Origin of the sequence: Actinoallomurus iriomotensis (assembly GCF_030269445.1) — a bacterium.
In the GTDB taxonomy this organism is placed as follows: Bacteria; Actinomycetota; Actinomycetes; order Streptosporangiales; family Streptosporangiaceae; genus Actinoallomurus; species Actinoallomurus iriomotensis.
Map to the genome: position 1 here is coordinate 742,344 of NZ_BSTJ01000003.1, position 114,434 is coordinate 856,777.

At 71.6% G+C, this 114,434-nt stretch carries 107 protein-coding genes, 1 pseudogene and 1 riboswitch (2 of these 109 cut by a window edge); of the genes and pseudogenes, 57 read left to right on the forward strand and 51 right to left on the reverse strand.

What is annotated here, in order from left to right:
* From QSK37_RS16435 to QSK37_RS16455, 5 genes are all read right to left on the reverse strand, one after another.
* On the reverse strand, positions 1–560 hold the 5' portion of the coding sequence (locus QSK37_RS16435) for an aldo/keto reductase (RefSeq protein ID WP_285621482.1). 382 nt of this gene lie to the left of the window's left edge; the window shows 560 of its 942 coding nt (coding positions 1–560); its start codon is at positions 558–560; its stop codon lies beyond the left edge, outside the window.
* A 90-nt stretch (positions 561–650) separates the two neighbouring features.
* Entirely contained in the window at positions 651–1,478 is an 828-nt protein-coding gene (locus QSK37_RS16440; RefSeq protein WP_285621485.1) for an ion transporter, read from the reverse strand.
* 127 nt (positions 1,479–1,605) lie between these two features.
* The gene (locus QSK37_RS16445; RefSeq protein ID WP_285621488.1) at positions 1,606–3,849 is read right to left on the reverse strand and encodes a heavy metal translocating P-type ATPase; all 2,244 of its coding nucleotides are present in this window, start codon (positions 3,847–3,849) and stop codon (positions 1,606–1,608) included.
* The gene (locus tag QSK37_RS16450; RefSeq protein WP_285621490.1) at positions 3,846–4,733 is read right to left on the reverse strand and encodes a DUF8832 domain-containing protein; all 888 of its coding nucleotides are present in this window, start codon (positions 4,731–4,733) and stop codon (positions 3,846–3,848) included. The genes QSK37_RS16445 and QSK37_RS16450 overlap by 4 nt, the downstream gene beginning before the upstream one ends.
* Positions 4,734–4,778: 45 nt before the next feature.
* Positions 4,779–4,988, reverse strand: a complete 210-nt coding sequence (locus tag QSK37_RS16455; RefSeq protein WP_285567564.1) for a heavy-metal-associated domain-containing protein — start codon at positions 4,986–4,988, stop codon at positions 4,779–4,781.
* Positions 4,989–5,159: 171 nt separating this feature from the next.
* Here QSK37_RS16455 and QSK37_RS16460 point away from each other — a divergent pair, with 171 nt between their 5' ends.
* Entirely contained in the window at positions 5,160–5,480 is a 321-nt protein-coding gene (locus QSK37_RS16460) for a metal-sensitive transcriptional regulator (protein WP_285621492.1), read from the forward strand.
* A 31-nt stretch (positions 5,481–5,511) separates the two neighbouring features.
* On the opposite strand, the gene QSK37_RS16465 is transcribed toward QSK37_RS16460, so the two are convergent.
* The 3 genes from QSK37_RS16465 to QSK37_RS16475 form a co-directional block, all read right to left on the reverse strand.
* Positions 5,512–5,751, reverse strand: a complete 240-nt coding sequence (locus QSK37_RS16465; RefSeq protein WP_285621495.1) for a hypothetical protein — start codon at positions 5,749–5,751, stop codon at positions 5,512–5,514.
* Between the two features lie 63 nt (positions 5,752–5,814).
* Positions 5,815–6,621: an HAD family hydrolase gene (locus QSK37_RS16470; protein ID WP_285621497.1), complete on the reverse strand. Its 807-nt coding sequence runs from the start codon at positions 6,619–6,621 to the stop codon at positions 5,815–5,817.
* A 76-nt stretch (positions 6,622–6,697) separates the two neighbouring features.
* A complete protein-coding gene (locus QSK37_RS16475) occupies positions 6,698–7,432 on the reverse strand; it encodes a GntR family transcriptional regulator (RefSeq protein ID WP_285622020.1) in 735 nt (244 codons plus the stop codon).
* A gap of 110 nt (positions 7,433–7,542) precedes the next feature.
* On the opposite strand from QSK37_RS16475, the gene QSK37_RS16480 reads away from it, so the two are divergent.
* Positions 7,543–7,866 (forward strand): Gfo/Idh/MocA family oxidoreductase, encoded by a 324-nt coding sequence (locus QSK37_RS16480; RefSeq protein WP_285621499.1) that lies wholly within the window; start codon positions 7,543–7,545, stop codon positions 7,864–7,866.
* Positions 7,867–8,114: 248 nt separating this feature from the next.
* Positions 8,115–9,605: a CoA-acylating methylmalonate-semialdehyde dehydrogenase gene (locus tag QSK37_RS16485; protein ID WP_285622023.1), complete on the forward strand. Its 1,491-nt coding sequence runs from the start codon at positions 8,115–8,117 to the stop codon at positions 9,603–9,605.
* Between the two features lie 74 nt (positions 9,606–9,679).
* Here the strand turns inward: QSK37_RS16485 and QSK37_RS16490 are convergent, their stop codons facing one another.
* The 8 genes from QSK37_RS16490 to QSK37_RS16525 all read right to left on the reverse strand — a co-directional run bounded on the left by QSK37_RS16490 (position 9,680) and on the right by QSK37_RS16525 (position 19,698).
* The gene (locus tag QSK37_RS16490) at positions 9,680–11,326 is read right to left on the reverse strand and encodes a hypothetical protein (RefSeq protein WP_285621501.1); all 1,647 of its coding nucleotides are present in this window, start codon (positions 11,324–11,326) and stop codon (positions 9,680–9,682) included.
* 148 nt (positions 11,327–11,474) lie between these two features.
* Positions 11,475–12,968, reverse strand: coding sequence for a hypothetical protein (locus tag QSK37_RS16495; protein ID WP_285621504.1), 1,494 nt, complete (start codon positions 12,966–12,968; stop codon positions 11,475–11,477).
* A gap of 90 nt (positions 12,969–13,058) precedes the next feature.
* Positions 13,059–14,315, reverse strand: a complete 1,257-nt coding sequence (locus tag QSK37_RS16500; RefSeq protein ID WP_285621507.1) for a hypothetical protein — start codon at positions 14,313–14,315, stop codon at positions 13,059–13,061.
* Positions 14,312–15,439 (reverse strand): N-acetylglucosamine-6-phosphate deacetylase, encoded by a 1,128-nt coding sequence (locus tag QSK37_RS16505; RefSeq protein ID WP_285621510.1) that lies wholly within the window; start codon positions 15,437–15,439, stop codon positions 14,312–14,314. Before QSK37_RS16505 ends, QSK37_RS16500 begins: the two co-directional genes overlap by 4 nt.
* The gene (locus QSK37_RS16510; RefSeq protein WP_285567546.1) at positions 15,436–16,194 is read right to left on the reverse strand and encodes a sugar isomerase domain-containing protein; all 759 of its coding nucleotides are present in this window, start codon (positions 16,192–16,194) and stop codon (positions 15,436–15,438) included. The genes QSK37_RS16505 and QSK37_RS16510 overlap by 4 nt, the downstream gene beginning before the upstream one ends.
* The gene (locus QSK37_RS16515) at positions 16,184–16,936 is read right to left on the reverse strand and encodes a glucosamine-6-phosphate deaminase (RefSeq protein WP_285621513.1); all 753 of its coding nucleotides are present in this window, start codon (positions 16,934–16,936) and stop codon (positions 16,184–16,186) included. The genes QSK37_RS16510 and QSK37_RS16515 overlap by 11 nt, the downstream gene beginning before the upstream one ends.
* On the reverse strand, positions 16,917–18,179 hold the full coding sequence (locus QSK37_RS16520) for an AGE family epimerase/isomerase (RefSeq protein WP_285621516.1): 1,263 nt from the start codon (positions 18,177–18,179) through the stop codon (positions 16,917–16,919). Before QSK37_RS16520 ends, QSK37_RS16515 begins: the two co-directional genes overlap by 20 nt.
* Positions 18,172–19,698 carry a sodium:solute symporter family protein gene (locus tag QSK37_RS16525; protein WP_285621518.1) on the reverse strand — a complete coding sequence of 509 codons (1,527 nt, stop codon included), beginning with the start codon at positions 19,696–19,698 and terminating at the stop codon, positions 18,172–18,174. The genes QSK37_RS16520 and QSK37_RS16525 overlap by 8 nt, the downstream gene beginning before the upstream one ends.
* 106 nt (positions 19,699–19,804) lie before the next feature.
* Here QSK37_RS16525 and QSK37_RS16530 point away from each other — a divergent pair, with 106 nt between their 5' ends.
* Together QSK37_RS16530 and QSK37_RS16535 are read left to right on the forward strand one after the other, a co-directional pair.
* Positions 19,805–20,818 carry a LacI family DNA-binding transcriptional regulator gene (locus QSK37_RS16530; RefSeq protein ID WP_285621520.1) on the forward strand — a complete coding sequence of 338 codons (1,014 nt, stop codon included), beginning with the start codon at positions 19,805–19,807 and terminating at the stop codon, positions 20,816–20,818.
* Positions 20,819–21,769: 951 nt separating this feature from the next.
* A complete protein-coding gene (locus QSK37_RS16535) occupies positions 21,770–22,339 on the forward strand; it encodes a fibroblast growth factor (RefSeq protein WP_285621523.1) in 570 nt (189 codons plus the stop codon).
* Between the two features lie 2 nt (positions 22,340–22,341).
* Here QSK37_RS16535 and QSK37_RS16540 read toward each other — a convergent pair whose 3' ends face one another.
* Complete coding sequence (locus QSK37_RS16540) at positions 22,342–22,995, reverse strand: response regulator transcription factor (RefSeq protein WP_285621524.1); 654 nt, start codon at positions 22,993–22,995, stop codon at positions 22,342–22,344.
* 134 nt (positions 22,996–23,129) lie between these two features.
* Here QSK37_RS16540 and QSK37_RS16545 point away from each other — a divergent pair, with 134 nt between their 5' ends.
* Together QSK37_RS16545 and QSK37_RS16550 are read left to right on the forward strand one after the other, a co-directional pair.
* On the forward strand, positions 23,130–23,435 hold the full coding sequence (locus QSK37_RS16545; RefSeq protein ID WP_285621527.1) for a trypco2 family protein: 306 nt from the start codon (positions 23,130–23,132) through the stop codon (positions 23,433–23,435).
* A gap of 9 nt (positions 23,436–23,444) precedes the next feature.
* Positions 23,445–26,576, forward strand: coding sequence for a HEAT repeat domain-containing protein (locus QSK37_RS16550; RefSeq protein WP_285621530.1), 3,132 nt, complete (start codon positions 23,445–23,447; stop codon positions 26,574–26,576).
* Here QSK37_RS16550 and QSK37_RS16555 read toward each other — a convergent pair.
* Positions 26,566–30,495, reverse strand: a complete 3,930-nt coding sequence (locus tag QSK37_RS16555; RefSeq protein ID WP_285621532.1) for a S8 family serine peptidase — start codon at positions 30,493–30,495, stop codon at positions 26,566–26,568. The two genes, QSK37_RS16550 and QSK37_RS16555, sit on opposite strands and share 11 nt — an antisense overlap.
* Before the next feature lie 207 nt (positions 30,496–30,702).
* Between QSK37_RS16555 and QSK37_RS16560 the strand changes: the two genes are divergently transcribed.
* The 4 genes and pseudogenes from QSK37_RS16560 to QSK37_RS16575 all read left to right on the forward strand — a co-directional run bounded on the left by QSK37_RS16560 (position 30,703) and on the right by QSK37_RS16575 (position 34,653).
* Entirely contained in the window at positions 30,703–31,809 is a 1,107-nt protein-coding gene (locus tag QSK37_RS16560) for a helix-turn-helix transcriptional regulator (RefSeq protein WP_285621538.1), read from the forward strand.
* Between the two features lie 49 nt (positions 31,810–31,858).
* Positions 31,859–32,745: pseudogene (locus QSK37_RS16565) on the forward strand (IS5 family transposase).
* Positions 32,746–32,839: 94 nt separating this feature from the next.
* Entirely contained in the window at positions 32,840–33,418 is a 579-nt protein-coding gene (locus tag QSK37_RS16570) for a winged helix-turn-helix domain-containing protein (RefSeq protein ID WP_285621540.1), read from the forward strand.
* Between the two features lie 8 nt (positions 33,419–33,426).
* The gene (locus QSK37_RS16575; protein ID WP_285621543.1) at positions 33,427–34,653 is read left to right on the forward strand and encodes an MFS transporter; all 1,227 of its coding nucleotides are present in this window, start codon (positions 33,427–33,429) and stop codon (positions 34,651–34,653) included.
* Here QSK37_RS16575 and QSK37_RS16580 read toward each other — a convergent pair.
* The 6 genes from QSK37_RS16580 to QSK37_RS16605 form a co-directional block, all read right to left on the reverse strand.
* Positions 34,621–35,874 carry an NRAMP family divalent metal transporter gene (locus tag QSK37_RS16580; protein ID WP_285567522.1) on the reverse strand — a complete coding sequence of 418 codons (1,254 nt, stop codon included), beginning with the start codon at positions 35,872–35,874 and terminating at the stop codon, positions 34,621–34,623. The two genes, QSK37_RS16575 and QSK37_RS16580, sit on opposite strands and share 33 nt — an antisense overlap.
* Before the next feature lie 304 nt (positions 35,875–36,178).
* Entirely contained in the window at positions 36,179–37,183 is a 1,005-nt protein-coding gene (nrfD, locus tag QSK37_RS16585; protein WP_285621546.1) for an NrfD/PsrC family molybdoenzyme membrane anchor subunit, read from the reverse strand.
* Positions 37,180–38,145 (reverse strand): 4Fe-4S dicluster domain-containing protein, encoded by a 966-nt coding sequence (locus tag QSK37_RS16590; protein ID WP_285621549.1) that lies wholly within the window; start codon positions 38,143–38,145, stop codon positions 37,180–37,182. Before QSK37_RS16590 ends, nrfD begins: the two co-directional genes overlap by 4 nt.
* Positions 38,146–38,147: 2 nt before the next feature.
* Positions 38,148–41,381, reverse strand: a complete 3,234-nt coding sequence (gene fdh, locus QSK37_RS16595) for a formate dehydrogenase (protein WP_285622026.1) — start codon at positions 41,379–41,381, stop codon at positions 38,148–38,150.
* Positions 41,382–41,467: 86 nt separating this feature from the next.
* Complete coding sequence (locus QSK37_RS16600; RefSeq protein WP_285621550.1) at positions 41,468–42,328, reverse strand: DMT family transporter; 861 nt, start codon at positions 42,326–42,328, stop codon at positions 41,468–41,470.
* 73 nt (positions 42,329–42,401) lie between these two features.
* The gene (locus QSK37_RS16605) at positions 42,402–42,947 is read right to left on the reverse strand and encodes a DUF421 domain-containing protein (protein ID WP_285621553.1); all 546 of its coding nucleotides are present in this window, start codon (positions 42,945–42,947) and stop codon (positions 42,402–42,404) included.
* A 148-nt stretch (positions 42,948–43,095) separates the two neighbouring features.
* Here QSK37_RS16605 and QSK37_RS16610 point away from each other — a divergent pair, with 148 nt between their 5' ends.
* Positions 43,096–43,845: a (R)-mandelonitrile lyase gene (locus QSK37_RS16610; RefSeq protein ID WP_285621555.1), complete on the forward strand. Its 750-nt coding sequence runs from the start codon at positions 43,096–43,098 to the stop codon at positions 43,843–43,845.
* A gap of 1 nt (position 43,846) precedes the next feature.
* Here QSK37_RS16610 and QSK37_RS16615 read toward each other — a convergent pair whose 3' ends face one another.
* Together QSK37_RS16615 and QSK37_RS16620 are read right to left on the reverse strand one after the other, a co-directional pair.
* A complete protein-coding gene (locus QSK37_RS16615) occupies positions 43,847–44,074 on the reverse strand; it encodes a hypothetical protein (protein ID WP_285621557.1) in 228 nt (75 codons plus the stop codon).
* 122 nt (positions 44,075–44,196) lie between these two features.
* The gene (locus QSK37_RS16620) at positions 44,197–45,675 is read right to left on the reverse strand and encodes an aminotransferase class I/II-fold pyridoxal phosphate-dependent enzyme (protein WP_285621559.1); all 1,479 of its coding nucleotides are present in this window, start codon (positions 45,673–45,675) and stop codon (positions 44,197–44,199) included.
* Positions 45,676–45,807: 132 nt separating this feature from the next.
* Here QSK37_RS16620 and QSK37_RS16625 point away from each other — a divergent pair, with 132 nt between their 5' ends.
* The 10 genes from QSK37_RS16625 (at position 45,808) to QSK37_RS16670 (ending at position 51,823) form a co-directional block, all read left to right on the forward strand.
* Positions 45,808–46,296, forward strand: a complete 489-nt coding sequence (locus QSK37_RS16625; protein ID WP_285621561.1) for an Asp23/Gls24 family envelope stress response protein — start codon at positions 45,808–45,810, stop codon at positions 46,294–46,296.
* Positions 46,293–46,580, forward strand: a complete 288-nt coding sequence (locus QSK37_RS16630; RefSeq protein ID WP_285621563.1) for a hypothetical protein — start codon at positions 46,293–46,295, stop codon at positions 46,578–46,580. The genes QSK37_RS16625 and QSK37_RS16630 overlap by 4 nt, the downstream gene beginning before the upstream one ends.
* Entirely contained in the window at positions 46,577–46,792 is a 216-nt protein-coding gene (locus QSK37_RS16635) for a hypothetical protein (protein ID WP_285621565.1), read from the forward strand. Before QSK37_RS16630 ends, QSK37_RS16635 begins: the two co-directional genes overlap by 4 nt.
* Before the next feature lie 15 nt (positions 46,793–46,807).
* The gene (locus QSK37_RS16640; protein WP_285567494.1) at positions 46,808–46,999 is read left to right on the forward strand and encodes a hypothetical protein; all 192 of its coding nucleotides are present in this window, start codon (positions 46,808–46,810) and stop codon (positions 46,997–46,999) included.
* Positions 46,996–47,388: an Asp23/Gls24 family envelope stress response protein gene (locus QSK37_RS16645; protein WP_285621566.1), complete on the forward strand. Its 393-nt coding sequence runs from the start codon at positions 46,996–46,998 to the stop codon at positions 47,386–47,388. The genes QSK37_RS16640 and QSK37_RS16645 overlap by 4 nt, the downstream gene beginning before the upstream one ends.
* A gap of 5 nt (positions 47,389–47,393) precedes the next feature.
* Positions 47,394–47,996, forward strand: coding sequence for a DUF6286 domain-containing protein (locus QSK37_RS16650; RefSeq protein ID WP_285622029.1), 603 nt, complete (start codon positions 47,394–47,396; stop codon positions 47,994–47,996).
* A gap of 4 nt (positions 47,997–48,000) precedes the next feature.
* Positions 48,001–48,552: an Asp23/Gls24 family envelope stress response protein gene (locus QSK37_RS16655; protein ID WP_285621568.1), complete on the forward strand. Its 552-nt coding sequence runs from the start codon at positions 48,001–48,003 to the stop codon at positions 48,550–48,552.
* A gap of 29 nt (positions 48,553–48,581) precedes the next feature.
* The gene (locus tag QSK37_RS16660; protein ID WP_285621571.1) at positions 48,582–50,102 is read left to right on the forward strand and encodes an FAD-dependent oxidoreductase; all 1,521 of its coding nucleotides are present in this window, start codon (positions 48,582–48,584) and stop codon (positions 50,100–50,102) included.
* A 168-nt stretch (positions 50,103–50,270) separates the two neighbouring features.
* On the forward strand, positions 50,271–50,594 hold the full coding sequence (locus QSK37_RS16665; protein WP_285621574.1) for a YciI family protein: 324 nt from the start codon (positions 50,271–50,273) through the stop codon (positions 50,592–50,594).
* Positions 50,591–51,823, forward strand: coding sequence for an RNA polymerase sigma factor (locus tag QSK37_RS16670; protein WP_285621578.1), 1,233 nt, complete (start codon positions 50,591–50,593; stop codon positions 51,821–51,823). Before QSK37_RS16665 ends, QSK37_RS16670 begins: the two co-directional genes overlap by 4 nt.
* Positions 51,824–51,860: 37 nt before the next feature.
* On the opposite strand, the gene QSK37_RS16675 is transcribed toward QSK37_RS16670, so the two are convergent.
* Together QSK37_RS16675 and QSK37_RS16680 are read right to left on the reverse strand one after the other, a co-directional pair.
* Positions 51,861–52,268 carry a helix-turn-helix transcriptional regulator gene (locus QSK37_RS16675; RefSeq protein ID WP_285621579.1) on the reverse strand — a complete coding sequence of 136 codons (408 nt, stop codon included), beginning with the start codon at positions 52,266–52,268 and terminating at the stop codon, positions 51,861–51,863.
* A complete protein-coding gene (locus tag QSK37_RS16680) occupies positions 52,265–52,717 on the reverse strand; it encodes a hypothetical protein (RefSeq protein WP_285621581.1) in 453 nt (150 codons plus the stop codon). The genes QSK37_RS16675 and QSK37_RS16680 overlap by 4 nt, the downstream gene beginning before the upstream one ends.
* 194 nt (positions 52,718–52,911) lie before the next feature.
* On the opposite strand from QSK37_RS16680, the gene QSK37_RS16685 reads away from it, so the two are divergent.
* The 11 genes from QSK37_RS16685 to QSK37_RS16735 all read left to right on the forward strand — a co-directional run bounded on the left by QSK37_RS16685 (position 52,912) and on the right by QSK37_RS16735 (position 62,308).
* Positions 52,912–53,997: a hypothetical protein gene (locus QSK37_RS16685; protein WP_285621584.1), complete on the forward strand. Its 1,086-nt coding sequence runs from the start codon at positions 52,912–52,914 to the stop codon at positions 53,995–53,997.
* On the forward strand, positions 53,997–54,176 hold the full coding sequence (locus QSK37_RS16690) for a hypothetical protein (RefSeq protein WP_285621587.1): 180 nt from the start codon (positions 53,997–53,999) through the stop codon (positions 54,174–54,176). The genes QSK37_RS16685 and QSK37_RS16690 overlap by 1 nt, the downstream gene beginning before the upstream one ends.
* Positions 54,173–55,261: an NADH-quinone oxidoreductase subunit B family protein gene (locus tag QSK37_RS16695; RefSeq protein ID WP_285621589.1), complete on the forward strand. Its 1,089-nt coding sequence runs from the start codon at positions 54,173–54,175 to the stop codon at positions 55,259–55,261. The genes QSK37_RS16690 and QSK37_RS16695 overlap by 4 nt, the downstream gene beginning before the upstream one ends.
* 33 nt (positions 55,262–55,294) lie before the next feature.
* Positions 55,295–57,079: a nickel-dependent hydrogenase large subunit gene (locus tag QSK37_RS16700; RefSeq protein WP_285621591.1), complete on the forward strand. Its 1,785-nt coding sequence runs from the start codon at positions 55,295–55,297 to the stop codon at positions 57,077–57,079.
* Positions 57,072–57,644 carry a NifU family protein gene (locus tag QSK37_RS16705; protein WP_285621593.1) on the forward strand — a complete coding sequence of 191 codons (573 nt, stop codon included), beginning with the start codon at positions 57,072–57,074 and terminating at the stop codon, positions 57,642–57,644. The genes QSK37_RS16700 and QSK37_RS16705 overlap by 8 nt, the downstream gene beginning before the upstream one ends.
* Positions 57,641–58,246 (forward strand): DUF5947 family protein, encoded by a 606-nt coding sequence (locus QSK37_RS16710; protein ID WP_285621596.1) that lies wholly within the window; start codon positions 57,641–57,643, stop codon positions 58,244–58,246. The genes QSK37_RS16705 and QSK37_RS16710 overlap by 4 nt, the downstream gene beginning before the upstream one ends.
* Positions 58,224–58,433, forward strand: a complete 210-nt coding sequence (locus QSK37_RS16715; RefSeq protein WP_285621599.1) for a hypothetical protein — start codon at positions 58,224–58,226, stop codon at positions 58,431–58,433. Before QSK37_RS16710 ends, QSK37_RS16715 begins: the two co-directional genes overlap by 23 nt.
* A gap of 244 nt (positions 58,434–58,677) precedes the next feature.
* Entirely contained in the window at positions 58,678–59,139 is a 462-nt protein-coding gene (locus QSK37_RS16720) for a GntR family transcriptional regulator (RefSeq protein ID WP_285621602.1), read from the forward strand.
* The gene (locus tag QSK37_RS16725) at positions 59,136–60,053 is read left to right on the forward strand and encodes an ABC transporter ATP-binding protein (RefSeq protein ID WP_285621604.1); all 918 of its coding nucleotides are present in this window, start codon (positions 59,136–59,138) and stop codon (positions 60,051–60,053) included. Before QSK37_RS16720 ends, QSK37_RS16725 begins: the two co-directional genes overlap by 4 nt.
* The gene (locus tag QSK37_RS16730; RefSeq protein WP_285621606.1) at positions 60,050–61,057 is read left to right on the forward strand and encodes an ABC-2 membrane transporter-related protein; all 1,008 of its coding nucleotides are present in this window, start codon (positions 60,050–60,052) and stop codon (positions 61,055–61,057) included. Before QSK37_RS16725 ends, QSK37_RS16730 begins: the two co-directional genes overlap by 4 nt.
* An 18-nt stretch (positions 61,058–61,075) precedes the next feature.
* Positions 61,076–62,308, forward strand: coding sequence for an alpha/beta hydrolase family protein (locus QSK37_RS16735; protein ID WP_285621609.1), 1,233 nt, complete (start codon positions 61,076–61,078; stop codon positions 62,306–62,308).
* A gap of 60 nt (positions 62,309–62,368) precedes the next feature.
* Here QSK37_RS16735 and QSK37_RS16740 read toward each other — a convergent pair whose 3' ends face one another.
* The gene (locus QSK37_RS16740; RefSeq protein WP_285621614.1) at positions 62,369–63,142 is read right to left on the reverse strand and encodes a chymotrypsin family serine protease; all 774 of its coding nucleotides are present in this window, start codon (positions 63,140–63,142) and stop codon (positions 62,369–62,371) included.
* Between the two features lie 121 nt (positions 63,143–63,263).
* Complete coding sequence (locus QSK37_RS16745) at positions 63,264–64,073, reverse strand: SDR family NAD(P)-dependent oxidoreductase (RefSeq protein WP_285621617.1); 810 nt, start codon at positions 64,071–64,073, stop codon at positions 63,264–63,266.
* An 84-nt stretch (positions 64,074–64,157) separates the two neighbouring features.
* Between QSK37_RS16745 and QSK37_RS16750 the strand changes: the two genes are divergently transcribed.
* Positions 64,158–64,802, forward strand: coding sequence for a TetR/AcrR family transcriptional regulator (locus QSK37_RS16750; RefSeq protein ID WP_285621620.1), 645 nt, complete (start codon positions 64,158–64,160; stop codon positions 64,800–64,802).
* Between the two features lie 3 nt (positions 64,803–64,805).
* Here QSK37_RS16750 and QSK37_RS16755 read toward each other — a convergent pair whose 3' ends face one another.
* Positions 64,806–65,519, reverse strand: a complete 714-nt coding sequence (locus QSK37_RS16755; protein ID WP_285621623.1) for a chitinase — start codon at positions 65,517–65,519, stop codon at positions 64,806–64,808.
* A 264-nt stretch (positions 65,520–65,783) separates the two neighbouring features.
* On the opposite strand from QSK37_RS16755, the gene QSK37_RS16760 reads away from it, so the two are divergent.
* Positions 65,784–66,455, forward strand: a complete 672-nt coding sequence (locus tag QSK37_RS16760) for a DUF6585 family protein (protein WP_285621626.1) — start codon at positions 65,784–65,786, stop codon at positions 66,453–66,455.
* Between the two features lie 161 nt (positions 66,456–66,616).
* The gene (locus QSK37_RS16765) at positions 66,617–69,679 is read left to right on the forward strand and encodes a glycosyltransferase family 9 protein (RefSeq protein ID WP_285621628.1); all 3,063 of its coding nucleotides are present in this window, start codon (positions 66,617–66,619) and stop codon (positions 69,677–69,679) included.
* Here QSK37_RS16765 and QSK37_RS16770 read toward each other — a convergent pair.
* Positions 69,676–70,623 carry a LysR family transcriptional regulator gene (locus QSK37_RS16770; RefSeq protein ID WP_285621630.1) on the reverse strand — a complete coding sequence of 316 codons (948 nt, stop codon included), beginning with the start codon at positions 70,621–70,623 and terminating at the stop codon, positions 69,676–69,678. The genes QSK37_RS16765 and QSK37_RS16770 overlap by 4 nt on opposite strands.
* Positions 70,624–70,733: 110 nt before the next feature.
* Here QSK37_RS16770 and dnaE point away from each other — a divergent pair, with 110 nt between their 5' ends.
* On the forward strand, positions 70,734–74,288 hold the full coding sequence (gene dnaE / locus QSK37_RS16775; RefSeq protein WP_285621632.1) for a DNA polymerase III subunit alpha: 3,555 nt from the start codon (positions 70,734–70,736) through the stop codon (positions 74,286–74,288).
* Positions 74,289–74,293: 5 nt separating this feature from the next.
* Positions 74,294–74,587 (forward strand): DUF6300 family protein, encoded by a 294-nt coding sequence (locus QSK37_RS16780; RefSeq protein WP_285621634.1) that lies wholly within the window; start codon positions 74,294–74,296, stop codon positions 74,585–74,587.
* A gap of 28 nt (positions 74,588–74,615) precedes the next feature.
* Here QSK37_RS16780 and QSK37_RS51740 read toward each other — a convergent pair whose 3' ends face one another.
* The gene (locus tag QSK37_RS51740; RefSeq protein ID WP_432705568.1) at positions 74,616–74,705 is read right to left on the reverse strand and encodes a hypothetical protein; all 90 of its coding nucleotides are present in this window, start codon (positions 74,703–74,705) and stop codon (positions 74,616–74,618) included.
* 83 nt (positions 74,706–74,788) lie between these two features.
* On the opposite strand from QSK37_RS51740, the gene QSK37_RS16785 reads away from it, so the two are divergent.
* Genes QSK37_RS16785 through QSK37_RS16795 form a run of 3 tightly spaced genes read left to right on the forward strand, consistent with a single transcriptional unit; the run spans position 74,789 to position 76,346 of the window.
* Positions 74,789–75,232 (forward strand): hypothetical protein, encoded by a 444-nt coding sequence (locus QSK37_RS16785; RefSeq protein ID WP_285621637.1) that lies wholly within the window; start codon positions 74,789–74,791, stop codon positions 75,230–75,232.
* Between the two features lie 39 nt (positions 75,233–75,271).
* A complete protein-coding gene (locus QSK37_RS16790; RefSeq protein ID WP_285621638.1) occupies positions 75,272–75,772 on the forward strand; it encodes a GNAT family N-acetyltransferase in 501 nt (166 codons plus the stop codon).
* A 40-nt stretch (positions 75,773–75,812) separates the two neighbouring features.
* The gene (locus tag QSK37_RS16795) at positions 75,813–76,346 is read left to right on the forward strand and encodes a pyridoxamine 5'-phosphate oxidase family protein (RefSeq protein WP_285621640.1); all 534 of its coding nucleotides are present in this window, start codon (positions 75,813–75,815) and stop codon (positions 76,344–76,346) included.
* A 232-nt stretch (positions 76,347–76,578) separates the two neighbouring features.
* On the opposite strand, the gene QSK37_RS16800 is transcribed toward QSK37_RS16795, so the two are convergent.
* From QSK37_RS16800 to QSK37_RS16820, 5 genes are all read right to left on the reverse strand, one after another.
* Positions 76,579–77,580 (reverse strand): hypothetical protein, encoded by a 1,002-nt coding sequence (locus tag QSK37_RS16800; RefSeq protein ID WP_285621643.1) that lies wholly within the window; start codon positions 77,578–77,580, stop codon positions 76,579–76,581.
* A 146-nt stretch (positions 77,581–77,726) separates the two neighbouring features.
* Complete coding sequence (locus QSK37_RS16805) at positions 77,727–78,584, reverse strand: NmrA family NAD(P)-binding protein (protein WP_285621646.1); 858 nt, start codon at positions 78,582–78,584, stop codon at positions 77,727–77,729.
* A gap of 98 nt (positions 78,585–78,682) precedes the next feature.
* Positions 78,683–79,282 (reverse strand): TetR/AcrR family transcriptional regulator, encoded by a 600-nt coding sequence (locus QSK37_RS16810; RefSeq protein ID WP_285621649.1) that lies wholly within the window; start codon positions 79,280–79,282, stop codon positions 78,683–78,685.
* 87 nt (positions 79,283–79,369) lie between these two features.
* Positions 79,370–79,684, reverse strand: a complete 315-nt coding sequence (locus tag QSK37_RS16815) for a DMT family transporter (RefSeq protein ID WP_285621652.1) — start codon at positions 79,682–79,684, stop codon at positions 79,370–79,372.
* Between the two features lie 12 nt (positions 79,685–79,696).
* Positions 79,697–79,760, reverse strand: a riboswitch (guanidine-III (ykkC-III) riboswitch).
* Between the two features lie 41 nt (positions 79,761–79,801).
* Positions 79,802–80,686: an SGNH/GDSL hydrolase family protein gene (locus QSK37_RS16820; protein WP_285621655.1), complete on the reverse strand. Its 885-nt coding sequence runs from the start codon at positions 80,684–80,686 to the stop codon at positions 79,802–79,804.
* Positions 80,687–80,784: 98 nt separating this feature from the next.
* Here QSK37_RS16820 and QSK37_RS16825 point away from each other — a divergent pair, with 98 nt between their 5' ends.
* Together QSK37_RS16825 and QSK37_RS16830 are read left to right on the forward strand one after the other, a co-directional pair.
* Positions 80,785–82,011: a PucR family transcriptional regulator gene (locus QSK37_RS16825; RefSeq protein WP_285621657.1), complete on the forward strand. Its 1,227-nt coding sequence runs from the start codon at positions 80,785–80,787 to the stop codon at positions 82,009–82,011.
* A gap of 110 nt (positions 82,012–82,121) precedes the next feature.
* Entirely contained in the window at positions 82,122–84,125 is a 2,004-nt protein-coding gene (locus QSK37_RS16830) for a WD40 repeat domain-containing serine/threonine protein kinase (protein ID WP_285621660.1), read from the forward strand.
* On the opposite strand, the gene QSK37_RS16835 is transcribed toward QSK37_RS16830, so the two are convergent.
* Positions 84,118–84,516 (reverse strand): SLAC1 family transporter, encoded by a 399-nt coding sequence (locus QSK37_RS16835; RefSeq protein ID WP_285621662.1) that lies wholly within the window; start codon positions 84,514–84,516, stop codon positions 84,118–84,120. The two genes, QSK37_RS16830 and QSK37_RS16835, sit on opposite strands and share 8 nt — an antisense overlap.
* Between QSK37_RS16835 and QSK37_RS16840 the strand changes: the two genes are divergently transcribed.
* Entirely contained in the window at positions 84,470–84,865 is a 396-nt protein-coding gene (locus tag QSK37_RS16840) for a CBS domain-containing protein (RefSeq protein WP_285621665.1), read from the forward strand. The genes QSK37_RS16835 and QSK37_RS16840 overlap by 47 nt on opposite strands.
* Positions 84,866–84,993: 128 nt before the next feature.
* Here the strand turns inward: QSK37_RS16840 and QSK37_RS16845 are convergent, their stop codons facing one another.
* From QSK37_RS16845 to QSK37_RS16875, 7 genes are all read right to left on the reverse strand, one after another.
* Positions 84,994–86,466 carry a hypothetical protein gene (locus QSK37_RS16845; protein ID WP_285621668.1) on the reverse strand — a complete coding sequence of 491 codons (1,473 nt, stop codon included), beginning with the start codon at positions 86,464–86,466 and terminating at the stop codon, positions 84,994–84,996.
* Between the two features lie 50 nt (positions 86,467–86,516).
* A complete protein-coding gene (locus tag QSK37_RS16850) occupies positions 86,517–89,072 on the reverse strand; it encodes an ABC transporter substrate-binding protein (RefSeq protein WP_285621670.1) in 2,556 nt (851 codons plus the stop codon).
* A 162-nt stretch (positions 89,073–89,234) separates the two neighbouring features.
* Positions 89,235–89,393 carry a hypothetical protein gene (locus QSK37_RS16855; protein WP_285621672.1) on the reverse strand — a complete coding sequence of 53 codons (159 nt, stop codon included), beginning with the start codon at positions 89,391–89,393 and terminating at the stop codon, positions 89,235–89,237.
* Complete coding sequence (locus QSK37_RS16860) at positions 89,390–89,620, reverse strand: hypothetical protein (RefSeq protein WP_285621675.1); 231 nt, start codon at positions 89,618–89,620, stop codon at positions 89,390–89,392. The genes QSK37_RS16855 and QSK37_RS16860 overlap by 4 nt, the downstream gene beginning before the upstream one ends.
* A gap of 65 nt (positions 89,621–89,685) precedes the next feature.
* Complete coding sequence (locus QSK37_RS16865; protein WP_285621678.1) at positions 89,686–91,071, reverse strand: UDP-N-acetylmuramoyl-tripeptide--D-alanyl-D-alanine ligase; 1,386 nt, start codon at positions 91,069–91,071, stop codon at positions 89,686–89,688.
* Positions 91,068–92,189, reverse strand: coding sequence for a D-alanine--D-alanine ligase family protein (locus tag QSK37_RS16870; protein WP_285621679.1), 1,122 nt, complete (start codon positions 92,187–92,189; stop codon positions 91,068–91,070). Before QSK37_RS16870 ends, QSK37_RS16865 begins: the two co-directional genes overlap by 4 nt.
* A complete protein-coding gene (locus tag QSK37_RS16875; protein WP_285621693.1) occupies positions 92,182–92,871 on the reverse strand; it encodes a M15 family metallopeptidase in 690 nt (229 codons plus the stop codon). Before QSK37_RS16875 ends, QSK37_RS16870 begins: the two co-directional genes overlap by 8 nt.
* 160 nt (positions 92,872–93,031) lie before the next feature.
* On the opposite strand from QSK37_RS16875, the gene alr reads away from it, so the two are divergent.
* On the forward strand, positions 93,032–94,186 hold the full coding sequence (gene alr, locus QSK37_RS16880; RefSeq protein ID WP_285621695.1) for an alanine racemase: 1,155 nt from the start codon (positions 93,032–93,034) through the stop codon (positions 94,184–94,186).
* Between the two features lie 12 nt (positions 94,187–94,198).
* Here the strand turns inward: alr and QSK37_RS16885 are convergent, their stop codons facing one another.
* Positions 94,199–95,404, reverse strand: a complete 1,206-nt coding sequence (locus QSK37_RS16885) for a UDP-N-acetylglucosamine--N-acetylmuramyl-(pentapeptide) pyrophosphoryl-undecaprenol N-acetylglucosamine transferase (RefSeq protein WP_285621698.1) — start codon at positions 95,402–95,404, stop codon at positions 94,199–94,201.
* Positions 95,405–95,443: 39 nt separating this feature from the next.
* Positions 95,444–98,323 (reverse strand): helix-turn-helix transcriptional regulator, encoded by a 2,880-nt coding sequence (locus tag QSK37_RS16890; protein ID WP_285621700.1) that lies wholly within the window; start codon positions 98,321–98,323, stop codon positions 95,444–95,446.
* A 533-nt stretch (positions 98,324–98,856) separates the two neighbouring features.
* Here QSK37_RS16890 and QSK37_RS16895 point away from each other — a divergent pair.
* Genes QSK37_RS16895 through QSK37_RS16925 form a run of 7 tightly spaced genes read left to right on the forward strand, consistent with a single transcriptional unit; the run spans position 98,857 to position 107,366 of the window.
* Entirely contained in the window at positions 98,857–100,404 is a 1,548-nt protein-coding gene (locus tag QSK37_RS16895; protein ID WP_285621703.1) for an NAD(P)-binding domain-containing protein, read from the forward strand.
* 2 nt (positions 100,405–100,406) lie between these two features.
* Entirely contained in the window at positions 100,407–101,486 is a 1,080-nt protein-coding gene (locus QSK37_RS16900) for an alpha-hydroxy acid oxidase (RefSeq protein ID WP_285621706.1), read from the forward strand.
* A complete protein-coding gene (locus QSK37_RS16905) occupies positions 101,474–102,802 on the forward strand; it encodes a cytochrome P450 (protein WP_285621709.1) in 1,329 nt (442 codons plus the stop codon). The genes QSK37_RS16900 and QSK37_RS16905 overlap by 13 nt, the downstream gene beginning before the upstream one ends.
* Positions 102,799–104,352 (forward strand): MFS transporter, encoded by a 1,554-nt coding sequence (locus tag QSK37_RS16910; RefSeq protein ID WP_285621712.1) that lies wholly within the window; start codon positions 102,799–102,801, stop codon positions 104,350–104,352. Before QSK37_RS16905 ends, QSK37_RS16910 begins: the two co-directional genes overlap by 4 nt.
* Before the next feature lie 7 nt (positions 104,353–104,359).
* The gene (locus tag QSK37_RS16915; RefSeq protein ID WP_285621715.1) at positions 104,360–105,418 is read left to right on the forward strand and encodes a DUF6282 family protein; all 1,059 of its coding nucleotides are present in this window, start codon (positions 104,360–104,362) and stop codon (positions 105,416–105,418) included.
* Positions 105,419–105,462: 44 nt separating this feature from the next.
* The gene (locus QSK37_RS16920) at positions 105,463–106,143 is read left to right on the forward strand and encodes a response regulator transcription factor (RefSeq protein WP_285621718.1); all 681 of its coding nucleotides are present in this window, start codon (positions 105,463–105,465) and stop codon (positions 106,141–106,143) included.
* On the forward strand, positions 106,140–107,366 hold the full coding sequence (locus tag QSK37_RS16925) for a sensor histidine kinase (protein ID WP_285621721.1): 1,227 nt from the start codon (positions 106,140–106,142) through the stop codon (positions 107,364–107,366). Before QSK37_RS16920 ends, QSK37_RS16925 begins: the two co-directional genes overlap by 4 nt.
* A gap of 23 nt (positions 107,367–107,389) precedes the next feature.
* On the opposite strand, the gene QSK37_RS16930 is transcribed toward QSK37_RS16925, so the two are convergent.
* A complete protein-coding gene (locus QSK37_RS16930) occupies positions 107,390–108,151 on the reverse strand; it encodes a choice-of-anchor P family protein (protein WP_285621724.1) in 762 nt (253 codons plus the stop codon).
* A 252-nt stretch (positions 108,152–108,403) separates the two neighbouring features.
* On the opposite strand from QSK37_RS16930, the gene QSK37_RS16935 reads away from it, so the two are divergent.
* Entirely contained in the window at positions 108,404–108,976 is a 573-nt protein-coding gene (locus tag QSK37_RS16935) for an NlpC/P60 family protein (protein WP_285621730.1), read from the forward strand.
* A 61-nt stretch (positions 108,977–109,037) separates the two neighbouring features.
* Here the strand turns inward: QSK37_RS16935 and QSK37_RS16940 are convergent, their stop codons facing one another.
* The gene (locus QSK37_RS16940) at positions 109,038–109,499 is read right to left on the reverse strand and encodes a nuclear transport factor 2 family protein (protein ID WP_285621732.1); all 462 of its coding nucleotides are present in this window, start codon (positions 109,497–109,499) and stop codon (positions 109,038–109,040) included.
* A 74-nt stretch (positions 109,500–109,573) separates the two neighbouring features.
* Entirely contained in the window at positions 109,574–110,185 is a 612-nt protein-coding gene (locus tag QSK37_RS16945; protein ID WP_285621735.1) for a TetR/AcrR family transcriptional regulator, read from the reverse strand.
* A 110-nt stretch (positions 110,186–110,295) separates the two neighbouring features.
* On the opposite strand from QSK37_RS16945, the gene QSK37_RS16950 reads away from it, so the two are divergent.
* The 4 genes from QSK37_RS16950 to QSK37_RS16965 all read left to right on the forward strand — a co-directional run.
* Positions 110,296–111,636 (forward strand): cytochrome P450, encoded by a 1,341-nt coding sequence (locus tag QSK37_RS16950; RefSeq protein ID WP_285621738.1) that lies wholly within the window; start codon positions 110,296–110,298, stop codon positions 111,634–111,636.
* Positions 111,633–113,147: a flavin-containing monooxygenase gene (locus tag QSK37_RS16955; protein WP_285621741.1), complete on the forward strand. Its 1,515-nt coding sequence runs from the start codon at positions 111,633–111,635 to the stop codon at positions 113,145–113,147. The genes QSK37_RS16950 and QSK37_RS16955 overlap by 4 nt, the downstream gene beginning before the upstream one ends.
* Entirely contained in the window at positions 113,144–113,344 is a 201-nt protein-coding gene (locus QSK37_RS16960) for a ferredoxin (RefSeq protein WP_285621744.1), read from the forward strand. The genes QSK37_RS16955 and QSK37_RS16960 overlap by 4 nt, the downstream gene beginning before the upstream one ends.
* 138 nt (positions 113,345–113,482) lie before the next feature.
* Positions 113,483–114,434, forward strand: partial view of a cytochrome P450 gene (locus QSK37_RS16965; protein ID WP_285621746.1) — the 5' portion only. The gene runs 314 nt beyond the window's last position; only the first 952 of its 1,266 coding nucleotides appear in the window; its start codon is at positions 113,483–113,485; its stop codon lies off the right edge, out of view.

Below are 114,434 nucleotides of genomic sequence, written 5' to 3' on the forward strand. Positions count from 1 at the left end.
CGGCGCAGTCCGTCCAGGGTGACGTTGCTCAGGCCGATCGCGCCGATCTTGCCCTCGTCCCGCAGCGCCGTCATCATCGCGAGCTGGTCATCGAGGTCGACCACCTGGTCGCCCTCGACCCGCAGGCCCGGTCCGGTGTCCAGGCGGCGGAGGTTCACCACCGGGATCTGGTCGAGGCCGAGGCTCTTGAGGTTGTCCTCGACGCTCGCCCTCAGCTGTTCGGGTCGCTGGGCGGGACGGACCTGAAAGGTGCCGCCCGGGTTGGGATCGCCGCCGACCTTGCTGACGACCACGACGCCGTCCTCGGGGCGGAACGCGTCGCGGATGAGCCCGTTGACGAAGCCGTCGCCGTAGAACTGGGCGGTGTCGACGTGGTCGACGCCGAGCTCCACCGCGCGGCGCAGGAGGGCGATCGCCTCGTCGCGGTCGCCTCGCCGGCGTAGCTGCATCGCGCCGTATCCGACGCGGGAGACCGTGCGTCCGCCGATCACCCCGGCCCCGCCGGCACGCGGGACACCGGTGACGGTGAGCCGGGAGGAGGAGGTGCTGTCCGAGGTCATGGGAGTTCCTTCCACATGAGACGGTAAGCGGAGTTGGGTCCGCTTAGACCGACGGTAGCACCTTATCGGAGGTGACTCCGGTTCTCCGGATCATCCGGGGTCGCGGGAGGAACCGGCGGTCGCGGAGTCGGCCGCGAGCCGGTCGATCTTCTCGTTGAGCGCCCGGATCTCGTTCATCAGCGCGGTGTGCTGTGCCCGCTCCAGTTCCTGGTCCTCTTTCCACCGTGAGGCGTTGACCTCGGTCTCCATCGCGGAAACGATCACGCCGATGAGCAGGTTGAGGATGAAGAACGCCGTGACCACGATGAACGTGACGAAGAAGACCCAGGCCAGCGGCTCCTTGGCCATCACGTCCTCCGCGACGCTCGGCCAGTTCTCGACCGTGAGCACCGTGAACATCGTGAACAGCGACTTTCCCAGGTTTCCGAAATGCTGCGGGGCCGCCTCGTGAAAGAGCCGCTCGCCGATGACGGCCGCGACGTAGAGCGACAGCAGCAGGAGGACCAGGATCGAGGCCAGCCCAGGAATCGCGGTGAACAGCGCTGAGACCACCCTGCGCATGCCCGGCACCACGGAGATCAGCCGCAGCACCCGCAGAAACCGGAAGAGCCGGAGGATGGACAGCGACTCCGACGCCGGAACGAGGGCGACGGCGACGATGACCAGGTCGAACCAGTTCCACGGGTCGCGGAAGAACGCCTTTCCCTGTGCGGCGATCCGCAGAACGATCTCAATGACGAAGATCGCGATGACGAACCGGTCGATGACCAGGAAGGCCGTGGAGTGCCCGTCGGCCAGGCCGGGCGAGGTCTCCAGCCCGAGCGCCAGCCCGTTCAACGTGATGACGGCGATGATCGCACGCTGGAACGCCGGAGCGTCCACGAAGACACTGAGGCGTTCACGCGAAAAAGCGGGCAAGTCAGCACTCCAGACCGTAAGACGCCTCTGACCGCCCAAAACCCTACAAGTCCCCTGCGCCACACCCCCGCTCGGACGACCGCGGCCCGGTTCCGGCCGGTGGCCGGAACCGGGCGTCAGGTGCCTCTCAGCGGGCCGGCTGGAACCGGCGGAGCCGCAGGCTGTTGCTGACCACGAAGACGCTGGAGAACGCCATCGCGGCACCGGCGAGCATCGGGTTGAGCAGGCCGGCGGCGGCCAGGGGCAGGGCGGCGACGTTGTAGGCGAAGGCCCAGAACAGGTTGCCCTTGATGGTGCCGAGTGTGCGGCGCGACAGGCGGATGGCGTCGGCGGCGGCGCGCAGATCGCCGCGTACGAGGGTCAGGTCGGCGGCCTCGATCGCCACGTCGGTGCCGGTGCCCATGGCCAGGCCCAGGTCGGCCTGGGCGAGGGCGGCGGCGTCGTTGACGCCGTCGCCGACCATCGCGACGGTCCTGCCCTCGGCCTGCAGGCGTTTGACGACGTCGACCTTGTCGGCGGGCAGGACCTCGGCGATGACCTCGTCGATGCCGGCCTCGGCCGCGATCGCGCGGGCCACGGTCTCGTTGTCGCCGGTGAGCAGGACCGGCCGTAGCCCCAGCGACCTCAGCCGGGTGATCGCCTCGGCGCTGGTGTCCTTGATGGTGTCGGCGACGACGAGGACCGCGCGGGCCTCGCCGTCCCAGCCGACCGCGACGGCCGTGCCGCCGTCGGCCTCGGCGGCGACCTTGGCGCGTTCCAGCTCGGCGGGCAGGTGCTGGGACCACTCGTCCAGCAGGCGCGTACGGCCGACCAGCACGGCGTGCCCGTCGACGACGCCCTGGACGCCGAGGCCCTCGACGGCCGCGAAGTCCTCCACCGGCGGCAGGTCGCCGACCCGCTGGACGGCCCCCCTCGCGATGGCCTGGGCGATCGGGTGTTCGGAGGAGTCCTCCAGCGCTCCGGCGAGGCGCAGCACCTCGTCGGCGTCCTGGCCGTCGGCGGTGATGACGTCGGTCAGGGTCATCTTGCCGGTGGTGACGGTGCCGGTCTTGTCCAGCACGACCGTGTCGATCCGCCGAGTGGACTCCAGAATGTGCGGGCCCCGGATGAGGATGCCGAGCTGGGCGCCGCGACCCGTACCGACCAGGAGGGCGGTGGGAGTGGCCAGGCCGAGCGCGCACGGGCAGGCGATGATGAGGACCGCGACGGCCGCGGTGAAGGCCGCCGTGACGCCGCCGCCCGTACCGAGCCAGAACCCGAGGGTGGCCACCGCGAGCGTGATCACGATCGGCACGAAGATCCCGGAGACCCGGTCGGCGAGGCGCTGCACCTGCGCCTTGCCGCTCTGGGCCTCCTCCACCAGCTTGGCCATCTGCGCGAGCTGGGTGTCCGAGCCGACCCTGGTCGCCTCGACGACCAGGCGGCCGCCTGCGTTGACGGTGGCGCCGACGACGGCGTCGCCGACCCCGACCTCGACCGGCACGGACTCCCCGGTGAGCATGCTCATGTCGACCGCCGAGCCGCCCTCGACCACCACGCCGTCCGTGGCGATCTTCTCGCCGGGCCGTACGACGAACCGGTCGCCGGTGGTGAGCCGCTCGACGGGGACGCGTTCTTCGCGGCCGTCGCGCAGCACGGCGACGTCCTTCGCGCCCATCTCCAGCAGCGCCCGCAGCGCGGCCCCGGCGCGCCGCTTGGAGCGGGCCTCGAAGTAACGGCCGGCCAGGATGAACACCGTCACCCCGGCGGCGACCTCCAGGTAGATCTCGCCCGCGCCGGAGACGCGCCCGACGGTGAGGGTGAACGGGTGCCGCATGCCCGGTTCGCCGGCGGTGCCGAAGAACAGCGCGTACAGCGACCAGCCGAACGCCGCGATCGTGCCCAGCGACACCAGCGTGTCCATCGTCGCGGCGCCGAGCCTGAGGTTCTTGTACGCGGCGCGGTGGAACGGCGCCGCACCCCAGACCAGCACCGGTGCCGCCAGCGTCAACGAGGCCCACTGCCAGTACGTGAACTGCAGGGCGGGAATCATCGCCAGCGCGATCACGGGTACGGCCAGCACGGTGCTGACCAGGAGCCGGTCGCGCAGGGCGCGTACGGTGGCGTCCTCGGCCTCCGGCGCCGTCTCCTCCTCGTCCGGCTTCGGCGGGGCGGGGAGGGCGGCGGTGTACCCGGCCTTCTCCACCTGGGCGATCAGGTCGTCCGGGGAGACGCCGGGCTCGAAGGCGACGCTGGCCTTCTCGGTGGCGTAGTTGACCGTCGCGGTGACGCCCTCCAGCCGGTTGAGGCGCTTCTCGACGCGGTTGGCGCACGACGCGCAGGTCATGCCCCCGATCACCAGCTCGACCCGCTCGGGTGCCGTGGTGCTCATGAGCCCTCCTTCGTCGGGGAAGCGACGGCCGTCACGGTGAACTCGGCGGTGTGGACCGCGCCGTCGTGCTGGAAGTCCAGGTAGAGACGGTACGAGCCGGCGGACGGCACCTCGGCGTGGAAGGTCACGGTCGGCCCCGGCTTCGTCCTGCCGTCGCCCGGCTCGCCGTCCGGGTGGACGTGCAGGTAGGCCAGGTCGCCCACACGAAGCGCCACCAGGTGCCCGTACGCGGCGAGATAGGGCTGAAGGTCGGTGACCGGCCGGCCGTCCCGCGAGACCGTCAGGTCGAGCCGGCTCTCCCGGCCCGCCGTCAACGCGCCCTTGAGGGTGACGGTGTAGCCGTCGACGGAGGCGGTCGTGGCCGGGGCGGGCAGCGGCCGCGGGGTCGTCTCGCCCGCGACCTCGGTGTCGATGCCGAGCGTCAGCGGGTCGGCGCCGGCGGGCTTGAAGTCGGCGAACGCCCGGTAGGCGCCCGGCCCGCCGAAGGGTGCGGCGACCCGCCAGGTGCCGTCGGCGTCCATGGCGGGGTGCACGTGCCGGAAGCCGGACAGGTCGCGGCGGACGACGATGAGGTGCATCCGCTTGTCGTGCTCGGTGTCGAACGCCGTCACCGCCCGCCCGTCCGGGCCGATGATCCGGAAGGCGAACGTCCCGGTGGACGCGGTAGTGGTGGTGAGGGTGTAGCCGTGGTCGGAGACGAGCAGCCCTCCGGGCATGGTCGCGTGCGTCATGTCATGGCCGGTGTGCTGCTCCATGTCGTTGTGGGAGGCGTTCGGCCGATCCGCGGCTCCGACGGGACCGGCCAGGCGGCCGGCCCCGAGCGCCGCGCCGAACACCGCCGCCAGCCCGATCGTGAAGATGCCGAGCCTGGCCGGTGTGTTCATCGCTGCCTTCCTTCGCTGCTCTCAGGCCCCCCGGAGCGGGCCCGGTCAGGAACCGGTGACCTCATAGCCGGCCTCGTCCACCGCGTCGCGTACCGCCTGCTCGTCGAGGGGGGCCGTGCTGGCGACGGTGACCGTCCCGGAGGCCAGGTCGACGTCGACGTCGGTGACACCGTCGATGGCCCCGACCTCCGCGGTCACCGCGGAAACGCAGTGGCCGCACGTCATGCCCTTGACCTTGTACTGGGTCGTCGTCATCTGTGCTCTCCTTCGGCGATGTCGGTGACCGCTCCATTACGGCTGACTCCTAAGGTACCCATACCGGGTATATGGATAGCAGGGGCCTGCGCCTCAGCGAGGCAGATACCCCTAGGGGGTAACTTGAGAGGACCATAACATACCCCATGGGGGTTTGCTAGAGTCGGCCTCATGAGCACGGAGAGGTCCGCGCAGGCCGCTTCCGCCCCGGCGGCTCGCGGCTACAGCGCGACCAAGGACCAGCTGCGCACCCGCCTGCGCCGCATCGAGGGCCAGGTCCGCGGCGTCCAGGGCATGGTCGACGAAGACCGCTACTGCATCGACGTCCTCACCCAGATCTCCGCGATCCAGGCGGCGCTGGACAAGGTCGCCCTCGGCCTGCTGGACGACCACGTGAAGCACTGCGTCAAGGAGGCGGCCACCGAGCAGCGCACCGACGAGATGACCACCGAGATGATGGCGGCCGTCGCCCGGCTCATGCGGCGCGGCTGATCAGCGCACCGCCGCCGGAGTGGACGAGGCGTTACTGGACGGCGCCGTCGGTGAGCATGACCTCGCGGATCCCCTCTCGGCCGGACAGGCGCGGCAGGAGATCGTCGGTGGACCCGCGGCCGGACAACTCGAGCAGGACGCCGACCAGTGAGGCGGAGGCGCTCGCGTCCGTGCCGGCGACGCGCAGCCCCGAGACGTGGAAGCCCGCGCTGGTGCAGTCGTCGATGATGGCGCGCAGCAGACCCTGACCCTCGACGTAGTCGATGCGCACCTGGAGCGGATCGCTCGCCGAGCGCGGGATCCGCCGCGTCCGACGACGTGAGCACGGTCAGCATCATTCCGGCTTCCCGTCGGCGAGGATCCGGTCGACGAGGTCGGCGACGGCTCCGTCGGCGCAGCCGCCGACCACGATGTCGGCCGCCGCCCGCGTCTCCGGGTGCCCGTCGCCGACGGCGGCGCCGAGGCCCACGGCCGTCATCATGTCGATGTCGTTGGGGTTGTCACCGATGGCCGCGACGCGTGACAGGTCGATCCCCTCCCGCTCGGTGAGCCACCGCAGCGCGGGGCCCTTCCCCGCGTCGGCCGGCAGGATCTCCAGGTAGGTGTCCTCGGACTGGAGCAGCCTTACGCCGGGACACCGCTCCGCGACCAGCGCGGCGAGCCCGTTCAGCGGTGGGGCGGGCGCGATGAGCATCGCCTTGGTCAGCGGCTCGGCCGGGGCGTCCGTGCGAAGCGTGATGCCGTCCCGGCGCGCGTAGTCGGCGAGTGCCGGGGCCGCACGCAGCGCGTAGGCGTTCTCTCCGGCGAACCCGACGGCGCCGACGCCGGCCGGCAACTCCGGCAGCACCGCGTTCCGCAGGCAGGAGTCGTCGAGCCGCAGGTCGAGAAGGCGCCTGCCGGTGGCGGGGTCGACGACGCGAGCCCCGTTGTAGAGGATCATCGGCGTGTCGAGGCCGAGGTCGCGGTGGTAGCGGCCGGCGGACTCCTCGTTGCGGCCGGTGGCGATGTAGACGGTGCCGCCGCGCTCGCGGTAGCGCCGCAGCGCGTCGGCGCTGCGGGCCACGATCCGCAGGTCGCGGCCGACGAGTGTGCCGTCCAGATCGGTGACCAGCCAGGGGAAGAGCGGTCCGGCGGCGCTCACGGGCGGCATCAGCCGACCCGCCCGTTCGCGGCGGCCCGGCACTCGTGGCAGACGACCAGCGCAGCCACGGAGCGGCTCAGCGGGCCCGCAGGGTCATCTCGAAGGAGTAGAGGTCGGCCCGGTACAGGTGGAATCCGTACTCGATCGGGCGTCCGGCGTCGTCGTACGCGGTGCGCGACATGGTCAGCAGGGGCGCTCCCCGCGTCTCCCCGAGCAGGCGCGCCTCCCCGGCCGTGGCGCGCCGCGCGCCGACGGCCTGCTCGGCGATCTGGATGGTGACGCCGACCGCACGCAGCAGTTCGTACAGGCCGCGCCGGTTCAGGTCGTCCTCGGTGACGTCGATGAGGCCGGCCGGCAGGTGGTTGTGCATGATGGCGAGCGGTTCGTCACCGGCATAGCGCAGCCGCCGTACGGACAGCACGTCGGCTGCGGGCTCCACCTGGAGCGCGGCCGCGACGTCACCGCCGGCGGGGACGGTGTGGAAGGACAGCACCTCGGTGCGCGGCTCCCGGCCGTCGCGGGCGAGGTCCTCGTACAGGCTGGTCAGCTCGACCTGCCGGCGGACCCGGTTGTGCACGACCTGCGTGCCGAAGCCCCGCTTGCGGGCCAGCATGCCCTTGTCGACGAGGTGCTGGATCGCCTGGCGCATGGTCGGCCGGGAGACGCCGAGCTGGTCGGCGAGCGTGATCTCGTTCTCCAGGCGGACGCCCTGGGCCAGCGTGCCGGACTCGATGAGGTCCTGGAGCCGCTCCGCCACCTGGAAGTACAGCGGCACCGGGCTGCTCCGGTCGATCGTGATCAGTTTCCCGATGGGCTCCACGCGAACTCCTCAGGGCGACGTACCCCCCAGTATGCCCCATCTATGGCTTAAGCTCCTTACGTCAGCATGTCAGGACAAAGTATTGACTCTTCCGCCGTGGCGTGGATAGAACTACCTGGTCATCCCCCATCGGTCGGACACCGACCACCGAAGGCGAGCAACTCCATGCGCATTGGGCTTCTCGGCGCAGGCCGGACGCCACCCCCACCGGCACGCACGCCGAGCACATCCGCGCCGGTGTCCGCGCCGGTCTGCCGATCTTCTGCGAGAAGCCGGTGGCCGGCGACATCGACGAGACGCGGGACGTCCTCGCCGAGGTCACGGCCGCCGCGGTCCCGCTCCATGTCGGCTTCCAGCGCCGCTTCGACGCCGGCTACCAAACGGTCCGCCAGGCCGTACGGGACGGACGGCCCGGCCGCCTGTGAAGCTCGCCGCTCCGGAGCGCGAGGTGTTGCACGGTCGACGGGCTCCGCGACGCGCTGGCCACGGCGAAGAAGTCCCCGCGCACGACCGTCATCCAGATCGAGACCGACCCGCTCGTCCCCGCTCCGGACTCCGGCGCCTGGTGGGACGTACCGGTCGCCGAGACGTCCGCGCTCGACACGACGCGTGCCGCCCGGGCCTCGTACGAGACCGCCCGGCGCGCCCAGCGCCACCACCTGTGAGAGGAACCCTGATGCGCACGATCGACCACTGGATCGCCGGGGCGCCGGCCCGCGGCGTGAGCGGCCGGACCGCCCCGGTATGGCAGCCGGCCACCGGCGTCCCGCAGGCCGAGGTGCCGCTCGGCGGCACCGCGGAGGTGAACGACGCGGTGGCCGCCGCGCTCAAGGCGTACGAGACCTGGTCCGGCATGTCGCTGACCCGCCGCGTCCGCATGCTGTTCGCCTTCCGCGACCTGCTGGAGCGTCACGAGGACGAGCTGGCGCGGATCGTCGCCGCCGAGCACGGCAAGACGATCGACGACGCACGCGGGGAGGTCGTCCGCGGACGCGAGGTGGTGGACTTCGCGTGCGGCATCCCCCACCTGCTCAAGGGCGGTTACTCTCCCCACGTCTCCACCGGCGTGGACTCGCACTCGCTGCGGGAGCCGGTCGGGGTGTGCGCGGGGATCACCCCGTTCAACTTCCCGGTCATGGTGCCGCTGTGGATGCACCCGATCGCGATCGCCTGCGGCAACACCTTCGTGCTGAAGCCGAGCGAGCGGGACCCGTCCGCGTCGGTGCGGGTGGCGGAGCTGTACGCCGACGCGGGCCTGCCCGACGGGGTGTTCAACGTGGTGCACGGCGACAAGACGGTGGTCGACGCGCTGCTCGACCACCCCGACGTGGCCGCCGTGTCGTTCGTCGGCTCGACTCCGGTGGCCGAGTACGTCTACGGCCGTGGCACCGCAGCGGGCAAGCGGGTGCAGGCGCTGGGCGGCGCGAAGAACCACGCCGTCGTCCTGCCCGACGCCGACCTCGACGACACCGTCCGGCAGATCGCCTCGGCGGCCTTCGGCTCGGCCGGGCAGCGGTGCATGGCGCTGTCCGCGGTCGTCGCCGTCGGCGACGTCGCGGACCCTCTGGTCGACCGGCTCGCCGCCGCGGCCCGCTCGGTGCGGGTCGGACCGGCCGACGACCCGCGCAGCGAGATGGGACCGCTGATCAGCGCGGCGGCACGGGACCGGGTCGTCGACCTGGTCGGGCAGGGGGTGGCCGCGGGCGCCCACCTGGTCGTCGACGGCCGCGCGGCGCACCCCGGCGACGGCTTCTTCGTCGGCCCCTGCCTCTTCGACCATGTCACGCCGGACCACCCGATCTACCAGGAGGAGATCTTCGGACCCGTCCTGGTGGTCCTGCGGGCCGCGACGTTCGAGGACGCGATCGCGCTCGTCAACGGAAGCCCCTACGGCAACGGCACCGCGCTGTTCACCTCCAGCGGCGAGGCCGCGCGGCGCTACGAACGGCAGGTCGCCGTCGGCATGATCGGCATCAACGTGCCGATCCCCGTGCCGATGGCGTACTACTCCTTCGGCGGCTGGAAGGCCTCGCTGTTCGGCGACACGCACGTCCACGGCGCCGAAGGCGTGGCCTTCTACACGAGAGGCAAGGTCGTCACGTCGCGGTGGCCGCGCCCGCAGACGGCGGAGCGCGTCAGCTACCGCTTCCCCCAGGCCGAGTGATGGCGGGGGCCGGCCGCGCTCCTCGCGCGGCCGGCCGTCCCTTCGCGGTGACGAGGCGAAGGTAGGGAGAACCGTCAGTGATGGCCGCGCAGCGTCGGGTAGTTCTCCAGCAGCATGACGGCGAACCAACCGGCGTGCTCCTGGTTGCCCGGGTCGGTGACTCTCAGGGAGCCGTCGCTGTCGAGGATCCAGCCCTCGCTGATGGGCTGGGTGACGTCGGGGTAATAGTGCCGCAGGAACTGGTCGAGTTGGCCGATCCTGGCGGTGTCTCCGGCTTGGTGGGCCTGGGCCCATTCCCAGGCCAGCCCCTTGGTGAGGACCCAGTCGTTGTGGCCGGTGAATGCGTAGTCCGACATCGAGGACAACATGCGTACTCCGGACCAGTCTCGGCTCTCATGGGCCATGTACGCCGCGACGGTGTTCCGCATGATGGTTCGGTCGAGGCCGTACCACGAGAACGCGATGGGAGAGAGGTTGACGAACGTCCACCCCGCGGTGAACTCGGCCGGGTCCTTTCCGTCGTACCACGCCCCGTAGACGGGCTTCCCGTCGACGTTCGTGATCAGGTTCTGCTTGATCCCGCGCGAGATCCGGTCCGCGGTCTGTGCCCACCGGTGCGCGTCGTCGGCGGCGCCCAACTGCCCCGCCAAGGGCACCAACTCGTGGAGAGCCTGTGCGGTAACGGTGTTGGTCAGCAGGTCGTAGACGTTGTTGTACCCCTCGTCGTCCAGGATCGGGTTGCGGATGAGGTTCAGCTCGTCCGACAGGTACCCGGGCTGGTTCAGGTGGTGGTCGGCGTACTCGCGCACCAGCGGCCACGTCTGTGCGACGAAGGCGCGGTCGCCGCGGTTGGCCCGCACGTACCGGGCCCAGGCGAGCAGCACGCTGTACTTCTCGTCGACCTCATCCCACGCGTCGTAGCCGGAGAGGGCGAAGTCGTGCGTGTGCTCCCGGAAAGCCGCGCCCGCCTTGGCATCTCCCCACCAGGTGACCCCACCGGAGGAGCCGGTGCCGGAGAGGGACAAGGTGTACCCGCCCGAGGGCACCCCGGTCGACAGCGGCGGCGCGAACCGGAAGGTCACCCAGCCTCCGTTCGCGGGAAGCTCGCTGACCGGCAGTGTGGCTTTGTCGACCACCACGCTCCGGGAGTCCCGCACCGCACGCAGCGTCGCGGTGACCGTGCCGTGCGCCGCCGTAGACCGGCTCAGCCATGCGTCCACGGCGGTCACGATCCCGGGTGCCGGCATCGACTGGGTGAACTCACGGCCCCCGCCCAGGCCGACGACCGCGTGTCCGACCTGGGTTTGCTGCCCGTCTGGGGCGAGGGTGTCACTCAACGGGAAGATCCGGTGCGGGATGGTCGGCTGCCCCGACGCGGCCGTGTAGCCCAGGATGTACCGCAGGATCCTCCGGGCCTGCGGGTAATCACGGCCCAAGATCAACGCCAGGGCGTTGACCGACGCGTCCCGGGTGTACATCCCCCCGTAGTAGCCCTTGAGCGACGTAGGCGCGTATCCCCGCTCACTCACCCGGTCCCGCAGGCTGGCGTAGGTACTCGCGAACAGGGCCCGCTCGTATTCAGGTGGTAGCCCTCTGCCCGACGTCAAGGCGGGCTGTGTCGCCGTCGTGGCGGCGGGCGAGGCGACAGCGGGTACGGCCGGCGCCATGACGACCGCACAGGCGGCGGTCAGCGAGAGCGGGACGAGTCGGTGCAGTCTCATGAAGTTCTCCAAATACCGGTGCCGATGCCGGCCCTATCGCGTTCTGTGGACACCCTCGGACTCGCGAACATCCCCGACGGACAGCTCTGGAGCGACCGGGCGGTCGGCCGCGCGACGCGCGCGGCCGACCGCCCGACGGTGCGACCGGTTATGACGCGAACGCCCTGGCCACGGCCTGGAAGACGTGGCTGGGGAGGTCGGCGTCGTAGACGTTCATCTCCGGGATGAGGTTGCCGAAGGTGGACGCGGTCTGCCAGCTGCCCGGTGTCTCGAAGCCGGGGTCGGTGACGTCGAACCCGGAGGTCTGGACCGTGTCGAACGCGGTCAGCGACCGGTAGTTCGCCGCCTGGTCCTCGTACAGCCGGAACGTCAGCGTCGCCTGCTTCTTGCCGCGCAGGTAGCCCGGGTCGATCTCGATCGGGCCCTCATTCTGCATCCACCGGAACTCGTGGTTGCCGCCGGACATGTCGGTCGCGATGTCGGAGGACCAGACGACGTGCCCGTCGACGAGCACCTGCATGAGCCGCCCGGGCGTCGGCGTGCTGTAGAAGCGGTTGTAGCGCCAGAGCGAGATGGTGTAGCGCGGCGCGGCGGGGTCGACGCGCACGGTCTGGGACGCCGACTCGTAGGCGCCGGCCGGGGTCGAGCCGCCGTAGTTCTGGAACACCAGGCTGCCGCGCCCGTACATGGCGAGCAGGTCGGAGCTCACGGCCGGGGCGCCCAGGTGCGGCGTGCCGTACGAGGCGATCCCCTCGATGCGGCCCTGGCGCGCGTAGCCGAGCCCGACGTCGAGGGCGCGCTTCGCATAGTCGGGGGTCGGCTCGTCGAAGGTGCTGTACCGACCCGTGTAGATCATCAGCACCACCTTGGTGTGGTACTTGTCCGCGTGCGGCAGGATCGTGTCCAGCTCGGGGCCGAGCGTCGAGGTGACCTGCGTGTTGTAGTACGGGTAGTCACGGAACGGGAAGATGATGCCGCGGATGTACGGCGCGTACTTCTCATAGAAGGCGTCGTTGACGGCCGTCGGGTAGTAGGCGGTGGTGTACAGCCCGAGGTCGGGGTTGATGCCGTCGGTGATCTGCTTGATCTGCCGCATGTAGTCCGGTGTGAACGTCTGCGAGTTCTGCCCGTTCGTGAAGTCGTCGATCGCCCACCCGGTGAGGTTCGGGTACCGGGTCGAGAGCTGGGCGATCTCGCGGGCCCAGGACAGGTAGTCCGTCTTGTACGGCTGTGAGCACCAGCTGACGCACTCGGACGGCGGGACGATGTACGCCCACACGTTGATGCCGGCCCGCTTCGCGGCGGCCATGAACTCGCCGCTCAGGTCCTGCCAGTCGGCCGGCGAGTGCCAGACGAGGAACAAGAACGTGTTGACGTGGAGCTTCTTCAGCTGGCTGATCGTCGCCGGGGTGTCGACGTGGTAGTAGCCGTCGGCCCGCGGCCGCTTCTCCCTGATCTCCGTGTCGATGGTGTTGCCGCCGGGGTAGCTCGCCAGGACGGTGCCCTTCGGCAGCGTGCTCGCCGCCGGCCGCCCGCCGGTGAGAGCGTTCGCCCGGGGCGTCGTGCCGCCCCAGGTGAAGCCCACCAGCATCACGGCCACGGCGAACGCGGCGACGGTCGTCACCCAGAATCTTCGCGACATGCGGTTCCCTTCTCGTGCGGTGACGGGACAGGCGCTCGACCGCGGGCTGCTCCCCCGCCAGCGGCTCCGCGTCGCGCGTAGAGGGGTCGGTCAGAGGCCGCTCGCCAGGCCGACGGCGGCGTCGGCCAGAGACTCGGCGGCGCCGGGCGCGAACGGGGCCGGCATGCCGTAGTAGCGGTGTGCGTCCTCCACCTCGTATCCGCCCTGGTCGAGCTCGGTGACGGGCGGCAGGTAGCCGGGGCAGCCGTCGCTGTAGCCGATGACGATGACGTCGCCCGGCACCCGGGCGGCGATGTCGCGAGCGGTCACCGAGAACGGCTCGCCCGGCAGCGCCACCAGGCGCAGGCTCCCCCACCGCAGCACGGTGACCCGGCCGGTCCAGGACGTCCGGGTCCGCGGGGCGACGTCCCGCGCCCACGCGAGCCAGGCGCGCAGCAGCTCACGCCGGCCCGCGTCGGCCTGCGGCAGCTCCCGCTCCCACCGCGCGACCAGGGCCGCCGTCTCGGCCGGATCCGCCGTCCGCAGGGGCAGCCGGACCTCCTGCGACGCCCCGCCCGTTCCGGTGCCGGCGTCCGCGTTGGTCTTGGCGGTCGGGACGGCGAGCGCCGCCTCGGCGATCCGCCGGCCGATCCGCCCGGCCGCGGCGAACGTGCGCTCCGCCGACGCGCCGGCCGACATGGACGCGTAGGCGCTGTGCCCGGTGTTGAGCTCGCCGCAGCATCCGGTGAGGAACAGGCACACCGAGCCCGGCTCGGCCTCCTCCATCACCGTGCGCACCACGCCGGGATAGTCCGCCGTCCAGTGCCGGTTGTCCGCGCCGAGCACGACGGGATGGCAGGCGTAGCCGACGATCGACGCGGCGCAGGTGCCGTCCGCCCGCCGGAAGCGGACGACGCCCAGCGGCGCGTACACCGGTCCGTCGGCGCGCCGCCGATTGCGCGCGATCCCGGGGTCCGGCCCGGTTCCCACCTCGATCGACGCGGGTTCGCGCGCCGAACGAGCGGCGCGGGCGGCGGCCACGCACGTCGCGTACAGCCGCGCCTGGTAGTCCGCGTCCACCGGGCCGCCGAGCCGTCCGGGCATGGTCGCCGGTCCGCCGTGCGTGTGCGTCGCCGCGACCACTACGGACCCGCAGTCGGCCAGTTCGGCGCGGACCCGGGCACAGAAGTCCTCGTGCAGCCCGCAGGCATCGACGGTGATCAGGACGCTGTCGTCCACGGCGAGCGCCCGCACGGTGAGCGGATCGTGCGCGCCGGCGGCCGGTCCGGTGCGGGCGGCGAACCCCGACATGGCCAGGCCGGGCGGCGGCGTGCAGTCGCGGACCGCGGCCCCGACCCGCGCGGTCACCGGCTCACCACCGGCGTCCCGGCGACGACGACCGTGCGCACGTCCAGGGTGGTGTCGCCCGGCCGCCAGGCGAAGGTGATCAGGTCGGCGGGCGTCCCGGGCCGCAGCACGCCGCGGCCGCCGGTGAACCGGCCCGGGTTGGCCGATGCCAGTCGCAGCGCGGTGGACAGGGTGAGGTCGGCCATGGAGATCGCGGTGGCCACCCCGTCGGCCAGCGACCGGGACGCGCCGGCCAGGTAGGGCGTGCCGACATAGGACAGCCGGCCGTCCTCGGACAGTTCCACCTCGCCGCCGACCGCGGTCCGGTAACGCCCCGGCGACATCCCGCCGAGCGCGGTCGTGTCCGAGACGAGGTGGGAGCGTTCGATCCCCTTGGCCCGGAGCATGGCCCGGAAGGCGTCGGCCGGCAGGTGGTGGCCGTCGGCGATGAACCCGGCGTACAGCCGGTCGTCGGCGAGCTGGGTCCACAGGTGGTTGGGGTGGCGCGGAAGCATGGCGTGCGCTCCGTTGCCGAGGTGCGTCGCCAGCTCGGCCCCGGCGTCGACGGCACGGGTGATCTGGGCGGGATCGGCGTGCGTGTGCCCGATCGCGCAGCGCACCCCGAGGCGTACGGCCCCGGCGATGAGGTCGATCGCCGCGTCGTCGTGCGGGGAGACCGTCAGCATCCCGACGAGGTCGCCCCAGCGGCGCACCTCCTCCAGGTCGGCACGCCGGATGTACCGCGGGTCGTGCACGCCCCGCGGGCCGTCCTCGGCCGAGATGAACGGCCCCTCCACGTGGGCGTACGGGATCGCGTGCGCGACCAGCGGATCGGCGGCGCGCGCCCGAGCGACGGCGGACAGCGCGGCCCGGATGTCCTCCTCCGGCGCGGTCACGATGGTCGGCACCACGGTCGTCACTCCGGCGCGCCATACGGCGTGCACCAGCTCCGTCACGACCGTCTCGTCCACGTCGGCGGCGTTGACGTCGTGCCCGGCGAAGCCGTTGACCTGCAGGTCGACGAGGCCGGGCGCGAGCCAGAGCTCCGCCGGTCCGTCCGTGGCGCGGACCTCGGCGATCCGCCCGTCCTCGACGGAGACCCGCAGCGTACGCCCGGTCGCCGGGTCGCGGCCGGTGAGCCTCACAGCTTCCGCACCCGGGAGCGGAAGGCGTCCAGGAACCGGGAGTTCGCCTCGTCACCGCCCGGCGCGTTGCCGCTGCGCCACACCGGCGGCTCCACCCCGGACTCGACCAGCCGCTGCACGGTGCGCAGGACCAGGGCGTTGAGCGCGTACGCGTTGGCGAACGTGGACACCGCCGCGAGCGGCTCGGCCACGCCGTCCATCGTGATCAGCGCGTCGCCGATCGGCACCTTCGTGTCGATCGCGATGTCCACCAGGTCGTGCAGGTTCGCCTTGGTCGGATGGCGGGCCGGGTGATCCGGGTCGGTCCGCTCGGCGTGCTCGCGCGAGCTGACGCCGATCAGCGTCACGCCCCGCTCCCTCGCCTCCAGCGCGGCGTCGATGAGCGCGGCGTTGATGCCGTACGCGTTGACGAGGATCAGCAGGTCGTCGGGGGTCAGCCCCGCATCGGCGATCACGACGCGTCCGTACCCCGGAGTGCGCTCGATGGCCATCGACCGCAGCGCCCCGTTGGACAGCAGCGTGCCCTCGTCCAGGATGGCCGAGACGTGCATCAGCCCGCCGGCGCGGAAGAAGACCTCCTGCGCGGCGAGGTTCGAATGACCGCCGGGCCCGAAGATGTGCACCAACCGGTCCGCCCGTACCTGCTCGGCGACCCGGTCGGCGGCCCGCAGGATCGCCTCGGACTCCTCCTCGTGGATGCGTTCCAGCAGCGCGGTGACCTCGCGCAGATAGGTCAGGGTCGGGTCAGCGGACATCGGGGGCGGACTCCTCGTCGACGTAGATGGTGCAGCGGGGGTGGGTGCGCAGCGCGCTCGCCGGCAGCCGGCCGTCGATCGGGCCGTACAGGGCCCCGGTGACCGCCGCCCGCTTCTGGGCGCCCGGCACCATGCAGAACACCTCGCCGGCGGACAGCAGCGCCGGCACGGTGAGGGTGACGGCCCGCCGCGGCACCTCGTCCGGCGTCGTGAAGGAGCCGTCGTCGACCTGCTGGCGGCGGCAGACCTCGTCCAGTTCGACGACCTTCACCAGCGCGGGGTCGTGCAGGTCGGCGGGCGGGTCGTTGAACGCCAGGTGCCCGTTGACGCCGATGCCGCAGCAGACGATGTCGATCGGCGCCGCGGACAGCAGCCCGGCGTACCGCTCCGCCGTCACCTCCGGGTCGTCGCCCGGGTCGATCAGGTGCGCGGCGCCGATCGGGACCCGGTCCAGCAGCGCCGTACGCAGCCAGTTCCCGAAGCGCCGTGGGTCGTCGGCGGCCAGTCCCAGGTACTCGTCCATGTGGAAGGCCGTGACCCGCGTCCAGTCGATGTCCGGCCGGCCGGCCAGCGTCCGCAGGGCCGCCTCCTGACTCGGCGCCGAGGCGAAGATCATCCGGACCTCCGGCCGGTCCGCCAGGAGGCGGACGAGCGCGTCGGCGATGTCCCGCCCGGCGGCACGGCCCAGTGCCTCGGTGTCGGGCAGGCGGCGGACGACGGGTTTATAGGTGGTGTCGGGCATCGGAATTCGTGTTCTCCCCCAGTTCGGCCAACAGCAGCAGGGCCCGCGCGATGTGGAAGGGATCCTTCACCGGCAGGGCCACGACCTCGTCCAGCGGGGTGCCGTCGCGCGCGCGGATCTGCGTCCACTCGCGGCCGGGCCCCTCCGGGAAGGTACGGAACGTGTAGTCGCGTACCCGGTCGTGCCATTCCCCGAGCCGCTCGTCGTCGTGCCGCTCGGCGAGCAGCGCCGTGGCGTACAGCGCCTCGGCGTGCGGCCACCACAGCTTGGTGTCCCACGTCCGCACGACGAGGTCCTCGTACGGGTCGCCGAGCAGGTCGCCCCGTGGCGCGCCGCCCTCGACGTCGACGTACCGGAGCAGGCCGCCGTCGCGCCGGTCCCAGCCGAGGTCGAGCGCTGCCAGCGCCGTACGGGCCGGCCAGCCGGGGTCCGGCAGGACGTCGGCGACCGCGGGCACCTGGTCGGCGGCCCATGTGAGGAACCAGGCGAACTCCAGCAGGTGACCGGGCGTACGGTGCCGGGCCAGGAGAGACGACTCCGGTCCCGGGCGCCGGAGCGCCAGGTCCCGTACGTCGGTGCCGTCGACGAAGCCGCCGGTCAGGGCGGTACGCGCGGCGGCCAGCGCGATCCGGCCGCCATGCCGCGACCCGGTCGCGGCGTGCAGCTCCGCGGCGACGTGCATCAGCATCATCGGCTCGGCCAGACCGCGGAACCGCGGGTCGACCGGATACGGCTCGGTCCGCGCGGTGCCGGCCGCGATCCGCTCGTGCGCGGACACGAGGAGCTCCTCGGCGAGGCCGCCCCACCGCCCGGCCGCCGCCCCGTCGGCGAGCGCCAGCCCGGCGAACCCGAGCGCGGCGAACAGGTCGGCGAACACACTGGCGTGCGGGTCGCCGTCCGGCCCGTACGGCCGGACCGTGCCGTCCCCCGCCGTCACGTAGGCGGTCGTGCCGTCGCCGAGCAGGGCGTGCTCGGCGACGAACTCGCCCGTCGCGACGGCCTGGGCGAGCAGGTCGTCGGCGTCCAGGGAGACCGTCCCGCGCCGGGCGGCCCGTGAGAGCCGGGCCAGAAGCCACGCCCACCGGCCCTGTGACCAGGTGTACTTGTCCGGGGAGACCAGCGTGTCACCGGAGTTGGCGAAGCAGGTGTGCACCCCGCCCAGCTCCCGGTCCGGCCCGTGCGCGAGCCACCAGGCGAGGACGTCGTTCTCCAGGTGCTCCCGGTAGCGGCGGGCGTCACGCATGGGCGATCGCCTGTTCGGGCGCCGGGCCCCCGTCCGTGCCCAGCGCGTCGATCAGCTCGTCGGAGGCCGGGTCCCGCCACGGGCGCACCAGTCCGGTCACGGTGAACACCACGAACGCCACGATGACCGGGCCGGCGACGGTGACCGTGGACACCCAGTTCGCGCCGAGCCGCGCCACCTGGCCGTCGAAGACGTACTTGGTCAGCGCGAACACGATGAGGCCGGCCGCCCAGGACAGGATCGCCGCCGAGGGACCGCTGCGCCGGAACCAGGGCAGCATGCCGAACAGCATGGGGATCGCGATCGGGCCGACGAGCGCGCCGAACCAGAGGATGAGCAGGCCGAGGACGCCACCGAAGTGGTCGGAGGTCAGCGCGATGACCAGCGACAGGGCGATGAAGGAGAAGGTGGCGATCCGGCCCGCCGTCAGTTCGGTGCGGGGACTCAGGCTCGACCGGCCGCGCATCAGCCCCGGAATGATGTCCCGTACCACCACCGCGGAGATGGCGTTGGCGTCCGAGGAGGTCATCGCCATCGTGTGCGCGAACATCCCGGCCAGCACCAGGCCGATCAGCCCGCTCGGCAACAGGTGCGTGGTGAGCAGGGCGTACGACTGCTCCGGCGCCTTCAGGTTGGGCAGCAGGAGCGGCGCGGCCCACATCGGGAAGAACAGCACGAGCGGCCACACCAGGTAGAGGGCGCCGGACAGCACGGCCGCGCGCCGTGCCTGCGCGGCGTTCCCGGCCGCGATGAAGCGCTGGGCGAGGTTCCACGTGCCGCCGTTGTAGGACAGCGTGTCGATCAGCAGGTAGACGAGGAAGAACACCACGGTGTAGCTGCCGGCGAACGGCTTGGCGTGGCCGGCGGGCAGCCGGTCCCAGATCGTCCAGACCGCCGAGACCCCGCCGAGCTTGGACAGGGTGACGACCAGCATCGCCACTCCGGCGGCGAGCTGGATGACGAACTGCCCCAGGTCGGTCAGCGCGTCGGCCCACAGCCCGCCCACCGTGGAGTAGACCAGCGTCACTCCGCCGGTCAGCAGCACGCCCCAGTGCAGCGGCACGCCGGCGAAGACGTTCAGCAGCACGGCGCTGGCCGTCCACTTGGCGCCGACGTCGAAGATCTTCAGCGCCGCGCCGCTCCACGCGAGCACCTGCTGCGCGGGGAGGTTGTAGCGGGTGGTGAGGTACTCCAGCGGGGAGATGATGCCGAGGCGCTGCCGCAGCCGGGGCCACTTCGGCGCGAACAGCACCGAACCGACCGCCATCGCGAACACGATGCCGATCGCCCACCAGACGTACAGGGCGAAGCCGGTGGTGTAGGCGATGGCCGCGTACGCCACGAAGACGGCCGCGCTGTAGCCCGACATGTGGTGGGAGATGCCGGCGAGCCACCAGGGCATCCGCCCGCCGGCGGTGAAGAAGTCGCGGGCGTCGTGCACCCGGGACTTGGCCCACCAGCCGATCACGATCATCAGTGCGAAGTACAGCGACAGCACGATCCAGGCGACAGAACCCACGACCAACCTCCGGGGTAGGACTGGTTGCGTACATTGTCATGCAACCGGTTGCACATCAAGGGTTCAGCGCACCTTTTCGTGTTACTTGTGCGCTAACGTTTTCCTCATGGCGAGCCCAGACGGGAGCCCCACGGCCGCGGTCCCGACGATCAGCGTGATCGCCAAGGAGCTGGGGGTGTCCCGCTCGACGGTCTCGCGCGCCTTCACCCGGCCGGACCTGCTGAAGCCGGAGACCGTCGAGAAGGTGCTGGCCAAGGCACAGACCCTGGGCTACGTGCCGAACAAGGTCGCCCGCGCGCTCTCCACCGGCCAGAACGGCGTCATCGCGCTGATCGTGCCGGACATCGCCAACCCGTTCTTCCCGCCACTGATCCGCGCCGCCCAGGTCGACGCGGACCGGCAGGACTTCTGCGTGCTGCTCGGCGACTCCGCGGAGAACCCGGCGCAGGAGAGCCGCCTGATCACCCGGTTCACCCCGCAGGTCGACGGTTTAGTGCTCGCCGCCTCCCGGCTGGACGACGCCGCCCTCGCCGAGCACGCGCGACGGCGGCCGGTGGTCCTGATCAACCGGGACGTACCGGGGATGCCGCGGGTGCTGACAGACTCCCACACGGGGTTCATGCAGGCGATCGCGCATCTGGCCGAACTCGGCCACGAGCATCTCGCCTACGTCGGCGGGCCGCCCGGGGCCTGGTCGGACCACCAGCGACGGCGCGGGATCGCCGCCGCCCGCACCGACCACGGCATGACGCTCACGACGTTCCAGGCGGAACCCGCGACGTACGACGGCGGCAAGGCGACCGTGGAGGCCATCCTCGCCTCCGGCGCCACCGCGGTCCTGGCCTACGACGACGTCGTGGCGCACGGCGTCCTGGCCGGTCTCACCGAGCACGGCGTACGGGTGCCGGAGGACATGAGCGTGGTCGGCTGCGACGACGTCTTCGCCGCGACGACGTACCCGCCCCTCACGACCATCTCCCTGCGCTGCGCGGAGGCCGGAGAGATCGCCGTGTCGGTGCTGCTGGACCTCGTGGCCGGCCGGAGCGTCGGCGACGTCCGCCACAGCCTCGACTCACACCTGATCGTCCGCGCGACCACGGGCCCGGCGCCGCGCGCCTGACCCCGTCCGCCGCACTCATGTGGGCGTTCGCGAGGCCCGCTTGGACAATGAGCCGGGACGGTCGCTCGGAGGATGGATGGCATCGCATGGCCGGTGATGACCTGATATCGATCCTGCCCTCGGTTCTCGGGGGGTTCTGGTTCGCCGACGAGGTTCATCGGTTCGACGGTGATCCCGCGCGTCACGGGCGCTGCCGCGCCGTCATCGAGGACGCCGCCGAACGCGACCGTGTCGCGCGGTACCTGCGCGGAGCTCAGGTGATCGAACAGAGCGAGGCATGGCTGTTCACGCTGTTCCGTGGACGCGGACTCCGCCGCGAGGTGCCGCTCTCCTACTACACCGACGGCACGTGGATCTGGTCGGACGCCTGCGCCTACCACCTGATCGCCCACCACCACGCGCCGCAACCGGAGTTCCTCGATCACATCGCCGCGAGCGGATACCGGTGCGCTCCCGTCCCGCCGGTCGTGCTCGCGACGGCGCGATCCGCCCTTCACACCCATCGCGGGACCGCGGACGAGCAGCTGTCGCGCCGATCCGGCCCCGACGGCTGCGCGATCGACCGGTCGGGCTGGGCGAACTGCGAAGGGATCCGGGGCCACCGTCACGAGGTCTTTCCGGTGGCCACCGAGATACTGGGAGAGTTCGGCCTGCTCGATGTGGACTTTTCGGGAATCCACCTCCATTTCTTTCCTCTGGACACGTGGATGGATCCGGCGGAGTACGCGGGGTTCGCCGACGACATCGGAGCACGGCTCTTTCCGATCGCCTTCATCGAGCACGCCTATGGGGAAAGCGTCTACGGCATGCTTCGGCGATCTCGACCGCGCGTTCACCGAGCCATGCGGAAATGTCCTCACCGCGTACCGAAGCCCTGCGCCAGCCCAGCTTGCGCGCCAGTGAGGCATCGACCTTCGCGATCGCGGAACGAATCCCCGCGTCGCCGTCGGGATGGCCGGCATCGAGGCGGAAGGAACCGCCGTCGAGGCTTGTCCCGGCGCGTTCCGACGGCTGGGTCCTCTCGGCGACGAACTCGGCCCGCCGAGCGCCGACGACATCCGAGCGTGGTTCCTCTCGAAAGGTTCCTCGCATTTCGACCTGCGCCGGACCCACACGCTGGCGGCCGGTACCGTCGCGTTCGGCGACGGACGGCGCGGCTACGTGGTCGCCGGCACGGACGCCTCCGTCCGCGACGAGTTGATCCACCGGCTCCACAACGCCGTCCGAAGATTCGAACGGGCGCTTCACGGCCGGGAGCTGCGCGTCCTCGAACGCAAGGACGTCACCCGCGACGACCCCCACGGTCAGCTGGTGGTGACCGCGGACACCGCGGCCGGCGCCCTGCGGATCAGCCTCGCCGAGGAGGGTTGGTTCGTGGCACCCGACACCCCGGGCGCCGAGAGCCGGCGTCTTCGCAGGCTCGACAAGACCACCGACGTCCGCGTCAAAGGTCGTGACAGCTTCGACGATCTGGCCCACGACATCCACGCGATCCTGATCGCGAACGCACTCCGCGACTGAGGTCAGGGCGGCGGTGATGTGCGCTCCGCGGCGCGGGAGAGCACGGCGAAGGCCCGGCGCGTCGTGTCGGCCTCCGGCTCCAGCCCGAGCTTCGTGAAGACCTCGGTGACGACCTTGACCACGGTGGCCTCGTCGAACCACAGCCGCGCGGCGATCGCGTCATCGGACCACCCTTCCGCGACCAGCCGTACCACCTCACGCTCCACCGTGCCGAGGCTCCGGAGTTCCGGCACCCAAGTGCAGGCGAACAGGTTCCCGATCACTTCCTCGTCAAAGCCGAACCCACCCGAGGCGACCCGGCGGAGCGCGAGGACGACGTCCGCGGGCCGGTTGAGACTCCCCGCCTGCAGATATCCGACACCGCCGCCGACGGCCACCAGATCCTCCGTATAGGACACTTCGACGAACCTTGACAGAAGCACGACCCCGGCCGCCGGATCCCCGCGCCGGAGGTTCAACGCCGTCCCTATCTTGCCGTGATCCGCGTACGACGGACCGACCGTCGTCACCACCACGTTCGGCCGCTCTCGCCCGGCCGCCCGCATCAGCGCCGAGAACCCGCCGGCCGTGGCGGTCACCTCCGCACCGTACGATCCACCCAGTTCGGCCGTGCGGTCGGCGAGAGGGGCGTCGTCGCCGCCGACCATGATCCGCATCTCGCCAGTGTGCACGACCGCCCGAGGGGTTCCTGCGCTTCTCCGTCGGCACCGCTGAGAAGCGGCCGAAAACCGTGGACGATCATGGGCCTGTTCCTATGGCATGCTGGCGAGAACAACGGCGGGAGATGAATGTGATCGAGCTGGCCGACGTCGTCAAGGATCTGCGCGATGAGTTGTATCGGGCGATCGACGGAGGCGAGGACGAGCCGCTCCAGTTCGAAGTCGGCTCGATCGAGCTGGAGCTCAGCGTGAGCGTCGAGCAGACCGACGGCGTTCACGGCAAGGTCCGCTTCTGGGTCGTCGACCTGGGCGCCGACCTGAGCGACAAGAACATCTCCACACAGCGGCTGAAGCTCACGCTCACCCCGACTCTCCAGACCGGCGACGGCCGGATCACTCCACGGGTGTCCGGTGCGGCCGAAGACGGAGAGGACTGACCCGGCGGGATGCCCGGACTCGACGTCGACCGCGTGGCGCAGATCGTCGCCGGAGAAGCCGAAGATCCAGGCGTTCGCGGCTCGGGCTACCTCGTCTGCCGGCGGATGGTGCTGACGGCCGCCCACGTCGTCGCGCCCGACGCCCGGGTCCGCGTACGGTTCGTCGCCGACGACGGGACGACCCGGCTCGAGCCCGGTCAGGTGGTCTTCCACGAGGAGGCCGTCGACGTGGCGGTGATCCGCCTCGACACGGGGCAGGAGGTGGAACCCGTCCGCTACGGACGGATCCCGGAACCGTCGCCGGTCGAGGCCGTCGGGTTCCCGCGGTTCCGGCTCCGCTCGCACAAGGACTCCGACGGCAGGTTCCGGGACACCCGCCATGCCCGCGGTACGGCCCACCCCGCGTCGTGGCGGCGCGAAGGCGGCCTGGAGATCATCGTCGATCCGCCCGCCCGCGACCCGAACCCGCGGAGGTCGCCGTGGGAGGGCATGTCCGGCGCGGCCATCTGGTCGGTCGGCCACCTGGTCGGCGTCGTGAGCGAACACCGTCTCGGCGACGCCCTGAACACGCTGACCGGCAGCCGCGTGGACCGCTGGTACACCGAACTGGAGTACAAGCGGCTGAAGCGCCTGCACAACCTCATCGGCCTGCCGCTCGAACGCGCCCGCCTGACCACGATCACGCCGCACGTCCTGAGCCTGAACGCCTACCTCGACGCCGGCGTACGCGCGGCCGACGAACACCCGCGGCCCGGTCCGGTCGCGCCCGGTCTCCGCGAGGTCTACCTGCCACAGGACCTGCGCCCGTACGGCCTGCGGGACGGCTCCGACGGGTCACTCGCCGGTTCCCTGCTGGATCTCGACGGCGACACCGTCGTCGTGGCCGGGCCCGGCGGCGGCAAGTCGTGCATGCTCCGCATGCTGCTGGTCGAGGGCGTCTCCCGGTGGCGGCACGGCCATCCGGACGGCGAGGTCCCGGTGCTGGTCCAGGCCGCCGACCTCGCCGGGCCGGCGCCGCTGCCGTCCGCCCTCGCGGCGGCGGTCGCGCGCGACCTCGCCCCGTTCGGCCTGACGGCGCCGCTGGCCGGTGACTTCTTCCAGGACCCGCCTCGCCCCGGCGGGCGTTGGCTGATCCTCGTCGACGGCCTCGACGAGATCGTCGACCCCGAGACCCGGCGGCGCGTGCTCCGCACGCTGGCGTCGGCCTCGTCACCGGCCCGTCGTTTCGTGGTCTGCACCCGGCCCCTGCCCGACCACGAGCTCGACGTCGCGGGTGACCGTGTCCGGCGCTACGAACTGCGGCCGCTCGGCGCGGACCAGCTCGACGAGTTCTGCGAGCGATGGCTCGGCGCGACCGGCGCGGCCGATCCGGCGGCGGCCGCCCGTTCGTTCACCACGGCGCTCGACCGGGCCGGCGTGCGTGGCCTCGCACGCACCCCGCTCATGGCGACCATGCTCCTCGGGCTCCACGTGTCCGACTCCTCGGCTCCGCTCCCCACCGGACGGAGCGGCGTCTTCGCCCGGTTCGTCGAACTGCTCTCCGAACGCTTCCACGCGCGGGGTCCCGGCGGAATCCATGCCCAGACCCGGGCCGCCCTGGAGCGCTACGGGCCGGAGGTGCTGCGGGCCGCCGAAACCGCCGTCGCCCGGATCCCGGACGTCGTCGAAGAACTCGCGGCCCGGCAGAACAGGGCCGACGACGTGAACGCGGCACGGTTCGTCGCCGCCGCCCTGGTCCGGCCCGAGCCGGTGGCCGAGGCCGTCTGGGACGACTTCGTACGCGACGCCGTACGCCGCACCGGCCTGCTCGTCGGCGACGATCTCCGTTTCTCCCATCGCACGCTGGTGGAGTTCCTGGCTGCGCGGCACGTCGCGAAGGACGAGGCCGCGCACGCCGCCGCGCTCCGGGAGGAGCTCGCCGCCGTGCAGCGGCGGATCCGCGCCACCGGTTACCTGTCGGTGCCGGCCGCCGCGCCCGAAGCGTCCTATCTGGGCTTCCTCCTCGACGCACGGGAGACCCCGCGTTCGGCCGTCAGGACGCTGAACCACCTGGCGACCGGCAGATCCCTCCAGGGGTGCGAGTTCATCGCGGACCTGGCGCGGCTCGGTACCGCGCTTCCGCCCCGCACCGTCCATGAGGCGTCACGCAACCTGAGAAGGCTGGTCCGCCGCAAGCGGGCGTACTCGCTCATGCATCGGGCGAGGGCCGCGGCCGCCCTGGCCGAGCTCGGCGGGGACGGGGCGTCCGACGCCCTGGCCGACATGTACGCGGAACCGGACGGTCTCGGGCCGCGAGGGCGGAAGACCGTCGACGACGAGTGGCGGTTCAGCGACGCCATCCGCTGCTTCGGCAGCGAGTTGCCCCGAGGGTTCATCGCGCTGCGGCTCGCGGAGCGCGGTGACCCACGGGGCGTCCCGCTGCTCATGGCGATGACGCGTGACACCTACCTGCTCCCCTTCACGAGAGTGCACAGCGCGGGCGCCCTCGCCGATCTCGGTCACCCCGATGCCGGAGAGGTCCTGCACGGCCTGGCCACCGACCCGACGATCGACAACACCCACCGGGCGCTGGCCGCGAGGCTGCTCGGGGTGAAGCTCGACGATCGCCGCGCGGTCTCCGTCCTGCTCGCCATGGCGCGCGACGAGGACCTCCCGCCGTTCGTCCGGATGCGGGCGGCGTTCGGCCTCGCCCGCCTGGGCGAGAACCGCGGCGTCTCGATCCTGGTGGCGGCCACCCGCCGCAAGACCGTCCAGGAGGCACCGCTCCCCGGCTACAGCAAGCTTCAGGCCGCCCGGTACCTGGCACGCCTGGGCGATCGACGGGCCCTCGGCATCCTCGACGCCGTGTCCCGCGACGACACGGTCGCGCCCCTCGTGCGCCGCCGAGCCGGCACCGTCCGCAAACGCGTCGCGGCCAGGAACTACTTCGACCTGCCGCTCGAACAGCGTGTCGTCGACGAGCTCACCGGCGGCCGCGTCCGCCGCCGGCTGGTGCCTCTCCTGGCCCGGCCGGCCTGGGTACTCCTGCCCTTCTTCATCCGGCGCTACGGCCGGGACATCGACGCGATGTTCGACGACGCGGGCCCCGCCGACGTCCCCGAGGACGCCGGCGGGGCCAACGAGCACGCCATCAGTAGGTGAAGCGTTCCAGGCCGGTTCCCCAGGCGTTGACGACCCAGCCGGTCCGGGTGGCCGGGTCGAGGTACAGACCCTGCCGGGAGGTGAACTCGAAGTTGGACCCGGCGATGGTCGAGTAGGTCAGGTTCGCGACCGCGTGACGGGCGAGCACCTTCCCGGTGTCCGGATCCAGGACGGTGATCTCGCTCATGGCGTTGTTGTCCGCCTCGGTGCCCTTCTCGAAGAGACTCGCCTCCACGGCGACATGGTGCGCGGCGTCGTACGCGGGCCACACCGGACCACGGGTGTCGGTGGTCGCGGTGGCCCCCTGCGCGAGCGTCTTCTGGTCCATGCCGAGCCACGAACTGACCGGGAAGGTGTTCTGGAAGCCCTGGGCCGCGCCGACCACGACGTACACCTTGTCGCCCTTCCCATCGGGCAGCAGCCCGGCGGTGCACAGCGGCATCGTCGTGACCGGTGTGACCTCACCGGTGTCGAAGTCGGCTCGCACCGCCCCGTACGCCGCGTGTCCCTGCAGGCAGGGCCCCATCGTGCCGGTGGTCGCCACGAACGCCTGCCCGGTGGAGCCGTCGATGACGACGTCGCGGAACGAGCGTCCGGGGTTCTTCGCGTTGATCACCAGCGGGGTTCCGACCGTGCCGGTCGCCATGTCGACGGGCCACAGCCGGGTCAGCCCGGAGCCCGGGTCGTACGTCGTGACCGCTCCCCGGTGCCGTACGGGGTCGATGGTGCCGCCCTCGATGTAGCCGTTCCCGCCGGACAGCGACTGCGTCTCGGTCACCTTCACCGCCGCGCCGGTGCCGGCGTTCCGCACGTCGATCTGCGGACTGGACTTGCCGGAGAACGACGTGTGCACGATCAGCGCGTTCCCGGTCTTCGGGTCCGAGCCGATCACCAGTTGCTGCAGGTCACCATCCGTGCTCTGCGCGACCGGGGCGCCCAGGGTGCCGTCCTTGAGCGCGTACGGCGTCGTGGAGGAGCGGTCCAGCCGGTACGACTGCGTCCCGTCGGCCGAGCTGTACTCGTCGGTGCTGACGAGCGCCCGGCCGCCGGACACCGTGAAGCCCTCGACGGTGCCGGACAGCTGGTCACCGTCGCGGTACTGCACGAAGGACGTCGGTGACGCCTGGCCGATCGGTTGCCCGTGCCGGGTCGCGAGCACCCGCACCGGATACTGCAGCCCGGTGGGCACGTTCAGCGCCGCCAGGTCGAGCGTGGTCCGCCCCTTCGCCGAGGGCAGTGGCCGCAGCAGGGTGGAGACGTGGTCCACGCCGTTGTCGTCCCGGCCGCTGCCGTTCTGGTTGGTGGTGGTGTTGAGCGTCCCGTACAGGGTGGGGGCCGGCGCCATCAGCTCGATCTCGGCCCCGTCCGCGCCCGGCACCGAGGTGACGTCCCAGGAGACGGCCAGCCTGCCGTCCGCCCTGGTGAGGTCGACCGCGTGGGCCGAGGCCCGGCGGCCGGTCCCGACGAGCGGGGCGCCCGGGCGTTCGGCGGCGCCGGCTCCGACGCGGATCGCCCGGAACTCGCCGTAGACGGGGTACACGCCGCCCGACTGCTCGATTCCCACGCCGTAGAGCCCGGCTCCCCCGGCGACGAACGCCGAGGCGGGGATCGTCACGGTCCCCTTCGGCTCCGTGAGCGGGGTGCTCCACTGGGCGCGGAAGAGGTCCACGCCCGCGTTCGGCGTGTAGTGGCCCACGGAGGACAGGAGGAGGCGCGGCGAGCTCAGCCCGCGGACGCCGGTGAGGTCGTACCGCACGGTGACCGGCCGGCCCAGCGGCACGGCGCCCGGCGCGTCCGGTGCCTGCGCCTGCTCGTACGTCCCGTCATTCGCGGTGAAGGTGAGCTTGCGCGAGACCGCGGCGAGGACCTTGCCGGCCCGCACGGCCTGGAAGGTCACGTTCACGCTCCGGGCGTCGTCGGAGGTCGCCGGCAGGCCGGCCGCGGCGAGCAGTTCGCCGGGCAGCACCCGCAGGCTCGGCCCGGAGGCGGGGATGACGCCCTTGTCCCCGACCTGGAGCCGGTAGGTGACGCCCGTCCGGTCGCCGGTCAGGTCCAGGCCGAAGGTGATCGGCGACACGGTGTTCTGACCGGACGGCCCGCCCGCGGCGTCGGCCGGGCCGGCCAGGTCGATGGCGGCCGGGTCGGTGCTCTCCACGAAGTACGTCGCGTAGGCGCTCGGCACGAGCTGCCGCTGCGCCACCGACATCCGCACCGCGGAGGGGGTGACGCGGACGGCGCGGGACAGCACCTTCTCCACCGCCGCGGTCACGTCCAGCTGCGTACCCATGTGCAGTGCCTGGTCGGCCTGCGGCGTCGGCGCGATCGGGCGGCCCGTGGCGACCAGGAGGTCACGCACCTGGCGGGGCGTGAGCCGCTGGTGGGTGGCCTTGGCCGCCTGCAAGACGTCCGCCACCGCGGCGGCGATCATCGGTGCGGACGCGGACGTCCCGCCGTTGAGGACCACGGACACGTCCTGCGCGGTGCAGTTCCGCGAGCACACGTGCTCGAACGCGGGCAGGTTGTCGCCGGGCGCCGCGAGGTCGACGCGGGAGCCGAAGCCCGACGAGTACGCCGTCGACCCGTTGTAGCGGGTGGTCGGGTACACACCGCCCCGGACGTCGGAGGAGCTCAGCGTGTCGTCCAGGGTGGTGGCGCCCGCGGAGATCACGCCGGTGTCCTTAACGAGGGACGGCGTCGTGGTCGGCGTGACGTCGTCGATGTCGGTCTGCGCCGCCGCACTGGCGGTCCGGTCGGTCGGCGTGCTGCCGCCGTCGGGACCGACCGAGACGGGCAGGGCCAGCCGCGTGCCGTCGTTGGAGGAGACGACCACCGCGATGCCGGACCTGACGATGTCCGCGAGGGTCGCACGGATCGTCGGGTCGTCCTCCAGCCACCGGGACGGGAACCCGAGGCTGCCGTCGGTGCCGAAGCCGAGGCTGGCGGTGATGACGTTCGGGCGCGGCGTCTGGGCGGCCGCGGCGCGCAGGGCCGCGCTGATGCCCGCGGCGGACGGCTCCTTGGGGATGACGAGCCGGTAGTCGGCGCCCGGCGCGATGCCGAGCAGGTCGGTCACGCCCTGGCCGGTCGCCTCCGGTCGCTGCCGGTCGTGCGGCAGCGGAGCCATCATCGAGAAGTCCAGGAGCACCTCACCGAGGTACGGGTCCTGACCCTCGGTGGAGCCGGTGGCGTCCAGGTGGGCGTCGTTGTCCGCGACATAGGTGGGGATCAGCGGCATGGACGGGATGTCCAGGTACCGCTGCCCGTTCCTGACGACGGTCGTCGGACCGTACTGCGAGACGTAGGCGTCGCCGGCGTCGGCCATCGACTGGTCGGTCAGGTCCCCGATCGACACATTGGTGATGGTCTGCCCGGCGCCCGGGAGCGCGTGCAGGTAGGTGGCGGCGTCGTGGAAGGCGCCGACGGCGTTGACGCCCTGGGCGTTCAGGTAGGACTGCAACGAGGAGGTCAGGCCCTCGTTGGCGGGCACGCCGGCGTCGGCGTCCGGCGCCGTCGTGGCCTTCGGCGCCTTCGCGGACCGCTTGACGTCGGCGGCGACCGAGGCGGGCAGCTTCACCGGGCCGGTGTTCATCGGCTGGATCCGCTGTTTCGCGGCGCCGAGGGTGTACGCGGCGCTTCCGGCCCGGGCCTGGATGGCGGTGTCGGGGGCGGTCAGCGTCGCCTTCAGTCCGGTACGACCGGCGGACCGCGGCACGGGGAAGGTCCTGGTCCTGCCCTGCTTGTCGGTCAGGGTGCCGGTGCCGTCATCGGACCACCGGACCTTCGAGCCGTCGGCGAGCTTCAGGGAGTGGGTGGCCGGTTTGGGCTGCTTCGCCGTGGCGGCATGGGCGGTGAGGGAGGCGGAGGTGAGCGGGACCGTCAGGACCACCGCGATCGCGGCACGTCTGAGACGTCTGTGCATCAGGCCTTCTTTACGGGGGGAGGGCGGAGTTCGGCGGGGCAAGATCACCCTCAGCCTCCGCCCAGCCCCGGACAAGGCCTTTCCGCTGCGACTCTGCGCAGCTTCACAAACGTGCAGTGAACACCCCAAGCGGGCGCGAACCTCGCAGATCGCCAGCCGCCGAGTAAGATCAGCGAACACCGCGTCTTCTCGGGAACGGAGCCGCCGATGACCGAGTCGTCCGATCCCTGGGACGGCACGGGCCTGGCGCCTCTCGCCGGACAGATCCTCGAATACCTCGTCGAACATCCGGAGTCGAGCACCGCGGAGATCGCCTCGGCGCTGGGCACGTCCTCCGCCGCGGCGAGCCGGGCGCTACGCACCCTGGAGACCGAACTCCTGGCCGCCCGCGTGAGCCGGCGGCCGCTCCGCTGGAGCGCCAACCCGCCCCGGCCCGCTCTCGCGTCGCTGCTCGCCCGCCGCCGCGAGGAACTGGCGCGGGTGGAGATGCTCGCGGAGAGGCTGCACGACGCGTACGGCTCCACGTCCCATCAGCGGTTCGCCTCGGACCAGTTCGAGATCCTCGACACCAAGAAGCGGGTCACCGCCCGCTACACCCACCTGCTGCAGACGAGCCGTCACGAGGTTCTGCACCTGGTGATGCCCCCGTACGTGACGGTGCTGGAGGCCACGCCGCACCGGCTGAACATCCAGGCCGCGGCCATCCGCCGTGGCGTGCGCTTCAGGTCCATCTACGACAGCGACACCTTCACCGACGACATGTCGCTGTACACCGCCCAGCAGGGCGTCGCGATCGGCGGCGAGATACGCCTGAGCGGCGGTCTGCCGATGAAGCTGGTCCTGTTCGACGGCACCAGCGCGATCATGCCGTTGCGCGAGGACGACCCGGCTCAGGGGTCGCTGCTCGTGCACTCCCCCACCCTGCTGTACGTCCTGACCGCCCTCTTCGAGAACCTGTGGGAGCACGGCGTCCCGTGGCGCAACGGCTCCTCCCGTCCGCCCTCCACGCCTCTCGGCCGCGACCGCCCCGACGAGCGAACGCGCGAGATCCTGCGGCTGATGTCCCTCGGGATGAAGGACGAGGCGATCGCCCGGGTCATGGGGCTGAGCCGGCGGACGATCCAGAAGCACATCACCGACATCGGCGCCGCCCTGGGAGCCAGGACCCGCTTCCAGATCGCCCTGTCGGCCCAGGAACGCGGATGGCTCCCGCCCACCACGGAATCCCCGCCGGGCCTCCCCGGCTACGGACGACCCGCGCACTCCCCGTCGCGCTGCTCAGGCCCACCCGCCCAGCGCGCCAACGCAGGCTAGGGCGTGTTTTGTGGATCTTGGGTGATGGGCGCGGGTTTGATGGCGTGTCATGGTGCGTCGTCATGAGTTGAGTGATGCCGCGTGGGCGCGGATCGAGCCGTTGTTGCCTTCTCATCCGCCTCGGGGTGGACGGTGGCGTGATCACCGGCAGGTGGTCAACGGCATCGTGTGGAAGATCCGTACCGGTGCCGATTGGCGGGACATCCCGGAACGGTACGGGCCCTGGCAGACGCTGTATCAACGGTTCCGTCGCTGGTCGGCCGATGGCACGTGGGACCGTCTGCTGGAGCATGTGCAGGTTCATGATGATGCGGTCGGTGATGTGGACATGAGTGGTGTGTGCGTGGACTCCACCATCGTGCGTGCTCATCAGCACGCCGCCGGCGCCCGTAAAAAGGGGACACGACCGGGACGAACGGGCAGCAAGATCATCAAACCGGCCGGGCGCTCGGACGATCCCGGGGCGGGCTGACCACCAAGATCCACCTGGCCTGCGACGGACGCGGTCTGCCGCTGTCGTTCCTCATCACGGGCGGCAACATCAACGACTGCACGCGCCTGGTCCAGGTCATCGAGGCGATCCGGATCCGCCGTAGGGGTCCCGGCCGGCCGCGCACCCGGCCGCTGCACCTCATCGCCGACAAGGGCTATTCCACCAACAAGATCCGCACCTATCTGCGTCGGCGCCGGATCCCGCACACGATCCCCGAACGCCGCGACCAGCTCGCCACCCGCGCGCGGCGTGGATGGCGTCGCTGCGGCTTCGACAAGGAGATCTACCGGCGCCGCAACGTCGTCGAACGCTGCTTCAACCACCTCAAACGCTTCCGCGGACTCGCCACCCGCTACGAAAAGCTCGCCGCTCATTATCGGGCTGTGGTGACCATCGCCAGCCTCATCCTGTGGCTCAACCAAGATCCACAAAACACGCCCTAGCCCCACCCCGCCCCGCATGGCCATCATCGGCCGTTTCGCGTTCGCTGCGACAAAAGACTCTTTGAAAAGAGTCTTTTGAAGCTATCGTCCTCGCATGGACGGATCGGAGAGGAAGCTTCGCGACGCGCCCGAGCTGCGCGCGCTCGCCCACCCCGTGCGCATGCGGCTGTGTCAGGCCCTCTACGAGCGGGGTACCGCGACCGCCACCGAACTCGCCGAGATGATCGGGGAGAGTCAGGCGAACTGCTCCTGGCATCTGCGGCAGCTCGCCAAGTACGGCTTCGTCGAAGAGGCCGGCGGCGGAAAGGGCCGGGACCGTCCGTGGCGGCCGGTGGCCCGTCCGTTGTCCTGGGGCGACAGCGGCGAGTCCGGTGAGGTGGCCGCCGCCAGTGACGCGCTCAGTACGCAGTACCTGGAGCAGGAGTTCGCCGGGCTGCGCGACTGGCAGGCGTGGCGACGCACCGACCCGCCCGAATGGCAGGACGCCGCGAACTGGGTGCAGAACATCGACTGGCTCACCCTCGACGAGCTGCGAGAGCTCAATCAGGCCCTCATCGCGATCGTGGGCCGCCACCGCGAGGAGCGCCGGGACCCGGCGAAGCGGCCGCCCGGGACCCGCCGGATCCGGATGTTCGCCTGGGCCGTGCCCGCGGCACCGTACGCCGACGACTGATGCGTGCCGTGCTCAGACTTCCGGCGTTCCGCCTGCTCTTCGCCGGCCTGGTCGCGAGCATGGCCGGCGACGCGCTGTTGATGCTGGTGTTCGGCATCTGGGTCAAGAGCCTCACCGGCTCGAACGGCGCGGCCGGCCTGGTCACCCTCTTCATGGCGATGCCGTACGTCGTGGCGCCGCTCGGCGGCCGGCTGGTCGACCGGTTCCGGCACCGTCCCTTCCTCGTGGTCGTCAACATCGCCTCGGCGGTGATGCTGCTCCCGCTGTCAGCCGTACGTGACGCCGCCGACGTGTGGATCATCTACTCGGTCGCCGCGCTCTACGGCGCCTCGTCGGTGACGATCGCCGCCGCGCTCGGCGGCCTGTTGAAGGAACTGCTCACCGAGGATCTGCTGGCCGGCGCCAACGGCGTCCTGCAGACGGTCAAGGAAGGGCTTCGGCTGGGCGGCCCGCTCGCGGGCGCGGCGCTCTTCGCGGTGTCGGGCGGCACGGCCGTCGCCGCGATCGACGCGGTCACGTTCCTGGTCGCGGCGGTCGCCATCGCCCGCATCCGCCTGCACGAGGACCCGCCGGCGCGTTCGGGCCGGCACTGGCTGAGCGAGATGACGGCGGGTCTGACCCACATCAGGGCGGACGCGGCGCTGCGCCGCATGACGGTCGCCACGGCCATCGGCTTCCTCGTCATCGGCATCGACGAGCCGGTGCTGTTCGCCGTCGTCGGCGAGGGACTGCACCGGCCGCCCGGGTTCGTCGGCGTGCTCGCGTCCGCGCAGGGCGTCGGCGCCATCGGCGGAGGGCTGCTCGCCGCCCGGCTCATCGGGAGCGTCGGCGAACTGGCCGCGATCATGATCGGCATGGCGACCGTCGGGCTCGGCAACGGCCTGTGCGCCCTGCCTTGGCCGGCCGCCATCCTCACGGGCACGGCCGTCGGCGGCCTCGGGCTGGCCACGCTGGTCGTCGGATCCGCCACCGTGGTGCAGCGGCGTACGCCCGGTCCGCTGATCGGGCGGGTCTCCACCGCGGCCGAAACCCTGGCCGGCGGCCCACAGGCGATCTCCATCGCGGCCGGCGCCGCCCTGGTGTCCATCGTGGACTACCGCCTGCTGCTGACGGTCGTCACCGTGGGCATGCTCACCGCCGCCGCCTCCCTGTGGACCGTACGCCGATCGACCGAGCCCCCGGCGCCCCATCGGTGGGAGTCATCAGTGGAAGATGTCGCCGAGGGACGACAGTGAGTTCACGCCCGCGTACACGGTGAAGATCCAGGCGGCCGCGCCCAGCGCGATCAGGGCGACCGGGTAGCGGTACGCGCCGCCGGCGATCAGGTCGCGGCGCCGGATGGCGACCCACAGCAGGATGGCCAGGCCGATCGGCAGGATCAGGCCGTTCACCGCGCCCGCGAAGACCAGGAGCTTGGCCGGGGCCTGGCCGAGGACCAGGAACAGCACCGTGGTGATCGCCATGAATCCCATGACGCCCTGGTGGAAACGGCGTTTCAGCGGCTTCGCGAGCGACTGCAGGAACGAGATCGAGGTGTAGGAGCAGCCGAGCATGCTCGTCATCGACGCACACCAGAAGACCAGGCCGAACAGCCGCTCACCGGCCGAGCCGAACGCGTGACCGAACGCCGATCCGGCCGGGTCCGCCTTGCTGAGCTTCACGCCGCCGTACACCACGCCCAGGAAGCCGAGGAACAGCACGATGCGCAGCACCGAGGCGACCAGGACCCCGGTGAGCGAGCCGCGGTTGATCCGCTTCAGGTTGCCGACGCCGGTGATGCCGTCGTCGATGAGGCGGTGCGCGCCGGAGTAGGTGATGAAGCCGCCGACGGTGCCGCCGATGAGGGTGAGGATCGGCAGGAACGGCAGCGAGTGCGGGGCGACGGTGCGCACCGCCGCCTCGCCGACGGGCGGTGCGGTGACCAGGACCAGCGCGATGATCAGCGCGATCTTGATGCCTCCGAGCACGACCACCACGCGGTCCACGGCGGCGTTCATGGCCTTCGCGGTGAAGACGGCGATCGCCAGGCAGCCGCTGATCGCCACGCCGATCCGCACGTTCAGCCCGAAGAGTTCGTGCAGTCCGAGGCCGGCGCCGGAGATGTTGCCGAGGTTGAGGATCAGCCCGCCGAACACGATCAGGACGGTGAGCACGTGGCCGGAGCCCGGCAGCGCCTTGTTGGCGAGGTCCTGGGCGCGCATACCGGACAGGCCGACCACACGCCAGATGTTGGTCTGGATGGCGAGGTCGATGATCAGCGAGATCACGACCGCACAGGCGAATGAGGCGCCGTAGGCCGACGTGAAGGTCGCCGTCTGCGTGATGAACCCCGGTCCCGCCGCGGTGATCGCCATCAGCAGGGCCGCGCCGAGCAGCGGCGGCACCCGCCACCGGCGCGTTCCACCGTCCTCGACGGCCGGGCCGCGCGCCGGTGAGCCGCTCGCCGTCTTCGCCATTCGAACCTCCGGGGGGGTTGGGCAGCCACAGGGGGAAAGCCCACTATTTGAGTCGAGTAGCAATAGTAAGACGTCTGACGTCTACTTTGTCGAGTGGCCTCGGCGGTTGACGACCCGCTTAGCGGGACGACGCCGCGCCTGGGATCAGGCGGCGTACGTCCTGGTGAACCGTTCGACGGAGTCCACAGCTCGCGTTCGCGCCGCGGCCGGTCGCGAACGGGGTGAGGGCCATCACCGGCAGCATCCGGCGCATCGCGAACCGGGCCTTCGGCGCTGCTGCCGCCGCCATGGGTCCGGCCCGCCGTCAGCCGGCATCGGCCTCCAGACGCCGGCGCTGGGGCACGACGGTGTACTTCGGGTCCTCGGCCGACCGCATCCCGGCGGCGAAGACGCCGAACCTCGTGCAGGCGGACGCGGTCAGCAGCGCCGCGCCGCCGAGGACCGCCGCCGTACGGCTGCGCCCGCCCAGCAGCGCGGCCCCGGCGGCGCCGGCGGCCGAGAGCGCCGTCGCCGCGCGCATCAGCCGCCCGGCCCGGCCCGTACGGTACGTCTCGCCGATCATGCCGAGGCGGTGCTCCATCAGCTTGGCGGCGGTGACCTCGAGCGCCGCGCCGAAGACCGCCGTGCTGCGGGCCGGAGCGTTCTCCTCCGCCGGAGCGGCGATCAGGGCCATGCCCGAGGCCGCGGCCGCCGCCGAGCCGACGAACACGAAGGGCAGCTCCCGGTACCCCTCGTGCCACGCGGGCACGGCGGTGTCGGCGGCCAGGACCGCCGTGTACGCCGCGACCGCCGGGCCCAGCGTCGCGGCCCCCGCGGTCGCGACGCGCCCGAGACGCGGGAAGAGCCCGGTGACGTCCAGCACCGCGGCGGCGCCCGCCGCCGGACCATAGGCCGTCAGCAGCCAGGTACCCAGGCTCATCGGCGAGGTCGGTTTGATCACCCGGAGCATGTTGGCGAACCGGGCGGGACGGCCCAGATCGTGGACCAGCGCCACGAGAGAACCCGAGATGGCCACCAGCGAGGAGATCTTCAGGGCCCGCGCGGTGCGCGGGCGGCCGGTGAGCTGCGCGCCGGCGGCGAACACCGAACCCGCGCCGGCCAGACCGCCGAGGAAGAAGTAGCCGGCGATGTCCAGCGGCTCCCACACCGGCGCGTTGATGATCGGCTTGCCGTAGTAGGAGGTGAATGTCGCGTCCGGCACCATGGCCCGCTCGCCGCGGCCCCCTCGGCGGCCCTTACGGCGCCCCGGGCCCTTGCCGACGAGCGCCTCACGCCCCGGGAGTTCCCCGCCCGCCTCCGAACCGGTCATCGTCTCCCTCCCGTACGGCCGTGGGCGGCGAACACGGCGGCCAGGCCGCCCAGCAGGGTCAGCGCGGCGGCTCCGGCGTGACGCCACATGGAGGGCAGGTCGCGGGTCGTGACCACCGGGTCCGGGGGCAGCCCGTACACCTCGGGTTCGTCGAGCAGCAGGAAGAACGCGCCGTCGCCCCCGACGCCGTCGTCCGGGTCGTGGCCGTAGAGCCGCGCGTCCGTGACGCCGACGTCGTGCAGCCGCGTGATGCGTTCGGCGGCCCGCGCCCGCAGCTCGTCCAGCGGGCCGTACTGGATCGACTCCGTGGGGCAGGCCTTGGCGCAGGCGGGTGTCAGCCCCTCGCCGATGCGGTCGTAGCAGAGCGTGCACTTCCAGGCGCGGCCGTCGTCCTTGCGCTGGTCGATGACGCCGTACGGGCAGGCGGGGATGCAGTAGCCACAGCCGTTGCAGACGTCCTCCTGGACGACGACGGTGCCGTACTCGGTGCGGAAGAGGGCGCCGGTCGGGCAGACGTCGAGGCAGCCGGCGTGCGTGCAGTGCTTGCACACGTCGCTGGCCATGAGCCAGCGCAGCTCGCCGCCCGGGCCCGAGCGGCGAGCCGACGAGCGAGCGGAGTGGGGGCGAGGTACGAGCTCCCGCGGAGCGAGTGAGGAGGGGAGCGCGTCAGTGGCAGGCGTGGTGGGCGTCATGGGCGCCTCGGCGGGCGGCGTCCCGGAGTCCGGTACGGGCCCGGCGTGGTCGACGCCCGGTTCGGCCAATCCGACGGGTTTGCGCTGTTCGATGAAGGCGACGTGGCGCCAGGTGTCGGCGCTGAGACCCTCGGTGTTGTCGTAGGACATCCCGGTGAGCTTGAGACCATCCTCGGGGATGGCGTTCCACTCCTTGCACGCCACCTCGCACGCCTTGCACCCGATGCACACCGAGGTGTCGGTGAAGAAGCCCATTCGCGCAGGAGACATCGTCACATCTCCATTCCGGTCTCGTCGGTGATCCCGGCGCGCCGCCGGTACTCGCGGACGAACTCCAGGAGTGCGGGGCCGCGTGGCCTGCGGCCCGGCCGGATGTCGCAGGCCATCGCCTTGACCTCCTGAATGTGGGTGTTCGGGTCGAGGACGACGGGCGCCAGCTCGTTCGCCGCGTCGCCGGTGGACAGGCCGTTCGGGCCCCAGTGGTAGGGCAGGCCGACCTGGTGCAGCGTGCGGCCGCCCACTCGTAGCGGGGTCAGACGCTCGGTGACCAGGACCCGCGCCTCGATGGCGGTCCGCGCGGTCACGATGGTCGCCCAGCCCAGGTGTTCCAGCCCACGCTCGGCCGCCAGTTCCGGCGAGATCTCGCAGAAGAACTCCGGTTGCAGCTCCGCCAGGTACGGCAGCCACCGCGACATTCCGCCCGCCGTGTGATGCTCGGTGAGCCGGTACGTCGTCGTCACGTACGGGAACACCTCCGACCCCGGCGGCTGGTAGCGGTTCTCCGGATGCCGGATGACCTGGCGCACCGGATTGCTCTGCTGGGAGTAGAGCGGGTTGGTGAACGGCGACTCGTGCGGCTCGTAGTGCGCCGGCAGTGGCCCGTCGACGAGCCCCGCCGGGGCGTACAGCCACGCCTTGCCGTCCGCCTGCATGATGAACGCGTCGGTGCCGCTCAGCGCGTCCGGGCCCTTCGCGCCTTCTTCCGGCCGGTAGTCCGGTGCCTTGCCCGGCTCGAAGTCCGGGACGTCGTGGCCGGTCCACTTCTGCCCGTCCCACCACACGTAGGCCTTGCGTTCGCTCCACGGGCGGCCGTCAGGGTCGGCGGAGGCGCGGTTGTACAGGATGCGGCGGTTGGCCGGCCACGCCCAGGCCCATTCCTTGGCCACCCAGTCCTGCTCGGTACGCGGTTTGCGCCGGTCGGCCTGGTTCACGCCGTCGGCGTAGACCCCGCAGTAGATCCAGCACCCGCAGCTCGTCGAGCCGTCGTCCGTCAGCTCGGTGTAGGCGCTCAACGGCCGGCCGTCGGGCCCGGAGCCGTTGATCTCGGCCAGCACCGCCTCCGCGTCCGGCTCGGCGATCGCGCCATGGACGGGATAGTCCCAGGTGAGGTCGAGGAGGGGACGGTTCATCTCGTCGGCGGAACCGGCCAGTTTCGCGCGGATCCGGCGCCCGAGGTGATAGGTGAACCACAGGTCGCTGCGGGCGTCGCCCTGGGGCTCGACCGCCTGCCGGTGCCACTGGAGCAGCCGCTGGGTGTTGGTGAAGCTGCCCGACTTCTCGGTGTGCGCGGCGGCGGGCAGGAAGAACACCTCGGTGCCGATGTCCTCGGTCCGCAGCTCCCCGGTCTCGATCTCCGGGCCGTCCTTCCACCAGGTCGCGCTCTCGATCAGGGAGAAGTCGCGCACCACCAGCCAGTCCAGCGCCGCCATGCCCAGCCGCTGCATCTTCGCGTTCGCCGAGCCCACCGCCGGGTTCTCCCCCATCAGGAAGTAGCCGTGGCACGTGCCCTCCAGCTGCGCCATGACGGTCTCGTACGTGCTGTGGCTGCCGGTCAGGCGGGGCAGATAGCCGAACGCGTAGTCGTTGTCCTCGGTCGCCGCCGGTCCCCACCAGGCCTTCATCAGGCTGACGAGGTAGGACCGCAGGTTCCCCCAGTAGCCCTTCTCCGCGCCCTCGGCCTGCACGAATTCGTCCAGCGTCTCGTTCTGGTGCGCGTGCGGCATCGGGATGTAGCCGGGCAGCAGGTTGAACAGCGTCGGGATGTCGGTGGAACCCTGGATCGACGCGTGCCCGCGCAGTGCGAGGATGCCGCCGCCCGGCCGGCCGATGTTGCCGAGCAGCGACTGCAGGATCGAGGCGGTCCGGATGTACTGCGCTCCCACCGTGTGCTGGGTCCAGCCGACCGCGTACGCGAACGCCGTCGTGCGCTCCCGCCCCGAGTTCTCGGTGACCAGCTCGCACACCCGCCGGAACGTCTCCTGCGGCACCCCGCACACCTGCTCGACCATCTCCGGCGTGTAGCGGGCGTAGTGCCGCTTGAGGATCTGGAAGACACACCGCGGATGGGTCAGCGTCTCATCGGTGTGGATCTCCCCGGACACCCCGGCCCCGCCGGCCCCGTGCGCCTCGCCCCGGGCGGCCTCCCGGATCGTGGACTCCGCCTCGGTGCGCTCCTCGTACTCCTGGTCCCGTTCCCCGGAGGCGGCCTGCACCACGGCTCCCTCGTACTGCCAGGTCATCGGGTCGTAGCTGCGGTTCTCCCGGTCCAGGCCGGAGAAGACGCCGTCGAGGTCCTCGGTGTCGCGGAACTCCTCACCGACGATGGTCGCGGCGTTGGTATAGGCCAGCACGTACTCCCGGAAGTCCTTCTCGTGCGTCAGCACGTAGTTGACCAGCCCGCCGAGAAACGCGATGTCCGATCCCGCCCGCAGCGGAACGTGCAGGTCCGCCAGCGCGCTCGTCCGGGTGAACCGCGGATCGACGTGGACCACCGTCGCACCGCGCGCCTTGGCCTCCATCACCCACTGGAACCCCACCGGGTGGCACTCGGCCATGTTCGAACCCTGGATGACGATGCAGTCGGCGTTCGCCAGGTCCTGCTGGAACGTCGTGGCGCCGCCGCGCCCGAAACTGGCCCCCAGACCGGGGACGGTGGAGGAGTGTCAAATACGGGCCTGGTTCTCGATCTGGATCGCGCCCAGGGCGGTGAACAGCTTCTTGATGAGGTAGTTCTCCTCATTGTCCAGCGTCGCCCCGCCCAGGCTCGCGAACCCCATGGTCCGCCGGACCCGGGCCCCGTCCTCCTCCCACTGCCAGCCCCGCTCACGCGCCTCGATCACCCGGTCGGCGATCATGTCCATCGCCTCGTCGAGGCTCAGGCGTTCCCACTCCGTGCCGTACGGCCTGCGGTACAGCACGTCGTACCGGCGCGCCGACCCGGTCGTCAGCTGAAGACTCGCCGACCCCTTCGGGCACAGGCGACCACGGGAGACCGGCGAGTCGGGATCCCCTTCGATCTGGACGACCTTCTCGTCCTTGACGAAGACGTCCTGCCCGCAGCCGACGGCGCAGTACGGGCAGACCGACTTGACCACCCGGTCGGCGGTGCCGACCCGCGGCCTGAGCTCGGCCGTACGACGGCTCATGGCGGACTCACCCCGGCCGGACCGATCCTCACCACGGAACTGGCGGTACACCGGCCAGGACTCCAGCCATCCGCGCACCAGGGGTCCCCCTTTCCTCTAGACCGCCCTCCCCTGGAACAACCTGGTCAAACACGGAGGCTCAACAGCCTGGCGGCGGACCGGCGCGGTCAGGCGTTCTCGTTCTCGCCCTGCGCGCGGATGGGAGCGGAGCGGCTGAGGCGGATGCTCCCGTAGAAGATCAGCATGAAGCCCGCCACCTCGGCGATCATCCACGGCCCCGTCCGGACGCCCTCGCCGAACATCGTGGTGCCGTACACGACGGCCGATACCGGGTCGGAGATCGTCAGCGCCGGCTGTGCGGCGACCAGGGTGCCGCTCTGCAGGGCGTTCTGCAGCAGGTAGACGCTCCCGAGGCCGGCGGCCGCCATCGCGTACGGCTGCCACGACGTCACCACGGTGATCATGCCCTGGTCGACCAGGTTCGTCGTCGCCTTCATGAACGTGGCGGTGAACGCGAATCCGACGCCGGCGGCGACTCCGAGCACGGCCGCACGCGGCGCTCCGTTCAGCCACCGCGCCACCAAGACCAGCCCGACGATCACCGCGAGAGTGATCACCGTGGCGATCACCCAGTCCACCGTGTCCGGCGTGTGGCGGCCCTTCGTGGGCGACGCCGCGCTCAGGAACCCGGCCAGGCCGGCCGTCATCGCGGCGACCGCCACCCAGGTGCGCCGGTCGAGGCGGAGCCGGGACATCCGGGCGAGAAGGATCATGGTGAAGGGCAGCTCCGCGACCAGGAGCGGCTGGACCAGGGCCAGTCCGCCCCTGGACAGGGCCAGCGCCTGGAGCAGGAAACCGGCGATGAGCGCCCCGATCCCGCCGAGCCACACCGGGCGGCGGAACAGGCTCCACAGCAGCGCCGGGCGGAAGGCGAACTCCTTCGGGGCCGAACGCGCGGCGCGACGCTGCAGCACCGACGCCAGAGCGTTGCTCGCCGCGGCGAGCAACGCGAACAGGACCGCGAGCACTCTCAGTCACTACCCGCACCATGGAGAACGGGCTGCTCGCCGACGGCGCCGACCGGCTTGCCGACGACGGCCCTCAGGCCTCGCCGGCCGGCACGTCCACCGCCTCCCGCAATCCCGCCCGGACCAGTTCGGGCACGCCTGCGACCGGGTCGGTGCCGGTGACCACCGTCAGGCCTCCCTTGGCCTCATAGAGAACGAAGCGCACGCCGGACAGCTCGCACACGCCCCGCTGCCGGAGCTGGGCCAGCAGGTCGCTCTCGGTCAGCCCGCAGATCATCAGCTGGTGGCGGCGCACCTTCCCGTCCGCGACGAGGACGCGGATCCGGTGATCGGTGAGGCGGCGGAACAGCGGCTGCGCCCGCAGAGCGCTGACGACGCGGTGCATCGCTATGAGGGTGACCAGCGCCACGGCCCCGGTGACGAACGACTGGTTCGACGCGATCGCCGTGCGGCCCACGATCGCCCCGACCGCCACCGCGGCCACGGTGTCGATGATCGTCCACTGGGCCAGCGTGCGTCTCTCTCCAAGACGCAACGCCGCCAGCGCCGTCACGTAGATCAGCGCGGCCTTACCCGCGACCGCACCCAGGTGCGTCCAGTCCCCCGCCAGCCAGGACATGCTCGCTCCCTCCGCGCGCCGCCGTCCTCTCGGGGCATACGTTCCCCGCCGCCCACCTCCCCGACACGCCTTCTGTACCTACTAGTATGTACACTCGCGGCACGAGGGAACGCCTCATTGGAAGCACTCGCGAAGGAAGCCCGAAAGCATGCGAATATCCCGCGCCTCACGCACCGCTGTGTCCGCCTCGTCCGAATGGGTCACCGGCGACGCCCGGGTCGAAGAACTCGCCGCCCCCGAAGGCCCGTCCCGTACGCAGGTCGACGGCGTCCGCTTCGCGCCCGGCGCCCGCACGCACTGGCACCGCCACCCGGTGGGGCAGGTGCTCGTGGTCACGGAGGGCACGGGGCTCGTGCAACGTCGCGGTGGAAAGGTCGAGACCATCCGCGCGGGCGACACCGTACGGATCGAGGCCGGCGAGTGGCATTGGCACGGCGCGACGCCCAACGCCGCGATGACTCATCTGGCCGTTGAGGAGCTGCCGGAGGACGGGAGGGCGACGGAGGTCGCGGAGGCCGTGACGAACGCCGAATACGGTGGCGACACCGTACGGACCGATCCGGCGCCGCCGCTCAGTCGCGAGATCGTGATGGACCAGAAGCTGCCGGAGCCGCTGGCCGTCCAGCGCGTCGAGATCCGACGGATCACCATCGCGCCCGGGTACGCCGCGGGGCTGCACGTCCACAACGGGCCGGTCTTCGGCAGTATCGAGACGGGCTCGGCGGTCTACCAGATCGAGGGCGAGGCCGAGACCGTGTTGCGGCCCGGCGACGTGTTCTACGAGCCCGAGGGCGTGCGCGTCGCGCGCTTCGACGCGCGAGAGGACGGCGTGACCTTCCTCGGGTACTTCCTGCTCGCCGACGGCGTGAACGCCGAACTGGTTATCCCGACGACCTGACTCAGCAGCGGTGAGCGGCCCACAGGTCCGGCCACATGCCGCCCCGGTCGGTGCCGGTGGGGTCGGCCGGGGTGCGCGGCCGCTTCGGGGTGGCCGTACGCCGTTCGGGCGGAGCGGCGGCGGTCTGGGCGTCGTCGGGACTCGGAGCGGGAGCGGCGGAGTCGGCCTCCGCCCGGGCCTCGCGGCCATGGACCCGGCGAGCCGGCGCGAAGGGGTTCCTGGTGTGCATGCGCGCGCCCTTCCCATCGGTGCGAGGGGCCGCGCTGTTGGACCCGGCATGCGCCGGACCTCGGCGAATGCTGCTCATTCACCTTCGGCTACCCCGCACCATCGCTTCCACACATTCGGTGTTCACGGCTCTCGGTAGACCCGTACGCTCTCCAGCTTCGAGTCGGCGGCGTCGGGGATCACCATGCCCGCCTTCACCCCGGTCCGCAGGTAGTCGAGGACGGCGGTGTTGAGGCGCTCGCCGGGCAGCGCGGCCGGGATCCCCGGCGGGTACGGCGTGAGCATCTCGGCCACCACCCGGCCGGCCGCCTGTTCGACCGGCACCTGCTCGGTACGGCCGAAGAAGGCGTCGCGCGGCAGGTGGACGAGCTCCAGCCGCAGGTCGTCCGGGGTGGGCACCTGCACCTCACCGGCGGGGTCCAGCGCCTCGTTCCCCCGCTCGGCCTCCCGGCTCAGGTGCCGGAACGCCTCCAGGAGCGACCGGGTGGACTCCTCGTCGTCGGCGTAGCTGAGCTGTGCGCTGATCCGCCGTTGGTCGGAGACGTGCAGGTTGATCCGGTGATGCTCGCGGAGCCAGTCGGCCGCGCTGTAACCGGTCACGCCCAGCGCCTCGATGTCGACGATGATCTGGAGCGGGTCCATCTCGGCGGCGCGCTCCGGACCGACGAAGTCGGCCTCCCCGTGCACGCGCATGCCCTCGAGGCCGTCGATCTCTGCGCGCACGGACCGGGCCAGGTCGAGTGCGGCCTGCAGCAGGTCGCGGCCCTGTTCGACCATCTGGCGCCGCCAGCCGTCCAGCGCCGCGTACACGAGCACGGACGGGCTGGTCGTGCCCAGCAGGTCCTCCCGCGCGCTCAGCACGTCCGGGTCGACCCGGTCGCCCTGAAGGTGGAACACCGAGCTCTGCTCCAGCCCACTGCCCATCTTGTGCACGCTCGTCACGCACACGTCGGCCCCGGCGTCCATCGCCCAGACCGGCAGTTCCGGGTGGAACGGCAGGTGCGCGCCCCACGCCTCGTCCACGATCAACGGCACGTCGCGGTCATGGCAGACGCGGGTGATCGCGGCGAGGTCGCCGCTGGTTCCGTACGGGGTCGGGCTGGTCACCAGCGCGCCCCGGGCGTCGGGGTGCTCGGCGAGACGCCGCTCGAACGCCTCCGCGTTCGGCGGATGCGCCAGCCGCAGCTCCGGATCCCACTGCGGCTCCACCCAGATCGGGCGGATGCCGGCCAAAATCAGCCCGGCCACCACCGCCTTGTGCGCGTCCCGGCCCACCAGCAGCTTCTCGTGCGGGCCGGCGACCGACAGCATCGCGCTCTTGACCGACAGCGAACTACCGCACGTCGAGAAGAACGCGTGGTCCGCCCCGACGGCGTCCGCCATCAGCTCCTGGGCCCGCTCCAGCACCCCGCCCGAGGACATCCGGTCGTCCAGGCCGGCGGTCGCCAGAACGTCGGACCGGAAGACGTCGTCCCCGACCACCGCGCGCACCCGCGGATCGGTGCCGCGCCCCTGCTTGTGGCCGGGTGGGGTGAACGGCAGATAGCCCCGCCGGTGGTAGGCCGCCAGCGCGTCGAGTACGGGTGCCTGCGAGTGGTCCATAGCCCAGCCGCTTCCCGCCTTCGAAGCGGGAAAACCTGCTCTGGCCTGCCGAATCACCGCACGACCCCGAGCCGACCCCGGTCACGAGACGTCGGCTAGCCTCGATAACAGACGGTATTCGGGGGTGATCCTATGAGCGCTCCGACGAGTGAGCGAACGGATCAGAAGACCAGTCAGCAGACGACCGGCGCGGTGAGCGCCCGCAAGGGCGGTGAACTGGTCGGCGAGCACGGCCGGACCGCCATCGCGGACACGGTCGTCGCCAAGATCGCCGGCATGGCGGCCTCGGAGGTGCAGGGCGTTTACGCCATGGGCGCCGGCATGGCCCGCGCGTTCGGCGCGGTCCGCGAGCGCATTCCCGGCGTCGGCCGCCCGAACGTCGCCCAGGGGGTGGCGGTCGAGGTCGGCGAGCGGCAGGCGGCCATCGACGTGGACGTCATCGTCGAGTACGGCGTGTCCATTCCCGACCTGGGGGACGGCATCCGCCGCAACGTCATCGAGGCCGTGGAGAAGATGTGCGGCCTGGACGTCACCGAGGTCAACGTCAACGTCGGCGACATCCACCTGCCCGGTGAGGAGAGCAGGGAGAGCGGCGAACCCGCCGCGCCGCGGGTGCGATGAACCTCTCCCAGGCGGGACGCCTGGCCGAGCGGATCGCCACCGCGGTGGCGGACTGCCCTTCGGTGGCCCGTCTCTCCGCCGGTCCGGCCGCGACCTATCTGCCCGGCCGGACCGTGCCGGGAGTGGCCGTGCGCGAGGACCGGGTGCGGATCGCGGTGGTGGCCGCCTACGGGCCGCCGATCGCCGAGGTCGCGGAGCAGGTACGGGCCGCGGCCCGGGAGGTCGTGCCGGACCTGCCGGTCGACGTGGCGGTCGAGGACATCGAGGTGCTGGAGGCTTCGTGAGCGGGGACCGCGCGGCGTTCGCGGCGTGGGTGCGCACCCACCATCCCGACGTGGGCGGTGACCCGGCGGAGTTCGCCGCTGGGCTGGTGCGCCGGCACGCGGGCGGTACCGCCGAGGTGACGCTCGCGGTGTGCGTGTTCCGCTCGCGGCACGGGCTGTGGCACGTCGCGCGCTGGCTGCGCCGGCGGCGTCGAGGCCCGCGCGTGGTGTGAGAAGAGGTGACTGAGATGAGTGAGATGCGATGGTGGCCGGCCGTGGGCCTGGGCTTCGGGACCGCACTCGGGTTCGCCGGCGCCTTCGGCGGCTTCGCCGCGTTCGTGATCGTGCTGGTGCTCGGGATCGTGGGATTCCTGGTGGGCCGGGTGCTGATCGGCGAACTCGACCTGACCGAGATCCTGGGCGGCCGGAGGCGGTCGTGAGCACCGAGGTCGAACCCCGGGGGACGATCGCGCTGGAGCACCGGGGCCGTACGGAGATCGCCGACCGGGTTCTGGCGAAGATCGCCGGTCGTGCGCTGGCCGAGGACGAGGACGCGGGCGGCGCGGCCCGGCGCGTGCTGGGCGTGCCGCTGGGCCGCGACTCCCTTGAGAGCACGCCCTGGGTGACGGCGAAGGTCGACGGTGACCTGGCCATCCTCCGGATGCGGATCTCGGTCGCCTACCCGGCGCCCGTACGGGAGGTGACGCGGCGCCTGCGGGAGCTGGTGCGGACACGCGTCGGCGAACTGACCGGGCTGGACGTACGCGAGGTCGACATCGACGTGGCCCGGCTCCTGCCCGCCGAGCGGTCCGGGAGGCGAGTGCGGTGACCGGGATGGACGCGGCCCGGACCGGCGACCTGCGCCCGCCGTCCCGCCGGGCCGCGCGTCGCGCCGTACGCCGGTCTTTCGGCCCCCGGCGCGTGCTCCCGTCGGTGGTCACCGCCGCCCTGCTGGCCGCCGCCGCGATCATCCTCGCGGCCGAGGTGATCGGCACTCTCGTCGGCCGCTCGCCGGGCGTGCTGTTGCCCGTCGTGGACCTGGCCCGGCTCGGCCGGAGCCTGCGCTGGGACGACGTGCTGGTCCTCGCCGTGGCGAGCCTCCTCGCGGCGCTCGGCCTGCTGCTGCTCCTGCTGGCGCTGCGACCCGGACGCCTGCGGGCGATCCCGTTGCGTTCGGAGGACCCGAACGTGGTGCTCGGCATCGCACGGGCGGACCTGCGAAGGTACGTCGCGCGGGCCGCCCAGAGCGTGGACGGCGTCGACCGCGCACGGGTCAGAGTACGGCGGCACAGCGTCCGCGTCCGCGCCGTGAGCCCGCTCCACGACGTCGCCGGGCTCACCGAGCAGGTGCACGGCGCCGTCGGCGAGCGCCTCAGCGCGCTGGCGCCGCTGCACCGGCCGCACGTGCGCGTGACCGTACGGCATCGGGAGGACTGACCCCATGGGAAGCACTCGCGCGAACCGCTTCGGCCTGGCGGTCATCGGACTGATCCTGCTCCTCGGCGGCCTCACGGCGGCCGTCCGCGGCGCCGCCTTCGTACCGCGTCATCTGGGAGCGGCCCACGTGCCGGTCACCGGCCGCTTCGTGCGCGCCTTCGCCGACGCTCACCTGTGGTTCTGGATCGCGCTGGCGGCCTTCTCCGTCGCCATCGCGCTCCTGGCGCTGCGCTGGCTGGGCGCGCAGGCCCGCAGGCCGGCCCCGCGGACGATCCGGCTGGAGCCCGACACCCGGCACGGCGCCACCACGCTGTCCACCCGCGCGGTCACCGACGCGATCGAGGACGACCTGAACGCCGGCCCGTACGTGCGGCGGGCCACCGCCGGAGTGACCGGCAACCGTGCCCGTCCGCACCTGCTCCTCAACGTGACCGTCGATCCGGACACCGACCCGGCCGACGCCCGGTCGAGCATCTACGAGGCGATCGCGCGGGCCCGGCGCACGCTGGAGAACGACGACCAGCCGGCCACCGTCCGCCTCCGCGTCAGAGAATAGGACGTGTTTTTCCGGGCACACAGCCGTGCATGACGCTCCCGGGAACAGCCACCTCGTACTGGATCGAATCGAGTGCCGGCACCTCCTACCCGACGCTGACCGAGGACGTCGACGTCGATGTCGCGGTGGTCGGGGGCGGCATCGCCGGAATCTGCACCGCCTTCGAGCTGACACGCGCGGGCCGTTCGGTGCGGGTGTTCGAGGCCGGCCGCGTCGCCGCGGCGGTCACCGGCCACACGACCGGGCGGTTGTCGGCCGCCCATCCGTGGATCTACCGGCCGCTCCGGGAGCGCCTCGGCGCCGAGGCCGCGCGGCTGTACGCGCGGTCGCAGCAGGAGGCGGTCGACCACGTCGAGGCGACCGCGTCCGCGCTCGGCATCGACTGCGAGATCGAACGCCGCCCCTCTCACATCTTCACCGAGGACGAGGACGAGGCCGACGGGCTCCGAGCCGAGGCGGACGCCGTGAAGAACGCCGGGCTGGAGGCCGCGTTCGTCACCGAGACGGATCTGCCGTTCCCGGTGGCCGGGGCGCTGCGGGTGGAGGACCAGATCCAGTTCCATCCCCGGCGGTACCTCGTCGGCCTCGCCGAGGCGATCGTCGCGAACGGCGGGCGGGTGCACGAGAACACCCGCGTCACCGACCTAAAGGAGGGCGAGCCGTGCCTCCTGCGCACCGAGCACGGCGCCGTCGTACGGGCCCGTGAGGTGGTGGTGGCCACGCTGGCGCCGGTGTTCGAACAGCTCCGGCTGTCGACCCGGCTCAGCGCCATCCGCGAGCTGGTGGTGGCCGGACCGATCCCCGCCGACCGGGACCCGGGCGGGATGTACATCACGCGTGAGCTCAGCACCCGCTCCGTCCGCACCGCCCCGCTGCCGGACGGACGGCGGCTGCTGCTCATCACCGGCGAGGGTTTCGCACCCGGCGCCGGCCACGTCGCCGAACGCTACGAGCGGCTCATCGACTGGGCACGGAAACACTTCGGCGCCACCGACATCACCCACCGCTGGTCCGCCCAGGACACCCAGACCACCGACACGCTCCCCTGGGTCGGCCGCGCCCCCGGCACGGAGCACGTCTTCGTCGCGACCGGCTACGCACGCTCGGGCATGAGCCACGGCGTGATGACCGGACGGCTCATCGCCGACCTGCTGACCGACCGCACCCCGCCCTGGGCCGACCTGTACGACCCGAGCCGCGTCCATCCGGCACACGAGGCGACCGCGACCGTTGAGAACGTCGCCGCCATCGCCGGGCACTACGTCGGCGACCGGATCTCCGCCTGGTCCGGCTCGGTGGAGGACGTGCCCAAGGGCTCGGGCCGGGTCGTGACCGTCGACGGCCGCCCCTGCGCGGTCCACCGCGACGAGCACGGGAACCTGACCGCCGTGTCGGCCACCTGCCCGCACCGCGGCTGCGTCGTGGCGTTCAACGACACGGAGAGCACGTGGGAGTGCCCCTGCCACGGCTCCCGGTTCGCCGCGGACGGCACCCTGCTGAACGGCCCGGCCAACCGGCCGCTGGAGCCCATCACCGATCTTCCCGGCTGATCGGCTTCAGGCGGCGGGAGCGCGGTCCCCGCGGAACGATCGCCGACGACCGGCGTCCCGGAAAGTTCTGCGAAGAAATCCGGGAGGCGGTGTCGGGTCCGGGCGGTGGTGTTCGTAGCAGGGGTGAGGCCGCCCACGAGGGGCGGCGCCGCAGGAGATGATGTTCAGATGCAGTATCTGGTTTCCGTGATCGATGACAAGAGCAATCCCGGCAGCACGGACAGGCAGCCTGCCATCAGCGCGTTCAACGAACGACTGATCGCCGAGGGCTACTGGGTCTTCGCGGGCGGACTCGCGGACACCGACGCGGCCACGGTCATCGACAACCGGGGCGAGCAGGCGGTGTTCAGCGACGGGCCTTTCGTGGAGTCGAAGGAGTACCTCGCCGGCGTCTGGGTGTGGGAGGCCCCTGATCTGGATGTGGCGCTCACGCTGGCCGCCGAGGCGTCCAAGGTCTGCGATCGGAAGATCGAGGTGCGGCCGTTCCTGTGAACGACGTCGACGTCCGCGAGGCGATCACCCGGGCCCACCACGAGGAATGGGCCCGGGTGGTCGCCGCCCTGACCAGGCGTTTCGGTGACCTCGGCATCGCCGAGGAGGCGGCGGCCGAGGCGTTCGCGACCGCCGTCGAGCGGTGGCCGGTCGACGGCCTGCCGCCCAACCCCGGCGGCTGGCTGACCACCACCGCGAGCCGCAAGGCCATCGACCGGATCCGCCGCGAGAACAAACGCGACGACAAGCACAAGGAGGCTCAGATGGTGTACGACGACGCCCCACCCGAGCCCGTCGGCGCGATCGACGACGACCGGCTCCGGCTGATCTTCATCTGCTGTCATCCGGCGCTGGCGATGCAGACCCGCGTGGCGCTGACGCTGCGCATGGTCGGCGGCCTGACCGTGCCCGAGATCGCCCGCGCCTACCTGGTGGCCGAGACCGCCATGGAACGGCGGATCACCCGCGCGAAAGCCAAGATCAAAGCGGCCCGTATCCCGTACCGGATGCCGTCCGCCGAGGATCTGCCGGCACGCGTGTCCGGCGTGCTCGCCGTCCTGTTCCTGGTGTTCAACGAGGGCTACCTGGCCACCGGCCCCGGCACCGATCCCCTCCGGCACGACCTGACCACCGAGGCGATCCGGCTCACCCGCCTGATCCGTACCCTGATGCCGGGCGACGGCGAGGTGGCCGGGCTGCTGGCGCTGATGCTCCTCATCGAGGCCCGCCGCCCCGCCCGCGTCTCGGCCGGCGGCGAGCTGGTCCCCCTGACCGAGCAGGACCGTGGAGCCTGGGACGCGACGCTGATCGCCGAGGGGCATCGGCTGGTGCGCGAGCGCCTCGCCGCCGGCGTGGCTCCGGGCCGCTACCAGATCCTCGCCGCGATCAACGCCGTGCACACCTCCGCGCGCGACATCCGCGACACCGACTGGTCACAGGTCCTCGCCCTCTACGACCAGCTCGTCCGCCTCGACCCCTCGCCGATCATCGCCCTCAACCGGGCCATCGCGGTCGCCGAGATCGACGGCCCGGACGTGGCACTGGCCACCGTCGACCGCCTCGCCGAGGCGCTGACCGGCTATCACGCCTACCACGCCACCCGCGCCGAACTACTACGCCGACTACACCGCGGGCCCGAAGCACGCACGGCCTACGACAAGGCCATCGAACTCGCCGGCAACACCGCCGAGACCGCCTACCTCACCCGCCGCCGCGACCAACTGCGGTAGCGCCCACAGATGCTCGCGCGCGCCCATGTGCCGGTGGTCAGGTCCTCGGCCCGGACGCGGCCGCCGCGCGTGCCGGGGAGTCCGCGATCAGCGCGTGGCGGCCCAGGTAGTAGTCCAGCAGGCGGCGGGTCTCGGCGAGGGAGTCGGCCCAGCGGCGGAGCCGGGCGTCTCCCGACGCGGTGAGGTGGTACATGCGCCGCCTCGGTCCCGCCTCCGAGGTCTCCCACTCCGAGCGGACCATGCCCTGTTCTTCGAGGGCACGGAGCCGGCGGTAGAGGTTGCCCGAGTCGCCGTCCGCGAGGCCGAACGCCTTCAGCCGTTCGAGCAGCTCGTAGCCGTGCGCGGGCCGCTCCCGCAGGAGCAGCAGCACGCAGCCCTGCAGGTAGTTGCGCGGCTCGGCGCCCGCCCGCGTGGCGAAGGCGTCGGCGGGCTCGCCGACGCTCACGGCCGCACCTCCGGTGCCGGCGCGAGCCGCCCGGCGACCACGGTGCCGTACATCATGTGGTCGACGGCCAGCATGGCGCGGTGGACCAGGCGCCTCTGCTCCCGGTACTGCACGCCCAGGAGCGGGCCGATCCCGAGTTCGAAGGCCAGCCAGACGACCAGGCCGTACAGGGGGCCGATGCGCGGATCGGCCCGCCACCGGCGCGGGAGCAGGCCGAACGCCGCCCCACCGGCCGCGCCGTAGCCCCAGTGCGCCAGCTCGATGATGGCCGAGCGGTGCTCGGCGGCGAGCCGTTTGACCTTCCTCGGGGCGTGCCGCTCGACGATGACCTCGGGCGGGCTCTTCTCCAGCAGGCCGATGTTGGCGGTGAAGTCCCGCATGCCGGACATGGCCATGGCGGCGATCAACCCGCGCACGCCGGCACGGACGGTCGATGCTGCGTCTGGCACGGTCCACCTCCGGCCTCGGGACGTCACTCGGGAGCGACACAGTTCCTGACTCATACCCCGTCACACCCGCCGTCACCTGCGAAGACTCTCCGCTAAGTGCGTCCGTCACCTAGGCGTCCGTCACTTACGGCGCGCCGCCGCGGCTTGCTAGACCGGAGTAGCCAGGCGGGACGGTCGTGGGGAGGACGAGGACGATGGAGGCGAGCCCGGTCGACGCCGCGGTCTTCGACCGCGCGCTCGCGGTGGCCGACGCCATCCTGTACGAGGGCTACCTGCTGTACCCGTACCGGCGTTCGTCGGTCAAGAACCGGTTTCGCTGGCAGTTCGGCGTGCTCACCCCACGGGCGTGGGCGGAGGCGCGGGACACGGCCGACGCCGGTGTCGCCGGCTCGGCCGAAGGCTGGTGGCAGCGCACCGAGTGCCTGCTGGCGGCCCCCGAGCCGGGCGAGGCCGTCGTGCGATGTCGGCTGCGCTTTCTCCAGCTGGTCGTCCGGTCGGTCGAGGAGCGCCTGCCCGACGGCGGCCACCGCCCCGCCGACGGCCTGGACGTCGGCTCACGGCTCGCGGTGGGCTTCGACGAGGCTCTGCCGCGGGACTTCGGCCTGCGCGTCCGTCTCGCCGACGTCCTGGACCGCGAGCAGCGGATCGACCTGTGCGCCCCCGGAGGCGAGGACGTCGAGACCCTCGGCGACGACGACGGCCGCCCGGTGGGCCGCGCGCGGTCGCGCCGGTGGCCCGTACGGGTCTCGGTGGTCGTCTCGGCGACCCGGTGCGAGACGCCGGCTCCGCTGTTCCGGCTGCGAGTACGCGTCGAGAACGCCGATGCCACGACGCCTCCGGACGCGCCACGGCAGGAGGCCCTGCGCCGCTCGCTGATCGCGACGCACTCGCTGCTCGCGGCCGAGGAGTCGTCATTCGTCTCGCTGCTCGAACCGCCCGGCTGGGCGGAGGCCGAGGCACGCGCCTGCGCGAACGTCCACACGTTCCCCGTGCTGGCGGGCGAGCCCGGCACGCGCGACCTCGTGCTGTCCTCGCCGATCCTGCTGTACGACCACCCGCGGATCGCGCCGGAGAGCGCCGGTGACCTGCACGACGCCACGGAGATCGACGAGATCCTGTCGCTGCGCACGCTGACACTGACCGACGAGGAGAAGCGGGAGGCGCGCGCCACCGACCCGCGAGGCGCGGCGATCGTCGACCGGGTCGACACGATGCCGCCGGAGATCCTCTCCCGCCTGCACGGGGCCATCCGTTCACTCGGCCCGTACGGGGAGTCCTGATGCGCGCGATCGAACTGCTCGACGAGCTCGGCCGGCGGCTGCGGCAGGCCGAGTCCACGGCGCCCACCCGCCCACGTCCCGGCGCCCCCGACCGCGCTCCGGCGCTCGCCCTGGCGGCACCGTTCGCCGCGTTCTACGACCGCATCCGTGACCGGCTACGAGGGAGGCCCCGCACATGAGCATCGACGCCGGAACCGAAGACGTCGCCCGCGAGCCGACGAGCACGCGGGAGCGCGAGGGCTTCGACCACATCACCATCCTGTGGATCTCGGAGGGGATGAGCTGCGACGGCGACAGCGTCGCGATGACCGCCGCCCGGCAGCCGCCCATCGAGGACGTCGTCCTCGGTCTCATCCCCGGCCTGCCCCAGGTCAGCCTGCACAACAAGGTGCTGTCCCCGACGCAGGGCGGCGAGTCGTTCCTCGCACCCTTCCGCGCCGCGGCCGCAGGCGAGCTCGAGCCCTTCATCCTCGTCATCGAAGGGTCGGTCCCCAACCAGAACATCATCACCGGGGGCGGCTACTGGACCTCCTTCGGCAACGACCCGGAGACCGGCGAACCGCTGACCCTCAACTGGTGGATCGACCACCTGGCGCCCAAGGCCTGGGCGGTCGTCGCCGCGGGCACCTGCGCGACGTACGGCGGCATCCACGCGATGGCCGGCAACCCGACCGGGTGCATGGGACTCGCCGACTACCTCGGCTGGGACTTCAAGTCCACCGGCGGACTCCCGATCGTCAACGTCCCGGGCTGCCCGATCCAGCCCGACAACTTCATGGAGACCCTCACCTGGGTGCTGCAGCACGCCGCCGGTGACGCGCCGCCGCCTCCGCTGGACCACATGCTGCGCCCGCAGTGGCTGTTCGGCAAGACCGTGCACGAGGGCTGCGACCGGGCCGGCTACTACGAGCAGGCCGACTTCGCGCACGACTACAACTCGCCCAAGTGCCAGGTGAAGATCGGCTGCTGGGGCCCGGTGGTCAACTGCGACGTGCCCAAACGCGGCTGGATGGGCGGGATCGGCGGCTGCCCGAACGTGGGCGGTATCTGCATCGGCTGCACGATGCCCGGTTTCCCGGACAAGTTCATGCCCTTCATGGACGAACCGCCGGGCGGCTCGCTCTCCTCCCTGATGGCCAAACCGTACGGCGCGTTCATCCGCAAGTTGCGCGGCTTCACCAACCAGGCCCTGAACACCGAACCGAAGTGGCACCACAACGAACCCGAGCTGACGAGCGGTTATGACCCGCGCTGGCGTCCGTGACGGACCGGCCGGACAACGAGGAGGGCTTTTCAGATGGCCATGACCGAACGGCCGGCGGACGGCGAACAGCTGGTCGAGATGACCTGGGACCCGATCACCCGCATCATCGGCAACCTCGGCATCTACACGAAGATCGATTTCAAGAACCGGCGTGTCGCCCAGTGCCATGCCACGTCGTCGCTGTTCCGCGGCTACTCGGTGTTCATGAAGGGCAAGGACCCCCGCGACGCCGGCTTCATCACCAGCCGGATCTGCGGCATCTGCGGCGACAACCACACGACCTGCTCGGTCTACGCGCAGAACATGGCCTACGGCATCAAGACCCCGCCGCTCGGTGAGCACATCCTCAACCTGGGCGAGGCGGCGGAGTACATGTTCGACCACACGCTGTTCCAGGACAACCTCGTCTTCATCGACTTCTGCGAGGCGATGGTCAAGAAGACCAACCCGAGCGTGCTGAAGCGCGCGAAGCAGACCGAGGCGCCCAACGCCGAGATCCACGGGTACCGCACCATCGCCGACATCATGGAGGCCTACAACCCGTACGAAGGCGCGGTCTACAAGCAGGCACTGCAGGTCAGCCGGACGACCCGGGAGATGTTCTGCAAGATGGAGGGCCGGCACGTCCACCCCTCGACCGTCTATCCGGGCGGAGTGGGGACCATGCCGGAGCCGACCACGTTCACCGACTACCTGACCCGGCTGGTGTCGATCCTCGACTTCGTCAAACAGGCCGTCGCGATGAACGACGACGTCTTCGACTTCTTCTACGAGGCGCTGCCCGGCTATGAGGAGGTCGGCCGCCGCCGCGTCCTGCTCGGCTGCTGGGGCGCCTGGCAGAATCCCGACGTCGTCGACTACCGGTACGAGCACATGACCGACTGGGGACGCGCGATGCACGTCACCCCGGGAGTCGTCGTGGACGGCGAGCTGGTCACCACCGACCTCGTCGACATCAACCTCGGCATCCGGATCCTGCTCGGCAGCTCCTACTACGAGGACTGGGTGAACGAGGAGCCGTTCGTCACCCACGACCCGCTGGGCAACCCGGTCGACATCCGCCATCCCTGGAACCAGACGACGATCCCGCTGCCGCAGAAGCGCGACTTCGACGACAAGTACAGCTGGGTGATGAGCCCGCGCTGGCTGGACCGGCGCAGCGGCGAACTCCTCGCGCTCGACACCGGCGGCGGCCCGTTCGCGCGCCTGTACGTGACCGCCCTGGCCGGGCTGGTGGACACGCCGTACGTGAAGGCGACCGGCTCTAGCGTCCGCATCACCCTGCCCAAGAGCGAGAAGCTGCCCGAGACGACCCTGGAGTGGAAGATCCCGCAGTGGTCCAACGCCCTCGAGCGGGACCGGGCGCGCGCCTACTTCATCGCCTATTCGGCCGCCATGTCGCTGTTCTTCCTCGAACGGGCGATGGGGCTCGTACGGGCCGGCGACACCAAGGTCTTCGAGGACTTCACGGTGCCGGAGGAGGGCATCGGCTGCGGGTTCCACGAGGCCGTACGCGGGGTGCTGTCCCACCACCTCGTCATCAAGGACAAGAAGATCGCCAACTACCACCCCTATCCGCCGACCCCGTGGAACGCCAGCCCCCGCGACGTCAACGGCGTGCCGGGGCCGTACGAGGACGCCGTACAGGACATGCCGATCTTCGAGGAGAACGGGCCGGAGGACTTCGTCGGCGTCGACATCATGCGCGCGGTGCGCAGCTTCGACCCCTGCCTGCCGTGCGGGGTGCACATGTACCTCGGCGGCGGCAACGTCCTGAAGAAGCTGCACTCGCCGACCTTCGGGGCGGCGCATGGCTGACCGCCCGATCCGGGGCCTGCCGGACGAGGACGTCGAAGCGCTCATCGGCCGGCTGGAAGCGCTGCTCGACCGGCTGGAGCGGGCCACCGGACCGGTCGCCGAGCTGGCCGCGCAGGCGGTGGAGGGCCTCGCGCTGATGTACGGCACCGCGCTCGCGCGGGTCATGGCGCTGGCCGGCGACGATGCGCCCGAGCTCGTGTCGGCGCTGGTCCGGGACGAACTCGTGCACCACCTGCTGGCCCTGCACGGCCTCCACCCGCAGCCGGCGCGCGAGCGGGTGCTCCGCGCCCTCGACGACATCGGGCCCCGGCTCCGCTCCCACGGCGGCGACGTCGAACTGATCGAGGTGACGGACGACGTCGCCCGGCTGCGGTGGTCCGTCGCGGGCTGCGGTTCCACGTCCGCGGCGATCGGGCGGCTGATCAGCGACGCCGTCGCCGGCGCGGCGCCCGAGTTGCGCGTCGAGGCCGTGACGGCGTCCGGGGAACCCGGGCCGCCCGCGCTCATCCCGGTGGAGTCGCTGCTGCGCCGACCGGCGACGCCCGTGCGCGGTGACCCCGGATGAGCACCGGCGCGCTGCCGCGCCTGATCCGCCGTACCGCCGCCGACCGGCCCCGCCGGCGGCCCTGCGACCTCTGCGGTACCCCGCTGGCCGAGGACCACCGGCACCTGCTCGACGTACGCGACCGGCGGCCGCTGTGCGCCTGCTACGCCTGTTCCGTGCTGTTCCAGCGGGAGGAGGCGGGCGAGGGCCACTACCGGCTCGTGCCCGAACGCCGGATCCCCGTCGGCGGCCTGTCACCGGCCCGCCTCGGCGTCCCGGTCGGCCTCGCGTTCTTCGTCGAACGTGCCGACGGCGAGGTGGTCGCCCACTACCCGAGCCCGGCAGGGGCGACGCAGTGGACCATCGACCGGAACGCCTGGGAGTCGGCCGCTCGGGACTGCCCCGCTCTGGAGGAGCTACGCGCCGAAGTGGAGGCGCTGCTGGTCAACACGGCACGCGGGCGCTCCGAGGCCTGGCTGGTCCCCATCGAGGACTGTTACCGGCTGATCTCAGTCGTACGCCGGCACTGGACGGGGATGTTCGGCGGTGACCGGGTATGGCCTGAGATCGAGGGGTTCTTCGAGGAGCTGAGGAGGTGTCATGGGACAGATACGCACCGGTAAACCGCATACCAGGCCTGACGCCCCGGCCCATGTGACGGGGATTCGCGAGGGCAACGAGAGGCGCGGCCACGAACGGCAGATCGGTCATCACGACGACGGCACCGCCGACGCGCGTCGCTCCACGGGCATCAGGCCCAGGAAGCACGACGCGATACTCAAGATCATGCCGAACCTGCCGCCCGGCTGACGCCGCAGGTGCCTGGACTCCTGGGGGATCGATGGTCAAGAAACTGCTGATCGGAGCCGTCGTCGCCGGCGTCGTCGGCATGGTCATCCACGAACTGCCCGCGCTCCGGCGCGAGATCAAGATCTGGCGCATGTGAGACCCGCGGGGAAGCCCGGAGGCGAGGACGCCTCCGGGCTTTCGTGTGTTCTGGCGCAGCGGCGGCCGGCTTGACAGCGATGACCCATAACCCTTTAACTCAATAACTATGGATATAGATAAAGCTTCTCCGTCGCCGATCGAGTTCCGGCTCGATCCCGGGTCGGGGGTCCCGACCTATCTCCAGCTGGTCCAGCAGGTGGAGCAGGCACTGCGACTGGGATACCTGCGCGAGGGCGACCAGCTGCCTCGGGTGAAGGACGTCGTCGCCGGGCTGGCGATCAATCCGAACACCGTGCTGAAGGCCTACCGGGAGCTGGAGCACCGCGGCCTGGTGGCCGGGCGGCGAGGACTGGGCACGTTCGTCTCAGTGGCGCCGGATGTGGTCGGGCTGCGCGAGCAGGCGGCGTTGCGCAAGAGCATGCTGGCCTGGATGCGCACGGCGAGCGAAGCCGGGGTGGACGAGGAGGGCATGGCCGCGCTGTTCACCGCCGCGCTCCACGAACTGCGCCAGGGCCACGACGGGCGGACCGACGACGAGGACGGCGGGCGCGCGGAGGTCAGCGCGTGAGCGCCGCGATCGAGACGACCGGGCTCGGGAAGCGCTACGGACGTACCTGGGCCCTGCGGGACTGCTCACTGGCGATCCCGGCGGGGCACGTGGTCGGTCTGGTCGGACCGAACGGCGCGGGCAAGACCACCCTGCTGAGCCTGGCCGTGGGCCTGGCCACCCCCACCGCCGGTGAGATCCGGGTACTGGGCGGCACGCCTGCCGGATCGGCCGCCGCGCTGGACACGGTCGCCTTCGTCGCCCAGGACGCGGCGCTCTACCGCAACGTGTCGGTCGCCGACATGCTGCGCATGGGGCGCGGGATGAACCGGCGCTGGGACGCCGAGCGCGCGCACGACCGGCTGAAGGAACTGGGCATCCCGGTGCGGAAGAAGGTCGGCGAACTCTCCGGTGGTCAGCGGTCCCAGGTGGCGCTCACCCTGGCGCTCGCCAAACGCCCGCGGTTGCTGATCCTGGACGAGCCGCTCTCCGCCCTGGACCCGCTGGCCCGGCACGAGTTCATGGCGGCGCTGATGGCGGCGGTGACCGAGGACGGCGTCTCGGTCGTGTTCTCCTCCCACGTCGTCGCCGAGCTGGAGCGGGTCTGTGACTACCTGGTGGTGCTCCAGGACGGACGGGTGCAGGTGTCCGGCGAGGTCGAGACCCTGACGGCCGAACACCACGTGCTGGTCGGGCCCGCCGAAGAAGCCGACGACGTCGCCCGGCGGTTCCCGGTCGTCCGCGACCGTCGCACCTCCGCCCAGGCGCATCTGCTCATCCGCACCGGCGATCCGGCCGCCGTCCCGCCGGGCTGGCGACGGCATCCCGTCGCCCTGGAAGAGATGGTGCTGACCTACATGCGCGAACCGGCCGCCTCCGCACTGCCGGGCCCCGCACGCGTCCCCCACGAGCCGACGGGATCCGGCCTCTCATGACGACGATGGACATGCGCCGCAGAGCCTCGCTGCCCAGGTTCGGTCAGGTCTGGGTGATCTGGCGCCAGCACCGGGCCGCCACCTACGGATTGCTGGCGCTGCTGGCCTCGTACGGCACCGCCGTCCTGGTGACCGGGCTGCGGGCCCGCTCGTACTATGACCGGCTCGGCCTGAACGCGTGCCGGTCCTTCACGACCGGAACGTGCCAGCAGCTCGGTCGCGCCTTCACCTCCTCCTATCCGCCGCTGTTCCTGCTGCTGTTCCTGCTGGCACTGCCCGCGGCGTTCGGGGCCTTCGTCGGGGGGCCGCTGGTGGCACGGGAGCTGGAGACCGGCACCTACCGGTTCGCCTGGACCCAGGGCGCGGGCCGTACCCGCTGGATCGTCACCAGGCTGCTTGTCATCGGCGCCGCGCTGTTCGCCGTGACCGCCGCCTACGGCCCCCTCTACACCTGGTGGATCGCGCCCTATGAGCACGTTCTGCCCACCGGGTTCAACAATTACCTGCGCTTCGAGTTCACCGGGGTCCTCTTCCCCGTTCACACGCTCCTGGCCTTCGCCATCGGTGTCCTCGCCGGAGTGCTCGTCCGCCGTACCGTCGTGGCCGTCGCCGTCACCTTCACCGGCTCGTTCGCTCTCGTCTTCGCCACCGTCTTCGGGCTCCGCCGGTACTACATGACGCCGCTGACCACGACCGGCGCACCGGGCGCCCACGACTGGGCGCTCGACACCACCTATCGCGACTCCACCGGGCGCGGCCTGACCGGCGGGCAGGCCCACGACCTGTACCTGCGGTTCCTGCACCAGCTCCCCGACCCGAACGCCGAGGTGCCGCCGGGGGCGTTCCGGAGCTGGCTGCAGGAACGGCACTACTCCCTGCTGACGAGCTACCACCCCGCCGGTCGGTTCTGGCCCTTCCAGTTCATCGAGACCGGCTGGATGGTCGTGCTCACCGTGCTGCTCGGCGCCTTCGCCGTCTGGCTCATCCGCCGTCGTACCAGCTGAATCACGACAGGAACCCTCATGACACGAGAATTCACCGACCGTCCGGCCGGGCGGATCCTGGCCGGGCCGCGCGGCCGGGCCCGGTCGTCACGACTGCTCGTCGCCGTGCCGGCGGCGTGCCTCGCCCTCGCGGCGGCGGCCTGCGCACCCGCCTCACCGGCGCGTCAGGCGGCGTCCACCGTGACCGCCGCGTCCGCCGCGTCCGCGACCGAGTTCCCGGAACTGCCCCGGCCGACGGGCCCGCACGCGGCCGGCCGCACCACGCTGCACCTCACCGACGCCCATCGCCCCGACCCCTGGGTGCCGGACGCGGGCCCGCGGCAGCTCATGGTGTCGATGTACTACCCGGCCCGCCCGCGGACCGGTGGGCCCGCCCCGTACATGACCGCCGACGAGGCCCGGCTGTTCCTGCGGGAGAAGGCTCCGGGCGCCGACATCCCGCCCCAGGCGCTCAGCGAAACCCGCGCCTGGGCGCACACCGACGCGCGGCCGGCGCAAGGCCGATTCCCGCTGGTCGTGCTCTCTCCCGGCCTCTCGTTCCCGCGCGCCACCCTCACGAGCCTCGCCGAGGACCTGTCCAGCCGGGGATACGTCGTCGCGCTGGTCGACCACACCTACGAGTCCTCCGGCACGACCTTCCCCGACGGGCGCACCCTGGCCTGCACCATCTGCGACAAACCGCCCGCCGGCGGGATCTCGGCCATCGCGAAGAGCCGGGCCCGGGACATCTCCTTCGTGCTCGACGAGCTGACCCGCCGCCACTCTCCCTGGCCGTACGCCCGCATGATCGACGCGAGGCGGATCGGCATGGCCGGGCACTCCATCGGCGGTGACGCCGCCATGGCGACCATGGCCGCGGACCACCGGGTACGGGCCGGAGTGAACATGGACGGCACCTTCTTCGCACCGGTCCCCGCCACCGGCCTGGGCCGCCGCCCGTTCCTTCTGGTCGGCACCCAGTCGGAGCACAGCCCGGGCGACGACGACACCTGGGACAGCGGCTGGACGAGTCTCGACGGCTGGAAACGCTGGCTGACCGTCACCGGCACGGACCACGGCAGCTTCACCGACCTGCCCGTCCTGTCCGCCTGGGCGGGCCTGCCCGTGTCCGGGCTCTCCCCGCAGCGCTCGGTGCGGATCGTCCGCACCTACGTCGGCGCCTTCTTCGACCTGACCCTCAACGGCGAGCGGCGACCACTGCTCGACCGGCCGTCACCGGCTTATCCCGAGGTCACCTTCCAGCACCTCTGACGCCGCCCCTGGCCGTGGTCGCGGCGGCCTCGGCCGCCGCGACCGCGTTTCGCCTTACTCTCAGCCCACGTGGAAGCCGGCGCCGACGCCGCCGCGGGAGTTCAGGTCTTTGAGGATGCTCGTGAAGGGCGTGAAGTGCTGGGCGCCCCAGTCGCTGCCCACCAGGACGTTGCCGTTGTACACCGGGGAGCCGGAGTCGCCGGCCCAGGTCCAGATGAGGGTCGTGTAGTACTGCCCGTCCTTCACAAGAGTGGCGCCGCAGGTCACGCCCGTCCGGTGGCCCTGCTTGCACATCCGGGTGCCGAGCGCGGGAACGTCTCCGATCGACGTGATCTTCGCGGTGCCCGTCGAGCTGGTGACCGTGTCGGTGGCCTTCACCTTCGTCGGGTCCAGCTTGATGACCGCGTAGTCCAGACCGTGGGGCTTACCGATCGTGAGCAGGTTGTTCGGGTCACTGACGTAGGTCACGGTGCCGATCGGCCCGATCTTCAACGAGTCCCGCGGGTCGGGGATCGCGGCCGGCGCGGCGGCCGTACCGGCGGGGGTGGTGTCGTAGTAGACCTTGCCTCCCACCAGCTTGTTTCCGTCGGAGTCGAGGAAGCAGTGGGCGTTGGTGAACCCCACCAGGTCTCCGGCGGCATCGTGACCCACCGCCGTGAGTGTGCAGACCTCCTCGTTGTAGCCACCACCGTCGACCTGCTTCAGCTGCTGGATGATTCCCGAGCCGGCGCCGATGGGGATCAGGTCGTCCGCGTGCGCCTGCGACACGGGAAGGCAGAGACCGGCCGCGACGGTGGCGGCGACCGCAAGGGCCTTACGTTTGAGACTGGGCATTCGAACCCACTTCCGGGAAGCGAGGAACAGGTGAACAAAGTCCCGCCGCGATCGGCGGGGCCCGGAGGGGACCGTATGGTTTCCGGTGTAACTCCTGATTAATTCCCGATGTAACCCCTGTTCAGGGAGCCTGTTCCGATGCGAGAGGATCCACCCGGCGCGTCACGAGTCGGGCGATGAATCGCCCGAAAGCCGGTATTTCAAGTGGCAGCAGCGACGTCGCCGGATAAACGCGGCGTCGCGTGTTCCGTTCAATGGCCTTGACGATCGCCGTGGCCGCCGCTTCCGGGGAGACCGGCGGCGGGGTGCGCATCGGCCCGTTGCGCCAGGGCAGCAGATCGAGGTCGCGGGCGGCGGTGTCGGTGGCGCCCGGCACGATCTCCAGCACCGAGACCCCGCTGCCCGCCAGTTCGTGCCGCAGCGTACGGGTGAGGTGTGCCAGCGCGGCCTTGGATGCGCCGTAGTAGCCCAGCAACGGGATCGGCACGGCCTGCAGGGTGGAGGTCACGTTCACCACCAGCCCGCCGCCGGCGCGCAGGGACGGGAGAAGGTGCCGGGTCAGCGCGAGCGGCGACCACAGGTTGGTCTCGAACAGCGCCCGCGCCCGGTCGTCGTCTCCGGTGGCGGCCTGCGCGGCCACCATCCCGGCTCCGGCGTTGTTGACCAGCATCCGCACGGTGCCCAGCGCGGCGGTCGCCTCGCCGGCCAGCGCGGCGGCGGCGCCGGGACGCGACAGGTCGGCCTCGATCACGTGCGGCCGGATCCCGCCCGCGCTCTCCACCTGATCGGCCACCTCGTCCAGGGCCGTCCGGCGACGAGCCGCGATCGCCAGCCGCCCACCGCGCTCGGCCAGCGCGAACGCCAGCGCCCGGCCGATCCCGCTGGAGGCTCCGGTGAGCAGGATCGGCACGCCGCTCACCCTGTCCGTCACGGCGGCCTCCCTGTGGTTGACTGATAATCAATCAGTCGGCAACGTAACCCGGCCGGTCCGACCGGTCAAGGAGGGAGAAACGGCATGGGCTCCCCTCGGTCCGAGGCACGGCACACCGACCGGCGCGGCCGGCTCATCCGGGCCGCCTCCCAGCTGTTCTCCGAACGCGCCTACGACGAGGTGACGACCACCGAGATCGCCGCACGGGCGGGCGTCGCGTACGGGCTCATCGCCCACCACTTCGGCAACAAACGCGGCCTCTACCTCGCCACCATCCACGCGGCGGCCGAAGACCTCCAGGCCGTCCAGGCGACGCCGCCCGAGGGCGACGGTCCGGCCGAACAGCTGCGGAACGCCATCGACCGGCACATCGCGTACATGGACCACCGGGCCGCGGGATTCCTCGCCCTCATGCGCGCCGGCAACGGCTCGGACCCCGAGGTCCGCGCCATCGTCGAGGACCTCCGCTGGCAGGGCGCCGTGCGCGTCCTCCACGCCCTCGGCGTCGACGGGCCCGTCCATCCGCTGCTTCGCGCCGCCATGCGCGGCTGGGTCGGCTACCTCGACGAACTCATCATCGACCACATCCGCCACCACGACGTCGACCGGGCCGACCTCGTCCGGCTGGCAGCGGACGCGCTGGTCACGACGCTGCGCACGGCAGCCTCCATCGCTCCCGGCGCCGGCGTGGACCCGGCCACCGTCGACCTCCTCACCGGACCCGCGTGAGCCTCAGCAGGACAGGTCGCCACCGGCGCCGGTGCCGAGGATCCCGGCGAACCGCTGGTAGAGGTCGATGCGATGCCGGCGCTGGCCGGGGTTCTTGCCGTTGCACTCCAGGTCGCCGTTGATGCTGCGGATCGTCTCGCCGAAGCCCTTGTTGCGCACCATCGCGTCGTGCGGGGTCATCGTGCCGGCGCCCCGCTGGGCGTTCCAGAACCACAGGCCGGTCTTCCAGGAGACGGCCGCGTCCCGCTCCACCCGGTACGGGTCGTGCAGCAGGTCGACGTGCAGTGCGTCGCCGGCGGCCTTGTAGTTGAAGTTCCAGCTCAGCTGCAGCGGGCCGCGCCCGTAGTAGGCCCGCGCCCCCGCCGGACAGCCGTAGGGCAGGCTCTTGTCGCAGTAGTGGCCGTAGTTCGCGGTGTTCTGCTCGACGACGTATCTCAGGCCACCGGTCTCGTGCGCGACGTTGGCGAGGAACGCCGCCGCCTCGCGCTTCCTGGTCGCGTCGCCACCGGTCCTCGCGAAGCCGGGGTAGGCGCCCAGCGCGTCGATCAGGCCCTGGTACGAGTAGAACGGATTGCGGCCGGGGAACATCTGGTCGAACTGCGCCCGGCTGACCACGAACCCGGCGGCGGCGTGGGACGAGGCGGTCGCCGGCGCGGCGAGGAACAGACTCGCGACGGCGGCCGAGACCACGGGAACCATGACACCACGTACGGACATTTCTCTGCTCCTCGCGCAATTGTGATGGACGGCGAAAATGCGACCGGCCTCTTCTCGGCGGCCGGCATCGCCTGAATCGATCTTCCCGGTCGCCGTACGTACGTAACGGAGGACAGAAAGTAGTCACGTCGAGGATGGCCGGGCCTTCGCGCTCATTCGTGGAACGCGGATAAACGCGTGCTGTAATGTCGGCACATTTCGCTTGTGACCCCTCACGGTGCATGGAATGATGCCACCGGTTCACATCGAGCGAGGTTGGTCCATATGGCAGGCGAAACGCCGTTGCCGTCACACGTCGCCAATGCGGCGGCCCGCGCGGCGCTCGGAGATCTGGTGAGGGTCTTCCCGGTGACGGAGCGGGGAAGGCAGTTCCTGGTCGTCCACGTCTTCGAAGAGGGCAGTGTCTTCCTGCCGGCCGAGCAGAACCAGGCGCACGCCTTCCGGTGGAGCGACGTCACGATGCTCATCCAGTCGGTGACCCGGGTCACCAGCGGAAACGTGCCCAAGTACGTGCGTTACCAGTATCTCTTCGTGTGCGGCGACGGCAACCAATATCGCGCGGACGCCAGGGCGAACATCCTCGGCAACGAACAGTGCGGCCTGGAGGACTTCGGCCGGATCGTGAATCCTCTGGTGACGGCCGTCCAGCTTCCGGCAATGCGCGCCGCGCTCGGCCGGGGTGAGCCGGTCACCTTCGGTCCACTCGCCATCGAGCCCGATGGCATCCGCAAGGACCGCAAGAAACTGCTCCCCTGGGCCGAGTTCGAAGAGCTGAAGATCACGAGCGGGCAGGGCATTCTCATGCCCAATGGCGATGTCGTCGTCCGGCGCCGTGGAAAACGGCTCAACTGGTTCAGGTGGGAAGCCGCCAAGATACCCAACCTCGGCGCACTGCTCGCGCTGACCGACGAGGTCGGCGGACCGGCGACCGCATAGGGCGGTCCGCGCGGCCGCGCGCCAATGATTCGACGTTTTTCATATTGTTTGCTCCTGCATCCGCACGCTCGTAGGAAGGAAAGGGGCGGCGCCGTGGGGACGGCGTCGCCTGGCCGGGCGGGGATTCCCGGCCTTTCGGGGATCGCAGGGGGAGTTCGGTGGTGGCTGCCACTTCCGAGTATGTGGAGATTCATCCGGGGCGGATCGCGACGGCCGCGGCGGGCATCGATGACGCGGGCGGGGAACTGTCGGCGGCTCTGCTCGACCTGATCCGGGCGCTGAACCGGTCGGGAGCCCCGTGGGGCGACGACGACCTGGGCCGCGCGTTCTTCGACGGGGCCCCGGGCTCGATCGGTTTCCGCCAGGCGCGCGACGAGTTGCTGGACGGAACGGCGCAGCTCGCGCTGGCCCTGAGAGGTCACGCCGTACGAGCGGTACGCATGGCCCGGACCTGGGCGGGAGCCGAGTCCGGGGACCATCCGCGGTTCCGGTTGAACACCACCGGCGGGAGCCCGGCCCTGGACGCCCTGCGCCGGGTGGCGGGACCGGAGACGGACACGCTCGTCCGGAAGGATCCCCCGCCGCCCTGGTACGAGGAGATCGAACCGCTCCTGGAGGAGATGGTCGCCGGCTGCCGCAGACCGGCCGGGGACGCGGCCGGGATGGCGTCGGTGGCCCGGACGTTCGACCGCATGGCCGACGCCGTCGACGAGGTGACCGGGACGGCGGGCGACCATGCGCGGAGGATCTCCGCGGACAACGCCGGGCGCGAGATCGAGGCGTTCGGCGAATCATTCGCGCGGCTGTCCCGCAACGGCGGCGGATTCCTGGAGGACGCCGCCGCGGCGTACCGCGGGCTCGCCGGTTACTGCCGGTACATGGGAACCGAGATAGCCGCCGCCGAAAGCCAGTTCGCAACGTCCATCTCCTACCTGGCCGCGCTCTGGGCGGTCGTCCGGCTGGTCGCCGCGACACCCCAGGGCCCGGTCTACCTGGTCACCGCCGTGGCCGAGACCAGGACGGTGGGGGTGCGGCTGCTGGCGGTGCTTCGCGGCGCGGAGGCCCGCGCGGCGGCCGCGGGGGTGAGCTACGTCGGCGGCCTCGACCTGGTACGTCAGCTCACCCGGATCGACTACGGACTGCAGGACCGCCTGGACTGGGCGGCCCTCGGGAAGGCCGCGGGCCTGGGCGCCTTCGCCGGCGGGGCCACCGGCGTGATCTACCGGTTGCTGAGCCGGGCCGCGGTGAACGGCGGCACCCTGTCCGCGCTGCTGACCGGCACGGTGCCGGGTCGCCTGGTCACCCATGCCGGAGTGGGCGGCGCCGTCAACATCGCCACCGACGTCGCCGGAAACGCGATCGAGCACGACGGCACGGTGCACTGGGACGAGATCGCCTGGGGCAAGGACCTGCTGATGGGCGTCGGCATGGGCATCCACGCCGAGGCCGTGCACGCCTTGAGGAGCGGCGAGCGCGTCATCCCCGCCGAGCTGGGTGTGCACGACCACGATCTGCCCGCCGCCGGCCCCGAGACGGACCTCGCCGGCGCGGACCGAGCGGCTCGCCCGGAAGATCCTCTGCCGAAGGTCGTCGACGGCACGGTGCTGAACGTCCGCGACACGGTCTCCTCTCCGGCCGGAAAGGACGGCCCGGAGCACCTCACGATCTCGCCACCGCCACGGCCGGACGCCGGCCGCGCCGGACCGGCGCCGCGCCGGGAGACCGGTGCCGGGCCCAGGACGCCGTACGACGCCATTGAGGCTCCCCGCGAAGACGCCGCCGAAAAGAGCCCGGACACCGGCGCGGGAACACGCATCGCGGCCGAACCCGCCGAGCCGCGGGAACGGACCCTCACCGGGCGACCCGCGGCCGAGGTCCGGCCCGGGACGGGTCCCGCCCTCGCGGAGCACGCCGGCTCCCGTATCGCCGCACTGCTCAACGGTCACCCGCACGCGCCGGGTGACGGCGCGCCGCCGGACGTACCCCGGCACGGGGCCGAGGTGGCCACCGCGCATCCGGCCGCTCCGGACGGCGTCCGGGTAGCACCGGAGCTCACCATCCGGCCGGACTGCGAGGACTGGGTGGGGTACAAGCCGTGCGGGGTGCAGCGGGAGCTCGGGCTGGCCGACTGCGGGGGCTGCGCCCATCACCGGCCGGCTCCCGCCGTTCTCGACCTGTCGCACCAGCGCCCCTACGATCCCGCCGAGCTCGCGCACGCGCGTCGTGTCGGCGTGGTGGAGATGGGCGGACTCGGCAGCCACGTGCGGACGAGCGCCGTCGTCAAGGCGCTGCGCGAGGTCAATCCGCGGGCCGAGGTGCTCTGGTTCACCCATCGGCGCGGCGCCGAGGTGGTGGGCCACATCCCCGGCGTGCGGCCGGTCGACATCGAGACCGGCGGCGTCCCGCACGACGTCGTGCGCGGCCTCGACGTCGTGCTCAACTTCGAGACCGGCGACGCCGCTCGGGAGATCGTACGGACGGCGCGTAGCGTCGGCGGGCTCACGCTCAACGCGCAGGACCGGTTCCAGCCGGCGTCGGAGCACGCGTACCACCTCCAGCGGCTGCAGATCCACGACGCGTGGCGCCGGAACAACACGGCGACGATGCAGCGGATCCTGCTGGAGACCGTCGGGCTGGACCACGCCACGCCCCGCTACGACCTCGTCCTCGCCGATGAGGCCGTCGGCGCCGCGCGGGCCCGCCTGGACGGGCTGTTCGGCGAGCACGACCGCGACCTGGTCGCGCTGAACATCGGGTCGAGCCTCAAGGGCCGCCTCAAGCGCTGGACCCCGCAGGCGTGGGCGGACCTGGCCGCCGGCCTGGCCGCCGACGACGCCGCGGTGGTCGTCCTGGCCGGCCCCGAGGACCACGACATCCGCGACCAGGTCGCGTCGCTGCTCGCCGGGAATCCGTCACCGTGGATCAGGCTCGTCGACGACATGGACGTCGGCGAGTTCATGGCGATCCTCGGCGCGGCCGACGTCGTGGTGACCGCCGACAGTCTCGCGCTGCACGCGGCGGCGGCCCAGAGCCGTCCGCTGGTGGCTCTGGCCGGCCCGATGCCGCACCGGGAGCTGGAACTCGCCGAGACCGACCGGATGGTGGGGCCCCGGCTCGGCTGTTCCCCGTGCTACCTGCGCTGCCACCGGCGGATCCAGGGCGAGTGCATGACCCTGATCGGGGTGGCCGAGGTACTCGCTCACGTACGCGACCTGCGGCCCTAGCCGGCGAAGGCGGCGCGGTCGGGGGCGGGGAGCCACTGGTGCCGCGGGTCCAGCGGCACGTGGTGGGCCGCGACGTGGCGGGTGAGCAGCTCCAGGGCCGGGTGCCGGTTGTGGCGGTGCCGGAGCAGCAAGAACGGGTAGACGGGCACGGGGTCGACGACGGGGAGCCGGACGGCGTCCGGGTGCCAGGGCACCCGCGTCCCCTCGCCGATGAAGCTCGCCCCCCGGCCGGAGACGACCTCCGCGACGAAGTGCTCCCAGCCGAAGTCCGGTCCGGAGGTGTCCATCCGGATGCCGAAATCGGCGCCGAGGAAGTCGTAGTACTCGGCCCACTCGCTCCCGGCGACGTTGCCGGGCATCCAGACGGTGGTGCCGGACAGCCGCGCGATCTCCACCCGGGTCAGGCCGGCGAGCGGGTGGTCGCGGCCGACGAGGAGGTGCAGCGGCTCCAGGTACACCGGCGCGGCCACGAGCTCCTCCTCCAGCCCCGCGCCCACCCGGCAGAAGGCGGCGTCCACCGATCCGCGGATGAGCGCCTCGCGCGCCGACCTGAACCCGTTGGACGTGATGATCTGGATGTCCACGTCCTCGGCCGTGTCGTGGAACGCCCGGATCAGGTCGATGGAGGCCAGCCGGGTGTCGAGGACGTCGACCCGGAGCGCGCGGCGCCGGCCGTGCAGCATCTCGAGTGCCTGGTCGGCGATGTTGACGAGGGCGCGCGCGTGGGGAAGGAACGCCGTGCCGGTCTCGGTGAGGTGGGCCCCGGTGCGCGAGCGCGCGAACAGCCGGACGCCGAGGTCGGATTCGAGCTTGGCGATGCGCTTGGAGATGGCCTGCTGGCTGATCCCCAGCCGGGCCGCGGCCTCACTGAAGTAACGGTCCTCGGTGACGGTGACGAAGGCGCGGACCGCGGCAAGATCCAGGTCCGCCCCACCCTGCCCCACAACCGATGGTTGTGAAAGATCGGCGTGTCGATTGTTGGACAACTGCGCCAGCCCTCGGGTCGAATGCTCGGGTTCGCGAGTGAGCCTACAACCAGGGGGCGTGGTCGCCGGTGCGATCCTTCGTGCACCTCCACGTGCACACCGAGTACAGCATGCTCGACGGCGCCGCCAAGGTCGGGCTGTTGATGGACGAGGTGGCGCGGCGGGGAATGCCCGCGGTGGCGATGAGCGACCACGGCAACGTGCACGGCGCGTACGAGTTCCACCGGGCGGCGGGCAAGGCGGGGATCAAGCCGATCATCGGCATCGAGAGCTACGTCGCCCCGGCGTCGCGGTACCACCGCGAGCCGGTGTACTACAGCGACAACCTCGCGCTGCGCCGGTCCGATGACCGGACCGGCGAGGGCGGTGACGTCTCCGGCCGCGGCCTGTACACGCACATGACGATGTGGGCCGCCGACGCCGAGGGCCTGCGGAACCTGTTCCGGCTCCAGTCGCGCGCCTGGCTCGAAGGCCACGTGCAGAAGTACCCGCGGATGGACGACGAACTGCTCGCCGAGCACGGCACGGGGATCATCGCCACGACCGGCTGCCCCTCCGGCGCTGTGCAGACCCGGCTCCGGCTCGGCCAGTACGACGAGGCCGTCGCGACCGCCGCCACGTACCGGGACATCTTCGGCAGGGAGAACTACTTCCTGGAGCTGATGGACCACGGGCTCGCCATCGAACGCCGGGTCCGCGACGACCTGCTCCGCCTCGCGAGAGAGCTGAACCTGCCGCCCCTGGCCACCAACGACTCCCACTACGTGACCGAGAACCAGGCGGAGGCGCACGACGCGCTCCTGTGCATCGGCACCGGCAAGCGGCTCGCCGACCAGAACCGGTTCCGGTTCTCCGGGACCGGCTACTTCATCAAGACCGCCGAGGAGATGCGGGCGCTGTGGGACGCGGAGGTCCCCGGCGCGTGCGACAACACGCTTCTCATCGCCGAGCGCGTCGGCGACTACGGCGAGGTGTTCGCGCACCGGGACCTGATGCCGAAGTTCCCGGTCCCCGAGGGCGAGACCGAGTCGTCGTGGCTGCGGAAGGAGACCCTGGAGGGAGCGCGGCGCCGTTACGCGGGCGAGCCGCCGCGGGAGACCCTGGAGCGCATCGACTACGAGCTTTCCGTGATCGACGACATGGGCTTCCCCGGGTACTTCCTCGTCGTCGCCGACATCTGCCGGTACGCCCGCGCGAACGGCATCGGCCTGGGCCCGGGCCGCGGGTCCGCGACCGGGTCGATGGTCGCCTACTGCACGGGCATCACCGAGCTCGACCCGATCGAGCACAAGCTGATCTTCGAACGCTTCCTGAACCCCGAGCGCATCACGATGCCCGACGTCGACCTGGACTTCGACGACCGCCGGCGCGACGAGATGATCGACTACGTCACCGCGAAGTACGGGGACGACCGGGTGTGCCAGATCGTCACCTTCGGCACGATCAAGGCGAAGGCCGCGGTGAAGGACGCCTGCCGCGTGCTCGGCTACCCGTACGCGCTCGGTGACCGGATCACCAAGGCGTTCCCGGCCGCCGTCGGCGGCAAGGAGATCCCGCTGTCCGCCATCCAGGACGAGAAGCACCCGCGCCACGGCGAGGCCGCCGAGCTGCGGAAGATGTACGAGGAGGAGCCCGACGTCAAACGGGTCGTCGACACCGCCATGGGGGTCGAGGGCCTGACCCGCGGCACCGGCATCCACGCCGCGGGCGTGATCCTGTCGTCCGAACCGCTGCTCGACGTGCTCCCCCTGGTGAAGCCGAAACAGGGCGGCCCGGTCATCACCGGGTTCCCCTTCACGCAGGCCGAGGAGATGGGCCTGCTGAAGATGGACTTCCTGGGCCTGCGGAACCTCACCGTCATCGGCGACGCGATCGCGAACGTCAGGGCGAACAAGGGCATCGAGATCGACATCCGTGAGATCCCGCTCGACGACCGGAGGACCTACGAACTGCTGGCGCGCGGCGACACGCTCGGGGTCTTCCAGCTCGACAGCGGCGGGATGCGGGTGCTGCTGCGGCTGATGCGGCCGACGGTGTTCACCGACATCGCCGCGGTCAACGCCCTGTACCGGCCGGGGCCGATGGAGATGAACGCCCACACCAACTACGCGCTCCGCAAGACCGGGAAGCAGAAGGTCGAGCCGATCCACCCCGAGCTGGAGGAGGCCCTCGAACCGATCCTGGGCGACACCTACCACCTGGTGGTCTTCCAGGAGCAGGTCATGGCGATCGCCCAGCAGCTCGCCGGGTACTCCCTGGGCGGCGCCGACATGCTGCGCCGCGCGATGGGCAAGAAGAAGAAAGAGGTTTTGGACGCCGAATGGGGCAAGTTCTCCGCCGGCATGAGCGAACGCGGCTTCTCCGACGAGGCGGTCAAGGCCGTCTGGGACGTGCTCGTCCCGTTCTCCGGGTACGGCTTCAACAAGTCCCACACCGCCGGGTACGGCGTCGTGTCGTACTGGACGGCCTACCTCAAGGCGAACCATCCCGCCGAGTACCTCGCCGCGCTGCTCACCTCGGTCGGCGACGACAAGGACAAGATGGCCGTCTACCTGTCGGACTGCCGCCGCCTCGGCATCAAGGTGCTGCCGCCGGACGTCAACGAGAGCGTGCTGAACTTCGCCGCGGTCGGGAAGGACATCCGCTTCGGGCTCGGCGCGGTCCGCAACGTCGGCGCGGGCGTCGTCGACGCGATCGTCACGACCCGCCGGGAGAAGGGCGGCTACACGTCCTTCGACGACTTCCTGGCCAAGGTCCCGACGGTCGTGTGCAACAAGCGCGTCATCGAGTCGCTGGCCAAGGCCGGCGCGTTCGACGGCCTCGGCCACCGGCGCAAGGCCCTCGTCATGGTGCACGAGCAGGCCATCGACGCGATCATCGACGTCAAGCGCAACGAGGCCAGCGGCCAGGACTCCCTCTTCGGCGCGTTCGAGGAGACCGGTGACGACTCCGCCGCCGCGTTCTCGGTCGCGATCCCGGACGCGGAATGGGACAAGAGCACTCTCCTGGCCTTCGAACGGGAGATGCTCGGCCTGTACGTCTCGTCCCACCCCCTCGACGGCGCCGAGCACGTCCTGGCGGCTCACCGCGACACCACGATCGCCGAGCTCCTGGCCGCCGGCCGTACGGACGGCCACGTACGGGTGGCCGGGATCGTCTCGGGTCTGCAGCGCAAGGTCACCAAACAGGGCAGCCCGTGGGCGATCGTCACGCTCGAGGACCACGACGCCGCGGTGGAGTGCCTGATCTTCCCCAAGACCCACACCCTGTACGGCGAGGCGCTGGCCGAGGACCGTGTGATCTCCGTACGGGGCCGGATCAACGTGCGCGACGAGACGGTGAGCGTCTACGGGGAGGAGATCTCCGTCCTGGACGTCTCCACGGCCGGCGCCGAGCCGCCGGTGGTCATCTCGGTCGAGGAGGCCCGGCTGAACGCGCGGCTCGTCGAGGAGTTCCGGCGCATTCTCGCCACCCATCCGGGCCGGGCGCCGGTCCACATGCGCGTCCACCGGCACGGCGCGAAGAGCGTGCTGGTGGACCTGCCGTTCCAGATCATCCCGGAACCGGCGTTCTACGGCGACGTCAAGGCGCTGCTCGGCGCGGACGCGATCGGCGGGTCATGATCGGAATGTGCCCGCGCTGTCGCGTCGGCGAAGTCCTCGCGATCCTGCGTCTCCCCCACACCTGGACGAACGCGTCCGGAGGCCGGGTCCGCGGCGTCAGCGACGTGCTTCTGTGCGCCCGCTGCGACGCGGACGATCCCGTCATCCGGCACTTCCCCGCCCGCGGGACCGTACGGCCACCGGACGCCGACCGGCTCGCACGGGACCTGCTCCGCTGGATCGACCAGGCCCGGCCGCCGAAGCCGGACGAGAACGCGCTGAAGACCGAAGCCGAGGCCTGGCACCGCGGCGATCTGTGACCGGTCGCCGTTGGTGGGTCCGTCGCCCTCACGCCTCCGGTGAATCCGCGCAGAGCGCCAGCTGGTCGAACACGACCAGGGCCATGCGCGTGGGGTCGTCCGGCGGATGGACCCGCAACGTTCATAGGGCCGGCCGGGTTCATTGGAGAGTGCTACTATCCAAGCTTAGATAGTGGCACTCGCCAATACGAGGAGGACGCGATGCCGACGCTTCGCTGGGCGGTCCCGGACCCGCCTTCGCCGGACACGCAGGTGTACGTCATGGCCTCGCGGTTCGAGGTCCGTTCCCGCAGAGACACCCTGCGGTTCTTCCTGAGGTCGCTGTCCGCGTGGCGCCAGGTGCGGTCGGCGCCGGGAGCCCTGGGCGCGTCCCTCATCGCCCACCCGTCGAAGCGCACCTTCTACACCCTGTCCTGGTGGGTGCACCGCGACGCGCTTTACTCCTACGCGCGTACGGAGCCCCACCGCGGCATCATGACCGCGCTGCGCTCCACCATGAAGACCTCGGCCTTCACCTTCTGGGAGGCGTCGGCGGACCGGCTGCCGATCCCGTGGGAGGAGGCCCACCGCCGCCTCGCCGACCAGACGCGAGCCGACGTCGACCGCCCCATGACCGCGCCGGCAGAGCCCGGTTCCGCCCAGTAGATCCACCGTGTCCCGGTGGCCTACGGGTAGAGTCGCGCGGTGCCTGAACTGGAGCGGCTGCATGCCGGCCATGCCCCGGCGGTCCTGGCCTTCGAGCTGGCGAACCGCGCCTACTTCGCCGCCTCGATCTCTGACCGCGGCGACGAGTTCTACGAGCGGTTCGCCGAGCGGCACAGCGCCTTGCTGGCCGAGCAGCAGGCCGGCATCGGCGCCTTCTACGTGCTCGTCGGCGAGGACGGCACGGTCCTGGGCCGGTTCAACCTGATCTTCACCGAGGACGGCGTCGCCGAACTCGGCTACCGGGTCGCGCAGCACGTCGCCGGCCGCGGTGTGGCGACCGCGACCGTACGGGAGCTGTGCCGGCTGGCGCCGGCGCGGCACGGGCTGCGCACCCTCAGGGCGGCCACCTCCCTCGCCAACACCGCGTCTCAAAGGGTGCTGACCAACGCCGGGTTCGTCCCGGTCGGGCCGGCCGACCCGGCGGAGCTCGGCGGGAAGCCGGGCACCTGGTACCAGCGCGACCTGACAGGCGGCGAGTGACCTTCGCACCCGCCGGACCGGCGCTGGCTACAGTGGCGCGATGCGCGAAACGCCGGAAGAGCTCAACGAGCTTCAAGCCCTGCTCGACGCCTCTCTGTCCCGTTCCACCGCCCACCTCCGCTCGATCATCAACGCCGAACGCACCCTGACCGCGGAGGGGCTCACGCAGGTCCTCACCGGCATGTGCACGCTCGCCCTGTCCACCGTGACGGCGAAGGGCGAGCCACGGATCAGCGGCGCCGACGGGCACTTCCTGCACGGCAGGTGGCACTTCGGCACGGCGCGCAGTGCCGCCAAGGCCCGTCACCTCGCCGCCCGCCCCGCCGCCAGCGTCGCGCACATGCGCGGCGAGGACCTGGGCGTGTTCACACACGGCACGGTGGAGATCCTCAATCCGGAGAACGGCGAGCCGGCCGCGGACTGGCCGGACCTGCTCGCGTACTTCAAGGACTTCTACGGCGACGACGCCTTCGACTGGGACGACGACGTCGTCTTCTACCGGCTGCACCCGCGCTGGATGACCGTCTTCGCCCCCGACGGAGCGTCGTCCGAACTGGAACAGAGGGAGAAGTGAAGCCGATGGGCCTCCGGCTGGCCCGCAGCGCCCCCGAGGCGTACCTGTACATGGCGCGGCAGCCTTGCGAGGCCTGCGGGATGACGGGCTTTCAACCGGAACGGGCCTCGCCCAGGTCCGCGCCGCCCAGCGGAGCTTCTCCGACTGACACGAGCGTCGCGGGGCCTGATCGATGACCTGCGATCCGGCCGGCCGCCCGGCGGACGCTGAACCGACACCGCCGGACGGGGCACTACGGCCAGGTCGGAGGCAGGACGCGGGCGATCTCGGCCAGCGCGTCCCAGGCCCGTCCCAGCTCTTCGGCGGTACGCACGGAGGTCCCGTCGACGGTGCCGAACAGCAGCGATCCCTCGATGCCCAGGGTCCGCAGCCCCCGCTGCCGCAGCAGGGTGAGGGTCTCGCGGTTGAGCAGGCCGCCGGCGAACTCCCGGTCGTCGGACTGCGACGTGTAGTCCTGGTGGAGCCCGCCGGCCGAGTCGACGCGTTCGTACCGCAGCCGAGGCAGGTTCGACGGCAGAGTGAGGACACAGCCCGCCGAACGGGAGCCGTCGGGACCGACGCGGGAGCTGACCGCGATGCACGGAAAGCCGGCCAAGTCACCCTCGACGACACTGCCGACGCCGCCGTCGAGGCTCAGGGCACCACGGAACAGCCGGTCGAAGGCGGGCTCGACACGGCGCCGCAGATCGAGTTCCGAGGGATCGACCTGACGCAGTCCACGGCTCGCGGCGAGCCTGGGCAGCAACTCCGTCCATTCCGGCTCGGCGGCGCGCTCCTGCCGAGCGACGTCGGCGACGCGTTCCCGTCCGGCGCGAGTCTGCGCGGCGTGAGCAGGACCGGCCGGCCCCAAAAGGTCGGCGAGGCGTTCCTCCGCGGCGCGAGTCTGCGCGGCGTGAGCGCGGCCGGCCGCCCCGAAGCGGAGACGGAGGCGATCGGCCGCGGCCTCGGTGTCGGCCAGGAAGATCAGTGCCCCGGCGCCGAACAGCATCAGGACGCCGCCGACCAGTTCGTTTCTGTGGCCCCTGCCGCGCTGCTGGTCGAGCTGCTCATCCGGCGAGTACGTGGCGGTGTGGCCATCGGAGTACACGACGACGCACTGGTCGTCGGACCCCATGGTGTGACCGTGACAGGTCGCCTCGGCGCCGGAGACCTTGGAGTAGCCCACCAGGAACGTGATCAAACCGCCGAGGAGAAGCACCCCGCCGACGACGCCTTGCTTCACACGCCTGTCCACGGCACCTCGTCAGATCGCGGGCGAGCGGGGACCTTGACCCATTACGTCAGGCTAACTGATCATGAATCTCCGCCCGCCTGATACATCAGTTCGTGACCTTGGGCACCGTGAGCACGGCCTCGATGCCCATCCGACGGACGTCCTACTCAGGCGGTGGCACGGTCGGTGAGCAGGTCGCCGACCGTGCGCGGTTCCCTGTCGAGAAGCTCGGCCAGAAGCGGGGCGGCTTCCGCGAAATGGCCACTCCGCGCGGCCTGGAAGAACGACAGCAGCATGCGGGCCATGGACTCGGGTGTGCCGGCCGCGACCTGGTCCGCGATCCACTGCTCGTCATCCACGACGACTCGCTTGATGTCGCGGCCAGTGAGCTCGGAGGCGATCGCGGCGATGTCGTCGAAGGTGACGGCGCGGCGTGCCGTGAGCGTGATGGGACCGTCGAACGAGCGTCGCCCGGTCAGGACGATCGCGGCGGCCTCGGCCTCGTCGGCGCGGTCCGTCCACGAGACGGCGCCGTCGGCCGGCGCGGCGATGACTCCGGTCTGCCGCCATGGGCCGAGCAGCCAGTTGAGGCTGTGGGCGTAGAAACCGTTGCGCAGTGAGGTCCAGGCGACTCCCGAGTTCGCGAGCAGCGCCTCGGTGGCGGCGTGTTCACGCGCCGGGGCGAAAGGGCTGTCGCCGCGCACATTCTGGTGACTGGTGTACAGGATGCGCTGGGCGCCCGCCGCGACCGCGGCCTCGATCGCCATGCGGTGCAGGCCGGCCCCGTCGCCGCCGGGCTCGTTCTGGGACACGAGCAGCACCTGGTCGGCGCCCTCGAACGACTCACGCAACGCGGCCGGTTCGTCGTAGGAGCCACGCCGCACCCGCACCCCCCGGTCGGCGAGGTGCCGTGCCTTGGCGACGTCGCGCACGCTGACGCCGATTTCGTTCGCGGGAATGCGCTTGAGCAGGTGCTCGACGGTGGCGCCGTTGAGGGCGCCGGTCGCGCCCGTGATGACGATCATGATTGCGTCCTCTGGTGTGTCGACGCCTGACACCGGGCCGTGTGGTGAGGCGCCTGGATTCGGTGGTCGCCGGACCGGATGAGAGGTTCTCGCCCCGATCACCGGCGCCGGAGCAGCGGCAGAAGGATGTCGTCGACGACGTGCTCGACGAAGCTCTGATCGCAGGGCTCACCGACGACGATGAGCCGGTGCACGATGAGCGCCGGGGAGATCTCGGCGAACAGCTCGGCCGCTCGGGGCACGAGGTGTTCGCCGCCCTCGACCCCGCTGCGGAACGGGTGTTCGGTCATCGCCGCCTCGTCACGGCGCAGGATCCGCCGCATCTCCGCCGCGAGATCCGGGTCGCCGCGCATGCCGGCGAACAGGGCACCGAGCAGCCCGATCTCCTGTCCGGCGATCTGCTCTGCCAACCATCGCACCGTTTCCAGCAGGGCCTCACGAAGATCGCTTGTCTTGGTGGCGGGCGGGACGCTCGTCACTCGGTGCTCGACCGCCGCCGCCACCAGTGCGGCCTTGCCGGCGTGGCGCCGGTAGACCGTCGGCTTGCCCACCCCGGCCTCGGCCGCGACCGACTCGATGGACAGTTGGTCGTAGCCGACCTCGACCAAGAGTCGCAGCGTCGCGTCGAGGATCGCGGCGTCACGGGCAGCGTCCCGTGGCCTGCCCCGCGCGGGTACGGCTTCGCGCGCACCGGACAAATCACCCTCCCCATTACGAAACGGAACGGGAACGTAATGGAAGGTACTGCCGCAGCGGGGAATCGGTCAACCTCGGACCGGGCGAGGTCAGTTCGTGACCTTCAGACCGACGACGCAGCCGACGATGCCGACGAGGAAGAGGAGCTTCAGCGGCGAGACGGCCTCGGCGCCGGTGAGCATTCCGTAGGCCACCGTGAGCACGGCCCCGATGCCCACCCAGACCGCGTAGGAGGTGCCGACGGGCAGGGCGCGCATCGCGTACGCCAGGCCGGCCATGCTCGCCACGAGCGCGACGGCGAAGACGACGACGGGTGCCGGCTTGGTGAAGCCGTGCGAGCGGTCCAGGGCCGTGGCCCACACCGACTCCAGGACGCCGGACAGCACGAGCACGATCCATGACATGGGGTGCCTCCACCAGTGCCGTCTTGTCGCTGGTCGGGTACGGCACCCCTCGTCCGAGAGCACGGTCGGGCTCGCTCGCAGAGTACCAAGCGGGCCCGGCCGCGCTCCGACGGCCGGTCAGTCCAGGTGGTCGGCGATGATCCGGGCGTAGTTCGCCTCTCCCCGCTGGTTCGGGTGGAGCGGGGCGGCCGGGTTGACCGGCACGTAACCCTCCACCCACTTCGTCGTGGCCGACTGGCAGGCGTCATGGCCGGCGCTCGGGGTCTCCACGTCGACGTACTCGGCGTTGTGGGCCCTGGCCTGGGCCGCGATGACGCCGTTCAGCCGGTGGACGTTGCCCTGCAGGTAGTCGGCGTCCACCGGCAGCACGGGCTGGAGCGGCCAGCAGCCACCCGGCTTGACGTACAGGCCGTAGCCGGTCACCAGCACCCGCGCCTTCGGGGAACGCTGGTGGATCCCGTCCAGCACGGCGGCGATCCGTGGCCCGGCCGCGTCGACGCGCTGGGCGACCTGGTCCACGCCGCCCTCGGTGTACCGCTCCTTGCAGGGGGTCGCGGTCGGATCGAGGTTGACGCAGTCCTCGGCGATGCCGACGAGGCCGGCGTCGTTGCCGCCGATCGTCAGGGTCACCAGGGTGGTGTCCGCGCTCAACGCGTCGAACTGCGGCGGCGCGGTGCCGGTGGACACACCGGCGACGCTGAGGGACTGCGACTCGGTCATGTGCTTCGTCTCGGCCCCGCTGCAGGTGACGTCGTGCAGTTCGGCGCCCAGTTGAGCCGCCAGTTCGTGCGCGTAGTTGTGCGTGGAACGCCCGCAGCCCACATTTCCCGTGATGTTCGGAATGAGCGGCCCGGAGGCCATCGAATCGCCCAGCGCGACGTACTTCGGCGTGGCCGCGGAGGCGGGTGACGCGGCGAGGGCAATGGTCGCGGTCACCGCGGCGGCGGCGCCGAGAGCACCGGTGAGAATGCGACGAACGCCGTGGGCGGGGGGCGAGGACATGGCGGCTCCCGGCAGTCATGGAATGCTTTGCGCTCATCATGCAGACTCACAACGGATCCTTTAACTGGTGAGTAAGGCAGACTTCCGCGGGAGCTTTTGTGACGGATCACAATGAGGGAACTCCGCCGCTGCGCATCGCGGGCCGGCCCGTTGCCGGCTACCTGCGGGCCCGTGTTCCGTCCCTGACCCGGCGGGTGGTCGACCGGCTCCGCGCCGACCTTCCGGTCTACGCCGAACTGCCGGCCGAGGAGGTCACCGGCGATATCGCGGATATCGTCCAGCACAATCTGCGGCTGTTCGCCGATGTCCTCGAACGCCGCGCCGAGGCCGACGACCACCGGTTCGCCGTACAGCGCGATTCGGCGGCGCAGCGGGCCGAGGAGGGTGTGCCTCTGGACGCGATCCTCAGCGCCTACCTTCTCGGCGCTGAAATGGGCTGGAATGAGATTTCGGCCGGGGCGGAACCGTCCGATCTGGCCGATCTGCAGGAGACGCTGACGCATTTGCTGGCATTCCAGCGGAGACTGGTGTCCGAGGTCAGCGCGGCATATCTGGAAACGAGCCAGGTGCTGGACGTCCAGCAGCATCGCGACCGGCATTCGCTGATGGCGGCGCTGCTGGCGGGCGACCCGCCGCCCTCGTATCCGGCCGGCGCGCGGCCGTCGCCGCTCTACGTGGTGATGACGCTCGCGCTGGGCCGCCACCCGGACGAGAGCCGCCCGGGGTCCCGCACCAGGGTCGCCGCCCGACGGAAGATCCGCCGGGTGCAGTCGACGTTCGACCGGTTCGCCGGCGAGCCCGCCCTGACCGCGCTGGACGGCTCAGGGGGCACCGCCCTGCTGCCCGTCGGCGTCCCGCCGGCCTGGGAGGACCTGTGCGCGCTGGTCGCCCGCGCCGCGCGGGCGGCCGACGTGCCCGTCACCGCCGCGGCGTCCGTCGTCGAGCCGGGCGCCGTGCCGGCCGCGGTCGCGCAGAACACCGAGATCGTGGAGCTGGTGACGCGGACCGGCCGGACGCCCGGCCTGTACCGGCTCGCCGACGTGTTGCTCGACTACCAGCTCAGCCGGCCGGGCGAGGCGCTGACCGCCCTCGCCTGCCTCCTACGGCCGCTGGAACCCAAGCCGGAGCTCCTTCAGACGCTGGAGACCTATCTCCAGCAGGACCTCGACCGGCGCCGTACCGCGACCGCACTGCACGTCCACCCCAACACGGTCGACTACCGCATCCGCCGCATCACCCAGCTCATCGGCCTGTCCCCGGCCCGCGCCGCGGACCTGCCCCGCATCAACGCCGCCCTCATCGCACGCCGCTCGATCGACCCCTGACGGCAGGCCGCCGATTCTGCGACAATTTCAGCGACCCGCACATACGCCAATGTTCTTTTGAGGTAGGACACTTGTCGATGAAGCCTTTGCGGAACGGCGATCCTCAGCAGGTGGGGACGTACCGTCTGCTGGGACGGCTGGGCGGCGGCGGGATGGGCCAGGTCTTCCTGGGCCGCTCCCGTGGCGGCCGGCTGGTCGCGGTCAAGGTCGTACGCCCGGAGCTGGCGGACGACGCGGGATTCCGCCGGCGGTTCGCCGAGGAGGTCGCCGCGGCCCGCAGGGTCGGCGGCTTCTACACCGCCCAGGTGGTCGACGCCGATCCCGCCGCCGATCCGCCGTGGCTGGTCACGGCCTTCATCTCCGGCCCGTCGCTCCAGCAGGCCGTCCAGACGTTCGGGCCGCTCCCGGCGCACGCCGTCGGTGTTCTGGGGGCGGGTCTGGCGGAGGGACTCACCGCGATCCACGCGGCGGGCCTGGTGCACCGCGACCTCAAGCCGGCCAACATCGTCATCGCCGCCGACGGCCCTCGCGTCATCGACTTCGGCATCGCCCGCGCCCTGGACGCCACTCACGCCTCCACCGCGGTGGTCGGCACGCCGGGATTCATGTCGCCCGAGCAGGCCCGGGGACATCAGGTGGGGCCGGCGAGCGACGTGTTCGCGCTGGGTTCGGTGCTCACGTTCGCCGCGACCGGACGCGGCCCCTTCGGCACGGGCACGGTCGAAGGGATCGTGTACCGCGTCGTCCACGACGATCCCGACCTCAGCGGGATCCCCGCCCACCTCACCGAGATGATCGCCGCCTGCCTGGCCAAGGACCCCACGAGACGGCCTGGTCTCCCCCTGATCCTGGACCGGCTCGCGGCCCCCACGGGAGCGGACGGCGCCTGGCTCCCGCCCGCCGTGACCGCGTTGATCGGCGAGTACGACCGTGAGCTCGCGGACCATACTCGTACGTCGAGCTCGGAGAGACCGCCGACCGCACGCGCGCGCCCGTGGCGTCCGAACCGCCGCGACGTCATCGTGGCCGGGCTGGGCGCCGCCGCCGTCGCGGCCGCCCCCGCCGCGTTCCTGCTGCACTCGTCCCGGGGGCACGCGAGCGACCATCCGGCTCCCACACCGGGCAGGTCCGGGCACGTCCTCCGCCCCGGACCGCCCGTGACGCTCCACGACGGGGCGGTGTGGTCGGTGACGTTCAGCCGGGACGGCCGGACCCTGGCCAGTACGGGCGAGGACGGTAAGGCGAGGCTGTGGGACGTGACCACGAGGAGCCCGGCCAAGACCTTCACCCATCAGGTCGTCAACCCCTGGCCGAAGCCGCTGGATCAGGTCACCGGCTACAACCCCAGATTCACCTTCACCCTGTCGGCGGCGTTCAACCCGGACGGGACCCGCCTGGCGGTCGCCAACGGCGACGGGACGATCGACCTGTGGGACCTCGCCACGGGCAACGCCACCACTCTCCCCTACCTCGAAAAGTCCGAGGAGTGGAACACGGCGGTCGCCATTGTGGCGTTCGACCGCACCGGCGGGACGCTGGCCGCCACCTACGACGGCGCGGGCGTCCGACTGTGGGACGTGAGCGCGCGCAAGAGCGAGGCCACGCTGACCACCGGCCCCGACTACTGGGTCCAGTCCCTGGCGTTCAGCCCCTCCGGCGACCTGCTGGCGACCGCGAGCGGCAACGGCAATCCGGGGAACACCGCCGAGGACGGGCTGCTCCAGCTGTGGGATTCGTCCTCCCACACGAAGATCGCCACCCTCAGCGACGCCAACACCGACGTGAACTCCCTGGCGTTCAGCCCGGACGGCAGGACGCTGGCGAACCTCCGGAACGACGGACTGCTCCAGCTGTGGGACGTCACGCGCCGCTCACCCACCCGCGCCCTCACCACCCCCGGTTCCGACGCGACCTGCGTCGCGTTCGGCCCGGACGGCATCCTGGCGAGTGGTTTCGACGACGGCACCGTCAGGCTGTGGGACGTCACCCGTCGCGAGAGCGCGACCGTTCTCCGCTCCGGCGCCCAGGACCGGATCAGCTGTGTCGCCGTCGGCCCGGACGGCAGGACCGTCGCCGCCGGAGGACCGAAGCTCACCATGTGGACGATCAAGTAGAGGGCCGGTCGTGGCCGCCGGCGATGTTCTGTACGTGCCGGAGTGTCCCGGCCGCCACGACCAGCCAGACGGCGAGGGCCGGCCAGGACACGGCGCGCCCGAGGTCCCACACCACCTCCAGATGGAAGACGCGGGACATCCGCAGGCTGACCAGGCCCGCCATGCCGAGGGGGAAGACGGTCGACCAGCGCCGCATGTCGAACCGCGGCCGTGGCCAGATCAACTCCGAGGCCGCGAGCGGCACACAGGCCGCGACGGCCTCCCAGGCCAGACATATCGTCACCAGGCGTACGACGGTCCGCGCCCCGTCCGGTGCGCCGAGCGGGCCCGAGGCGTCCAGCAGCGTGTACTCCACCGACCCGCTGGAGGCGTTCTCCGCCGCCGACGTCATGACCACCGAACCGACGGGGCTGGGTCCCGGCCAGAGCGTCCAGGAGGCGCTGCGTCACATCGCCGCGGCGGACGGCGGCGGCCAGCACCTGTACCCGGTGACCGGAACGGACGGACGGCTGCTCGGCGTTCTCCCCCACGCCCGCCAGACCGGCGACGCGCGGCGTGCCGCCGTCGACACGCTGCTGGAGTCGGACGCGCTGTCCGTGCGCGACGACGACACCCTGCGGCACGTCGCGTACGTCCTCGCCGAACACGACGTCACCCAGGTGCCCGTCACCGCGGCCGACGGCACCGTCAGCGGCCTGATCGCGCTCCCGACCTCCTGCACGCACGTCTGCACGACCTGACCGAGGAGCACCACCGGCAACGCCTGCTGCCGGTACGGCCCAGCCCCCGCCGCCCGGCGGACCGTCACGAGGGACGGCGGGACACCCGCGCACCGGGCCGCGGCACCGGCGAACGGAACCGGCCCCGGTCACGACAGCGCGGCGCGCCGTGAGGTGATGCCCAGGTGCCAGCGCAGCCGGCGGGTCTCCTCGGTCCCGAGCAAAGGCTCGGCGGCGTCGATCAGCGAGCCGAGCCGCCGCAGCACCTCCCGCGCCGGCGGGCGGTAGGCGGTCGCGGCGTCGCCGCGCGACCAGGCGACCAGATCGGCGCGCGCCCGGTCGCCGAGGTCGGCGTCGCGGGCGGCGAGGAGTTCGAGGTCGACCTGGACGCGGGTCCAGGTGTCGGATACGCGCAGCAGTTCATAGGCCCCAAGCCGTACGTGGCGGGGCGAGCCGGTGGCCAGCAGTTCCCGTAGGCGGGCGGGCGGCGCGGTGCCGGGCTCCTCCCGCAACGCCGCCCGGACGGCGCGGACGACCACCGGCGCCGGGTCTGCGAGCATTTCCGCGATGCGGGCCGGTGATCCGCCCAGGCGGCGGACGGCCCGTACCGCGGCGGCCCGGACCCGGGGACTCGGGTGCTCCAGAAAGGGCGACAGCACGTCGAGGTCGGGCAGCGTGCCGCACTCCCCCAGCCCGCCGACCAGTGCGCGGACCCGGCCCGCCGCCGGGTCCGCCGTCAGGGCCCGGCGGTAGAGGGCCGCGGGGGTACCGCCCGCGCGCCGGACCGCCCACTGCGCGGTGGCCCGCATGAGCGCCGACCGGTCCGCGAGGTGAGCCGCACCGGCCTCGGGACGGCCGAGCCTCACCAGGCCGGTGAGCGCCTCCACCCTGACCTTCGCGGTCCCCTCCTCCAGCAACCGCGTCAGCACGTCGGGGCGTTCGTCCCGTACGGCGTCGGCCGCGAGCCGCTCGGCGCACCGGAGCCGGGAGACGGGGTCCGGCTCGCACAGGGCGGCGTCCATCACCTCGTGCCGCCGGGCGCGACCCGGTTCGAGCCACAGGCCGTACGCCATGCGCCGGAGCCCGACGTCCCGGTGCGCACGGGCCCGCGCCAGCGTCTCCGCCGGAGCCGAACGCAGCGCCGCCGTCACGAGTTCCAGCGCGTGCCCGCCCCGCGCCCACGCGCCGATCGCCACCGCGACGCCGGCGGCCCGCAGCAACCCGGCCTCGTCCACCGCCCCCGACGTGGCGGCCGTGAACCCTCGTGCCAGGTCACGGACCTCCGGCACCCAGTCGGCGGTCCGCAGCAGCAGTACGGGGAACAGCAGCCCGTCCGCGACGAGTGGCCAGCGCGCCACCGCGGCCTCCCGCCGGTGCCCGTCCGGAGAGCAGGCCGCCACCAGCCACCGCAGCCGCTCGCGCGGCCCCGTCTCGACGACGGTCAGGTCATCGCCGTACGCGAGCCGGTCGGCCCGAAACGCCCGATCGAGTCCGATCCAGGTCTCCGCGCCGGCGTCCGCCAGCGTCGCGACCACCTCATCGACGGAGTCCGTCCCTGCGGCGGCCGCGGCGACACGGTCGGCGAGCGGCCCGCAGCCGGAGGCTTGGAGTTCACGGGGCACTTCGTTCTCCCTGACGGTTTCCGTGTCGGTCCGGCTCGCGCCGACCTTACTCATCCGGACTTGTCCGGGCAGTCCCCGCTGATGTGGGGCTGTTTGCTCAGCTCGCCCTCCGTTTCGACCAGACACGGCTGGTCGGCCGTGGTGCGCAGGATCAAGATCGCCTTGTCGGCCGGCACCCGGGGGTCCTGGCCGCCGAAGTCGATGTCGCCGCTGGCCGCGGTCACCTTGTTCCGGTTCCGAATATTGTTCAGGCCGCTCACGATGGCGTTCGACGGCGGAGGGAACCGCGAGCCCGTCTGCAGGGCATTCCACACGGCGATCTTGAGTACGGTCAGCGCGTCATAGTTCAGCAGGGCACGTCCGTCCTTGTTCTCGTCACAGGCGCCGCCGAACATCTGGTCGTAGAGCGCGTAGAAGCTGTAGTTCTGTTTCGCCTCCGCGCAGTTCTTCCCCCACAGAGCGCTGCTGGCGAGGGCCAGGTAGTCCAGCTTCAGGTGGGGATAGGCCTTGTTCTGTCCGGCGAGGACGAAGCGCGACACATCGTCGTCGGCGAGGATCTGCGGATAACGGTCCTGGCACGACAGCTTGATCCCGTTGAGGAACGCGTTGAACCGCTCCGCGCGGCCCGCGTAGACGACCAGTTCGTGAGCGCTCCTGTTCGCGGCGCAGGCGGAGGCGCCCAGCAGGTTGATGACCGTCCCCGGGCCGCCCGGATCGGTCTGGTACGGCTCGACCGCCCGGACCGCGATCCGGTGGTCGCCGAACGCCGTCCTCAGGTACTTCGCGAGATCAGTGCTGTAGATGTCGTGAGTGTCGCCCGAGTAGAAGATGCGCACCGATCGATAGCCCTGCCGCTGCGCGTAGTCGGCCGCGACCTGCGCCTCACGGCGGTTGTTCGGGCTCACCTGGAAATAGGATGACGACGCCGAGACCAGCACGTCGGACGTTGTCGCCGATCCGACCGTGACCACGCCGGCGTTGCCCAGCAGGCGGATGGCCACGGCGGTCTGCTCCGTGCTCAGTCCGAGGCTGACCACGCCCATGATCCGTTCGTCCTTCCTCGCGCGGTGGCGGATCTCCTCGGCCGCCACATCCGCGTACCTCATCCCGTCTCCGGCATTGGCGAGCAGCAGCCGGATGGGATATTGGTCGCTCAGCGTCTCCTTCTGGGCGATCGCCAGGCCGCGCAGCTCCTCCCGGGCCACGCGCACGCTCTGGGCGCTCGCCGGGGTGAGCATGCTGAAGTGGATGATCGTGACGTGGTCGGGGTTGCCCTCCGCCACCTTGTTGTTCTCGTTGATCTTCTTGACGACGTCGGCCAGTTCCGCGGGGACGTGAGCGCCGGCCGGGAGAACTCCCACGCACTGGTCCGCGCCGTAGCCCGGCTCCCGTGTCATGTCGGCGTGGAGAGCGGGGAGCGAGAGTACCGACCGGCACTGATGGTGATCGACCAGAGGCACCGCGATCACGCTCGCTACCAGGCAGAGAGCCGCGAAGGCGGCGCCGAGATACGTCGCCCAGGGACGCCTGGCGCGGGGTAGGGGGATCTCCGCGATCTCCTGTTGGATCTCGTCCTGCGCGTGCCGCTTGCGGCGCGCCTGTTCCTCGTTCTCCTCCGTGCCCGGTGCGGACAGCCGGAACAGGACGAACCATCGGGCGGGGGCGCCGCGAGCCTCCAGGCCGCTTCGCCACCCGTCCAGGGCGACGCCGGCTATGGCCGGCCGGTCCTCGCCCAGCCCGTTCAGGGCACTCTCACCGCCCGGCGGGTCACCGGCCGCCAGCACGAGGAGCGGGTATCGGCGTTGCCTCTGCCCACGCGGACGCTGCCCGCGCAACAAACCGAGGAGCTCGACCAGCCGCAGCCGGGTGCCGTCCGCCCGAGGGCAGGAGATCAGCAGGACGGGATAGCAGGTCCGTCGCCGGCCCGAGCCCCACAGACTCGTTCTGCGATAGGCCTGATGAAGGTCTTCCAGAAAAGCGGAGACCAGCAACGAGTCGACCTTTTCCGGATCTCTGGGCCCGAGGGTGAAGGAACGGGCCAGCTCATAGAAAGTGTTTCCGGCTTGGGCGTAAGGCGAGTGTTCGGGGAACCACCGGAGCGGACGCCAGGTCCGGCTCATCACCGGCAGAAGCAGCTTCGGCAGCAAGGTGTACGTCAGCTTGATCCACCAGGGGAAGCCCGCGGCTTCGAGATCGAAGTTCTGAATGTGCGGCAGCCGGCCGCGAAGGAGCGTCTTGAGTTCGCCCGCGATGATCCTTCTTGCGTCGTCGGGCTGGGTCTGAGCGGGTAGGCGCAGACGTAACAGCCAGGTCGCCAGTCCGTAGTGCGGGAACCTCAACGGGTGCCGGCGCGGCTGCTTGTCCGCCAGCCGCGCGACGATCTCACGCAGCACCGTGTCGATGTCCTCATCGGGGTCGTCCCGATCCAACGCCTTGTGGATCAACGCGTGCGGGGGCGGTCCGCCCGGGGACTCTCCCAAGCGCGCCCTGAGAGCCGGGAGCGGATCGTGCACATCGTCGTCAAGAACCAGATAGATGATCGGCAGCGCTTCTTCGCCGTTCGGCCACTTCGGTCTCTGCCACAGCCGGTCCAACCGTCGGAGCAACGTGGGGGCGCCTTCGAAGAGGACCTCGGATGAAGGCCGTTGCCAATAGGCGGGCCGATGACGTCGAAACACGTTCTCTCCCCCGATCATCGCGTTCGCAGCGGAAGGAAATCGTGCTCTTGTGCGCGCGGGACCGGTCCCGGCGATCCGGACACCGGCCCCCTAGGACGTGGGCGATGCGCCCGGCGACGACTTCGCCGGGAGTCTCCGGCAGGCGCCCGCGGTGGTGAAGGGGTTGACGAGCTTCTGGTCGTTCGAGGGAACACTCACGATGATCCACGGCGGTTCTTTGAGGCCGGTGACCGACTGCAGAAAGGTCACGACGTTGCCGTATGCCCCGTCGAGGCTTGGAGCGCCGGTCGCAGGTCGTGCCGCACCCCGGTCACCGCGTCGGACGCCGCGGTGCGGAACCGGTCGGCCCAGGCGGCCTGCGCCTTGCTCGGCCCCGTGGCCGAGGCGCCGGACGCGCCGCCTCCGTAGCCGCCGAGGGTGAGCAGGCGACCCGCACCGGCTCCGTACGCGAGACACCGCACACCCCGACCCGGCATGTCCTGATCCTTCGGCGAAGCCGGTGACGAGGCAGATGACAGTGACCGGTACGGTGCCGGCGCCGTCAGTTCTCCGGATCGCGCAGCGCAGCCGCCACGGCCGACAGACCCGCCTCGCTCGAGGCCTTGACCAGGACGACGTCCGCCGGCTGGAGCAGTTCTTTGACGAGCTCGGCCGCCGCGGTCCGGTCGGGGACCGTGTGCACGGACACACCGGCGTCGCGGGCGGCCTCGGCCAGGGTCTCCGGTCCCTCGCCCTCGCCCACGACGACGAGGATCTCCACGCCGAGCTCACCGACCAGCCTGCCGAGGGCGGAGTGGTGGTACGCCGTCTCCTCCGCCTGGCCGGTCATCTCACCGAAGACGGTGATCCTCCGGCGGCCGGCCGCCATCGTCGCCGCGGTGCGGAGCGCGGCGCGCATGGAGACCGGGTTGGCGTTGTAGGCGTCGTCGATGATCGTGACACCGTCGGCCCGCTCGGTCACCTGGAAGCGGTTCGGCGAGCGCCGGACGGCCGAGCTGAGCGCCTCGGCGATCCGGTCGGTCGTGACGCCGATGACGCCGGCGACGGCCGCGGCGGCCAGCGCGTTGGCGACCAGGTGCTCGCCGGGCAGGCCGAGCCGTACCGGCGCCTTCCCGGAGGGGGTGTGCAGGGTGAACGACGCGTGACCCGCGGTGTCGACGGTCACGTCCTCCGCCCGTACGGTCGCGTCCGGGCCGGTGCCGTAGAACACCACCTGCGCGAGGGTCTCGCGCGCCATGGCGACGACACGTTCGTCGTCGGCGTTGAGCACGGCGAAGCCGCCCTTCACCGCCGGCGGCAGGGCCCGCGGGAGCTCGCCCTTCGCCTTCGCGACGCCCTCCACCCCGCCGAGCGTCATGATGTGCGCGGGCCCGACGTTGAGCACCAGGCCGAGCTGCGGCCGGGCCACCCGCATGAGGTGGGTGATGTCGCCCGGCTTTCCGGCGCCCATCTCCAGGACGAGGTAACGGGTCTGCCGGTCGGCGCGCAGGATGGTCAGCGGCAGCCCGATCTCGTTGTTGTACGAGCGGTCGGTGGCCACGGTCGGCCCGTTCTGCTCCAGGATCTGGGCGAGCAGGTCCTTGGTCGTCGTCTTGCCGACCGAGCCGGTGAGGCCGATCACGACGGGGTTCAGCCGGTCCCGTACGAACACGGCCAGTTCGGTCAGCGCATCGACCACGTCGTCGACCACCACGCAGGGTCCGCCGACGGGCCGGGAGCCCAGCACCGCGCTCGCGCCCGCGGCGTAGACCTGGTCGGCGAAGTCGTGTCCGTCGCTGCGCGCTCCCACGATCGCGGCGAACAGCGCGCCGTCGGTCGCCTCACGGGAGTCGATGACGACCGGTCCGGTGACCGTGACCGGGCCGGAGGCTCCGTGCACGGTGCCGCCGACGGCCCGTGCGATCTCTTCCAGGGTGAGTGTGATCACTGTCCCGCCTCGACGGTCTTCTGCTGCTTGCTGGTGTGCCGGGCGAAGGCCAGGTCGATGAGCCGGGTGAGGATCTCCTCGTACGGGACCCCGCTCTCGGCGAAGCCGCGCGCGTACACCGAGCGGGAGGTGAACCCGGGCATGGTGTTGATCTCTCCGACGTAGAGCTTCCCGGCCGCCTCGTCGTACAGGAAGTCGACGCGGGCCAGCCCGTTGGCGCCGATGGCGCGGAACGCCCGGGCGGACAGCTCGCGCACCTGCTCCGTGACCTCGGCCGGCAGTTCGGCGGGCGAGGTGATCGAGTCGGCCATGCTGAGGTACTTCTGCGCGTAGTCCGAGAAGCCACCGATGATCTTCGCCTCGGACGGCACCGAGACCTCGGGTTCGTCCATGTCGCCGAGCACGCCGCACAGCAGTTCGCGTGCGGTGACGCCCTCCTCGACCAGGACGACGTCGTCGTACCGGAACGCCTCCTCGACCGCGCTCACCAGCTCGTCCGGGCCGGTGACCCGCGAGATGCCGATGGAGGAGCCCATGTTGGCCGGCTTGACGAACCGCGGCCAGCCGAAGTCGCCGGCGAGCCGCACCGGATCGTCGGCGCCGCGCCACTGCTTCTCGGTGAACCACACGCCGGGGACGAACGGGATCCCCTCCGCGGCGAAGGCGCGTCTCATCGCCACCTTGTCCATGCCGACCGAGGAGGCGAGCACGCCGCACCCGGCGTACGGCAGGCCGAGGGTCTCCAGGTGTCCCTGGATCACACCGTCCTCGCCGAACGGCCCGTGGATGACGGGGAACGCGACGTCGAGCCGCTCCAGGACGACGTCCGGCGCGTCGGAGGAAACGAGGCGGCCGCCGCGTCTGAGCTCGACCTCGGTGCCTTCGGCGGTCAGCCGGTCCTGGATCGCCGGCCCGGCGGACTTGCGGGCCGCGACCTCCTCGACCGTCTCGGACGGGACCAGGAGCCAGCGCCCGTCTCTGGTCACGCCGATGACGACCGGGCGGTACCGGTCCGGGTGCAGATGGCGTACGACGGCCAGCGCGGACGCGCCGGACACCTCGTGCTCCGCGGACGGCCCGCCGAACACCACGCCGACGGTGATCCGCTCGTCAGACATCGTCGCCTTCCTTCGGGAGGACATTCACGTCGTGCTGCCGGTACAGCGCGGCCGGGCTGTTCGTACGCATCGCCCAGTAGCGGTCACCATAGGACCAGTGCCACCACTCGGTGGGATAGTTCACCATTCCGGCGGCGGTGAGCACCGTGCTCAGCAGTTCCCGGTTGCGCCGCGCGCCGGCGGAGATCCCGGGCGCCGCGGTGTAGCAGTCGCCGTCGCTCTCCTCCGGGTTGGCGTTGACCTCGGTGCCCATGGGCAGCTCGGCGCCGTCGGCGTCGCACAGGGTGACGTCCACCGCGGCGCCGGCCACGTGGGGCGCGACCTCCGGCGGCGCGACGAACCGGCTGGCCTGCGCGTGCAGTCGCGGCGGAGGCCACTCCGGGTGCAGGCGCGCCAGTTCCGACGCGTACTCGTCGAAGTAGCGGCGCTGAAGCGCGGGCGGGCGGTACGCCTCGACGACGCGCAGCCGTAGGCCGTCGCGCAGCAGGCTCTGCGCCTCCAGCAGCCGGGTCGCCACACCGGCCCGCACGTGGGCGTACGCGCCGAGGGGATCGGCGAGCCTGCCGTCGAGCACGAGTTCGGGATGCCGGCGCAGATCGACGAAGGGTTCGCCGATCTCGGCGACCGGGATACCGGCCACGCGCTCGTCCGACATCAGCGTGATCTCCGTCAAACTCCCCACCGGTTCTCTATGGCACATCGGTCCTGCGTGACGGTAGGGCGGGAGCACACGCCGGGGATACCGGGCATTTCGGTGAAGTCAACCGGGCAATCCGGCTTTTTACACCGGGTGATTTCCGCTGATGGCCTGAACAGCGCCGGAGCGGCCCCACGCTGGCCGCATGCACTCGATCATCGGGCGGACGGAGCTGACGGACTCCGCCCACGGCACGCACGCGCGCATCGACCTGGCCGCGATCTCCGCGAACACCTCGGTGCTGGTCTCCGCCGCCGCCGGCACGCCGGTGATGGCCGTGGTGAAGTCGAACGCCTACGGCCACGGGCTCGTCCCCGCCGCACGCGCGGCGCTCGACGGCGGAGCGAGCCGGCTCGGCATGGCGCAGGTCGAGGACGCGCTGACGCTGCGCCAGGCGGGCGTCGAGGCGCCGATCCTGGCCTGGCTGCCGTGGCGCCAGGCCGACTACGACGCGGCCGTCCTGGCCGACGTCGAACTCGGTGTCGAGGCGCCGTGGCGGCTCGCGCTCATGGCCGAGGCCGCCGAGCGGAACGGCCGTCCGGTCCGGGTCCACCTGGAGGTCGACACCGGGCTGTCGCGCGGCGGGGCCACCCGTGACGACTGGCCGCAGCTCGTGGAGGCGGCGCGGCGGGCGCAGGCGGCCGGACATGTCACGGTGACCGGGGTGTTCTCGCACTTCGCCTGCGCGGACGATCCGGGTCATCCGTCCGTCGCCGCGCAGATCGACGCGTTCGACGACGCCGTGCGGTACGCCGTCACGTCGGGCGTGGAGCCGGAGCTGCGGCACCTCGCGAGCTCCGCGGCGCTGCTCACCGTGCCCGAGAGCCACTACGACCTGGTCCGCGCCGGTCTCGCGCTGTACGGCCTGAGCCCGCTGGAGAGCGGCGGCGACTTCGGGCTGCGCCCGGCGATGAGCCTGCGCTCGACCGTCGCGGTGGCCAAGCGCATCCCGGCCGGCACCGGGGTGATGTACGGGCTGACCTACCGGGTCCCGTCCGACAGCACGATCGTGGTCGTGCCGGTCGGGTACGCCGACGGGCTGCCGCGCGCGGCGGGCACGGCCGGAGTCGAACTGCTCGTCGCCGGCCGCCGCCACCGCATCGCCGGAGTGGTCGGCATGGAGCAGACCGTGCTGGACGTCGGCCAGGACCTGCCCAGCCCCGGCGAGGAGGTCGTGCTGTTCGGTCCCGGCGACGAGGGCGAGCTCACCTTGACCGAGCTGGCCCGCCAGCTCGACCTGCTGCCCGCCGAGATCCTCGCCCGGATCCCGGCGGCGCTCCCCCGGATCTACGAGTCCTGACGCGCGCCGGGTTCAGGAGGCGGTGGCGGCGCAGAGGGCGAGGACCTCGCTGGTGAGCGCGGCCGCCGCGTCGGGGCGGCCCATGCTCCGTGCCCTGGACGCCATGTCGGTGAGCCGCGCCCGGTCGCCGAGCAGCCCGGCGAGCTCCTCCGCCAGCCGGGCCGGCGTCGCGTCCTCGCCGATCAGCACGCGGGCGGCACCGTTGCCAGAGAGGTGCTCGGCGTTGCGGACCTGCTCGTTGCCGCCGGTCGGGATCAGCGGGATGAGCACCGACGGCTTCCCGATCGCGGTGAGTTCGCTGACCGTGCCGCCACCGCTCCGCGCGACGACCACGTCGGCGAGGGCGAGCAGGTCGGCGAGCTCCTCGCCGACGAAGCCACGCACCATGTACCGGGGCCGCACGTCGGCGGGCAGCCGCTCGGCCATCGCGGCGGCCTCGTCGACCAGCTGGCTGCCCGCCTGGTGGAAGACGTTGGCGTACCGCAGCAGGTCGGGCAGGATCTCGGCCACCAGCTCGTTGACCTGCCGGGCGCCGAGCGAGCCACCCGTGACGTAGACCGTCGGCAGCGACGGAGTCCAGCCCGCCCAGCCGAGCCGTTTCGGCGCCTCGGCCGCGTCGCCGTCGCCCAGGCCCGGGCGCAGCGGGTTGCCCGTCACCACCGCGCGGTCCCGCAGGCGTTCCGGCAGCAGCTCCATCGACGGCTCCGCGCTGAGCGCGATGCGCGTCGCGCCCCGCATGGTGATCCGGTTGGCCAGCCCCACGCGTACCGTCTGCTCGTGGACGAGCAGCGGGCGGTGGCAGAGCCGGGCGGCCAGCCCGACGGGCACCGACACGTAACCGCCCGTGCACAGCACGGCGTCGGGCTTGAGGTTGCGGACCACGCTGATCGCCTCGCCGACGCCGGCCGGCACCTTGCCCGCGTCCCGGATGTTGGCCGCCGTGAGCATGGCCAGCGGGTTGCGCGCGCGCCGCAGCTTCCCCGTGGGGATCGCGGTGAACGGCACGTTCTCCGCCTCCGCGACGCCCTTCTCGATGCCGCCCTCGCTGCCCACCCAGTACGGGTCCAGGTGCAGGCCGTACCCGCCCAGCGCCGCGCGGGCGGCCCGGATGACCGTGACGGCCGGGAACGTGTGGCCGCCACTCCCGCCGCCGCTGACGACGAGCCGCACCGGGCTCCCGCGGTCGATGAGGGCTTGCGGGACGACGACATGCATCATTCGAACTCCTGGAAGGAAACGTGACCGGCCGGCGGCGGCTCAGCAGGACAGGGCCGCGGCCAGTTGGGGTCGCCCGGTGATGCCGAGCTTGCGGTAGACACTCGTCAGGTACTGCTCGACGGTGCGCTGTGTGAGCACCATATCGTCGGCGATCTGGCGGTTGGTGGCACCTGCGGCAGCCCGTTCCGCCGCGGCGCGTTCCTGCGCCGTGAGCGCGGTCACGCCGCCGATGCGGCCCAGGTCCGGCCGCCCGCCGGCGCGTTTGATGTACCGGGCCGCCCGGAGCCAGACCGGCCGGGCGTTGATCACCCGGGCCAGGGCGAACCCGTCCTGGAGATGGTCGCGGGCCCGATCGACGGCGCCGGTCTCCAGCTCGACCGTGCCCAGGTCCACCAGCGCCATCGCCCGGTGGAGCTCCGCGTCCGTCCGGTCGAGGACCATGACGGCCTCGAGCGCGGCCGCCGGATCCCCCGAGACCACTCCGGACGCGGCGAGGGCGGTGCTGAGCGCGCGGGGGCTCCCCCAGCGCCGGGCGAGCGCCACCTCCTCCGCCGCCAGCGCCCGCGCGGCCGCGCCGTCGCCGAGAAGGGCATGGCACCGTGCGGCCCGCGAACGCCACGGGAGCGCCGCCGGGTTGTCGACGCCGAGTGCGCGCAGGCCGCGACCCGTCTCCAGGAAGCCCTCCAGCGCCTCCTTGCGCTGGTTCCGCGCCAGGCACAGCGACGCGCGGGCGAAGGCGAACACCGCGGTCGCCCACGTCGGCGCCGTCGTCGCCGCGGGGGCGTGCTCACGGATCAGCCGGTCGGCGGCGTCCAGGTCGCCGAGGTCCGTCAGCACGCTCACCAGCCGCGCGACCCCGTCCGTACCGGCCACCGACGGGTGCTTCAGCGCCGTGCCGAGCACCGTACGGGCCACCTTCAGGTCGCCGCGTCCGTACGCGAGGCGCCCGCGGAGGCAGGCCGCGACCGTCGCGTCGCCCGCGGTGCCCTGGCGGTGCCCGAAGTGGCCGTCGATCCCGCGGAGGTCGCCGACGAGGTCGTACTCCTCGGCGTCGATGAGCGCGCTCACGGCGGGCAACCGCAGCCGGAGCTCCCAGGTCCGCTGGTGGTCGATGGTCTCCAGTGCGGACCGCGCGCGGCGTACGCACTCCGCCCGATCGCGCCCGCGCCGGGCGCCGGACCAGGCGTCGACCACGCCGGCCAGCACGGTCAGGCGCGCGTCGTCGGCGGCCCGGTCGCGGAGCCGGGCCATCCGCCGGTCGAGGAACTCGCCCGCGTCGGCGGAGGCCGTGTACGCCGCGAAGACGCCCAGCTCCGCCTCTGCCGCGAGCTCGTCGCGCCCCGGCGGCAGCCGCGCACAGACCTCGTCCACGACCTCCAGGGCCGACTTGAGCGGACGTCCGGCGACGGCGTCCACATAGGCCAGATCGACCCCGATCCGGACGCGGAGCGACGGCTCGGTGGCGATCGCGAGGGCCTCGTGGAGCGTGCTCTCGGCGCCGGCGACGCCCGCACCGATCTCGGTGGCGCCGATGCCGGCCAGGAGTTCGGCGCGAGCGGAGACCGGCATCGGCTCGGCGAGCGCCCGGCGCAGGTATCCGAGGGCCTGCTCGGGCAGCCCGCGTTCGAGGGCGGCGTCGGCGGCGGCCCTGAGCGTCTCCAGCGCCCAGGGCTCACTGGACATGTCCACGGCCATGAGATGCGCGGCGGCGCGCTCAGGTTCGGCGTAGTGGTCGCGGACCAGACGCGCGGCGCGCAGCCGCTGCGACGTCCGGAGCCCGGCGGAGATCCCCGCGTGCACCACCGCCCGCGTCAGCGAGTGGACGTAGCGCAGCGGCGAGGTGTTGGTCAGGACGTCCATCTTGATCAGCCGGTCGGCCGCCCTGGCTGCGGCGTCCAGGTCGAGCCCCGCGAGCTGGGCGACCAGGACGAGTTCACCGTCGTCGCCGAGGACCGCGACGGCCTGCGCGACGGCCGGCGCCTCGGGACCGCACCGCCTGATCCAGGACAGCACGCGGCGCGACACGGCGGCGCCGCCGATGTCCTCGATCGAGGCCAGCGACTCCTCCACCGGCGGTACGGAACGCGCGGCCAGGGCCGGCAGCAGGTCGGCCAGCAGCGCGCCGTTGCCGCCGGTGACCCGATGGCACTCGGCGACGAAGGCGTCGTCGGCGCCGGCGCCCATGACGTCGGCGATCCACCGGCTGAGGTGGGCCTGGGTCAGCCGGTGCAGCGTGCGCCGCTCGCAGGAGGCGATCAGCTCGTCGAGCAGGAACTGCTGCTCGCTCATCTCCCGCGGCGAACTGGCCAGCACGAGGGCGAGCGGCAGGTCCGCGCTCCGGTGCGCGAGGTAGGCGAGCCAGCGAAGGGACAGGGTGTCGCACCACTGCAGGTCGTCCAGCGTGATCAGCACCGGCGCGCCCGCGGTGACGTCGAACAGGTGGGCCGACACCAGCTCGAACACGTCGAAGGGCGAGGCGTCGTCCTGCGCCGTACGGAGCGCGGGCACCGCCCGGCCGTCCGGCGCGGGCGGCAGCCCGGCCAGGACCTGCCGCAGCACGCCGAAGTCGTTGGCGGCCTCCAGCATGGCCGCCCGGCCCGTGAGCACGGTCCATCCGCGCCGCCGGGCGTCCGCCCGCGCCCGGGCCAGGAGGGCGCTCTTGCCCGCGCCCGCCGCCCCCTCCAGGGAGAGCAGCCGGGCCCGGCCACCGGCGACCGCGTCCAGCGCGGACGCGAGCGCCGCCGTGTCGGGCTCCCGCCCGTAGAGCCGCCCCGTGAGGTCCAGCCCGCTGCCCGCGTCACGGTCGTACGGGCGCACCAGGCGTTCGACACGCATCGCGCGCGGCGACACGCCTCCCGCGTTCGTGATCCGAGCGTGGTCCCGCATCGCCGCCACCGTCCCGTACAGGCGCCTGTCCACGATCCATCCCTCTTGTCGGCCCACACCAGTCTGAGAGACCGCCGACCGGTCGCCGAGGATAAACGCTAAGAAACACGGACACCTCAACTGATGCCGACGAGCCGGCATCGGTTCGGAGGACTCCGCGACCGCTGTGTCAGCGGGCGGTCACCTCGCGTACGGGGCCCCGGCCTCGCCGGCTGCCATCCCGGTGCTCATGAGCGTGGTGCGTATGCCGAACGACTCGACCTCGGCGGTCAGAGTGCCGGTAAACGCCATCGATGCCCCACTTGAGCGCATGCTACCAGCGAGAACGCGGGACAGACGGCCTGGCCGGCCATGCTCGCGCCACCCGCCGGGCGGAGGATCGACAGGTACGGGCGGACGGTGAAGGTGACCCGGCGGGACCGCGGCCACGTTCCGCGACATCGGCTCCGCCCCTCTGGGGACCGATACGCGGGAACGTCGGGCGCTCCGACCTTTCTTGGAGGACTCTGAGAAATCCTGACTAGCTTCCGGACCGTTCGAACTCCTCGGATACCGGGAGGCCGCGCGTGCCGGAAATCGTGGATTATCTCATCATCGGAGCCGGCCCGGCCGGCCTGCAGCTCGGTTACTTTCTGCATCGGGCCGGTCGCGACTATTTGATTCTCGAGGCGGGCGAGACCGCAGGAGACTTCTACCGCGACTTTCCACGCCATCGCCAGATGATCTCCATCAACAAGCCGCACACCGGGTGGGACGATCCGGAGCTCAATCTGCGGATGGACTGGAACTCGCTGCTCAGCGACGACCCGGATCTGCTTTTCACCCGCTACACCGAACGCTATTTCCCGCACGCCGACGACTACCTCCGCTACCTCCAGGACTTCGCGGAGCGGCTCGGCCTGAACGTGCGCACGCGCACGCGCGCCGCCCGGGTGGCGCGGGACGAAGACGGGTTCGCGGTGACCGACGACAGCGGGAACGTGCACCGGGGGCGGCGGCTCATCGTGGCGACCGGGTTCAGCGCGCCGTACCTCCCGCCGGTTCCCGGCATCGAGCTCGCCGAGCCGTACACCGAGGTCTCGGTCGACCCGGAGGACTTCACGGACCAGCGCGTCCTCATCATCGGCAAGGGCAACTCCGCGTTCGAGACGGCCGACGCCATCACCGAGAAGGCCGCCGTCATCCACCTGGTCGGGCCGAGCGCGATCAAATTCGCCTGGCGCACCCACTTCATCGGGCACCTCCGCGCGGTGAACAACAATTTCCTGGACACGTACCAGCTCAAGACGCAGAACATGGTGCTCGACGGCGTCATCCAGCGGATCGAACGCCAGGGCGACGAATTCGTGATGACGCTGAGCTACGCGCGCCGTGACAAGGTCGTGCGGCTCGCCTACGACCGGGTCATCGCCTGCACGGGATTCAAGCTCGACTCCTCGATATTCACCGACGAGTGCCGCCCGGAACTCGCGATCAACGACCGTTTCCCGGCACTGACCAGCGAATGGGAGTCGGTCAACGTACCGGACCTCTATTTCGCCGGAACGCTGACGCAGGTCCGCGACTTCAAGAAGTACACGAGCGCCTTCACCCACGGTTTCCGCTACGGCATTCGCGCACTGTGGCACATGTTCGAGAGCAGGTACGAGGGCGTCGAATGGCCGTACCGGGGACTGTCCGCCAAACCCGACGAGCTGACCGACGCGGTGCTGGGCCGGATCAACCGCACCTCCGCGCTCTGGCAGCAGTACGGGTTCCTGTGCGACCTGGTCACCGTCGGGTCGGACGGGACCGCGCGCTACTACGAGGAGATGCCGCTCGACTACGTGCGAGAGAGCGACTTCGGCCGGGCCGACCGGTACTTCACGGTCTCGCTGGAGTACGGCCGAGGGCACTCCACGATCGACCCGTTCGACGTCGAGGCCGGTCGCGCCTGGGAGGCCGACCCGAGCCTCGACGACCGGTACCTGCATCCGGTGGTCCGCCACTACCACCGCGGCCAGGTGCTCGCCGACCTCCGGCTGAAGGAGGACATCTGCAACGACTGGTCGGGCGAGGAGGACTACCGCGTCCCGCTGCGGGACTTCCTCGCGCCCAAGCTGGTGGAGGCCTGACCATGGACCCGGTGAACGTCCGCGAGTTCGAGGCCCTCGCCCGCGAACGCCTCGACCCCGTGCACTACGACTACTTCGCCGGCGCCGCGCAGGACGAGGTCACGTTGCGGGCGAACGAGTCGGCGTTCGCCCGCCTCGCGCTCGTACCGAGGATCCTGCGCGGTGCGGCGGCGCCCGCCCTCGACGTCACTCTGCTCGGCGCGGACGCGTCGATGCCGATCCTGATGTCGCCCACGGCCTTCCACCGGCTGGCCCATCCGGACGCCGAACGCGCCACGGCCCGCGCCGCCGCGGAGGCCCGCACGATCATGATCGCGGCGATGCTGTCCACCGTGGCGATCGAGGACATCACGGCCGAGGCCGGCAAGGTCGCCGCGGACCCCGCCCTGTGGTTCCAGCTCTACGTCCAGCCCGACCTCGGCTTCACCGAGGCGATCGTCCGGCGCGCGGAGGCCGCGGGCTGCCGCGCCCTGGTGGTCACCGTCGACTCGCCCGCGCTGGGCCGCCACGAGCGCAACGACCGGAACGCCTTCCACGACCTGCCCGACGGGATGCGGTGCGAGAACCTGCGCGAGCTGCGCGGCGGCGAGCCGGGCAGCGTACGCCAGGTCGTGCTCTCCCCGGAGATCTCCTGGCGCCACATCGACTGGCTGCGGGAGATCACACCGCTGCCGATCGTGCTCAAGGGCGCGCTGCATCCGCTGGACGCCCGCCTCGCGGTCGAGCGGGGCGTCGACGCCCTCCTGGTGTCCAACCACGGCGGCCGGCAGCTCGACACGATGCCCGCGACCATCGACCAGCTCCCGCTCGTCGCGGAGGCGGTCGAGGGACGGGTGCCGCTGCTGCTCGACGGAGGCGTCCGGCGCGGCACCGACGTGGTGAAGGCGCTCGCCCTGGGGGCGAGTGCGGTCGCGGTGGGCCGGCCGATCCTGTGGGGCCTGGCCGCCGACGGCGAGGCCGGGGTCACGCGCGTGCTGGAGACGTTGCGCGCCGAGACCGCGCACACGCTCACCCTCTGCGGCTGCGACGGACCGCGCGCGGTCACTCGCGACCTGGTACGGGAGGTCCGGTGCTGCCACTGACCCTCGCCGCTCTCGTGGTCGTGGTGGTGAGCCTGCCGTACTGGCTGCCCCGGGTCGTCGTGGCGCTGCGGATGTGGATCTTCGCCCGGATCAATGGTGACGAGGGCGTCCCGATCCCCGGGCGGAGCGTCGGCATCCGGGACTTCACCCGGGTCTACTCCGACCCGGCCGCCGACGGCCGCAGCCGGGGCGCGCGGCTGTCGGACCTGTTCTGGTACTGGCTGGCCCCCGGGCCCGAGGTGCACCAGGAGCACCTGGAACCCGGCGAGCGGTACGACGAGGTGGCCCGTACGACCCGGCGGATCCTGGCCCGCCCGAAGCCGGAGGTCGAACGGCTCGCCGCCGCGTGCGCGGCCCGTACGCTCGACGCCACGCCGCCCGGTTTGGTCCGGCTGCGCGACCTGATGATGCCGATCTGGGCGGAGTTCTACTACGAGCTCGTCTTCGGCCGGCCGTGCCCGCCGGAGGCCCGCGACCTCATCGTCGGCAACGCCGACGACGTCGTGACGGCGCTCAAGTGCTGCGGCCTGCGGCACATGGACCGTCGCGTCCGGCTGACCGCCTACCTGCGGGACCGGCTGGAGGAGATCCCGCACCCGCTGCCGTCGTCGCTGTCCCGCGAGGAGCGGGTGTACTACCTGCAGGGCGCCTTCTTCAACACCGCCGTCGTCCAGATGTCCGAGGCGATGGCGCACCTGCTGATGGCGATCGCCCAGCACCCGGACGTGCGGGAACGCCTGGCGCGCGACCCCGGCGACGACGCCTACTTGGACCAGGTGATCAACGAGAGCCTGCGCCGCTACCCGCTGTTCGGCATCGCGCACCGCATCACCTCCAAGGACATCACCGTGGACGAGCGGACGACGCTGCCGGCCGGCTCGGTGCTGTGCTTCGACTACCCCTCCTTCCACACGACCGGGTACGAGGACCCCGAACGGTTCGACCCCGACCGCTGGCGGACGCTCGCGGTGCGGGAGGCCAACCACATCCCGTTCGGGGTCACCGCCAACCGGCCCTGCCCGGCGCGGGGCGTGGCGCCGCTGACGATGCGCGTGGTCGCACGGGAGACGCTGCGCCGGTTCGCGCTCCGCACCTCGGCCGCGCACACCCGGTCGCTGCCGAACCGGGGGCCGTGCGTCCTCCTCCCCCGTACGGACGACCGCGCCCTGCGGGTCCGGCTCCCGCTGCTCCGCCTGCGCGACCGGTGGGAGGACGTCTGGCGCAGCGTGGTCCAGCTCGGTTTCGGCACCTACATGGTCTGGGACGCCCGGCGCCATCGGCTGGCCGCCCGTTACTTCGCGGAGGCGACACGATGAGGCGGTACGGGTTCGCGATCGGCTCGGTCCTCGTGCTGGCCGGGGTGGCGATGCACTTCCCCGACTACGTGAAGGCGCGCCACGACCACTTCATGATGGCCGGCATGCCGATGGGCGGCGTCATGACCACCGGCATGGCGCTGATCGTCGCCGGGCTGGCGCTCGCGGTCTGGGGCCTGCTGCCCGACCGCGCCGAGCGGGCCGCGCGGGCGCGCCGCGTCCCCGCGACGCAGCGGTACGCGGCCCTCGACCGGGCCGAGCTCAGCCCGGCGCACCGGCTCCTGGCGATCGTGCTGTTCGTCGGCCTGGTCATCGACACCATGAAGCCGGCGTCGCTCGGGTTCACCGCTCCGGGCATGGTCAAGGAGTACGGGCTCGACCACTCGGAGATCGCGACGCTGCCGTTCGTGGCCATCACCGGCACCGTGGTCGGCTCGCTGCTGTGGGGCTACCTCGCCGACATCTTCGGCCGCCGGTCGACGATCCTGTTCTCCGGGCTGATGTACGTCGCCACCTCGATCTGCGGCTTCATGCCGTCGTTCGGATGGAACCTGGCGATGTGCTTCGCCATGGGCGCCGCCGCCGGCGGCATGCTGCCCATCGCGTACTCGCTGATGTCGGAGTCGATCCCGGCGCGGCAGCGGGGCTGGCTGATGGTGCTGCAGAGCGGCCTGGCCACCGCGCTCGGCTACCTCATCGCGAGCGGCGCCACCTCGCTGCTGGTGCCGCACCTGAGCTGGCGCGTGCTCTGGCTGCTCGGCGCGCCGACCGGGCTGCTGCTCGTCGTGCTCACCCGGTGGATCCCCGAGTCGCCGCGCTTCCTGCTCGCCTGCGGGCGGGAGGACGAGGCGGCCGAGGTGATGCGCCGGTACGGAGTGCGCGCCGTTCCCGCCGAACCCGCTCCCGTCGCCGACGCTCCCCCGCCACGGCCGGCCACGCTGCTGACCGGGTCGCTGCTGCCGCGCACCGCGGGCATCCTGGTGTACGGGCTCGGCTGGGGCGTCGTGAACTGGGGCTTCATCACGTTCCTGCCGGTGTTCCTGCAGGCGGCGGGCGCGGGGACGCAGGCCAGCGACCTGCTGCTCCTGGCCTCGGTGTTCGCGCTGCCGGCCACGGCGGTGGCCGCCGTCGCGTACGCGCGCTGGAGCAGCCGGCGGGCCATGCTGACCTACGCGCTGGTCACGGGGCTGGTGCTCCTGCTGTTCGGGACGCTCGATCCGAGCGGGCCCGGTCACGGTGTGCTGCTCGTCGCCTTGGTCAGCCTCCTGCTGTCCGGCGCGGCCGGCATGATCGCGATGCTCGCCCCGTACGCCGCGGAGGTCTACCCCACGACGATGCGCGCCACCGGCAGCGGCGTGGCCGCCGCGTCGAGCAAGGTCGGCGGCATGTTCGGGCCGCTGCTGCTGACCACGGCGCCGCGCGTCGGGACGCTCGCGTTCGTCTCCGCCGTCCCGGTCGCCGCCGCCGCGTACGCGCTGTGGCGCACCGGTGTGGAGACCGCCGGCCGGCCGCTCGTGGAAGTCATCGCATCCAGCGAACAGGAGGGCTGAGGACCCAGTGGACCTCGACATGGAGGAGTTCGCCGAGGCGCGGCTCCGCAAGCCGAACAACGCGCCGCACGACCGGTTCCTGGACGCGTACCGCGCCCGCATGGGCTACCGCGCCGAGCCGCTGCACCCGCCCGCCATCCGCGGCGTGGAGGGCGCGATCGACATCCACTGTCACGCGCACGAGGGTCAGCAGGACGCGCTGGCCATCGCGAAGCTGGCCTCGGCCAGCGGCATGGGCGGGCTGCTGTACAAGAGCGTGCAGGGCATGAACAGGCCCGCCGCGGCGGGCCCCGCCGCCGTGGTCCGCGAGATCGAGCGGGACCTGGCCGCCTGGAGCGAGGAGACGGAGATCGAGCCGATCCAGGTGTGGTCGGGCTGGATCACCACCGACACGCGGGGGCTGCCGCTCGTGGAGGCGGCGCGCCGGCACCTGGACGACGGCGTGTCCGCGGTCTGGATGCCGGTCTTCCGGAGCGCCAACACGTTGAGCAAGGTCGGCGGGCCGCCGATCTGGTGGGGCGGCAGCGAGGACCCGAAGGAGTGGAGCGATCCGCTGCCCTGGGACCAGGCGCTGAAGGTGGGGGCGTACACGCTCGACGAGCACGGACGGCTCAAGCCCGAGTACAAGGAGATCTTCCGGATGGTCGCCGACCGGGACGTCATGGTCTCGTTCGCCCACGCGACGCACGAGGAGATCTTCGCGATGGCCGAGGAGGTGCGGAACCTGGGCATCACCAAGGCGGTGATCGACCACCCGTTCAGCCCCTTCATCGACCTGTCCCTGGAGCAGATGAAGGAGCTCGCCTCCGCGGGCGTGTACCTGAACTTCACCTACGACGAGATCTCGCCGCTGCTCGGGGTGAACCCCGCGGACATGTGCCGCACCATCCAGGCGCTCGGCACCGACCACGTGACCCTGTCCAGCGACGCCGGAGAGCCACTGTTCCCGCACACCGTCGAGGCGTTGCGCCTGCTCTTGGCGCACATGAACGCGTTCGGCCTGACCGAGGAGGAGGTCCACCAGGTCAGTGCGGTCAACCCGGGAAGGCTGCTCGGCAAAGCGTGACATTTCTCCGCTCGCGGAGGCGATCAACATGCGATGCTTACCTCGTGGTGACCGAGCTGTCAGATTCACCGCGGCGTGTGCTCCTCGTCGAGGACGACACGGAGATCGCCGAGATGCTGAAGGAACTGCTCACCGGTGAGGGCTATCAGGTCGAGACGGCCGGAGACGGCCAGCGCGGCCTGCACCTGTCGCTGACCCGGGCGTACGACGTCCTCGTCATCGACCGGGTGCTGCCCGCCGTCGACGGGCTCGACCTGATCAGACGGATCCGGAGCAAGGGGATCGCCACGCCCGTGCTCGTGCTCACCGCCCTCGGCACGGTCGCCGACCGGGTCGCCGGGCTCGACTCCGGCGCGGAGGACTACCTCGTCAAGCCGTTCGACATCGAGGAGCTGCTGGCGCGGATACGGGCGCTGCACCGCCGGCACCGCGACGCCGCGCGGACGCTCCCGCTGGGCGCCGCGGAGATCGACCTGGTGCGCCGGCGGGTGCTGCTGCCGGACGGCGACGAGGTCGAGCTCTCCAAGCGGGAGTTCGAGCTGCTGCGGACGCTGGCGAGCCGCCCGAAGACGGTGCACTCGCGCGAGGACCTGCAGCTGACGGTGTTCCAGGACGCCGCCACCGACTCCATCGTCGACACCTACGTTCACTATCTTCGCCGCAAGCTCGGCCGCGGGGCCGTACGCACCGTCCGGGGCTTCGGCTACCGGCTGGGGGAGCTATGAGAGAACCGCAGGAGTTCGACGGCCGGTCGCTGGCCAGAGCCCGGTGGCTGCTGACCGCGCAGCTGGCCGGCGCGATCACCGGCGTGGTGCTGGTCGTCGGCGCGCTGATGTTCGTCGCGACGACCGGGGGCCAGCAGCGTGACGCCGAGCGCGACCTGCGGTTCTACGTGGCCCGCAGCAGCGTCGAGAGCCCGCCGCCGTGTGTGTGGATGTTCGCCCAGGACGGCGGCTCGCTCCGCCGTACGCCGAGCGCGCCGGCCGACCTCCCGGTCCGGTCGAGCCTGCGCCGGGTGGCGAACGGCGGCGGGGCGCTGGTCGAACGGCGGAGGATCCACGGGATCGACTACCTCATCCGCACCGGCCGCCGGGGCGGCACGGTCGTCCAGGCCGCCATGGACCTGCGGTACCAGCAGCAGGAACGGCAGCGGCTCTACCTCGCGCTCACCGTCGCCGAGCTCGCCGGGCTGCTCGCCGCCCTGGTGACCGGACAGGTGCTGGCCCGGCGCGCCATCTCGCCGCTGGAGGAGGCGCTGCGCCGGCAGCGCCGCTTCGTGGCCGACGCCAGCCACGAGCTGCGCACGCCGCTGACCCGGCTGCACACGCGCGCGCAGCTGCTCGCCCGCCGCGCGCCCACGGCGGACATCGACAAGGACCTGCGCACGATCGTCTCCGACACCCGGCAGTTCGGCGAGGTGATCGAGGACCTGCTCATGTCGGCGCAGCTGGGCCACGCGACGGCGCGCCGCGAGCTCGTCGACCTCGCGGCCATCGTGGAGTCGGTGGCCGACGCGGAGTCCGCGCGGGCGCAGGCCCGGTCGATCGCGCTGGAGGTCCGCCGCGATCCCGGCGGGTACCTGGTCCTGGGCGTGCCGGCCGCGCTGCGCCGGGTCGTGGGCGCGCTGGTCGACAACGCCCTCACCCACACGCCGCCGGGCGGTCACATCGAGCTGACCCTCGACCGTACGGCGAAGCGCCGCGAGGTGGTCCTGACCGTACGGGACGACGGCGTCGGCTTCGACCAGGACCAGGAACGGCTGATCTTCGAACGCTTCAAACACGGCAACGCCGGCGACGGACGCCGGTTCGGCCTGGGCCTGGCCCTGGTGCGGGAGGTCGTCGACAGCCACGGCGGCCGGGTGGGCGCGACCGGGGAACCGGGCCGCGGAGCGGCGTTCACGGTCCGCCTGCCCTCCGCGTCCGTGGAGGCCGCCGTCGCCCGCTGAGCCCGCGGCGCGGCCGCCCGCGGTCAGCCGGCGACCGGGAGGTCGGTCGGGACCGGGGTGGGCCGCGGGGCCTCTTTGACGTGCGCCGCGGACGGCGTGCCGCCGGCCGAGGACGACGCGGAGGAAGAAGGGGAGGTCTTCGTACCGGGCACGGTCGGCGTCGGGGCCGGCTTGCCGTCCGCGCGTCCGCAGGTGGCGGAGGCGAGGTCGATGGTCTGGACGCTGCCGCCGATCGAGATGTCCAGCTCCAGGGCGACGACCGTCAACGTGCCGTCCGGGTTCTGGACCTGCTTGTTGGGCGTCACGCGCAGACCGAAGCCCCGCGTCGGGATGACGATGTCGGTGTTGGGCGGGCCGCCGATCGGCACGTCGTGGCCCGCCACCGAGATGTCGGCGAGGTGGGCCGAGCCGACGCCGTTGTCGCACTTCGCGGCGATCGTCTGCGCGGAGAGCAGCCCGGTGGGGAGCTTCGTCTTGAGCCCGGGGTGACTCAACCGCAGGTCCAGGACGCCGGCCGACGCGTGGTGGCCCTTGGCCTCCACGGTGAACAGCGCGAGATTGAACACCGGGTTCTTCGGAAGTTCGAGCGCCTTGCGGTTCGGCTGGGTCGCGGAGGTCACCGCCGGCTGTGCCGGAATGGCCAGCGCGCCACCGGCGTAGATGCCGTAGGCCGAACTCGCCGGACCGGAGGCGGAGGCCGGGCTCGCCGCCGACAGCGGCACCACCAGTGGTACGGCCAGAGCGCCGGCGAGGGCCGCGTACTTGGTCAGACGCGTCGAGCGCATGAGTTCTCCCGGGGGGACGGAGAGATGCGGTACTTGAACGTACCAGTTGAACGGTAGGTCAATATACCAATCGGTTCGGACGCATGGAAGGGAATCGGTCCTCTATTACGTCCCCGTCGAAATAATTCAGTCATTTTTCAGATATCGCTACCGGCAAGCCATTCCTGTGACGCCGAACAGCATCGCTATCTACGTTATTCAACGTCGCCCTACGGCGGAATGCCGTATCCCCGCGAACAGGAGGAGAAGCTCATGCGTACGCAGCATCTCGCAATCCGTGTCGGCGCACTCGCGCTCTCCGGCGCGGCGCTGGCCGTGTACGGGCTCAGCGCGACCCCGTCGTCGCCCCTCGCCGGCACCTTCCCCGTACGGACCGCGTCACAGGAAACGCCCATCACGCCGCTCGCGACCATCAGCCGGACCCAGGTGCTCGCCAACGCCAGGACGTGGCACCCGCACACCGCCATGCGCGTGCCGTACAGCCAGTCGAGGACGCACGACGGATACCGCACCGACTGCTCGGGCTACGCCTCGATGGCCCTCGAACTGGGCAGGCCCGGCCTGAACACCGTCGGCCTGGCCGGACCGTCGGTCAGCACGCGCATCGCGATGTCGCAGTTGCAGCCGGGCGACCTGGTCATCGACGCGACCGGCACCGCCGACACCCGTCACGTCGTCATCTTCGAGAAGTGGGCGAACACCGCGCACACGTCGTACTGGGAGTACGAGCAGCGCGGCGGGTACGGCACGGACTACCGCACCCGCGACTACGGCCTGTCGAGCGGCAGCCAGTTCCACGCCTACCGCCCGAGGAAACTCACCTGACCCGGGTGGGCCGGGGAGGGCCGCTCCTCCCCGGCCCATCGGCGTCGTACGCGGCGCGCCGCTATCCGGCCGCCGCCCGCAGGTGGCGGCTGACGTCCCCGACGAGGTCGATGTGCACACGCCGCTCGGCGAACCGCCACCGCGTGCCGTCCCACGCGAACCGGTCCTGGTAGCGCCCGACGGCGATGGGCTGGAGGGGCAGTTCGGGCAACGCCTGGTACACGGTGACGTACGACCGCGCGGCGGCGGTGTCCCCGTCGAGTTCGACGATGAGGTTGGTGGTGACGTGCTTGGTCCGAGGCGTGCCGTCGCCGTACACGATCAGCGTGCCGCGGAACATCTCCTCGATCGCGCCCGCCCCGCTGACGGGCGAGCCACTACCGGTGAAGGTGGCGTCGGCCAGGAGCGCGCCGAGCCCCGCGAAGTCACCACCGTCGACGAGCTCGGCGTACCGCGCGATGAGGTTCGCGATCTCCCGATGACTCGCGGCCGGCTCGGGCCCGACGTACGGGGGTGTGCTCATGGGCGAGATTCGTCCTTCGGGTCTGGATCTGAGACTTCCGGCCGGCGACGAGCGCTGCGCGCCGGCACGTTCTTCTATCGGGGGGCGAGGAGGGCGATGGAGGCCTGGACGGCGACCTCGGTGACGTCGCGGACGCGGCCGCTGTCCTCGACCGTGATGGCGGTCAGTTCGCGCAGGCCGCCGAGGAGCATGATGGTCAGTTGCCGGGAGACCGGGGCCGGGCCGTTGGCGTGCCACTCCTCCGTGTCGCACAGAGTCTGGATCATGGTGATGAAGGCCTCCGTCATGTCGCGCTGCAGGCGGCGTGAGGTGTCGCCCAGCGACGGCACGTCGCGGATCCAGCTCAGCATGATGGCGGGTTCGGCCTCGGCGCAGTCGATCCACTCCTCGATCGCCTGGCGCACCTGGGCCTTCCACGGGGCGGCCGGGTCGACGGCGGCGAGGATCCGTTCGATCATCTCCGCGTTCGCGGCGGTGAGGAGCGCGACGAAGCAGGCGTCCTTGCTGGAGAAGTACTCATAGAACGTCCGGCGGGACGTACGGGCGCGACGGACGATGTCGGCGATCGTGGTGTTGCGGTAGCCCTGTTCGCGGATGGAGGCGGCGAGGCCGTCGAGCAGCCGGCGGCGGAAACCGTCGTCGTCCGCGGTCGCCGTCTGGTCCTGAAGGCGCCGGACAGTCCTCATCAAGGTCACGCTATACCTCTCGCCTCACACCGGCCCTTGATGCGGATGGTACGGCGGCGTACCGTGCGGCTGGTACCGTCGCGTACCCCCGTGGGAAGGTGCCATCGGACATGACGACCGCGACGCTTCCGCCAGGCCCGCCGAGTCCCCGCTTCCTGCAGGGCGTCTTCGCCCTGCTCGCCCCCATGCGCGGGGTGCGGCGGATGCGCGACCGGTACGGCGACGCGTTCTCCGTCAACGTGCCGGTCTTCGGCCGGGCCACGGTCATCAGCGACCCGGCGCAGGTCCGGCGGTTGTTCACCGCGGGGCCCGACGTCGTGGAGAACCTCGAACCCAACCTCGGGCGCGTGCTCGGGCCCGGCTCGCTGTTCGCGCTGACCGGCGCGGAACACCGCGAGCAGCGCAAGCTGCTGGTCCCGCCCTTCCACGGCCGCCGGCTCGCCGCGTACGAGAAGATCATCGAGGAGGAGGCCGTCCGCGAGATGGCCTCCTGGCCGCAGGAGCGGGCGTTCGCCACCTTGCCGTCGATGATGCGCGTCACGCTGAACGCCATCCTGCGCGCGGTGTTCGGCGCGGAGGGCGCCGAGTTCGACCGGCTGCGCACGCTGCTCCCGCCGGCCGTCGCCCTCGGGTCCCGGCTGGCCGTCGCGCCCATCCCCCGGACCGATCTCGGCCGGTGGAGCCCCTGGGGACGGTTCCGGATGGCGCGCCGCGAGTACGACGCGATCGTCGAGACGCTGATCGCCAAGGCGGAGGAGGACGACCTCGACCGGCGGGACGACGTCCTCGCGCTGCTGCTGCAGAGCCGCTACGAGGACGGCTCCCGGATGAGCCACGGCCAGATCGCCGACGAGCTGCTCACCCTGCTCGTCGCCGGGCACGAGACGACGGCGACCACGCTCGCCTGGGCGGTCGAACGGATCCGCCGGCACCCCGACCTGCTGCGGGAGCTCGTCGAGGAGAACGACGCGGGCGGCCGTGCGCTGCGCGAGGCGACGATCCTGGAGGTGCAGCGCACCCGGCCGGTCATCGACCTCGTCGGGCGGCAGGTGACGGCCGACGCCCTGGAGCTCGGGCCGTGGGTCCTGCCGAAGGGGTCCACGGTGCTCGTCGGCATCACGCTGGTCCACGACGACGAATCGATCTTCCCGAACCCGCGGGCCTTCGACCCGCACCGCTTCGTCGACGCCAAGCCGGACCTGCACCAGTGGATCCCGTTCGGCGGCGGCACCCGGCGCTGCGTCGGCGCGGCGTTCGCGACCATGGAGATGAACGTCACCCTGCGCACGCTGCTGCGTGACTTCACGCTGGTGCCGACGGACGAACGCGACGAGCGGTGGCACTCGCGCGGCGTCACCAACGCTCCGGCGAAGGGCGGCCTCGCGGTCGTACGCCGCCGCCGGTCCTCCTCGTCGCCGCGGACCACGACCACGGCCGGGGTGCGGCCATGAGCAACCCCGATGAGCACGTCGACGTCCTGATCATCGGCGCCGGTCTGTCCGGCGTCGGCGCGGCGTACCACCTCCAGTCGGCCTTCCCCGAGCGGACCTACACGATCCTGGAGGCGCGCGACACGATCGGCGGCACCTGGGACCTGTTCCGGTACCCCGGCGTACGGTCGGACTCGGACATGAACACCCTCGGGTACCGGTTCCGGCCGTGGACGCAGGCGAAGGCCATCGCCGACGGCCCGTCGATCCTGCGCTACATCCGGGACACCGCCACCGAGGCGGGCATCGACCGGCACATCCGGTTCGGGCACCGGGTGGTCCGCGCGGAGTGGTCCAGCGCGGACGCCCGCTGGACGGTCGAGGCGGTGCACGACGGCGAGACGGTACGCCTCTCCGCCCGCTTCCTGTACGCCTGCAGCGGCTACTACCGCTACGATGCCGGCCACACGCCGCACTTCCCCGGCGTCGAGCGCTTCCGCGGCACCGTGGTCCACCCGCAGCACTGGCCGGACGACCTCGACCACACCGGCAAGGACGTCGTCGTGATCGGCAGCGGCGCGACGGCGGTGACGCTCGTGCCGGCGATGGCCGAGCGGGCGGCGCGGGTGACGATGCTGCAACGCTCGCCGACGTACATCATCGCGCTGCCGTCCGAGGACGCGATCGCAGGCGCTCTGCGGCGGCTGCTCGGGGACCGCCGCGCGTACCCGATCACGCGGTGGAAGAACGTCGTGGTGAGCACGCTGTTCTACCGGCTCAGCCGTCGCCGGCCGCGCGTGGTCCGGTCGATCATCCGCCGGGCGACGGCGCGGCTGCTGCCGCCGGGGTACGACGTCGACACCCACTTCAAGCCGCGGTACCAGCCGTGGGACCAGCGGCTGTGCGTGGCGCCCGACGGCGACCTGTTCGCCGCCATCCGCGACGGGCGGGCGTCGGTGGTCACCGACCGGATCGAGGAGTTCACCGAGACCGGGCTGCGGCTCGCGTCCGGCACCGAGCTGGCGGCCGACATCGTCGTCACCGCCACCGGCCTGCGGCTGCAGGCGCTCGGCGGCGTGCGCCTCACGGTCGACGGCCGGGACGTCGCGCTGCCGGAGACCATGGCGTACAAGGGCATGATGCTCAGCGGCGTGCCCAACCTCGCCTTCACGATCGGGTACACCAACGCCTCGTGGACCCTCAAGGCCGACCTGGTGAGCGAGTACGTCGTGCGGCTGCTCCGCTACATGGACGCCCACGGGTACGACCGGTGCGTCCCGGCCAACGACGACCCGGCCGTGACCGAACGCCCGCTGCTGGACTTCCAGGCCGGGTACGTGCTGCGCGCCATCGACGAGTTCCCCAAGGCCGGGTCGCGGCCCCCGTGGCGGCTCGGCATGAGCTACGCGCACGACCTGCTCAAGCTGCGGCACGGCCGCGTCGACGACGGCACGCTCCGGTTCTCGAGCCGGTCCGCGGCCCGGGAGACGGTGCCCATGACCGATACGAACACAGACGGGACGACACCGTGAGAGCACAGATCGACTCCGGACGCTGCCAGGGGCACGGCCGCTGTTACGACCTCGCCCCCGACCTGTTCGGCGACGACGACGAGGGCTACGGCACGGTCCTCGGCGACGGCGTCGTCCCGGAGGGCAAGGAGCCGGACGCGCGGCTGGCCGCGTCGAACTGTCCCGAACGCGCGATCGACCTTCTCGAAGAGGGCTGACATGACCGAGCGAAGCGAGGCAATCGAAGACACGGTCCGGTGGTCACGCCCTCCGACGAAGGAGGGCTCATGACCGAGCGAAGCGAGGGAATCAAAAGACACGGCCCTGTGGTCACGCCCTCCGACGAAGGAGGGCTCATGACCGACCGGTTCGCCAAGAACTATGCCGAGCTGCGCGACGACCAGCCGCTCGGCACGCGCAACGAGATCGTCACCGGCCCGGTCGAGGACTGGGCGACCGACTTCTCCCACCTGGAGCCGGAGTGGGCGGCCGACCCGTACCCGATCCAGGACGACCTGCGACAACGCTGCCCGATCGCGCACACCGACCGGTTCGGCGGCGGGTGGCTGCCGACGCGTTACGAGGACGTCGCGGCGATCGCGTACGACACCGAGCGCTTCTCCTCGCGGTCGGTCATCATGAGCAACTTCCGGCCGCCGCGTGAGCTGGCGCCGGTGGGTGGCACGCCGCCGATCTCCTCGGACCCGCCGTTCCACCAGCACGCGCGCAGGCTGCTGCTGCCGGCCTTCACCAAGACCGCGGTCGGGCGGCTGGAGCCGGCCACGAGGGCGTTCTGCCACTCCCTCATCGACGGGTTCGCCGGGCAGGACGTCGTCGACGCCGCCCGCGACTACGCCCAGCACATCCCGATGCGCGTCATCGGCGACATGCTCGGCTTCCCGCCGGAGGACGGGCCGCGGTTCCGCGAGTTCGTGGAGAACACGCTCGAAGGCGTCAACCTGCCGCCGGAGGAGCGCATCGCCCGGATGGAGCAGCTGTTCGACTACCTGCTCGAACAGATCCGCGACCACGTCGCGAACCCACGCGAGGACCTGACGACCTACCTCATCGAGGCCGAGTTCGGCGGCGAGAAGCTGCAGCCGTCCCATGTCGCGGGCACGATGGCCCTGCTGCTCATCGCCGGCATCGACACGACGTGGAGTGCGATCGGCGCGTCGCTGTGGCACCTGGCCAAGACCCCCGCCGACCGCGAGCGGCTGGTCGCCGACCCCGGCCTGCTGCCCACCGCGATGGAGGAGTTCCTCCGCGCCTACGCGCCGGTCACGATGGCGCGCCTGGTCAAGGAGG

Coding starts and splice junctions, on each gene's coding strand:
- QSK37_RS16445 (WP_285621488.1), bottom strand. CDS start 3,849: ATGAGCACCACGGCACCCGAGCGGGTCGAGCTGGTGATCGGGGGCATG.
- QSK37_RS16450 (WP_285621490.1), bottom strand. CDS start 4,733: ATGAACACACCGGCCAGGCTCGGCATCTTCACGATCGGGCTGGCGGCG.
- QSK37_RS16455 (WP_285567564.1), bottom strand. CDS start 4,988: ATGACGACGACCCAGTACAAGGTCAAGGGCATGACGTGCGGCCACTGC.
- QSK37_RS16460 (WP_285621492.1), top strand. CDS start 5,160: ATGAGCACGGAGAGGTCCGCGCAGGCCGCTTCCGCCCCGGCGGCTCGC.
- QSK37_RS16490 (WP_285621501.1), bottom strand. CDS start 11,326: ATGAGACTGCACCGACTCGTCCCGCTCTCGCTGACCGCCGCCTGTGCG.
- QSK37_RS16495 (WP_285621504.1), bottom strand. CDS start 12,968: ATGTCGCGAAGATTCTGGGTGACGACCGTCGCCGCGTTCGCCGTGGCC.
- QSK37_RS16510 (WP_285567546.1), bottom strand. CDS start 16,194: ATGTCCGCTGACCCGACCCTGACCTATCTGCGCGAGGTCACCGCGCTG.
- QSK37_RS16515 (WP_285621513.1), bottom strand. CDS start 16,936: ATGCCCGACACCACCTATAAACCCGTCGTCCGCCGCCTGCCCGACACC.
- QSK37_RS16520 (WP_285621516.1), bottom strand. CDS start 18,179: ATGCGTGACGCCCGCCGCTACCGGGAGCACCTGGAGAACGACGTCCTC.
- QSK37_RS16530 (WP_285621520.1), top strand. CDS start 19,805: ATGGCGAGCCCAGACGGGAGCCCCACGGCCGCGGTCCCGACGATCAGC.
- QSK37_RS16535 (WP_285621523.1), top strand. CDS start 21,770: ATGGCCGGCATCGAGGCGGAAGGAACCGCCGTCGAGGCTTGTCCCGGC.
- QSK37_RS16540 (WP_285621524.1), bottom strand. CDS start 22,995: ATGCGGATCATGGTCGGCGGCGACGACGCCCCTCTCGCCGACCGCACG.
- QSK37_RS16550 (WP_285621530.1), top strand. CDS start 23,445: ATGCCCGGACTCGACGTCGACCGCGTGGCGCAGATCGTCGCCGGAGAA.
- QSK37_RS16555 (WP_285621532.1), bottom strand. CDS start 30,495: ATGCACAGACGTCTCAGACGTGCCGCGATCGCGGTGGTCCTGACGGTC.
- QSK37_RS16560 (WP_285621538.1), top strand. CDS start 30,703: ATGACCGAGTCGTCCGATCCCTGGGACGGCACGGGCCTGGCGCCTCTC.
- QSK37_RS16570 (WP_285621540.1), top strand. CDS start 32,840: ATGGACGGATCGGAGAGGAAGCTTCGCGACGCGCCCGAGCTGCGCGCG.
- QSK37_RS16580 (WP_285567522.1), bottom strand. CDS start 35,874: ATGGCGAAGACGGCGAGCGGCTCACCGGCGCGCGGCCCGGCCGTCGAG.
- nrfD (WP_285621546.1), bottom strand. CDS start 37,183: ATGACCGGTTCGGAGGCGGGCGGGGAACTCCCGGGGCGTGAGGCGCTC.
- QSK37_RS16590 (WP_285621549.1), bottom strand. CDS start 38,145: ATGTCTCCTGCGCGAATGGGCTTCTTCACCGACACCTCGGTGTGCATC.
- QSK37_RS16605 (WP_285621553.1), bottom strand. CDS start 42,947: ATGTCCTGGCTGGCGGGGGACTGGACGCACCTGGGTGCGGTCGCGGGT.
- QSK37_RS16610 (WP_285621555.1), top strand. CDS start 43,096: ATGCGAATATCCCGCGCCTCACGCACCGCTGTGTCCGCCTCGTCCGAA.
- QSK37_RS16615 (WP_285621557.1), bottom strand. CDS start 44,074: ATGCACACCAGGAACCCCTTCGCGCCGGCTCGCCGGGTCCATGGCCGC.
- QSK37_RS16620 (WP_285621559.1), bottom strand. CDS start 45,675: ATGGACCACTCGCAGGCACCCGTACTCGACGCGCTGGCGGCCTACCAC.
- QSK37_RS16625 (WP_285621561.1), top strand. CDS start 45,808: ATGAGCGCTCCGACGAGTGAGCGAACGGATCAGAAGACCAGTCAGCAG.
- QSK37_RS16630 (WP_285621563.1), top strand. CDS start 46,293: ATGAACCTCTCCCAGGCGGGACGCCTGGCCGAGCGGATCGCCACCGCG.
- QSK37_RS16640 (WP_285567494.1), top strand. CDS start 46,808: ATGAGTGAGATGCGATGGTGGCCGGCCGTGGGCCTGGGCTTCGGGACC.
- QSK37_RS16650 (WP_285622029.1), top strand. CDS start 47,394: ATGGACGCGGCCCGGACCGGCGACCTGCGCCCGCCGTCCCGCCGGGCC.
- QSK37_RS16655 (WP_285621568.1), top strand. CDS start 48,001: ATGGGAAGCACTCGCGCGAACCGCTTCGGCCTGGCGGTCATCGGACTG.
- QSK37_RS16660 (WP_285621571.1), top strand. CDS start 48,582: ATGACGCTCCCGGGAACAGCCACCTCGTACTGGATCGAATCGAGTGCC.
- QSK37_RS16665 (WP_285621574.1), top strand. CDS start 50,271: ATGCAGTATCTGGTTTCCGTGATCGATGACAAGAGCAATCCCGGCAGC.
- QSK37_RS16685 (WP_285621584.1), top strand. CDS start 52,912: ATGGAGGCGAGCCCGGTCGACGCCGCGGTCTTCGACCGCGCGCTCGCG.
- QSK37_RS16690 (WP_285621587.1), top strand. CDS start 53,997: ATGCGCGCGATCGAACTGCTCGACGAGCTCGGCCGGCGGCTGCGGCAG.
- QSK37_RS16695 (WP_285621589.1), top strand. CDS start 54,173: ATGAGCATCGACGCCGGAACCGAAGACGTCGCCCGCGAGCCGACGAGC.
- QSK37_RS16700 (WP_285621591.1), top strand. CDS start 55,295: ATGGCCATGACCGAACGGCCGGCGGACGGCGAACAGCTGGTCGAGATG.
- QSK37_RS16705 (WP_285621593.1), top strand. CDS start 57,072: ATGGCTGACCGCCCGATCCGGGGCCTGCCGGACGAGGACGTCGAAGCG.
- QSK37_RS16710 (WP_285621596.1), top strand. CDS start 57,641: ATGAGCACCGGCGCGCTGCCGCGCCTGATCCGCCGTACCGCCGCCGAC.
- QSK37_RS16715 (WP_285621599.1), top strand. CDS start 58,224: ATGGGACAGATACGCACCGGTAAACCGCATACCAGGCCTGACGCCCCG.
- QSK37_RS16720 (WP_285621602.1), top strand. CDS start 58,678: ATGGATATAGATAAAGCTTCTCCGTCGCCGATCGAGTTCCGGCTCGAT.
- QSK37_RS16730 (WP_285621606.1), top strand. CDS start 60,050: ATGACGACGATGGACATGCGCCGCAGAGCCTCGCTGCCCAGGTTCGGT.
- QSK37_RS16735 (WP_285621609.1), top strand. CDS start 61,076: ATGACACGAGAATTCACCGACCGTCCGGCCGGGCGGATCCTGGCCGGG.
- QSK37_RS16740 (WP_285621614.1), bottom strand. CDS start 63,142: ATGCCCAGTCTCAAACGTAAGGCCCTTGCGGTCGCCGCCACCGTCGCG.
- QSK37_RS16750 (WP_285621620.1), top strand. CDS start 64,158: ATGGGCTCCCCTCGGTCCGAGGCACGGCACACCGACCGGCGCGGCCGG.
- QSK37_RS16755 (WP_285621623.1), bottom strand. CDS start 65,519: ATGTCCGTACGTGGTGTCATGGTTCCCGTGGTCTCGGCCGCCGTCGCG.
- QSK37_RS16760 (WP_285621626.1), top strand. CDS start 65,784: ATGGCAGGCGAAACGCCGTTGCCGTCACACGTCGCCAATGCGGCGGCC.
- QSK37_RS16780 (WP_285621634.1), top strand. CDS start 74,294: ATGTGCCCGCGCTGTCGCGTCGGCGAAGTCCTCGCGATCCTGCGTCTC.
- QSK37_RS16785 (WP_285621637.1), top strand. CDS start 74,789: ATGCCGACGCTTCGCTGGGCGGTCCCGGACCCGCCTTCGCCGGACACG.
- QSK37_RS16795 (WP_285621640.1), top strand. CDS start 75,813: ATGCGCGAAACGCCGGAAGAGCTCAACGAGCTTCAAGCCCTGCTCGAC.
- QSK37_RS16805 (WP_285621646.1), bottom strand. CDS start 78,584: ATGATCGTCATCACGGGCGCGACCGGCGCCCTCAACGGCGCCACCGTC.
- QSK37_RS16815 (WP_285621652.1), bottom strand. CDS start 79,684: ATGTCATGGATCGTGCTCGTGCTGTCCGGCGTCCTGGAGTCGGTGTGG.
- QSK37_RS16820 (WP_285621655.1), bottom strand. CDS start 80,686: ATGTCCTCGCCCCCCGCCCACGGCGTTCGTCGCATTCTCACCGGTGCT.
- QSK37_RS16835 (WP_285621662.1), bottom strand. CDS start 84,516: ATGACGTCGGCGGCGGAGAACGCCTCCAGCGGGTCGGTGGAGTACACG.
- QSK37_RS16860 (WP_285621675.1), bottom strand. CDS start 89,620: ATGCCGGGTCGGGGTGTGCGGTGTCTCGCGTACGGAGCCGGTGCGGGT.
- QSK37_RS16870 (WP_285621679.1), bottom strand. CDS start 92,189: ATGTCTGACGAGCGGATCACCGTCGGCGTGGTGTTCGGCGGGCCGTCC.
- alr (WP_285621695.1), top strand. CDS start 93,032: ATGCACTCGATCATCGGGCGGACGGAGCTGACGGACTCCGCCCACGGC.
- QSK37_RS16885 (WP_285621698.1), bottom strand. CDS start 95,404: ATGATGCATGTCGTCGTCCCGCAAGCCCTCATCGACCGCGGGAGCCCG.
- QSK37_RS16900 (WP_285621706.1), top strand. CDS start 100,407: ATGGACCCGGTGAACGTCCGCGAGTTCGAGGCCCTCGCCCGCGAACGC.
- QSK37_RS16910 (WP_285621712.1), top strand. CDS start 102,799: ATGAGGCGGTACGGGTTCGCGATCGGCTCGGTCCTCGTGCTGGCCGGG.
- QSK37_RS16925 (WP_285621721.1), top strand. CDS start 106,140: ATGAGAGAACCGCAGGAGTTCGACGGCCGGTCGCTGGCCAGAGCCCGG.
- QSK37_RS16930 (WP_285621724.1), bottom strand. CDS start 108,151: ATGCGCTCGACGCGTCTGACCAAGTACGCGGCCCTCGCCGGCGCTCTG.
- QSK37_RS16935 (WP_285621730.1), top strand. CDS start 108,404: ATGCGTACGCAGCATCTCGCAATCCGTGTCGGCGCACTCGCGCTCTCC.
- QSK37_RS16940 (WP_285621732.1), bottom strand. CDS start 109,499: ATGAGCACACCCCCGTACGTCGGGCCCGAGCCGGCCGCGAGTCATCGG.
- QSK37_RS16945 (WP_285621735.1), bottom strand. CDS start 110,185: ATGAGGACTGTCCGGCGCCTTCAGGACCAGACGGCGACCGCGGACGAC.
- QSK37_RS16950 (WP_285621738.1), top strand. CDS start 110,296: ATGACGACCGCGACGCTTCCGCCAGGCCCGCCGAGTCCCCGCTTCCTG.
- QSK37_RS16955 (WP_285621741.1), top strand. CDS start 111,633: ATGAGCAACCCCGATGAGCACGTCGACGTCCTGATCATCGGCGCCGGT.